The 100,952-nt window shown below is 62.9% G+C and carries 97 protein-coding genes, 20 tRNA genes and 1 pseudogene; 75 read left to right on the top strand and 43 right to left on the bottom strand.

Features of this window, described 5'->3' with window-relative positions:
* Nucleotides 1-217: 217 nt before the first annotated feature.
* Nucleotides 218-2,059, top strand: a complete 1,842-nt coding sequence (gene recJ / locus JQ558_RS32395) for a single-stranded-DNA-specific exonuclease RecJ (RefSeq protein WP_212296303.1) — start codon at nucleotides 218-220, stop codon at nucleotides 2,057-2,059.
* A gap of 47 nt (nucleotides 2,060-2,106) precedes the next feature.
* The gene (locus tag JQ558_RS32390; RefSeq protein ID WP_212209410.1) at nucleotides 2,107-2,919 is read left to right on the top strand and encodes a glucose 1-dehydrogenase; all 813 of its coding nucleotides are present in this window, start codon (nucleotides 2,107-2,109) and stop codon (nucleotides 2,917-2,919) included.
* Between the two features lie 137 nt (nucleotides 2,920-3,056).
* Here the strand turns inward: JQ558_RS32390 and JQ558_RS32385 are convergent, their stop codons facing one another.
* The gene (locus tag JQ558_RS32385) at nucleotides 3,057-4,292 is read right to left on the bottom strand and encodes a lytic murein transglycosylase (protein ID WP_212296302.1); all 1,236 of its coding nucleotides are present in this window, start codon (nucleotides 4,290-4,292) and stop codon (nucleotides 3,057-3,059) included.
* Nucleotides 4,293-4,391: 99 nt separating this feature from the next.
* Nucleotides 4,392-4,850, bottom strand: a complete 459-nt coding sequence (locus JQ558_RS32380; protein WP_212296306.1) for a MarR family transcriptional regulator — start codon at nucleotides 4,848-4,850, stop codon at nucleotides 4,392-4,394.
* Nucleotides 4,851-5,071: 221 nt separating this feature from the next.
* Between JQ558_RS32380 and JQ558_RS32375 the strand changes: the two genes are divergently transcribed.
* Nucleotides 5,072-5,551 carry a carboxymuconolactone decarboxylase family protein gene (locus JQ558_RS32375; protein WP_212296301.1) on the top strand — a complete coding sequence of 160 codons (480 nt, stop codon included), beginning with the start codon at nucleotides 5,072-5,074 and terminating at the stop codon, nucleotides 5,549-5,551.
* Here JQ558_RS32375 and JQ558_RS32370 read toward each other — a convergent pair.
* The 3 genes from JQ558_RS32370 to JQ558_RS32360 form a co-directional block, all read right to left on the bottom strand.
* Nucleotides 5,548-7,119 carry a M23 family peptidase gene (locus JQ558_RS32370; protein ID WP_249142736.1) on the bottom strand — a complete coding sequence of 524 codons (1,572 nt, stop codon included), beginning with the start codon at nucleotides 7,117-7,119 and terminating at the stop codon, nucleotides 5,548-5,550. The two genes, JQ558_RS32375 and JQ558_RS32370, sit on opposite strands and share 4 nt — an antisense overlap.
* A gap of 64 nt (nucleotides 7,120-7,183) precedes the next feature.
* Nucleotides 7,184-7,750: an elongation factor P gene (gene efp, locus JQ558_RS32365; protein WP_192735762.1), complete on the bottom strand. Its 567-nt coding sequence runs from the start codon at nucleotides 7,748-7,750 to the stop codon at nucleotides 7,184-7,186.
* Nucleotides 7,751-7,916: 166 nt separating this feature from the next.
* Nucleotides 7,917-8,753, bottom strand: a complete 837-nt coding sequence (locus JQ558_RS32360) for a hypothetical protein (RefSeq protein ID WP_212296299.1) — start codon at nucleotides 8,751-8,753, stop codon at nucleotides 7,917-7,919.
* Nucleotides 8,754-8,912: 159 nt separating this feature from the next.
* On the opposite strand from JQ558_RS32360, the gene epmA reads away from it, so the two are divergent.
* From epmA to JQ558_RS32340, 4 genes are read left to right on the top strand one after another with little or no spacing between them, the layout of a single operon-like run.
* On the top strand, nucleotides 8,913-9,965 hold the full coding sequence (epmA, locus tag JQ558_RS32355) for an EF-P lysine aminoacylase EpmA (RefSeq protein WP_212296298.1): 1,053 nt from the start codon (nucleotides 8,913-8,915) through the stop codon (nucleotides 9,963-9,965).
* Entirely contained in the window at nucleotides 9,962-11,053 is a 1,092-nt protein-coding gene (locus JQ558_RS32350; RefSeq protein WP_212296297.1) for a lysine-2,3-aminomutase-like protein, read from the top strand. The genes epmA and JQ558_RS32350 overlap by 4 nt, the downstream gene beginning before the upstream one ends.
* A complete protein-coding gene (locus JQ558_RS32345) occupies nucleotides 11,004-11,267 on the top strand; it encodes a hypothetical protein (RefSeq protein WP_212296307.1) in 264 nt (87 codons plus the stop codon). Before JQ558_RS32350 ends, JQ558_RS32345 begins: the two co-directional genes overlap by 50 nt.
* A gap of 27 nt (nucleotides 11,268-11,294) precedes the next feature.
* The gene (locus tag JQ558_RS32340; protein WP_212209417.1) at nucleotides 11,295-11,534 is read left to right on the top strand and encodes a hypothetical protein; all 240 of its coding nucleotides are present in this window, start codon (nucleotides 11,295-11,297) and stop codon (nucleotides 11,532-11,534) included.
* 103 nt (nucleotides 11,535-11,637) lie between these two features.
* Here JQ558_RS32340 and JQ558_RS32335 read toward each other — a convergent pair whose 3' ends face one another.
* The 3 genes from JQ558_RS32335 to JQ558_RS32325 form a co-directional block, all read right to left on the bottom strand.
* Nucleotides 11,638-12,723 (bottom strand): 3-deoxy-7-phosphoheptulonate synthase, encoded by a 1,086-nt coding sequence (locus JQ558_RS32335; RefSeq protein ID WP_212296296.1) that lies wholly within the window; start codon nucleotides 12,721-12,723, stop codon nucleotides 11,638-11,640.
* 248 nt (nucleotides 12,724-12,971) lie between these two features.
* The gene (locus JQ558_RS32330; protein WP_212209419.1) at nucleotides 12,972-13,559 is read right to left on the bottom strand and encodes an HdeD family acid-resistance protein; all 588 of its coding nucleotides are present in this window, start codon (nucleotides 13,557-13,559) and stop codon (nucleotides 12,972-12,974) included.
* Between the two features lie 111 nt (nucleotides 13,560-13,670).
* A complete protein-coding gene (locus tag JQ558_RS32325; protein ID WP_212296295.1) occupies nucleotides 13,671-14,708 on the bottom strand; it encodes a PrsW family glutamic-type intramembrane protease in 1,038 nt (345 codons plus the stop codon).
* Between the two features lie 278 nt (nucleotides 14,709-14,986).
* Between JQ558_RS32325 and JQ558_RS32320 the strand changes: the two genes are divergently transcribed.
* On the top strand, nucleotides 14,987-15,760 hold the full coding sequence (locus JQ558_RS32320) for an outer membrane protein (protein WP_212296294.1): 774 nt from the start codon (nucleotides 14,987-14,989) through the stop codon (nucleotides 15,758-15,760).
* Nucleotides 15,761-15,936: 176 nt separating this feature from the next.
* On the opposite strand, the gene JQ558_RS32315 is transcribed toward JQ558_RS32320, so the two are convergent.
* Together JQ558_RS32315 and JQ558_RS32310 are read right to left on the bottom strand one after the other, a co-directional pair.
* Nucleotides 15,937-17,169 (bottom strand): Zn-dependent hydrolase, encoded by a 1,233-nt coding sequence (locus JQ558_RS32315; protein ID WP_212296293.1) that lies wholly within the window; start codon nucleotides 17,167-17,169, stop codon nucleotides 15,937-15,939.
* A gap of 26 nt (nucleotides 17,170-17,195) precedes the next feature.
* Nucleotides 17,196-17,591, bottom strand: a complete 396-nt coding sequence (locus tag JQ558_RS32310; RefSeq protein WP_212209423.1) for a nuclear transport factor 2 family protein — start codon at nucleotides 17,589-17,591, stop codon at nucleotides 17,196-17,198.
* A 460-nt stretch (nucleotides 17,592-18,051) separates the two neighbouring features.
* Here JQ558_RS32310 and JQ558_RS32305 point away from each other — a divergent pair, with 460 nt between their 5' ends.
* The 16 genes from JQ558_RS32305 to JQ558_RS32230 all read left to right on the top strand — a co-directional run bounded on the left by JQ558_RS32305 (nucleotide 18,052) and on the right by JQ558_RS32230 (nucleotide 20,841).
* A complete protein-coding gene (locus JQ558_RS32305) occupies nucleotides 18,052-18,246 on the top strand; it encodes a hypothetical protein (protein ID WP_212209424.1) in 195 nt (64 codons plus the stop codon).
* Nucleotides 18,247-18,408: 162 nt separating this feature from the next.
* Nucleotides 18,409-18,483 (top strand) — tRNA-Thr (locus JQ558_RS32300).
* Between the two features lie 29 nt (nucleotides 18,484-18,512).
* Nucleotides 18,513-18,590, top strand: a tRNA-Leu gene (locus JQ558_RS32295).
* A 4-nt stretch (nucleotides 18,591-18,594) separates the two neighbouring features.
* Nucleotides 18,595-18,668 (top strand) — tRNA-Val (locus JQ558_RS32290).
* A gap of 5 nt (nucleotides 18,669-18,673) precedes the next feature.
* A tRNA-Val gene (locus tag JQ558_RS32285) sits at nucleotides 18,674-18,748 on the top strand.
* 6 nt (nucleotides 18,749-18,754) lie between these two features.
* Nucleotides 18,755-18,828 (top strand) — tRNA-Ile (locus JQ558_RS32280).
* Between the two features lie 16 nt (nucleotides 18,829-18,844).
* Nucleotides 18,845-18,985 carry a hypothetical protein gene (locus tag JQ558_RS32275; RefSeq protein ID WP_212296292.1) on the top strand — a complete coding sequence of 47 codons (141 nt, stop codon included), beginning with the start codon at nucleotides 18,845-18,847 and terminating at the stop codon, nucleotides 18,983-18,985.
* 43 nt (nucleotides 18,986-19,028) lie between these two features.
* Nucleotides 19,029-19,113: transfer RNA gene (locus JQ558_RS32270), tRNA-Lys, on the top strand.
* 36 nt (nucleotides 19,114-19,149) lie between these two features.
* Nucleotides 19,150-19,232 (top strand) — tRNA-Leu (locus JQ558_RS32265).
* 39 nt (nucleotides 19,233-19,271) lie between these two features.
* Nucleotides 19,272-19,347 (top strand) — tRNA-Asp (locus JQ558_RS32260).
* Nucleotides 19,348-19,402: 55 nt separating this feature from the next.
* A complete protein-coding gene (locus JQ558_RS32255; RefSeq protein WP_212296291.1) occupies nucleotides 19,403-19,939 on the top strand; it encodes an HNH endonuclease in 537 nt (178 codons plus the stop codon).
* A 54-nt stretch (nucleotides 19,940-19,993) separates the two neighbouring features.
* Nucleotides 19,994-20,078, top strand: a tRNA-Tyr gene (locus JQ558_RS32250).
* A gap of 297 nt (nucleotides 20,079-20,375) precedes the next feature.
* Nucleotides 20,376-20,451, top strand: a tRNA-Asn gene (locus JQ558_RS32245).
* Between the two features lie 28 nt (nucleotides 20,452-20,479).
* Nucleotides 20,480-20,558, top strand: a tRNA-Arg gene (locus tag JQ558_RS32240).
* A 7-nt stretch (nucleotides 20,559-20,565) separates the two neighbouring features.
* A tRNA-Pro gene (locus JQ558_RS32235) sits at nucleotides 20,566-20,644 on the top strand.
* 123 nt (nucleotides 20,645-20,767) lie between these two features.
* A tRNA-Gly gene (locus tag JQ558_RS32230) sits at nucleotides 20,768-20,841 on the top strand.
* Nucleotide 20,842: 1 nt separating this feature from the next.
* Here the strand turns inward: JQ558_RS32230 and JQ558_RS32225 are convergent.
* Nucleotides 20,843-21,154 carry a hypothetical protein gene (locus tag JQ558_RS32225; RefSeq protein ID WP_212296290.1) on the bottom strand — a complete coding sequence of 104 codons (312 nt, stop codon included), beginning with the start codon at nucleotides 21,152-21,154 and terminating at the stop codon, nucleotides 20,843-20,845.
* Between the two features lie 7 nt (nucleotides 21,155-21,161).
* On the opposite strand from JQ558_RS32225, the gene JQ558_RS32220 reads away from it, so the two are divergent.
* The 3 genes from JQ558_RS32220 (at nucleotide 21,162) to JQ558_RS32210 (ending at nucleotide 21,561) form a co-directional block, all read left to right on the top strand.
* A tRNA-Glu gene (locus tag JQ558_RS32220) sits at nucleotides 21,162-21,238 on the top strand.
* A gap of 4 nt (nucleotides 21,239-21,242) precedes the next feature.
* Nucleotides 21,243-21,320, top strand: a tRNA-Gln gene (locus JQ558_RS32215).
* 165 nt (nucleotides 21,321-21,485) lie between these two features.
* A tRNA-Trp gene (locus JQ558_RS32210) sits at nucleotides 21,486-21,561 on the top strand.
* A gap of 105 nt (nucleotides 21,562-21,666) precedes the next feature.
* On the opposite strand, the gene JQ558_RS32205 is transcribed toward JQ558_RS32210, so the two are convergent.
* Nucleotides 21,667-21,741: transfer RNA gene (locus JQ558_RS32205), tRNA-Glu, on the bottom strand.
* Between the two features lie 247 nt (nucleotides 21,742-21,988).
* Between JQ558_RS32205 and JQ558_RS32200 the strand changes: the two genes are divergently transcribed.
* Together JQ558_RS32200 and JQ558_RS32195 are read left to right on the top strand one after the other, a co-directional pair.
* Entirely contained in the window at nucleotides 21,989-22,246 is a 258-nt protein-coding gene (locus JQ558_RS32200; RefSeq protein WP_192735778.1) for a PilZ domain-containing protein, read from the top strand.
* A gap of 31 nt (nucleotides 22,247-22,277) precedes the next feature.
* A complete protein-coding gene (locus JQ558_RS32195; protein ID WP_212273759.1) occupies nucleotides 22,278-22,532 on the top strand; it encodes a porin in 255 nt (84 codons plus the stop codon).
* 3 nt (nucleotides 22,533-22,535) lie between these two features.
* Here the strand turns inward: JQ558_RS32195 and JQ558_RS32190 are convergent, their stop codons facing one another.
* The 3 genes from JQ558_RS32190 to JQ558_RS32180 all read right to left on the bottom strand — a co-directional run bounded on the left by JQ558_RS32190 (nucleotide 22,536) and on the right by JQ558_RS32180 (nucleotide 24,273).
* On the bottom strand, nucleotides 22,536-23,180 hold the full coding sequence (locus JQ558_RS32190) for a glutathione S-transferase family protein (RefSeq protein WP_212296289.1): 645 nt from the start codon (nucleotides 23,178-23,180) through the stop codon (nucleotides 22,536-22,538).
* Between the two features lie 336 nt (nucleotides 23,181-23,516).
* Nucleotides 23,517-23,744 carry a hypothetical protein gene (locus tag JQ558_RS32185; RefSeq protein WP_212273761.1) on the bottom strand — a complete coding sequence of 76 codons (228 nt, stop codon included), beginning with the start codon at nucleotides 23,742-23,744 and terminating at the stop codon, nucleotides 23,517-23,519.
* A gap of 76 nt (nucleotides 23,745-23,820) precedes the next feature.
* Nucleotides 23,821-24,273, bottom strand: a complete 453-nt coding sequence (locus tag JQ558_RS32180) for a VOC family protein (RefSeq protein WP_192735781.1) — start codon at nucleotides 24,271-24,273, stop codon at nucleotides 23,821-23,823.
* Nucleotides 24,274-24,418: 145 nt separating this feature from the next.
* On the opposite strand from JQ558_RS32180, the gene JQ558_RS32175 reads away from it, so the two are divergent.
* The 3 genes from JQ558_RS32175 to JQ558_RS32165 all read left to right on the top strand — a co-directional run bounded on the left by JQ558_RS32175 (nucleotide 24,419) and on the right by JQ558_RS32165 (nucleotide 25,826).
* Complete coding sequence (locus JQ558_RS32175) at nucleotides 24,419-24,769, top strand: hypothetical protein (protein WP_212273762.1); 351 nt, start codon at nucleotides 24,419-24,421, stop codon at nucleotides 24,767-24,769.
* Nucleotides 24,770-25,166: 397 nt separating this feature from the next.
* Nucleotides 25,167-25,325: an antibiotic biosynthesis monooxygenase gene (locus tag JQ558_RS32170; protein WP_212273763.1), complete on the top strand. Its 159-nt coding sequence runs from the start codon at nucleotides 25,167-25,169 to the stop codon at nucleotides 25,323-25,325.
* A 363-nt stretch (nucleotides 25,326-25,688) separates the two neighbouring features.
* Nucleotides 25,689-25,826 carry a hypothetical protein gene (locus JQ558_RS32165; RefSeq protein ID WP_212273764.1) on the top strand — a complete coding sequence of 46 codons (138 nt, stop codon included), beginning with the start codon at nucleotides 25,689-25,691 and terminating at the stop codon, nucleotides 25,824-25,826.
* 185 nt (nucleotides 25,827-26,011) lie between these two features.
* On the opposite strand, the gene JQ558_RS32160 is transcribed toward JQ558_RS32165, so the two are convergent.
* Entirely contained in the window at nucleotides 26,012-26,209 is a 198-nt protein-coding gene (locus tag JQ558_RS32160; protein ID WP_212273765.1) for a hypothetical protein, read from the bottom strand.
* A gap of 137 nt (nucleotides 26,210-26,346) precedes the next feature.
* On the opposite strand from JQ558_RS32160, the gene JQ558_RS32155 reads away from it, so the two are divergent.
* A complete protein-coding gene (locus JQ558_RS32155; RefSeq protein ID WP_212273766.1) occupies nucleotides 26,347-26,643 on the top strand; it encodes a putative quinol monooxygenase in 297 nt (98 codons plus the stop codon).
* Nucleotides 26,644-26,697: 54 nt separating this feature from the next.
* On the opposite strand, the gene JQ558_RS32150 is transcribed toward JQ558_RS32155, so the two are convergent.
* Entirely contained in the window at nucleotides 26,698-26,844 is a 147-nt protein-coding gene (locus JQ558_RS32150; RefSeq protein WP_212273767.1) for a hypothetical protein, read from the bottom strand.
* A 619-nt stretch (nucleotides 26,845-27,463) separates the two neighbouring features.
* Between JQ558_RS32150 and JQ558_RS32145 the strand changes: the two genes are divergently transcribed.
* Nucleotides 27,464-27,649 (top strand): hypothetical protein, encoded by a 186-nt coding sequence (locus tag JQ558_RS32145; protein ID WP_212209536.1) that lies wholly within the window; start codon nucleotides 27,464-27,466, stop codon nucleotides 27,647-27,649.
* A 427-nt stretch (nucleotides 27,650-28,076) separates the two neighbouring features.
* On the opposite strand, the gene JQ558_RS32140 is transcribed toward JQ558_RS32145, so the two are convergent.
* On the bottom strand, nucleotides 28,077-28,244 hold the full coding sequence (locus tag JQ558_RS32140; RefSeq protein ID WP_212209434.1) for a hypothetical protein: 168 nt from the start codon (nucleotides 28,242-28,244) through the stop codon (nucleotides 28,077-28,079).
* Nucleotides 28,245-28,437: 193 nt separating this feature from the next.
* Between JQ558_RS32140 and JQ558_RS32135 the strand changes: the two genes are divergently transcribed.
* The 5 genes from JQ558_RS32135 (at nucleotide 28,438) to JQ558_RS32115 (ending at nucleotide 31,382) form a co-directional block, all read left to right on the top strand.
* Nucleotides 28,438-28,674 carry a hypothetical protein gene (locus JQ558_RS32135; protein WP_212209435.1) on the top strand — a complete coding sequence of 79 codons (237 nt, stop codon included), beginning with the start codon at nucleotides 28,438-28,440 and terminating at the stop codon, nucleotides 28,672-28,674.
* A gap of 158 nt (nucleotides 28,675-28,832) precedes the next feature.
* Nucleotides 28,833-29,594, top strand: coding sequence for a Sir2 family NAD-dependent protein deacetylase (locus JQ558_RS32130; protein WP_212296288.1), 762 nt, complete (start codon nucleotides 28,833-28,835; stop codon nucleotides 29,592-29,594).
* 199 nt (nucleotides 29,595-29,793) lie between these two features.
* Nucleotides 29,794-30,459 (top strand): cold-shock protein, encoded by a 666-nt coding sequence (locus JQ558_RS32125; protein ID WP_212209437.1) that lies wholly within the window; start codon nucleotides 29,794-29,796, stop codon nucleotides 30,457-30,459.
* Nucleotides 30,460-30,612: 153 nt separating this feature from the next.
* Nucleotides 30,613-31,107 (top strand): DUF192 domain-containing protein, encoded by a 495-nt coding sequence (locus JQ558_RS32120; RefSeq protein ID WP_212209438.1) that lies wholly within the window; start codon nucleotides 30,613-30,615, stop codon nucleotides 31,105-31,107.
* Nucleotides 31,108-31,305: 198 nt separating this feature from the next.
* Nucleotides 31,306-31,382, top strand: a tRNA-Pro gene (locus JQ558_RS32115).
* A gap of 66 nt (nucleotides 31,383-31,448) precedes the next feature.
* Here JQ558_RS32115 and JQ558_RS32110 read toward each other — a convergent pair.
* Genes JQ558_RS32110 through JQ558_RS32090 form a run of 5 tightly spaced genes read right to left on the bottom strand, consistent with a single transcriptional unit; the run spans nucleotide 31,449 to nucleotide 35,423 of the window.
* Nucleotides 31,449-32,222 carry an ABC transporter permease gene (locus JQ558_RS32110; protein ID WP_212296287.1) on the bottom strand — a complete coding sequence of 258 codons (774 nt, stop codon included), beginning with the start codon at nucleotides 32,220-32,222 and terminating at the stop codon, nucleotides 31,449-31,451.
* Complete coding sequence (locus JQ558_RS32105) at nucleotides 32,219-32,947, bottom strand: ABC transporter permease (protein WP_212296305.1); 729 nt, start codon at nucleotides 32,945-32,947, stop codon at nucleotides 32,219-32,221. The genes JQ558_RS32110 and JQ558_RS32105 overlap by 4 nt, the downstream gene beginning before the upstream one ends.
* Before the next feature lie 44 nt (nucleotides 32,948-32,991).
* On the bottom strand, nucleotides 32,992-33,795 hold the full coding sequence (locus JQ558_RS32100; protein ID WP_212296286.1) for an ABC transporter ATP-binding protein: 804 nt from the start codon (nucleotides 33,793-33,795) through the stop codon (nucleotides 32,992-32,994).
* A gap of 4 nt (nucleotides 33,796-33,799) precedes the next feature.
* Nucleotides 33,800-34,498: a GntR family transcriptional regulator gene (locus JQ558_RS32095; protein WP_212209442.1), complete on the bottom strand. Its 699-nt coding sequence runs from the start codon at nucleotides 34,496-34,498 to the stop codon at nucleotides 33,800-33,802.
* Between the two features lie 10 nt (nucleotides 34,499-34,508).
* Complete coding sequence (locus JQ558_RS32090) at nucleotides 34,509-35,423, bottom strand: ABC transporter substrate-binding protein (RefSeq protein ID WP_312015055.1); 915 nt, start codon at nucleotides 35,421-35,423, stop codon at nucleotides 34,509-34,511.
* Between the two features lie 99 nt (nucleotides 35,424-35,522).
* Here JQ558_RS32090 and JQ558_RS32085 point away from each other — a divergent pair, with 99 nt between their 5' ends.
* Together JQ558_RS32085 and JQ558_RS32080 are read left to right on the top strand one after the other, a co-directional pair.
* The gene (locus JQ558_RS32085; protein WP_212296284.1) at nucleotides 35,523-36,506 is read left to right on the top strand and encodes a fumarylacetoacetate hydrolase family protein; all 984 of its coding nucleotides are present in this window, start codon (nucleotides 35,523-35,525) and stop codon (nucleotides 36,504-36,506) included.
* Nucleotides 36,507-36,563: 57 nt separating this feature from the next.
* Nucleotides 36,564-37,340 carry a cyclase family protein gene (locus JQ558_RS32080; protein ID WP_212273772.1) on the top strand — a complete coding sequence of 259 codons (777 nt, stop codon included), beginning with the start codon at nucleotides 36,564-36,566 and terminating at the stop codon, nucleotides 37,338-37,340.
* 307 nt (nucleotides 37,341-37,647) lie between these two features.
* On the opposite strand, the gene JQ558_RS32075 is transcribed toward JQ558_RS32080, so the two are convergent.
* Nucleotides 37,648-37,959, bottom strand: a complete 312-nt coding sequence (locus tag JQ558_RS32075) for a hypothetical protein (RefSeq protein WP_212209446.1) — start codon at nucleotides 37,957-37,959, stop codon at nucleotides 37,648-37,650.
* Between the two features lie 393 nt (nucleotides 37,960-38,352).
* Between JQ558_RS32075 and JQ558_RS32070 the strand changes: the two genes are divergently transcribed.
* Nucleotides 38,353-40,161 carry a carbamoyltransferase C-terminal domain-containing protein gene (locus tag JQ558_RS32070; protein WP_212296283.1) on the top strand — a complete coding sequence of 603 codons (1,809 nt, stop codon included), beginning with the start codon at nucleotides 38,353-38,355 and terminating at the stop codon, nucleotides 40,159-40,161.
* Between the two features lie 46 nt (nucleotides 40,162-40,207).
* Here the strand turns inward: JQ558_RS32070 and JQ558_RS32065 are convergent, their stop codons facing one another.
* On the bottom strand, nucleotides 40,208-41,356 hold the full coding sequence (locus tag JQ558_RS32065; protein WP_212209448.1) for an OpgC domain-containing protein: 1,149 nt from the start codon (nucleotides 41,354-41,356) through the stop codon (nucleotides 40,208-40,210).
* 253 nt (nucleotides 41,357-41,609) lie between these two features.
* Between JQ558_RS32065 and JQ558_RS32060 the strand changes: the two genes are divergently transcribed.
* Nucleotides 41,610-41,915, top strand: a complete 306-nt coding sequence (locus JQ558_RS32060) for an ETC complex I subunit (RefSeq protein ID WP_212209449.1) — start codon at nucleotides 41,610-41,612, stop codon at nucleotides 41,913-41,915.
* Between the two features lie 32 nt (nucleotides 41,916-41,947).
* Here JQ558_RS32060 and JQ558_RS32055 read toward each other — a convergent pair whose 3' ends face one another.
* Both JQ558_RS32055 and JQ558_RS32050 read right to left on the bottom strand, forming a co-directional pair.
* Entirely contained in the window at nucleotides 41,948-42,442 is a 495-nt protein-coding gene (locus tag JQ558_RS32055; protein ID WP_212296282.1) for an Lrp/AsnC family transcriptional regulator, read from the bottom strand.
* Nucleotides 42,443-42,475: 33 nt separating this feature from the next.
* Nucleotides 42,476-43,123 carry a TetR/AcrR family transcriptional regulator gene (locus tag JQ558_RS32050; protein WP_212296281.1) on the bottom strand — a complete coding sequence of 216 codons (648 nt, stop codon included), beginning with the start codon at nucleotides 43,121-43,123 and terminating at the stop codon, nucleotides 42,476-42,478.
* 330 nt (nucleotides 43,124-43,453) lie between these two features.
* Here JQ558_RS32050 and JQ558_RS32045 point away from each other — a divergent pair, with 330 nt between their 5' ends.
* The 3 genes from JQ558_RS32045 to JQ558_RS32035 are packed head-to-tail and all read left to right on the top strand — an operon-like array spanning nucleotide 43,454 to nucleotide 47,992.
* Complete coding sequence (locus JQ558_RS32045) at nucleotides 43,454-45,058, top strand: carboxyl transferase domain-containing protein (RefSeq protein ID WP_212273775.1); 1,605 nt, start codon at nucleotides 43,454-43,456, stop codon at nucleotides 45,056-45,058.
* A 5-nt stretch (nucleotides 45,059-45,063) separates the two neighbouring features.
* Complete coding sequence (locus tag JQ558_RS32040; protein WP_212209453.1) at nucleotides 45,064-47,070, top strand: acetyl/propionyl/methylcrotonyl-CoA carboxylase subunit alpha; 2,007 nt, start codon at nucleotides 45,064-45,066, stop codon at nucleotides 47,068-47,070.
* A 7-nt stretch (nucleotides 47,071-47,077) separates the two neighbouring features.
* On the top strand, nucleotides 47,078-47,992 hold the full coding sequence (locus JQ558_RS32035; protein WP_212209454.1) for a hydroxymethylglutaryl-CoA lyase: 915 nt from the start codon (nucleotides 47,078-47,080) through the stop codon (nucleotides 47,990-47,992).
* Nucleotides 47,993-48,044: 52 nt separating this feature from the next.
* Here JQ558_RS32035 and dctP read toward each other — a convergent pair.
* From dctP to JQ558_RS37575, 7 genes and pseudogenes are all read right to left on the bottom strand, one after another.
* Nucleotides 48,045-49,066: pseudogene (dctP, locus tag JQ558_RS32030) on the bottom strand (TRAP transporter substrate-binding protein DctP).
* Nucleotides 49,067-49,586: 520 nt separating this feature from the next.
* Nucleotides 49,587-49,943: a DUF6481 family protein gene (locus JQ558_RS32025; RefSeq protein ID WP_212209456.1), complete on the bottom strand. Its 357-nt coding sequence runs from the start codon at nucleotides 49,941-49,943 to the stop codon at nucleotides 49,587-49,589.
* Between the two features lie 370 nt (nucleotides 49,944-50,313).
* Complete coding sequence (locus tag JQ558_RS32020) at nucleotides 50,314-50,538, bottom strand: hypothetical protein (RefSeq protein WP_212296280.1); 225 nt, start codon at nucleotides 50,536-50,538, stop codon at nucleotides 50,314-50,316.
* Nucleotides 50,539-51,252: 714 nt separating this feature from the next.
* On the bottom strand, nucleotides 51,253-51,789 hold the full coding sequence (locus JQ558_RS37590; RefSeq protein ID WP_249142735.1) for a hypothetical protein: 537 nt from the start codon (nucleotides 51,787-51,789) through the stop codon (nucleotides 51,253-51,255).
* 9 nt (nucleotides 51,790-51,798) lie between these two features.
* Nucleotides 51,799-52,083, bottom strand: coding sequence for a hypothetical protein (locus JQ558_RS37585; protein WP_249142734.1), 285 nt, complete (start codon nucleotides 52,081-52,083; stop codon nucleotides 51,799-51,801).
* A 228-nt stretch (nucleotides 52,084-52,311) separates the two neighbouring features.
* Nucleotides 52,312-52,875, bottom strand: coding sequence for a hypothetical protein (locus JQ558_RS37580; RefSeq protein WP_249142733.1), 564 nt, complete (start codon nucleotides 52,873-52,875; stop codon nucleotides 52,312-52,314).
* Nucleotides 52,876-52,929: 54 nt separating this feature from the next.
* The gene (locus tag JQ558_RS37575; protein WP_249142732.1) at nucleotides 52,930-53,403 is read right to left on the bottom strand and encodes a hypothetical protein; all 474 of its coding nucleotides are present in this window, start codon (nucleotides 53,401-53,403) and stop codon (nucleotides 52,930-52,932) included.
* A gap of 594 nt (nucleotides 53,404-53,997) precedes the next feature.
* Between JQ558_RS37575 and JQ558_RS32010 the strand changes: the two genes are divergently transcribed.
* Together JQ558_RS32010 and JQ558_RS32005 are read left to right on the top strand one after the other, a co-directional pair.
* Nucleotides 53,998-54,186, top strand: a complete 189-nt coding sequence (locus JQ558_RS32010) for a Trm112 family protein (protein WP_212296304.1) — start codon at nucleotides 53,998-54,000, stop codon at nucleotides 54,184-54,186.
* A 230-nt stretch (nucleotides 54,187-54,416) separates the two neighbouring features.
* Nucleotides 54,417-54,656 (top strand): hypothetical protein, encoded by a 240-nt coding sequence (locus tag JQ558_RS32005; RefSeq protein ID WP_212296279.1) that lies wholly within the window; start codon nucleotides 54,417-54,419, stop codon nucleotides 54,654-54,656.
* A gap of 126 nt (nucleotides 54,657-54,782) precedes the next feature.
* Here JQ558_RS32005 and JQ558_RS32000 read toward each other — a convergent pair.
* Nucleotides 54,783-54,859: transfer RNA gene (locus JQ558_RS32000), tRNA-Arg, on the bottom strand.
* A gap of 287 nt (nucleotides 54,860-55,146) precedes the next feature.
* Here JQ558_RS32000 and JQ558_RS31995 point away from each other — a divergent pair.
* The 6 genes from JQ558_RS31995 (at nucleotide 55,147) to JQ558_RS31970 (ending at nucleotide 66,328) form a co-directional block, all read left to right on the top strand.
* Nucleotides 55,147-60,354 carry an alpha-2-macroglobulin gene (locus JQ558_RS31995; RefSeq protein WP_212296278.1) on the top strand — a complete coding sequence of 1,736 codons (5,208 nt, stop codon included), beginning with the start codon at nucleotides 55,147-55,149 and terminating at the stop codon, nucleotides 60,352-60,354.
* Nucleotides 60,355-60,446: 92 nt separating this feature from the next.
* Nucleotides 60,447-62,471: a penicillin-binding protein 1C gene (gene pbpC / locus JQ558_RS31990; protein ID WP_409410613.1), complete on the top strand. Its 2,025-nt coding sequence runs from the start codon at nucleotides 60,447-60,449 to the stop codon at nucleotides 62,469-62,471.
* Between the two features lie 96 nt (nucleotides 62,472-62,567).
* The gene (locus tag JQ558_RS31985; RefSeq protein ID WP_212273782.1) at nucleotides 62,568-64,310 is read left to right on the top strand and encodes a glycosyltransferase family 39 protein; all 1,743 of its coding nucleotides are present in this window, start codon (nucleotides 62,568-62,570) and stop codon (nucleotides 64,308-64,310) included.
* A gap of 1 nt (nucleotide 64,311) precedes the next feature.
* On the top strand, nucleotides 64,312-65,157 hold the full coding sequence (locus JQ558_RS31980) for a phosphatase PAP2 family protein (protein ID WP_212209498.1): 846 nt from the start codon (nucleotides 64,312-64,314) through the stop codon (nucleotides 65,155-65,157).
* 77 nt (nucleotides 65,158-65,234) lie between these two features.
* Nucleotides 65,235-65,990: a glycosyltransferase family 2 protein gene (locus tag JQ558_RS31975; RefSeq protein ID WP_212209499.1), complete on the top strand. Its 756-nt coding sequence runs from the start codon at nucleotides 65,235-65,237 to the stop codon at nucleotides 65,988-65,990.
* Nucleotides 65,990-66,328: a lipid-A-disaccharide synthase N-terminal domain-containing protein gene (locus JQ558_RS31970; protein ID WP_212209500.1), complete on the top strand. Its 339-nt coding sequence runs from the start codon at nucleotides 65,990-65,992 to the stop codon at nucleotides 66,326-66,328. Before JQ558_RS31975 ends, JQ558_RS31970 begins: the two co-directional genes overlap by 1 nt.
* Here the strand turns inward: JQ558_RS31970 and JQ558_RS31965 are convergent.
* The gene (locus JQ558_RS31965; protein ID WP_212273785.1) at nucleotides 66,325-68,016 is read right to left on the bottom strand and encodes a Na/Pi cotransporter family protein; all 1,692 of its coding nucleotides are present in this window, start codon (nucleotides 68,014-68,016) and stop codon (nucleotides 66,325-66,327) included. The two genes, JQ558_RS31970 and JQ558_RS31965, sit on opposite strands and share 4 nt — an antisense overlap.
* Before the next feature lie 290 nt (nucleotides 68,017-68,306).
* On the opposite strand from JQ558_RS31965, the gene JQ558_RS38210 reads away from it, so the two are divergent.
* Nucleotides 68,307-68,555 (top strand): PilZ domain-containing protein, encoded by a 249-nt coding sequence (locus tag JQ558_RS38210; RefSeq protein ID WP_192735824.1) that lies wholly within the window; start codon nucleotides 68,307-68,309, stop codon nucleotides 68,553-68,555.
* Nucleotides 68,556-68,717: 162 nt separating this feature from the next.
* A complete protein-coding gene (locus JQ558_RS31955; RefSeq protein WP_212296276.1) occupies nucleotides 68,718-69,548 on the top strand; it encodes a tetratricopeptide repeat protein in 831 nt (276 codons plus the stop codon).
* A 53-nt stretch (nucleotides 69,549-69,601) separates the two neighbouring features.
* Here the strand turns inward: JQ558_RS31955 and JQ558_RS31950 are convergent, their stop codons facing one another.
* The 4 genes from JQ558_RS31950 to JQ558_RS31935 are packed head-to-tail and all read right to left on the bottom strand — an operon-like array spanning nucleotide 69,602 to nucleotide 73,519.
* Nucleotides 69,602-70,885, bottom strand: a complete 1,284-nt coding sequence (locus JQ558_RS31950) for an AAA family ATPase (RefSeq protein ID WP_212273787.1) — start codon at nucleotides 70,883-70,885, stop codon at nucleotides 69,602-69,604.
* The gene (locus tag JQ558_RS31945) at nucleotides 70,882-71,619 is read right to left on the bottom strand and encodes a CpaD family pilus assembly protein (RefSeq protein WP_212209504.1); all 738 of its coding nucleotides are present in this window, start codon (nucleotides 71,617-71,619) and stop codon (nucleotides 70,882-70,884) included. The genes JQ558_RS31950 and JQ558_RS31945 overlap by 4 nt, the downstream gene beginning before the upstream one ends.
* Nucleotides 71,620-71,657: 38 nt before the next feature.
* Entirely contained in the window at nucleotides 71,658-73,154 is a 1,497-nt protein-coding gene (locus JQ558_RS31940) for a type II and III secretion system protein family protein (RefSeq protein ID WP_212209505.1), read from the bottom strand.
* Between the two features lie 17 nt (nucleotides 73,155-73,171).
* Nucleotides 73,172-73,519 carry a hypothetical protein gene (locus JQ558_RS31935; protein WP_212296275.1) on the bottom strand — a complete coding sequence of 116 codons (348 nt, stop codon included), beginning with the start codon at nucleotides 73,517-73,519 and terminating at the stop codon, nucleotides 73,172-73,174.
* Between the two features lie 253 nt (nucleotides 73,520-73,772).
* Between JQ558_RS31935 and JQ558_RS31930 the strand changes: the two genes are divergently transcribed.
* The 5 genes from JQ558_RS31930 (at nucleotide 73,773) to JQ558_RS31910 (ending at nucleotide 78,879) form a co-directional block, all read left to right on the top strand.
* Nucleotides 73,773-73,967: a hypothetical protein gene (locus JQ558_RS31930; protein ID WP_212296274.1), complete on the top strand. Its 195-nt coding sequence runs from the start codon at nucleotides 73,773-73,775 to the stop codon at nucleotides 73,965-73,967.
* A 396-nt stretch (nucleotides 73,968-74,363) separates the two neighbouring features.
* Nucleotides 74,364-75,380, top strand: a complete 1,017-nt coding sequence (locus JQ558_RS31925) for an amino acid ABC transporter substrate-binding protein (protein ID WP_212209508.1) — start codon at nucleotides 74,364-74,366, stop codon at nucleotides 75,378-75,380.
* 19 nt (nucleotides 75,381-75,399) lie between these two features.
* On the top strand, nucleotides 75,400-76,602 hold the full coding sequence (locus JQ558_RS31920; protein ID WP_212296273.1) for an amino acid ABC transporter permease: 1,203 nt from the start codon (nucleotides 75,400-75,402) through the stop codon (nucleotides 76,600-76,602).
* Entirely contained in the window at nucleotides 76,602-78,125 is a 1,524-nt protein-coding gene (locus tag JQ558_RS31915) for an amino acid ABC transporter permease (protein WP_212273791.1), read from the top strand. The genes JQ558_RS31920 and JQ558_RS31915 overlap by 1 nt, the downstream gene beginning before the upstream one ends.
* 10 nt (nucleotides 78,126-78,135) lie before the next feature.
* Nucleotides 78,136-78,879 (top strand): amino acid ABC transporter ATP-binding protein, encoded by a 744-nt coding sequence (locus JQ558_RS31910; RefSeq protein WP_249119262.1) that lies wholly within the window; start codon nucleotides 78,136-78,138, stop codon nucleotides 78,877-78,879.
* 122 nt (nucleotides 78,880-79,001) lie between these two features.
* Here JQ558_RS31910 and JQ558_RS31905 read toward each other — a convergent pair whose 3' ends face one another.
* On the bottom strand, nucleotides 79,002-80,042 hold the full coding sequence (locus JQ558_RS31905) for a cysteine synthase A (RefSeq protein ID WP_212209511.1): 1,041 nt from the start codon (nucleotides 80,040-80,042) through the stop codon (nucleotides 79,002-79,004).
* A 720-nt stretch (nucleotides 80,043-80,762) separates the two neighbouring features.
* On the opposite strand from JQ558_RS31905, the gene JQ558_RS31900 reads away from it, so the two are divergent.
* The 8 genes from JQ558_RS31900 (at nucleotide 80,763) to JQ558_RS31865 (ending at nucleotide 93,412) form a co-directional block, all read left to right on the top strand.
* A complete protein-coding gene (locus JQ558_RS31900; protein ID WP_212209533.1) occupies nucleotides 80,763-82,247 on the top strand; it encodes an efflux transporter outer membrane subunit in 1,485 nt (494 codons plus the stop codon).
* Nucleotides 82,237-83,667 (top strand): efflux RND transporter periplasmic adaptor subunit, encoded by a 1,431-nt coding sequence (locus JQ558_RS31895; RefSeq protein WP_212296272.1) that lies wholly within the window; start codon nucleotides 82,237-82,239, stop codon nucleotides 83,665-83,667. Before JQ558_RS31900 ends, JQ558_RS31895 begins: the two co-directional genes overlap by 11 nt.
* Nucleotides 83,668-83,677: 10 nt before the next feature.
* Entirely contained in the window at nucleotides 83,678-86,824 is a 3,147-nt protein-coding gene (locus JQ558_RS31890; protein ID WP_212296271.1) for an efflux RND transporter permease subunit, read from the top strand.
* On the top strand, nucleotides 86,824-89,937 hold the full coding sequence (locus tag JQ558_RS31885) for an efflux RND transporter permease subunit (RefSeq protein ID WP_212296270.1): 3,114 nt from the start codon (nucleotides 86,824-86,826) through the stop codon (nucleotides 89,935-89,937). The genes JQ558_RS31890 and JQ558_RS31885 overlap by 1 nt, the downstream gene beginning before the upstream one ends.
* 57 nt (nucleotides 89,938-89,994) lie before the next feature.
* A complete protein-coding gene (locus JQ558_RS31880; RefSeq protein ID WP_212209515.1) occupies nucleotides 89,995-90,741 on the top strand; it encodes a tRNA-uridine aminocarboxypropyltransferase in 747 nt (248 codons plus the stop codon).
* A gap of 80 nt (nucleotides 90,742-90,821) precedes the next feature.
* The gene (locus tag JQ558_RS31875) at nucleotides 90,822-91,241 is read left to right on the top strand and encodes an SxtJ family membrane protein (RefSeq protein ID WP_212209516.1); all 420 of its coding nucleotides are present in this window, start codon (nucleotides 90,822-90,824) and stop codon (nucleotides 91,239-91,241) included.
* A gap of 141 nt (nucleotides 91,242-91,382) precedes the next feature.
* Nucleotides 91,383-93,215 (top strand): carbamoyltransferase, encoded by a 1,833-nt coding sequence (locus tag JQ558_RS31870; RefSeq protein ID WP_212296269.1) that lies wholly within the window; start codon nucleotides 91,383-91,385, stop codon nucleotides 93,213-93,215.
* Nucleotides 93,216-93,338: 123 nt separating this feature from the next.
* A tRNA-Cys gene (locus tag JQ558_RS31865) sits at nucleotides 93,339-93,412 on the top strand.
* Nucleotides 93,413-93,486: 74 nt separating this feature from the next.
* Here JQ558_RS31865 and JQ558_RS31860 read toward each other — a convergent pair.
* Nucleotides 93,487-93,666: a hypothetical protein gene (locus JQ558_RS31860; protein WP_192735848.1), complete on the bottom strand. Its 180-nt coding sequence runs from the start codon at nucleotides 93,664-93,666 to the stop codon at nucleotides 93,487-93,489.
* Nucleotides 93,667-93,920: 254 nt separating this feature from the next.
* Here JQ558_RS31860 and JQ558_RS31855 point away from each other — a divergent pair, with 254 nt between their 5' ends.
* Both JQ558_RS31855 and JQ558_RS31850 read left to right on the top strand, forming a co-directional pair.
* Nucleotides 93,921-94,178, top strand: a complete 258-nt coding sequence (locus JQ558_RS31855; RefSeq protein WP_212037213.1) for a hypothetical protein — start codon at nucleotides 93,921-93,923, stop codon at nucleotides 94,176-94,178.
* A 102-nt stretch (nucleotides 94,179-94,280) separates the two neighbouring features.
* Nucleotides 94,281-95,207, top strand: a complete 927-nt coding sequence (locus JQ558_RS31850) for an SDR family oxidoreductase (RefSeq protein ID WP_212296268.1) — start codon at nucleotides 94,281-94,283, stop codon at nucleotides 95,205-95,207.
* Nucleotides 95,208-95,222: 15 nt separating this feature from the next.
* On the opposite strand, the gene JQ558_RS31845 is transcribed toward JQ558_RS31850, so the two are convergent.
* Nucleotides 95,223-95,879 carry a TetR/AcrR family transcriptional regulator gene (locus JQ558_RS31845; protein ID WP_212209520.1) on the bottom strand — a complete coding sequence of 219 codons (657 nt, stop codon included), beginning with the start codon at nucleotides 95,877-95,879 and terminating at the stop codon, nucleotides 95,223-95,225.
* Nucleotides 95,880-95,980: 101 nt separating this feature from the next.
* Between JQ558_RS31845 and JQ558_RS31840 the strand changes: the two genes are divergently transcribed.
* The 4 genes from JQ558_RS31840 to JQ558_RS31825 form a co-directional block, all read left to right on the top strand.
* The gene (locus JQ558_RS31840; RefSeq protein WP_212296267.1) at nucleotides 95,981-96,802 is read left to right on the top strand and encodes an NAD(P)H-binding protein; all 822 of its coding nucleotides are present in this window, start codon (nucleotides 95,981-95,983) and stop codon (nucleotides 96,800-96,802) included.
* Between the two features lie 2 nt (nucleotides 96,803-96,804).
* The gene (locus tag JQ558_RS37560) at nucleotides 96,805-97,392 is read left to right on the top strand and encodes an anthrone oxygenase family protein (RefSeq protein WP_312015054.1); all 588 of its coding nucleotides are present in this window, start codon (nucleotides 96,805-96,807) and stop codon (nucleotides 97,390-97,392) included.
* Between the two features lie 1,210 nt (nucleotides 97,393-98,602).
* Entirely contained in the window at nucleotides 98,603-98,854 is a 252-nt protein-coding gene (locus JQ558_RS31830) for a hypothetical protein (RefSeq protein ID WP_212296265.1), read from the top strand.
* 41 nt (nucleotides 98,855-98,895) lie between these two features.
* A partial coding sequence (locus JQ558_RS31825) for an S-layer family protein (protein ID WP_212296264.1) occupies nucleotides 98,896-100,952 on the top strand: 2,057 nt, incomplete at its 3' end.

Here is a 100,952-nt window from a genome sequence, read left to right as displayed (position 1 = left end):
ATGTGCAGCATTCTTATGCACAATCGCACATGAGACCGCGGGTGCAGCGCGCATCCGGCATTCCCTGCGCCCTCTGACTTCGAGGGCGGAAAGAGTTCCTGCAAACCTCGGGCGATCAGCGTCGCGAGCTGTTGACGCGCGTCGGCTTTGCTTTGACATTGATTTGGGAAGTGCGCAGAGATGGGGCTGACCCCAGGCCCGCCAGACCGAAAGCCCCATGACGCCTCCTGCTACCGCTTTGCCCGTTGAATTGCCGCCGGCGTTTCTCGGCGTGTCGCAATCGGCGACGGGAAAATTGTGGCGCGACCGGCTCGATGCGAGGGGGGCGGCGAGGGCGCTGGCGATCGTGCAGCGCTACCAGCTGCCGGAGATGCTGGCGAGGGTGATCGCCGGCCGCGATGTCGAAATCGACGCCGTCGCGGATTTCCTCGACCCCACCATCCGCAAATTGATGCCGGATCCCCACACCGTCACGCAGATGGAAACCGCGGCCAAGCGTATCGCGGACGCGGCCACGCGCGGCGAGAAGGTTGCGATCTTCGGCGATTACGACGTCGACGGCGCGACCTCCGCGGCACTGCTGACCTGGCATTTGCGCCATTGCGGGCTCGATCCCTTGATCCATATTCCCGACCGCATTTTTGAAGGCTACGGGCCCAATGTGGAGGCCGTGCGCGCGCTTTCGGGCAAGGGCGCGACATTGCTGGTGACGGTCGACTGCGGCACCACCAGCATCGAGCCACTGGCGGAAGCGCGAAAGCTCGGGATGTCCGTCGTCGTCATCGATCACCATCAGACCGGCGACGACTTGCCGGAGGTCGACGCGCTGGTGAACCCGAACCGTGCCGATGATCTCTCGGGCCTCGGTTATCTCGCCGCCGTCGGACTCGTGCTGGTGACGCTGGTTGCTGTTAACAGGGAACTGCGCGGCCGTGGCTTCTGGAACAGCGAACGGCCGGAACCAGATCTGCTGGGCATGCTGCATCACGTGGCGCTCGGCACCGTGGCCGATGTCGCGCCGCTGACCGGGCTCAACCGTGCGTTCGTCGCCAAGGGCCTGATCGCGATGCGCCGCCGCGACCATGTCGGGCATACCGCGCTGATGGACGTGTCGCGGCTCAACGGACCGCCCGAGGCCTGGCATCTCGGCTTCATGCTGGGGCCGCGCATCAATGCCGGCGGCCGCATCGGCCGGGCTGATTTAGGCGTGCGGCTGCTGCTGGAAGGCGATATCTCCGAGGCCGCGCGGATCGCCGCCGAACTGGATCGGCTGAACTCCGAGCGCCGCATCATCGAGCAAGCGGCGGAAGCGCAGGCCGAAGCCGAGGCGCTGGCTTCGCTCGGGCTCGAGGACAAGGGGTCGGTCATCGTCACGGCCTCCGAAGGCTGGCATCCCGGCGTCGTCGGCCTCGTCGCCTCGCGGCTGAAGGAGAAATTCGCGCGGCCGGCGTTTGCAATCGCGCTGGAGCCGGGCGGCATCGGCACCGGTTCGGGCCGCTCGATTTCGGGCGTCGACCTCGGCAAGGCGGTGCGGCAGGCGGTGAAGGAAAAACTGCTGATGAAAGGCGGTGGCCACGCCATGGCCGCGGGCGTGACGCTGCGCAAGGAAAAGCTCGCGGAGTTTCGCGCCTATATGGAAAGCGCGCTCGCCGAAGACGTCGCCAGCTCCCGTCACGAAAACGAGCTGTTCATCGACGGCGCGGTGAGCGCCCGCAGCGTGACACCGGAGTTCGCAGGCATCCTGAACCGCGCCGGGCCGTTCGGCGCCGGCAATCCGGAGCCTGTGATCGCGCTGCCGGCGCATCAGCTGGTCTATGCCGACGAAGTCGGGCAAGCGCATCTGCGCGTGCGCTTCAAGTCCGGCGACGGCGTCATCGTCAACGGCATCGCGTTCCGGTCCGTCGGGCAAAAGCTCGGCCACGCACTGACGCAAAACCGCGGCCAGCCCCTGCATGTCGCAGGATCGCTCGCGGTCGATCGCTATCAGGGCACCGAGCGCGTGCAATTGCGCGTGATCGACGTTGCCGTGCCGGATCAGGGACCGGCCGTGATCAGGTAAGTTCATCCACCAGACGACAAAACCAACAACCAAAAATGGGAGCAGACATGGCAGGACAGGTTCAGGGAAAAGTCGCGCTCGTGACCGGCGGCGCATCCGGTATTGGCGCGGCATGCGCCGAATTGCTGGCGCGTGAAGGCGCGTCGGTAGTGGTCACCGATGTCGATGAACTGAAGGGGCCGGAGGTTGTCGCGGGTATCAAGAAAGCCGGCAACGAGGCTGTCTTCCTGCATCAGGACGTCACCAGCGAAGCGCGCTGGATCGACGTCGTGGCCGAGGTGATGAAGCGCTATGGCCGGCTCGACGTGCTGGTTTCCAACGCCGGCATCGGCATCGCGGTGCCGTCTATTACCGAGATGTCGCTGGAAGACTGGCGGCGGCAGACCGCGATCAATCTCGACGGCGTGTTCCTGTCGGTGAAGCACTGCCTGCCGGCGATGCGCAAGACCGGCGGCGGCTCCGTGATCATGATGTCGTCGCTCGCAGGCATTCGCGGCGCGGCCAGCCTGTCCGGTTATTGCGCGACCAAGGGCGGCGTCCGGCTGTTTGCGAAAGCGATCGCGATGGAATGCGCGACGTTCGGCGACGGCATTCGCGTCAACTCGGTACATCCCGGGATCATCGACACGCCGATCTGGGGCAAGATCCCGACCGAGGCGGCGGGGCGCGGCCAGAACGCGCCGATCGATCCCGAGGAGCGTGCGAAATTCGCAACGCCGCTGGCCCGCGCCGGCCATGCCATGGACATCGCGAAAGGCGTTTTGTATCTCGCCTCCGATGCGTCGAGCTACGTGACCGGGACGGAGCTCGTGATCGACGGTGGCATGAACGCAGGCGGGGTCGCGCGGCCGGGGGCGTGACTATGTTTGTCCGTCATTCCGGGATGGTCCGAAGGACCAGACCTCAGGTGCGCAATTGCGCACCGGGGAAGCTCGAGATTCTCAGGTGCGCAATTGCGCACCGTAGTTCACGCTTCGCGTGCCCCGGAATGACCGGACTAACCGCCTTGCCGCAGCCGCGCCAGCACCTTGAGCCCGCCATAGCCGTCGGCGGGCAGCAGGCCCATCTTGGTCTGGTAATCCCGGACCGCCTTCATGGTGTCATTGCCGACGCGGCCGTCGGTGCCGCCGGTGTCGAAGCCGGCTTTTGTCAGCCGCGTCTGCATCTCCTGCACCTCGGCCAGCGTCAGCGCGCGCTCCGAGCCCGGGAAGGGATGAATGAACGGCGGCGCGCCGAGAATGCGGTCGCCGAGATGGCAGATCGCGAGCGCATAATTCATCGACGGATTGTAGCTGCGCACCGCGTAGAAATTCGGCCCCAGCAGGAACGCGGGTCCGCCGGCGACCGGCACCCACAATTGCGCGGACGCATTCGGTTGCGGGAAAGGCTTGCCGTCGGCGCGGGTGACGCCGGCGCTGGCCCACGCCGCATAGGTGCGGTTGCCGCTGCCGGACGCGCCGCCGGCGCGGACCTCGTAACCCCAATGTTCGCCGCGGTGATACTTGCCGCGATTGACCAGATAGCGCGCGCTGGAGCCGAGGGCGTCGTCCGGCTTGCCGAATGGCGAGACGCGGCCGTCCTTGTCGTAGTCCATGCCGACATTGAGCCAGACTTCCGGCATCCACTGGGTATGTCCCATCGCGCCGGCCCACGATCCCCGCATTTCCTCCGGCGTGCCCCAGCCGCGGTTGACGATCTTCAGCGCGTTGATCAGTTCGGTTTCCCAATAGGCGCGGCGGCGCGGCTCGTTCCAGGCCAGCGCTGCGAGCGAGGGAAAGATCGGGCGCATATGGTTCTGCTGCACCAAGGGATCGCCATAGGCAGACTCAACGCCCCACAGCGCCAGCAATGTGCCGCGCTCGACGCCAAAGTCCTGCTCGATCCGCGTGAACAGCGCCTCGTTCTTCCGCAGCGCTTCCTTGCCCGCCGTGATGCGCCAGTCCGAGGCGCGGCGATTGACGTATTGCCAGATCTGCTCGTGGAATTCCGGCTGTTTCTGCATCTGCCGGAACACGGACATGTCGGGCTCGATGCGGTCCATCACGCGGCTCCAGGTCGCGTCCGATATGCCTTTTGCCAGCGCGCGAGCGCGAAAATTATCGCGCCACGCGCCGAAGCCGGGCGGCGCCGCGGCCAACGCGGCAAGCGGATTGGCGAGCACGGCTGCGGTGCCGATACCGGCTTGCAGCAGGGCGCGGCGGGTCGGCGATCTCAGAGAATCGAACGGTTCCATGGCGGTATTGTACGGGGCAGGGCGCGCTCACCAAAGCGCATTTGCGCGGCGCCGTCGTCGCAGCCGGAACGTGGAACTCCGGAAGGTAGAACAGTCGCCCTAGGCCTGCTGAAACTCCGCAGCGATCCGTGCGAGCCAGCGCCGGACCGTCGCCCGCGCGGTGGCCGAAAGCCCGGCCGCCAGGCGACGTTCCACCGCCTGGACGTGACGGCGGCATTTGTCGAGCAGCACAGTGCCGCGCCGGGTCAGTGTCCATTGCAGCACCCGCCCGTGGATCGGGTGCGGGGTCTTCCGGATCGCGCCGTCGCGTTCCAGATTGCGGATGATGACGCCGACGGTTTGCGGGGTCAGCAGGGCGACCCGCGCCAGATCGGCGCCCGACAGGCCTGGATAGGCCCGCAGCATCGTCAGCACCACGAATTGCGGCGTGGTGACGCCGAGTTCGGCGAGCGCCCGCTCCAGCGTCAGCCGGGTCGCGGCCTGGGCCTGCCGCAGCAAATAAGCGAGGTGGCCTTGCTCGCCGCGCTTGCCTTCACCCGGAGGCGGCGGGCGGATCATCGCGAGCACGGGATCGGCAGCGGATTTTTTCGGGCGCTGGCGAGGGTTCTTGCGAGAGGATTTCCGGCGCAAAGAATTTTTTGCCGCGACGGATTTTCTGGATTTTTTCGACGCCGTTTCTTGTGGCCGGCGCAGTTTGGATTTTACCGAAGGTCTGATCTTGCGCGCCATATAAGGGCTCTTATAATAAATCAGTACACTGATAACAGAAGGCAATGAACATGTCATATGCCCGCAAGGAATATAAGGATTTCATGGCGCTGGCGCCCGAGGCCTACGAAGTCGTGCTGGCGCTCGGCAAGGTCGCGGCCGCGGCGGGCATCGACAAGCAACTGCTCGAACTGATCAAGCTGCGCGCCTCGCAGATCAACGGCTGTGCGTTTTGCGTGCAATATCACATCCTGCAAAGCGAGAGCCTCGGCATCTCCGCCGACAAGCTCAACCTGGTCGTGGTCTGGCGCGAGACGCCGCAATTCTCAGCCCGCGAACGCGCGGCCTTGGCGTGGACGGAAGCGTTGACGTTGCTCAGCGGCGGCGTCAGCGACGAGGTCTATGCGCAGGCGAGCGCCGAATTCTCGGAAAAGGAACTGGCCTATCTCACCTCGGCGATAGCCTCGATCAACGTCTGGAACAGGTTCGGCGCCGCCTTCCGCTGGACCCCGCCGGCGCGGCAAAAGCCGGTCGGGGCTGCCGCGTCCTAGTTGTCGCCCTCGCTACCTTCCTGCGAGTCGGGCCGGATCACGTCTTGCGGCTGGGCGTGGGCGACAGCGGCCGGCGCGACAGGGTCGGTGCCGAGCTCGCGCCCGCGGCCGCGCAGCAGGCGCTCATAGGCCGAGATCAGCGTGGTGTAGGGATTGACCCAGATCCAGCCGTCCCGCGTGAACACCTGCACGTCGAAATGCAGATGCAGCGAGGTGCCATTGGGAAAGTCGAGATAGTTCGAGGCGACGCCGATTTTTTCGCCCTCGGCGACCTGGCGGCCATTGAGGATGCCGTCCGCGTCCAGGCTGGACGGATTCATGTGCATGTAGCGAAAGCGGATATGTTCGTTGCGTGTGTTGACCTGCAGCGTCGCCGCCTGCTGCTTCAGCGAACGGATCAGGACGCCGTCGCGAACCGCGACGACCGCCTGCTGCTTCGGATCGCAACTGCCCGGGCTTTCGCTGTTCTGCGCCATGCACGCACCCGGACGGATGTCCTGCCCCTGATGGCCGAAACCGGCGGCGCATTGGCCAACCTCGAAACTGCGCGCCTCGCAGAAATTGTCCTGCCAGGGATATCCGCGTTCGTCGGGTTTGCGTTTGCCGAAGGCTTGCGAGCGGGCGAAGGCGGGCGCCTTTTCCAGCGGAAACCGGATCTGAGAATAGCTGGTGAGATCGGGACGGCCGCCGCGCTTGCGCGCGCCGCTGTTGGCGACGATGTCGCCGCTTGGGCGATAGGTGAAGTCGGGGGAGGGTACGATCGGCCGCTCGGCAATCTCGGACGAAATATCCCGGCGCGGCCGCGACGGCTGGCCGCCGGTGATGCGCAGCGCCTTGAGGAATCGTTCCGCGACCGGATAGGCCTCCCGGCAGGCCAGCCGCCGCGGGCGCGGCGTCGAGTCGAGGCACTGGATCGACACCACATAGGGCACGCCGAAGCGCGTGAAGGCGTAGCGCACATAGCCTTCGCGGATGAAGCGCCGCAGGTCCGGGAATTGCGGCGCCAGCGCCTTGACCGGCTCGCCCTTGCCGGCGAGCGGATCGGCGAGGTCGTAGGTCAGGATCGAGCCCGTGATCTGCACCTCGACGGGCTTGGCGTAAGTCCGCTGCGGCATGCCGTCGCCCGCGCCCGGCTCGAACGAAAACATCGCGTCGTAGCCGGCGGCGCCGGCGTGGAACAGATCGGCGGGGCGGAAGTCGGCTTGATAGCGCGATACCGACAGGGTGTCGGGGACGCCGTTCTGGCGGCCATCGAGATAGCTTGCGGTGTCGAACGGCAGCAGCACCGGAACAGGACTGCGTCCGATCCCCGGGAAGACCGGCGAGGTGATCGCGTTCAGTTGCACCAGCGCCGGCATCGAGCGGGGGTCCCAGCGGGGCGCCCGCCGCTGGCTGGCAAAGGTGAAGGCGGACGCAACCGCAGGCTCGGTATTGATCTCGGAACGGAACTGATCCAGCACCGCACGCCATTCGACGCGGACGGCCGAGATCGAAGGGGTCCGGAACTCGTCGGCGAAAGCGCCGACGGCGGGAAGCAAATAGAAGGCGGCCAGCCAACGGGACAGCAAGCGGACAGCCTTCGTACCCAATGCATCGCCCCCTGGCGCATGCCCCGTTGTCTAACTCTGGCGCCTAGTCCTTGGCGCGCTCGACGTAGGAGCCGTCCTCGGTCATGACCACGATCCGCGTTCCCGTTCCGACGTGCGGCGGCACGTTGGTGCGTACGCCGTTGGACAGGATAGCAGGTTTGTAGGACGACGACGCGGTCTGGCCCTTGGTGACCGGCTCGGTTTCGACAACTTCCAGCGTCGCGCGCTGCGGCATCTGGATCGCCACCGGAACCATGTCGTGCAGCGAGAGCTTCACCGACATGTTCTCCTGCAGATAGGGCGCCGCCGAGCCGATGATTTCCTTGGACACCTGGACCTGGTCGTAGGTCTCACCGTTCATGAAATGAAAACCGTCGGCGTCCTCATAGAGGTAGTTGAAGTTGTGATCTTCGATCGTCGCCTTCTCGACCTGGTCGGTGGTCTTGTAGCGTTCCGAAATCTTCACACCGTCGCCGATCCGGCGCATTTCGATCTGACTGACCGGAGTTCCCTTGCCGGGATGGATGTTTTCGGCGGTCAGAACCACATAAAGCTTGCCGTCTTGCTCGATGACGTTGCCCTTGCGAATTGAACTGGCGATGACTTTCAAAGCGGTTTTCCTGAATTTCTGGCCTCCGACCCGTCAGGACAATTGTGTCCCGCGGCCAATGAGGCGGTTTCGGGCTGCAACATACTGATTTGCCCTCCAGATACCAGCCTTTTGCGGCCCGTTCCGGCAGGTTGCCGTGGGTCCCGATCGCGGGCCTGCTTCCTGGTTATTTCCGCTTGGGGCGAGGGGACGTGAAGGCCTGGGCGTTGTGCGCGGCAAAGGCGGCGGGCACCGTAAATGTCCCCGTTTTCAGGTCATAGGCGCACCACCAGTCCTCGATATAAGGCAGCGGCTTGTCTTCGCCCTGGGCGTCGAACGAGAGGCTGATCACGACGTAGCGGCTATCGGGCCAATGCAGGCCCAACTCAGCGTAATTGTCGTCCAATCCTTTGACGAGGGCGGCAAAGACGTGACTGAGCGAATCGCGGTCCTTGGCGTCGCGACGCAGCTTTTTGGCTGCCGGCGAGCCCCAGAAATAATCCCAGGCCATCTCGCTCAGCGGCTTCGGCGTGGCGGAGGAAAATTGAAATCCGTTCCGCCGGTACAGGAACAGCGTCTGGAAACCGGCACCGGTTTTCTGCATGCGCACCAGCCACCGGCTGTTCGGAGTAAAGCGAAAGCCTGCGGGATAGCCTGCGAGATCGATGCCTTCGCCGGCATTCAGCAGCGAGGGGTGTCGACGCCCCACGTCGAAGGTCCAGAACTGGAACAGAAAATCTTCATCGCCCTTGTCAGCGGCATATTGCTCAACCCGAATTTGCCCGTCGGGTGCGGTGAACATGTCATCCGCCTCCGTCTTCAGTTTGAACTCAGGCCCGGGGCCGGTCGCGCTGGCGTGGCGAGGACGAACAACATCATACCTGCCTGTAGAAACCCCGTTCGTCGTAACCAGCCGCCAAACATCGTACGTTCCGTTCCATTTTGCTGCCCATTGGACTCGCCAATGGCCGCGAGGTTCAGGGCGCAACTTGAAGTTCGCGGCGCCGATCGCGCGAATGGACAAGACGTGCGTCTTTCGACATGACAGACGGACCGGAAGCGGGGTATCCGCGGTGTTCCCGGCACGGCTGCTTTGCCGCAGAGAAAGTTAAATAATGTCAACGGTATACGGCGATATCGTGAACGTTTTCATCGGTTCGTGCGCCGCTTCGGCTGGTTGCTGATGTCCGGGATCGACCAGCCATCGCCATGGTGGTCGCCGGCGCGGCACGCCGACCGGAAGCCGTTCCTGATGGCGCGGGCCGCGATCACGAAGGGCTTGCGAGCCTGGTTCGACGAGCAGGGATTCGCGGAGGCCGAGACGGGCATCCTGCAGGTCTCGCCGGGCAATGAGACACACCTGCATGCGCCCCGGACCGAACTGACCGGTGGAGACGGAACCCGCGCGCCGCGCTATTTGCGGACGTCACCGGAGTTCGCGGCCAAGAAACTGCTCGCGGCGGGCGAAGACAAGATATTCGAGTTTGCACGCGTGTTCCGTGACCGCGAGCGCGGCGATCTTCATTTGCCTGAATTCACCATGCTGGAATGGTACCGCGCCAACGCGGCTTATGACGCCATTATGGCCGACACGATTGTGGTCATCGCCCATGCAGCGCAGGCGACGGGCATCGGGCAATTCTCGTTTCGCGGCCGCATCTCCGATCCCTTCGCCGAGCCTGAATTGCTGACGGTCGCGACCGCGTTCGAGCGGTTCGCCGGGATCGACTTACTGGCGACGGTCGCGGATGGCGAAGGGGATCGCAGGGCGCTCGCCGAGGCGTCAAAATCGCGGGTGCGGGTTGCGGACGACGACACCTGGTCCGATATCTTCAGCAAGGTGCTGGTCGAGCATATCGAGCCGCATCTCGGGCAGGGGCGCTTGACGGTCTTGTTTGAGTATCCGGTGCCGGAGGCTGCGCTGGCGCGGGCGAAAGCGTCTGATCCGCGTGTGGCCGAGCGGTTTGAGATCTACGCTTGCGGCGTCGAGCTCGCCAACGGGTTTGGCGAATTGACCGATGCCGCCGAACAGCGTCGTCGTTTCACGCAGGCGATGGACGAGAAGGCGCGGCGTTACGGTGAGCGCTATCCGCTCGACGAGGATTTTCTGCAGGCGGTCGCCGTGATGCCGCAAGCCAGCGGTGTCGCGCTCGGTTTTGACCGGCTGGTGATGCTGGCAAGCGGTGCGCTCAGGGTGGATCAGGTGGTATGGACACCACCGGCGGGAGAAGCATGAACAGGATCGATCCGAAATTGGCGGCGACGTTGCGACAACCGGCGGAACTCGTCGATTGCGATCTTGCGCTTGCGGCGGAACTGGCCGATCTCGAACGGGTTGCGGCGCGCTACGCGATTGCGGTGACGCCCGATATCGCTGCGCTGATCGACACCGACGATCCAAACGACCCGATCGCACGGCAGTTCATCCCAAGCACGCTGGAACTGGTGCAGGAGCCCGGCGAGCGCGCCGATCCGATCGGCGATGACGCCCATTCACCGGTCGCCGGCATCGTTCATCGCTATCCGGATCGCGTGCTGTTCAAGCTGGTTCATGTCTGCGCAGTGTATTGCCGCTTCTGTTTTCGCCGCGAGATGGTGGGACCCGGCAAGGCAACGGCGCTGTCGGACAACGCCTATCGCGACGCGCTCGACTATATCCGGATGCATCCCGAGATCTGGGAAGTCATCCTGACCGGCGGCGATCCCCTGATGCTGTCGCCGCGACGGATGGCCGAGATCATGGCCGACATCGCCGCCATCGATCACGTCAAGATCGTCCGCCTCCACACCCGCGTGCCGGTCGTGGCTCCCGCGCGCATCAGTGACGAGATGGTTGCGGCATTGAGGGTTGGCGGTGCCACCACCTGGGTCGCGGTTCACGCCAACCATCCGCGTGAGTTGACGGCAGAGGCCCGCGCCGCTTGCGCCCGGCTCGTCGATGCCGGCATCCCCCTGGTGAGCCAGTCGGTGCTGCTGCGCGGCGTCAATGACGATGCGGCGACGCTGGAAGCCCTGATGCGGTCCTTCGTCGAATGCCGGATCAAGCCATATTACCTGCACCATGGCGATCTCGCGCCGGGAACCTCGCATCTGCGCACCACGATCGAGCGCGGACAGGAACTGATGCGCGGCTTGCGCGGACGCGTTTCCGGGCTGTGTCAGCCCGAATTCGTGCTCGATATTCCCGGCGGCCACGGCAAGGCGCCGATCGGCCCGCATTATTTGTCGCATCCAAATTCCCGGGAACGTGAACTATCCTCGGAAACGCGTTATCGTGTCGTCGATTATTGCGGTGACGTTCACCTCTATCCGCCGAAGCCGTGAACCGGCGATGACGGGCGGGGATGAGGGAGGGCAGAAGCCGCCGGAAGACGAGAGCAACCGCGCGATCGAAAACGCGATAATGCTGGCTTTCTTCGCGGTGCTGGTGGCAGCCGGTATATGGTTGCTCAGCACCATGGCCGATGTACGAAAGGCGCAGGATTGCGCGGCCCAGGGGCGTCGCAATTGTGGAACGATCGATGTTCCGGCGCGATAAATCAGAAATGAGAACGGGAGAACCGAAATGCGAAAAATAATCCTGTCAGTGGCGCTTCTGGTTCTGACCGGTAGTCCGGACGTATTCGCGCAGGGATCGACGGTGCCGAAAAATTCAGACAAAGTGATCCAAGCGCCGATCGGTCATCGCCAGCCACGCGCCGCCGACGTTCCCGAACCGAAGAACATGAACGATCCGAACGATCCCCTGAGCAAGGAAAATGCTTTGCTGGATCGCAAGATCAAGAGCATCTGCCGCGGCTGCTAAGGCAGGGCCCTCGCCCATCACGGTACATCGACTTGACGGGCCAGAATCTGCTTCAACTGTTTGAGCAGACTCTGGCCGTAACGTTTTGTTCGAGCGCAATTTCTTAGGCGGACCGTTCGTTGAATGGCCGGCGCGCCAAGCTTCGTCTTGCCTCGACGGCGTCGGCCAGCACGTTGAGCGCCTGCACGGTGGTTTCCCAGTCGATGCAGCCGTCCGTGATGCTCTGACCATAGGTGAGCGGCTTGCCCGGCACGACATCCTGGCGGCCCGCGACGAGATTGCTCTCCATCATCACGCCGGTGATGCGCGCTTCGCCAGCGGATATCTGCCTGGCGATATCGGCCGCGACCAGCGGCTGGTTCTCGGGCTTCTTGCTGCTGTTGGCGTGGCTGGTGTCGATCATGATCCGCGGTGTCACGCCGGAACGGGTGAGTTCGGCTGATGCGGCATCGACGCTGTCAGCGTCATAGTTCGGCTTGCTGCCGCCGCGCAGGATGATGTGGCAGTCATCGTTGCCAGTCGTAGCGGCGATCGCCGAGCGTCCGCCCTTGGTGACCGCCATGAAATGATGGGGATGCGACGCCGACTTCACGGCCTCGGCCGCGATCCGCACATTGCCGTCGGTTCCGTTCTTGAAGCCGACCACGCAGGAAAGTCCGGACGCGAGCTCGCGATGGATTTGGCTTTCCGTGGTTCGCGCGCCGATCGCCGCCCACGCCACCAGGTCGGCGATGTATTGCGGCGTCGTCATGTCGAGGAATTCGGTGCCGGCCGGCAGACCAAGGTTGTTCACTGCCGAAAGCACGTTGCGGGCAAGACGCAGGCCCCTGTTGATGTCGAAGCTGCCGTCGAGGCCGGGATCGTTGATCAATCCTTTCCAGCCGACCGTCGTGCGCGGCTTCTCGAAATAGACGCGCATCACGATCTCGAGGCGGTCGGCCAGCCGCTCGCGCAGGGCGACGAGGCGTTCGGCGTATTCCACGGCCGCAGCGGGATCGTGCACCGAGCAGGGGCCGACGACAACCAGAAGCCGGTCATCGGTTCCGTTCAGGATGGCGTGGATGGCGTTGCGCGCCGCCATCACGATGCGCGTGGCGGTCAAAGTGCGCGGTATCTCGCGCATGACCTCTTGCGGCGTCGTCAGCTCTTTCAGTTCGCTTATTCGAAGATCGTCGGTGGTGCTCAACACGGCTCTGGCTCCTGTTTTGAAGAACCTGCCGGCCAATAAAAAAGCCGCCAGGATTTGGCGGCTGTTCGGACTTTTTGCTGCAATTATTTAGATTGCGCGTGATCCTCCCACCGCCAGCGAGCTGTCGAAGCTAAAATACCAATAGTTGCTGGCGGCGATCATGATCATGGTCGGCTCTATAGCTCACGCATCGGGACTTGTCATCCCCTATTCGGCGGGGGAGTTGGCTCGCGCAGCGCCAGCCCGTGTCAGGCCTTGCGCGCGGCGAGCGCCATGCCGACCAGCGACGCGCCGCCAAGCACCAGGTTGATCCCGACCAGGAGACCGATCGCCCATTCCGCTGAACCCGGAAGGCCGGCAATGATCAGGAACGAGATCAGGAGGTCCATCACTCCGGAGACCAGCAGCCAGGACCAGCGCCCGGACAATTCGCGACGGTGCTCCAGCGCGTACATGATGGTGGTGACGCCTTCGATCAGAAAGTAGGCGCCGAGGACGATGGTCAGCGTCAGCACGCCCTGCATCGGCCGCGCCAACAGCACGAGGCCGGCGAGCACGGCAAGTGCCGCCGAAAACAGCGACCACCAGAAGCCCGGCATCTGCCGCGCCCAGTAGGTGACGACCAGCCCGGCGATGCCGCTGATCAGGAACATCCAGCCCAAGAAGATTGCAACCGCGAGGCTTGCCAGCGGCGGCACGATCATCGCGGCCAGGCCGAGCACCGCCAGCAGAATGCCTTCAAACAGGAAGGCTTTCCAATGCGTCTTCACGGCAGCGTTCATCTCGGACTGCAATTTGGCGATGTCTTTGGGCAGCCTATCTTGGGGAAGGGTCATCACAGCTCTCCCGCTACGCGCGGGCTGATACTAGAGCGTTTTGCAGCGAACAGGAATGGTTGGCGCAAGGAATTGGACGGGAGGAGAACGCGTCCAATTTTAGCTGACGCGCTAACCAGCCTCGTTCGCCGACGAAAAGCCCTCCGACGTCGTGCGCATCCGGTTGCGGCCAAAAACGTAGACAGCCGTGGTTGCGACCAGCAGGGCGAGGCCGAGCAGGATCGATGTGAAACCGATCGGGATCAGAACCAGCGAGGCGTTGCGTTCCGGGTTGACGAACCAGTGGTGCAGCGAGGTCAGCAGGAACGACACGCCCGCAAAGCCGGCACCGCCGCCCACGACCAGCAGCGCCCACATTCGCCGCAACTGGCTCAGCCGCTCGCGCGCGATCTCGGTGCGCGGCGCGTGATGGCGGCCGACGCGCCGCACCAGCCGCGCCGCAAATCCGATCGAGCTGAAGCCGATGATCAGGCTGGCCGTTCCCAGCATCATCCGCGTGGTGGAGCCGAGATCGGGATGCTTTTGCAGAATCAGCAGCGGAAAATCGAACGCCGCATGCAGCGCGACCGGCGCAAGCAGGGCCAGCGTCCAGCTCGAGATGCGGGCGAGATCGCGATTGTGCCGGTTGGCACCGAGTGCGGTGCCGGCACGTGCGATGGCGATATAGGCGCCGGCGATAATGCCGAGCGCACCGTGGAACGGCACGGTGAGGACGCTGCGCAATGCCGCCAGCGATCGCCACATGTCGGCGTGCTGCACCAGGTAAGCGAGATTTTCGTAGGCTGCGAATCCGAGGCCCGCGGCCGCGCCGTACACGACAGTGTCCATCGGATCGGCAAAGGTGCGGCGCTTCCACGACACTCCGATGATCACGAGCACCTTGACGATCTCCTCGGGCGCGGCAACGCCGAACACCGAGCGGAGCCCCTGGGTCATCCAGGGATTTCCGGGGACCGCGAGAATCGCTGCGAACGGCGCCCGAGCGATTCCCAGTAGCGAAATGCTGGCCGCGCCCAGCACGAACGCGATCCACACCTGCGCCGGCGGGCCGGGGCGCTCGTCAGCGGCGATGACCAGCCACAGCAAAAGCAACGCGGGCGCGATCGCGGCGACGCCGATGACAGTCGGGAGGGATTGCAGCAGGAGCATTTGGGGACTTTGTTCGGATGGATCGAAAATGGCCGTAAATTCAGCGCTTTGCAAGGAAAGCAAACGCGACTTGTTGTCGCCAAAAGGCGAGGGGTACGGGCCGGCTAACCCGAGCGTTTGGAGGTGGGTTTCCCAGCAATTCGGGAGCGGGCAAGGGCGTTGAGCAGGGGAGCTTCGAGCTTGACTCTTTCCTCCTGACTGTGACCGCCGCGCCACAGCATTAGCTGCCTAATTCGTCTACAACCATTGGCAGCAATTATCGCCCAAGGGGAATCACCATGAAGAAATTTGCACTGGGAATGCTTGCAGCTGTCGCAATGACCGGATCAGCTGTCGCGGCTGACATGGCTCCCCGTTACGCCAAGGCGCCGCCTCCGGCTCCGGTCGTGGTGTACAACTGGACCGGCTGCTACATCGGCGGCAACATCGGCGGCGGTTGGGCACGGACCTCGCAGGAACGCACCGAAATCATCGGCGTCGGACTGGTTGTTCCGCCGACCAATTACGGTTCAAGCGATGGTAGCGATTTCGTCGGCGGCGCGCAGATCGGCTGCGACTACCAGTTTGCCGGCAATTGGGTGCTCGGTATCCAGGGCATGTACAACTATGCGCGCATCGACAGCTCGCATTTCCTGACGGCCTTCCCGACCTTCCGGTCGGATATCGAAACCAAGGACATCTTCACGGTAACCGGCCGACTGGGTTACCTGTTCACGCCCCAGTTGCTTGGCTACATCAAGGGCGGTGGCGCCTGGACCCGGTCTGACTATGTGATCTTCCAGCCGGGTGGCGTGCTGGTCTCCGAACAAGCGTTTGGCGTCAACCGCAGCGGCTGGACCGTCGGCGGCGGCCTCGAATGGATGTTCGCTCCGGGCTGGTCGGTATTCGGCGAATACAACTACATGGACTTCGGTCACAGGGACGTTGCGTTTACGACGCCCGTCATCGGGGCATTTCCGGACCGTGTGCGCACGAAGCTGGAAGTTTCCACGGCACTGGTTGGCGTGAACTACAAGTTCAACTGGGGTGGCCCGGTCGTCGCCCGGTACTGAGCTTTCAAGGACTGAGCCTGGTACCAGGTACTGAGTTCTTCCCGAGACTAATTAAAAGCCCCGGCATCGTCCGGGGCTTTTTTTGTTCGGGCAAACGCGCGGAGATCACCGTTGGGCAGTCGGCTTGGCGCGTAGCCAGGCCGATTTCAGGCTGCAGGCGCAGGCAGCGTACCCGCTTAGCCCGCCAGGAGGCGCCGGCAGGCGTCGACAAACACCGCGGCGCCGGTGACGATGTCGGCATCATCAGTGTTCTCGGTCCAGTGATGGCTGATGCCGCCGATCGAGGGTACGAACAGCATGCCTGACGGCATGATGGTCGAGAGAATCTGTGCGTCGTGACCGGCGGCGCTGGGCATGCGGATCGACCTGCCGCCGGCAAGCGCCTTGCTCGCAGCTTCGATCGCTTGCTGGAACGAGGCGTCCATCATCGCGGGCGCGCCGGTGCGAATGCGCTCCACCGCAACCGTGCAGGGGCCGCGCGCGCTGACGTCGGCGGCCATGCCTCGCAGCAAATCCTCCAGGCGATCGATCACAGCGGGATCGTCGTCGCGAATCTGGAACAGCATTTCCGCAGATCCCGGGATGATGCTCGGGGCACCCGGATCGAGCCTGATCGAGCCGGTGGTCCAGACCGTGCGCGACCCGCAGGCTTTCGGAAACCGTTCGTCGATATCGACGCAGAATTTCGCCAGCGCGAGGCCAGCGTCCTTGCGCACGGCCATCCGCGTCGTGCCGGCGTGGTTTTGCTCGCCGGTGAAGGTGATCCGATATTGCCAGATACCGACGATGGAGGTGACGACACCGATGCTAAGCGCGTTGCCCTCGAGGGTCTGACCCTGTTCGATATGCGCCTCGAGATATCCGATGTGGCGCCCGCGTTCGGCCGTGGCGCGCGGACGGCCGGCGAGGCCGACTTCGCGCAGCGCTTCGCGCATGCTGCGATCGCTGTTGCGGTCGCGTGCGGCGTCGACGTCAGCCTCGGTGAGAGCACCGACATAGGAACGGCTGCCGAGGAAACTGCCGAAATGGCCTTCCTCATCGCACCAGGATGCGACCTCGACGGCGCCCTTGATATCAGGGTCGGAATTGATGACGCGGGCGGCTTCAAGCGCATAGACGACACCCAGCGGACCATCGAGCCAGCCCGCGTAATTCTGGCTTTCGAGATGCGAGCCCGCCAACAGCTTCGGCCCCGGTTTCGTGCTGGTGCCCAGCACATTGCCGATGCCGTCGATCTCGGCGGCAAGGCCCGCCTCGGGAAGCCGCTGCACCAGCCATTCCAGCGAGCGCATATGCGGCTCCGAGAAGGTCGGCTTGTGGACACCGGTCTTGTAGGTGCCGATGCCACGCAGCGCATGAAGGTCTGCGAGGACGCGGGCGCCGTCGAAGGGCAGGGTCTTGTCGGGCATGGCTGGTGCCTCTCCTTGATTGGCCGTCAGGGGCCGGTCGGCTTGCGATAGACATCCTTGGTCGCGAGCCGTCCATCGCGAAACGTATAACACTCGACGCCGCGTTGTTCGCGCTGCTCGCCGGTGGCGCGCACGGTTTCGCTGACACGGAACGTCATGAAGGTCATATCACCGGCGTGATGATAGGCCACGTCATGGAAGCGTTGCGCCGAGAACAGGGCCTTTTGCTCGGCGAGATGTTCGGCAATGGCGGCGGCGCCGGCGAGGGATTTGGTCACCGCCAGACCGTCGTGAAAGGTCCAGAGAAAGTCAGGCGTCACTACGGAATAGAGCGCAACCATGTCGCCCTTGAACAGGGCGCGCGCGAAGCCTTTGAACAGCTCATCGCGTTCGGTGGAGGAGGGCGCCATGATTTTATTCACGCTCCAACAATCCCTGGCTGAGAATGTGTACCGACTGACAAACTTTTTTCGATCGCGTGCGGCAGCAGAGCGAACCGGTGCGCACGAGTCAAATCTCTAATATGTTGAGGTGGTTGTAACGCACCTGACGCGGCGGATTGGTCCCACACGCGAGACATCGTTCAGAAGAATGTTTGCGTCGATCTCTTGACGGATTTTAAATCTTCTGCGCATACCAACGCCCCTTCGCCGGAATCCGCCGGCGCTCTAAAGGACCGAAGCCATGTTGAGCCTGCGCTCACATATCGTCGCGAAAGCCGCCGCCGCGCTGCCGTTTATTCGGCCGTGCGATTGGTCGCGCATGTGCGTGGCGAAGCAAGGTCCGAGCTATCTGGCGCCCGAAAATCTCGGGACCACCAGGACGCCAAGAGCGTAAACCGGCAGCGGGAATCTACCCTCTGCCTCAAGGCAGAGAGCGAAGATGACCCGCGACAGCACCACAGGACTCGAGGACCGTGACCGCCAGAGGATTTTGTCCTCGCCGGTGGCGCATGCCTTCGTGCGCATAGTGACGCAGCGCCGGGGCATTTCCGAGGCCGAGGCCGAGCAAGTCTATCTCGATTACATCAACCGAGCGCAGCCGGCGGACAACTGCCGGGGTCGTGAGGACGCTTGATCATTTGAAGCGATTTCGAATTCAGGATGGCCGTCCCTGCAAGGACATAAGATGGCCCGCTGATCCGGTACTGGTCCCCTTTGGTGGGGCGGCAAACGGTGGTTTCAGGCAGCGAAGCAGTTTCCATTGGCCGGGGTCGTCCGGCCGTTTGTAAGTTTTCAGGCTGGCGTAGCTCAGATGGAGAGCAGCGGTTTTGTAAACCGAAGCGCGGAGACTCGAGCCCTCCCGTCAGCACCAATGGTTGGGTGTGATTTTCAATACGTAACGCGAGCGTGGCGAAAGACGCACCGCACTCAGACTGCGACGGGCTTGCCGTGGGGGTTCAATTCCCTCCGCTCGCACCATCACGCTCCCGTAGCCAAGCGGTAAGGCATCGGTTTTACGCACCGACATACGCTCGTTCGATCCGAGCGGGGGCACCAATCATGCGCTTTTAGCTCAGTGGCAGAGCACCGCCGCGACATGGCGGTTGTCCGCGGTTCGATTCCGTGAAGGCGCACCAATTCACGCTCTTGTAGCACAATGGCAGTGCGACCGCTCGATAAGCGGTTGATGCAGGTTCGATTCCTGACTGGAGCACCACCGAAGGGAGGCCGACATGACCGTCGCTTTCACGACCTTGATGGAACGCAGCGATGCCATCAAGGCACTTGCGAAACCGGCGCGGCTCGCCACCGCAAGCCATCGAGGCGATGGATCCGGAGCGTTAAACCTGACTGGAGATGGAGCGGCCTTTTAAGCCGTGCGCAAGTGGTTCGAAACCACCCGGATCCTCCAATCAAGGACCAGTGCCCCAGCGGCCAAGGGAGCGGATTCTTAATCCGTCGACGCAAGTCACCGTCGGTTCGAGTCCGACCTGGTCCTCCATTTCGAAACAGACTCTGGCCGAGCTCAGATAACTTTGCGGCCGTGGTGGAACGGTAGACACCCGCGCTTGAGGGGCGCGCGCCATGTGCATCCGAGTTCGAGTCTCGGCGGCCGCACCATGTTGCAGACCTAGATTGCGCTCAATTTGCGCTCAAACTGCTCCTGGACCCAGCTGGTGACGGGGCTCGACTGTCGATCGAGTTGCGGCGAGTTCGATTCTCGTCAGGGGCGCCACTGCGAATTCACATTGAAAGAATTCCGCCATCAGCATCAACGCGAGGAGGTTTTCATGTTCCAGAATTGCTCCGCGCTCGTGCTCAACGCGGATTTCCAGCCGCTCAGCTATTTCCCACTCAGCCTGTTCGGCTGGGAAGACGCCATCAAGGCGGTCGTCAAGGGATCTCACGTCGTCGTCGCTGAATACGACGAGGTCGCCCGGAGCCCGTCGATCCAGATGAAGTTGCCATCGGTGATCGCGCTGCGCTGTTATGTGCGGCCGCCGAACCGGGTCGCCTTCAGCCGGTTCAACGTGTTCCTTCGGGATCACTTCGTGTGCCAGTATTGCAGCGTTCCGCACCGCCCGAACGATCTTACCTTCGACCATGTCCTGCCGCGCGCCGCCGGAGGCATGACGTCCTGGGAGAACATCGCAACGGCATGCAGCCCCTGCAATATGCGGAAAGACACACGGCTGGAGAAGCCCCGCCGGAAGCCGTTCGAGCCCACGGTGCATCAGCTGATGGCGGCGCAGCGCCATTTCCCGCCGAACTTCCTGCACGAGACCTGGCGCGACTTCCTGTACTGGGATGTCGAACTCGAGAAGTAAGCCGCCGGCCACGGCCGGCGGTTTCGGTTCTGCGGCAGGCTTTCAAAACATTTCGGGTAACGCCAAGTCTGGTGACTGAGCGGGCCTGTAAAGCCTGCGCCTTTGCGCACGCGCGGTTCAATTCCGCGGTTCCCCACCATCGTTCGGCAGATGCCCAACAGCCGTCCAAACCCGCGGACCTGGTATATTGGGAGTGCCATGCGCTGCCCGCGCATTGATAGCGGTTCGATCCCGCTGGTCCGCGCCATCTTGCGAAACTGCGCGCGTCGCGCAATTCGCCGTCCAGAAAGCTAATCCAGTGAAAGCATCGGCTTGAAACGCCGGGGAGGTCAGGGCGGCACTGACTCTGGACACCATCACGGGGGTGCACAAGGTGCATTTGATCCTTGCAAGATCGAAGCGGCCGGGGCGGTACCGGCACTCTCCACCATCTCATTCCCGTCGAGCCATCTCGGTGAGGGCACCCGGCTGTTAACCGGGGTAGCGCGGTTCGAAACCGTGGTCGGGAGCCAATTCCGCTTGTCAGCCGATTACCATCAACGACCTGTAGCTCAGTTGGATTCAGAGCGCCGTGCTACGAACGCGGAGGGCGGGGGTTCGAGTCCCTCCAGGTCGGCCAAAATTGACAGTCTGTAGGGGAGCCTGGTCGTCCCTACCTGCCTTGGAAGCAGGGGATCGCTGGTTCGAATCCAGCCAGACTGACCACAATCGATTCAAAGACAAAGCGGGACGCTCGCGCCTCGCCAGCCTTTGCCTCTTGGCTCGGTCGGTAGAGCGCCCGGTTCTGATCCGGGATATCAGCGGTTCAATCCGCGAGAGGCTGCCCATGCGGGCTTGGGTCATAGGCTGATCACCTGGTTTCCAGCCAGGCAAAGTCGGTTCGAGTCCGGCAGCCCGCGCCAATCACAAGTCAGCTACCTTCCTGGCTGCCGCGAGGCTGTCCTTGATACTATTCGAGTTGAGGATCCCATCTTCGAATGCGATTCGCGCTGCGGTGAGCCTTCGGTTCAGTTGCAGCTTGGGTCCGGCTCCAAATAGCCGGTCGATCTCCGAGGTTATCTCAAGCATTTGCGCGGCGGCTTCATGGGCGACACCAAGCTCATCAAGCCGTGCAGCGACCGACATTTCCCGTTGCGTTAGCGGCCGTTTCTTTGCCGATTTCGGTTTCCACTTTTTCGCGATCGCCCTTTTGGTCTTCTTCGCTTTCTTTATCACCGTAGCCGCTCCCTTCGTCTGGCGGTCCAGGATAACACTCTTTCACGGTGAAGATCACCGGTTCGAATCCGGTAGGGAGCGCCATTGCGGGCGCGTCGCCACGTTGGCCTAAGGCGCCGGATTTTGATTCCGGTGACCGCTGGTTCGAATCCAGCCCCGCTCACCAAATCCATCGCTCGGCCTCTCGGGAGGGTTTGCTGCTCATAACGGCGAACAGGACGGTTCGAAACCGTTACGAGCGACCATTGCCTTCCGACCTCGTCTATCAGCTAGGACGCTTGCTTGTGGAGCAGGAAAACACGGGGCAGCACCGTGGGTCGGGACCACTTCAGGGAGTGAAGCTCAAGTGGACGAGCGCTGGTCTCCAAAACCAGAGGTTCCAGGTTCGAGGCCTGGTTCTCCCGCCATTTTCTCCGCGGCAGTGAGGAATGATTGCCGTGCCCGGAAATGAATTGCTTTGCGCGCGGTGGGCGCCCACGGCTTCCTGTGATTTCACTGGCCGAAAACCGGGATGGCGCTCCCTAGCGGAATCGAACCGCTCTCTCCACCGTGAAAGGGTGGCGTCCTAACCGATAGACGAAGGGAGCAAAAACAACCGGAAATCAGTGCGTTACAGCATGATGCGCCGTGTTGGTCGCCGATAATCGGGTTGGATTAGGCCGGCGACCGGCGAACGTATAGTGGCGTTTTGCCGGGCGGGCAAGCGGCCTGAAACCGCCTTTTCCGGGCGCTTGCGGCCCGCGCCGGCAAGGGTGCACCGGCCAAAAAACCCGATGTTTTGCAACGGATTTTAAAGCCGCCTGGAGTAGGGCTGGTGGCAGGGGAACTTCTGACATGGCCTTGGGCACCAAAAAGCGCGAGTCGCGCAAATCGCTGCATCAATCCGGGTGGATCACGCTGGACGGCGGTTTTGCGGCACGGCCCTGCGTGGTGCAGGATATGTCCACGACGGGTGCCAAGGTTACGATCGACGATCCCAACACGCTGCCCGCCAAATTGAAGCTGGCGTTTTCGCGCGACGCCCGCACGGGCCGAAACTGCGAAGTGGTCTGGCGCCGCGGCAAGTCGGTCGGCATCAAGTTCGTCCGCTAGCGCCCCGCGGCGCAGGACGATAAAAGGCGGGATGCGAAACTTCCTTCTTGCGATCCCGGTTCTGGTACTGACTGGCGTGGCGGCGTTGGCCGCCGAGCCATCGGGACATCAGAAGTCCGACAGGACGGCCCCTTCGGGCAAGCTGCTTCCGCTGAAGGGAGCGACATCAGGCAATCCATGCGCGGCATACGGGGCGGGATTCGTCAGGGTCGAGGGCACCGAGACCTGCGCGAAGATCGGCGGTGCCGTCAGTATCGGCGTCGGCACATCGGCCCGGTCGCGCTGAGCGTCACGTCATCGGCGGCGCGATGAACTGGATAAATCCGGGGCGCTCCGAGATCTGCGCGAACCAGCGCTCGAGGTTCGGAAGTTTCGGCTTGGTGACGCCCTCGACGCCGAACCAGCGCCGCGCGAAAGCGCCGAGCGCGATATCGGCGATCGTGAACTGATCGCCTTCGATATAGCGGCGCGTTGCCACTTGTGCGTCGACGATCCGCCATTGCACGGCCTCGGCGTCGGCGTCCTTCTGGACCTGGACCATGTCGCGTTTTTCCGGCGCCGTGCGAACCAGCGCCCAGAACACCGGCCGGTCCACCGGTTGCAGGGTCGACAGCGTCCAGTCCAGCCAGCGGTCGACGGCCGCGCGTGCCTGCGGACTATGCGGATAGATCGGCGAATTCTGGCCGTAGGCGAGGCAGAGATAGCGCATCACCGAATTGGATTCCCACAAGACGAAGTCGCCGTCGATCAGCGTCGGCACCCGGCCATTGGGATTCATCGCAAGGTAGGGCGCTTCATTGTTCTTGCCGAACTGCATGCCGGCATCGATGCGTTCATAGCCGAGATCGAGCTCGCGCAGGCACCACAGCACTTTCTGAACGTTGACCGAATTGGCCCGGCCCCAGATGGTGAGTTGTTGTTTGTTGTCAGCCACGTGTTTTGCTCCCGGTGGTTTTCTTGCGGTGATCTTCTTGCAACCGGTTCATAGCGGAAGATCAGCAAAAAAGCGCGGGCCGCCTTGGATCAAACAAAACCTGGACCAAAAAAAACAGGCTCCGCCGCGTCGCGACGGAGCCTGATTTCACGTACGTTTGCCGTCAGCGGCCGAAGAACAACCACAACAGAAGGATTATCGGTATCGGTACGCCCAACAGCCACAACAAAATTCCTCGTCCCATCCTCGTATCCTCCAAATATCAATCGAGGAGAGAACGTGCGGGCGCGTGTCTTGTTCCTTCGCGCGGACCGAAACTGCGCATGCGGTGCCGCGTTATGATGGTGGAATGTCGGAGAGTGACTGTCCGATTCGAAACAGCGAATAGCCGTCTCGATCGATGGCTTCGCGCACCTCGGCGTTGACGTCGCCTGCTTCGCGGCTGCGCGTCAACGTCCAGTCGTCTTCCGAGGTTTCTGAGGGAAACGGCACGTCCGCTTTCGTCACCAGCCGGTAGCTGGGATGGCGGACGTGCACAAAGAAATTGTACCGTAACGTTTTCAAGCGAAGTGGATTCCGGTTCGCGTCAAGAGAGCCAGAGCCCGTTCTGATTCATTCAAGAACCGAACAGGCTCAACGCCTACCAGTGGCCGGTGTTCGGCATCGAGGTCCACGGCTCGGCCGGCGGCTTCGGGTCACCCTTCTGCAAGAGCTCGATCGAATGCAGATCCGGCGAGCGGACGAACGCCATGTTGCCGTCGCGCGGCGGGCGATTGATGGTGATGCCCATCTTCATCAGCCGATCGCAGGTGGCGTAGATGTCGTCGACCTCATAGGCGAGGTGACCGAAATAGCGGTCTTCGCCGTATTTCTCTTCGTCCCAATTGTAGGTCAGTTCGACCAGCGGCGCGCCGCGGGTGGCCGGCGAGGCCTTGAGCAGGCCTTCGTCTTCGGCGGCGCACAGGAACACCAGCGTGAAGCGGCCCTTGTCGTTGTCGATCCGGCGCACTTCCTTCAGCCCCAGCGCATCAGAATAGAATTTCATCGCGGCATCGAGATTGCGGACGCGCAGCATGGTGTGGAGAAAACGCATGTTTCTTGGCTCCCTTTGCGAGGCTTGGTTTTTGGTTCGGGGCTTGAATAGCAGCAAAATCCCCCACGGGGCAGGGGGCAAGATGCCATTCAGGCGCCACCCCGGGCCCTTTACATAGCGGTGTGGCTGGGAAAGTGATGGCAGTATGAAATACCTGCTTAGCGCTCTTCTCATCTCCGGCACGGCTCATGCAGCCGACCAACTTCCCAACAGCATGCTCGGGAAGTGGGCCTCTGACGCTGCTGCGTGCGGACAGCAGTCCAGCGAACTCGGGATGACGGTCGAACCCCGGACAGTGCTGTTTTACGAGCATGGCTTTCAGATCAAGCACATTACCCGGCTAAAGGATGGCTCACTAAAGGGAACAGGGTATGGTTTTGCAGACGATGGTCGGTCCAACGGTTCAATCACGCTTAAGCTGATTGATCCCAACAAGCTTCAGACCAAGGGAGATGTCTATCATCGGTGCGAAAAGCGAAATGGAGGCGCACGATGAGTGAAGCCGAAGTGAGCGGCCTTGCTGCGACCTTCCTCAACTATCACCGTTGCGGGAAGGATAAGCGCGCCGGGCGGGCCAAGCACGAGTGCCGGCGCGTCTGAACTGTGGGTAATTCGACCGTGGGCTGGACAGGCAAGCCCGTCCGCACATTATGCGTCGCGAGACGGAATCTCTGGAGGGCCTAGGGGGACAGTCTCGCTGAAGGCCACGCGGCGTAACGCCCGCGTGGCCTTTTGTTTTCCAATTATTTACGATTGCTCGTCCGCAAAATTGCGGACGCTGTTCGTTCTCCGAGAACAAAAGCGGAGCCGGCAGGCTAGCCATTGATCGCCTGGCGGGTGACGGCCGGAACGAACCTTTCTCCGCCGGGTTCTTTCCACAAAGGAGAGGAGCCATGACGGAGATCATCAAAGGCGTCAGCCCCATTACCCTTATCAACGTCTTCACCGTTGCCCCGGAAAAGGCCGACGAACTCGTCAAATTGCTCGACGAGGCTACTGACAAGGTCATGAAGCATCAGCCGGGATGCTGCCAACATTCACCGCGGCCTTAGCGGCAAACACGTCGCGAATTACGCTCAATGGCGATCGAAGGAGGATTTCGAAGCCATGCAGCGCAATCCCGAATGCAAAGAGCACATGATGGCGGCAGGTAAGCTCGCGGAAAAATTCGAGCCCGAACTCTATGCGGTGGCCAGCGTCCACGTAAGACGCGCGGGGTGACGGCTACACAAGCGAAAGCCCCGCTCGGGGGAAGCAGGGCTTTCTGATGGGGATGAGTGTCTGGGGGACTACTCATCCATAAGTCACCGCACCGCGCAATTGGTTCAAACCGATTTTCGCGCGCTGCTGATCCGGAGTACTTGCCAAATTGTTCTTGTTATGTTCTATTCAAGCCATTCCCTGGAGGTTGATTCATGGACATCGAGAAACAACGCGAAATCATCAGGCTCTGGAACCGCATGCGCCGGGTCGAAGGCCCGATCGCCGAGGAAATCCGCATTCAGATCCTCGAATATTTTGTACAGCAGGACCGTCCGAAACGCGCGGCCTGATGAGGTTTGCTCGCGCGCGTCGCCACGGCGTTAAGGCGCTGGTGTCGAGAGCGTGATCTCGCACAGATATTTGCGCGGGGCGGACGCAGTATCCCAGCACAGAGCGCCGGTCGACAATCGCCATCGCTCCCCCGGCGGCAGGCACGTCGCCGGCAGCGCGAGGGACCAGGTTCACTTCCGATGGGCTAGACCTTGACGTCGACCAATGGGGCTGGCTCGGCCTGGGCGTGTTGTTCGATCTGTGCTTGCTGGGCCTGCGCCTTGGCGTCGTAGACGGCCTTCAGGTCTTCGTTGATCGTATTCGGCGGCGCCTTGGCGGTTTGGTCGACAAGGAGCTGGATTCTGGCCTGCGTCACTTCAACAGGTACGGGATAAACAAGCATGAGATTATCCTCCTGACCAAAAGCTGTCAGGCGTTCGTTTACACTTTGTAAAGAGATTGGGTTAACGGCGAATTGGGTTAATTGCCGAGTAGATCGGTACCGGGCAGGGACCGGCGAGACGTGCAGGGGATGCCGAGATGATTTTGGTGACAGGGAGTATTCTGGCGCGTGAGGACCGTTTTGAGGAGGTGCTGGCCGCCTGCCTTGACCATGTCGAGCGCTCCCGCACGGAGCCCGGCTGCATCTCGCACGACGTGCATGTCGACTGCCAGAATCCAATGCGCCTGTTTTTCTTCGAGCAATGGGCGGACGAGGCAGCGCTGCGCACCCATTTCGCCGTTGAAGGCTCGAAAGCGTTCGTCAGATCGCTCAAGGGCCGGATCGTCGAAACCACCGGGACCAGGATCTATCGCGCGGAATCAATTCCGCGATAGCCGCGCTGCAAGCCGTGTCGCGCAACGCGCCACGCGTCTTGTCGCCTGCGAGTCTTAGAGGGTCTTGTCCAGCCGTTCGGCGTAGAGCCGGAATTTCTCGGCCATCTCGAAGAGCTTCTTCGAGGCCTCGGGATCCCTGACGGCGCGGGCCAATCGCTTGGCTCGGATGGACTGGTCTCGGTAATGATCTGCCTGGGTCATGTCAGCACCTTTTCGGATAGGTACAAATCGGACCAAGAAGGTTCGATCACGACGGATGCGAACAGCCGATAGCGTCCGAAGCGCTCCGATCAGGCCGGCCTGGCGGCAGGCGGCGCGTGGGCCACGATGCGGTTTGCCATCGGCGAGCGCTCGCGAAGTAACCCGATCTTAAGCGGCGGCCGGTCCGGAAAGCGCGCCCCCTGTTCGTTCTTCGAAGAACAAAAGGAGTCTTGCTTCGATGTTTCGGATTCCCTGGCGCAGCGCTTCGCGTGTCGCCCCAGCCTCTGGTCCGATCCATTTGATCGTGTTGCACTAGTCCGTGCTGTGCCGATGCGTATGTCGCTCGAAGGGAAAGCTCGATGCGTCCGGCCGCCGGGGGTGTGGACGGGTGCGCAGCAAGCATTGGGCGCAACGCCGGAAAACCCATTTTGCGCCCTGTGATTTACCTGTGGATTTGCTGCGGACAAGTGCGTGCGTACAGGATCGGGTGGGGTGCGCGCCAACCGGCGAGGTCAACGATCCCTTTCCGAACCGCCAATAACCCTATTCAGTTAGGTTAAGACCGGGATTGCGTTGTGCTTATCAGAGGTTGCGCTAGGGATGGCTGGAGGAAACAGCCATGGTCCCTTCGTTTCATAACGCCGACAAGCCGACGCACCGACGCGTGATGGTGGTCGGGCTGCTGTTTTGCCTGGCCTTCGTCGGCATCAGTTTTTCACTGCGGTCGCAACCGGAAACCGGACATGTGCTGGTCAAAGCTGACAGGCTGGTCCGGACGGCGGGCGAGCCGCACAAGGCGAACTAGGATTCCCTAGCGGTCCGGCAATTTTTCGCCGCGCGGCTTGTGATATTTAGCGATGCCGATAAAGCCGGCAAACGCGATCACGTTCAGCAGAACTTCCAGCCATGGGGGCATCGTTGCACCTCTTTCGGGAACAAATTCCCGGGGCGGCAATCGGTTCCTTCGTGCCTCGATGGGCGTGGATATTTTGCGGGCAGGGCCCTCCGCGAAATGAAAAACCCCGCCAGCCTCCGAAGACGCTGACGGGGTGTTTCATGCTTTCACCTCTGGCAAGGTTGCTGCACTTGGCCTGAGAACGCGCATCCGCAGGGTTCGTTCCCGGCGCTCCGAAAATTTTTTGGAAGAAATGGCGGGCCGGTTCCGCCTGGTGGCGGACTTACAAAAAAGCCCGGAGCATCACCCCAGGGCTTTTGCTGATCGGACTTTGGCGCTAGCGCCAGAACGATGGGCGGTTAAATCCGCTCCAGGCTTTGCCGAGCGTGGTTGCGTAATATTCCTCGCGCTCGCGTTCGAATTTTTCCTGGGTGGCCTTGAAGCTCGCGACCCGTGCTGCGATTTCTTCGCGCGCACGCGCGAGCCTGTCGTCCTGTTCGTTCATTGCCCATCCTTTTTGGAGTCGTGTTTTTGAGTCGTCCCGGTTGCCATTGACGGTTGCGATTGGGGCGTGAATTGGGAAGCCACGTTGCGAGATTGTGGTCGTCTGTTTGCGAAGCGAAGGCGGTGGATAAGGCCCGCGCGCCGCTTGTTGCGTGCGCACCTTCCCGGTAGCGACGAGCAAATCGGAGGTTCCCATGGCAAAGATCGATCTGGATTCACTGAGCATCGAAGAACTCGCAGCACTGCGCGAGCACGCCACCGACAAGCTGTTCGAGAAGGTCGCCGCACGCCGCGCCGAGCTCGATGCGGAACTGGAAAAACTCGCGCAATACGGCAAGCCTGCGAAGAAAACGGAGAGCGCGCCCGTCGCCAAGGTCAAGAAGACCGAAGAAGTGCGGGAACCCAAGGAACCCGTCGCCAAAGCCGCTTGATGATGCCTGCTTGATGGCGCGGCTGATGTTCGGTTGTGCGGGGGCTGACCGAACAGCCGATCCGATTGGCCGCGCTACCGTCGGCGCGGCCAATTTTGTTTGACGTGTTTTCCGTTGCGGGGCAGGCTTCCGCCTGGAATTGAAAATCGGATGTTGACGTGATCGCACCAGACCTTCGCAGCGGCGTCGAACAGCTCGGCAACATGATCGCCGAGGCATCGTCCATCGTTCCCTTTACCGGCGCCGGCATCTCGACCGAATGCGGCATTCCCGATTTCCGCTCGCCTGGCGGATTGTGGACTCGCAATCGTCCGATTCCGTTCGACGAGTTCGTCGCCAGTTCCGACGCCCGTGACGAGGCCTGGCGGCGGCGCTTTGCGATGGAGCCGACCTTTGCCGCGGCGAAGCCCGGCCGTGGACACCGGGCGCTGGCCTCGCTCTACAAGGCCGGCAAAATCCCCGCGATCATCACCCAGAACATCGACAATCTGCACCAGACGTCCGGTTTCAAGGCCGACGACGTGGTCGAACTGCACGGCAACACCACCTATGCCCGCTGCATCGGCTGCGGGCAGGCCTACGATCTGCCCTGGGTCAAGGCGCGCTTTGGCGAGACCGGCGGCGCGCCCGATTGCACGGTTTGCGACGAACCGGTCAAGACCGCGACCATTTCGTTTGGACAGGCAATGCCGGAAGACGCGATGCGCCGCGCCACGGAACTGGCCCAGCATTGCGACCTGTTCCTCGCCATCGGATCCTCGCTAGTCGTTTGGCCGGCCGCAGGTTTTCCGCTGATGGCCAAGAACTGCGGCGCCAAGCTCGTCATCATCAATAACGAGCCGACGGAACAGGACGATGTCGCCGATCTCGTGATCCGGCACGACATCGGAGAGACGCTTGGACCGTTTGTAGGCAATTGAACTGCAATTGATTCGAGGCTTGCAAGCCTGTTCATAGTTCCCGCCTGAATTGTTTTTTTAGCTATGCGCCGCATGCGGGAGTGTTATCTTTTGATTCGAGAGATTCGCGCGGCGTTATCATGAGTGGTCATGGATGGGCGCGTGTTCCGGTCCGCTACGGCGATAGCGGACCGCATTTGAATGTGTGAGGTCCGGGGTCATGGGGTCGGACGGATTTGAGTCCAAGAAGCTCGGGGGGCCGCCGTCAGGCGGGACAGGGCAGAACAGGCTTGGACCAGGTGAATATTCTGCCGGCGCCGAGCGCGATCCGGGGATGGATGCTCTTTCTGGTCTCGGCGAAACTGCTGCGAACCTGGTCGAAATATCCGGCGTCATCAAATGGTTCGACGCCTCGAAAGGCTACGGCTTCATCGTTCCCGACAATGGCTGGCCCGACGTGCTGCTGCACGTCACGGTGCTGCGCCGCGATGGCTATCAGACCGCGTATGAAGGTGCGCGGCTTGTGGTCGAATGCGTGCAACGCGCCAAGGGCTATCAGGCCTTCCGCATCGTCTCGATGGACGAGTCCACTGCGATCCATCCGGCGCAGATGCTGCCGCCGCGAACCCATGTCAGCGTTACGCCGACCTCAGGTCTGGAGCGCGCACAGGTCAAATGGTTCAACCGGCTGCGCGGTTTCGGCTTCCTGACCTGCGGCGAAGGGACACCCGACATCTTCGTGCATATGGAAACGCTGCGCCGCTTCGGCATGACCGAGCTGCGGCCTGGCCAGTACGTGCTGGTGCGGTTCGGGCCCGGCTCCAAGGGCATGATGGCCGCGGAGATCCACCCCGAGACCGGGCCGTCGGCGCTGTCGTCGCACTAACTGCCCCGCTGTCTCGCCTGCCTACCTGACGGAATCGTGAGCCGGTCGGTGCCCGCGCGTGCGCCGGCCTCTGGCCTTTGCCGCAATCATCGGGTTAGGATTTCCTGGCAATAGCCTAAATCCCCCTGGATCATGTCCGGCGTGAGTGTTGTGATGAATTTGGTTTCGATGGTTGCGCCCGTCTTGCGCGGGCGGCTGACGGCGTCGCTGCTCGCAGCGCTGGGCCTGCTCGTTAGCCTCGGCGCAAGCCCAGCCGCGCAGGCCGCCAGCATTCAGCCGCTCGAGATCGTCACCAAATCCGGCGTGCAGGTGTTCTCGGTCGAGATGGCGACGACCGAAGAGGAGAAGACCACGGGGCTGATGCACCGCAAGGAATTGCCCGACGGCAAAGGCATGCTGTTCGATTTCTCGCCCGAACAGCAGATATCGATGTGGATGAAGAACACCTACATCTCGCTCGACATGATCTTCATCCGCGCCGACGGCCGCATCCTGCGGATCGCGGAGAATACCGAGCCGATGTCGACCAAGATCATCTCGTCGGGCGGGCTCGCCAAGGGCGTGCTGGAGGTGATTGCCGGCACGGCGCAGAAATACGGCATCAGGCCCGGCGACCGGGTGGCCCACCCCCTGTTCAACGGCCGATAGGGCATAGGGCCGCCAGCGCGTTGCTGCGCCCGTTCGGCGCGCCATGGGCGGTCCGCTGCAGGGCCTGGACACAAAATATCAAAAACAACCCCATGCAAAGTTAGGACGGGCCCCCCGGCCAGAGCCGACGCCAGGCCGCCCAGCGCCTTGCTGGCGGGCCCCCAAGCGTGTATCGACGTGTCCATTCCCAGCACCAATCGGGGTATAGCGCAGCCTGGTAGCGCGGCAGTTTTGGGTACTGCAGGTCGTTGGTTCGAATCCAGCTGCCCCGACCAATAATCGTTTGAATTTACTGGTTATTTTTTGATTGGTGCAAGCGCCCGCGTTCCTTTAGACGGATATCAGCGCTGCGCGGCCTGCCACGCCAGCAGGCGGTGTTCGGCCATCGACATCGCCACCGACGTTACGTAGCCGGTCACGCCGAGCAGGATGACGCCGGCGAACAGATCGGCCGAGCGGAAGGCTCTGGCCGAGAGCAGCACCCAATGGCCGAGACCGTCGAGGCCGGCGAGGATTTCGCAGACCACGGAGAGGATCAGCGCCACGGTGAGGCTTAGGCGCATGCCGGCCAGAATGTCGGGACTGGCGGACGGCAGCGCGATCTTGAAGATGACCGCCAGCCGCGACATCTGCAGCGAGCGCGCCACCTCGTAGAGGCGAGGTTCGACCGCCGCAAAGCCATGAATGGTCGCCAGCATGATGGGCCAGATGGCACCAAAGGCGATCACGAACAGCGCCATGGCCTGGGTCAGCCCCAGCATCGCAATCGCGACCGGGATGATGGCCGATACCGGCAACGGCCGCAGAAATTCCAGCGACGGCGCCACATAGGTCCGCATTATCCGCGACGAGCCGATGATCGCGCCGATCGCGATGCCGGCGATCGATGCGGCGAGCCAGCCATAGGCCATGTGCTCGAGCGTACCTGCGAGCTTGCTCCCGAGATCGCCGTTGGAAAATCCACGCACCAGCGAGGCCCAGGCCCGGTCCGGACCCGGCAGGAACACCGGCGAGACCAGCTTCAGATTGGCGATCAATTGCCACAGCGCAATGAAGGAGGCGGCGACCGCAAAGCTTGCGGCGCGCCAGAGCCAGAGGCTCGCGTTGCGGTTCATGCGCTGTCTCCGCTCAACGCGGCGCGGCCGAACAGGCGGTGCTGCGCCACCACCAGCAGGATATTCAGCGCGTAACCGATGGCGCCGATCCAGACCAGATAGGCCAGCATCAGGTCGGGCCGCAGCGCCTGCTGCGCCAGCATGATCCCGGCGCCCAGCCCCAGCGGATTGATCGCGATTTCGACCGTGACGGCGACGATCAGTGCGATACCGGCCGACAGCCGGAACGCCACGAAGATCCGCGGCAGCGCGGCGGGGATGATGATCTTCCAGACCCGCTGCGGCGCGGGCAGCCGCAGCGCCCGCGATACTTCCATCAGCCGCGGTTCGATACTGCGTACCGCCGCCCGGCTCAGGATCAGGATCGGCCAGACGCAGGCGAACGCCACGATCACGATTTCCATGCGATAGCCGAACCCGAGCGCAATCAGCGCGATCGGCAGCAAGGCGATCGACGGGATCGGCCTGACAGCCTCGACCGTCACTTCCATCAGGCGGTTGAGCGTGTCTGAAATCCCGAAGGCAATGCCGAGCGCCAGCCCGATGACGGTGCCGATCGCGAGGCCCGCAAAGGCTGAGAACAGCGTGTCACGCGTTGCTGTGAGGATGGAGAAGTCTGCAAAGGCGCCGGCGAGCGCCATGATGATTTCGCTTGGTGGCGCCAGGCTGTCGCTTTGCAGATGCGTCGCGCGCGCCCAGGCCTCGAAGGCGAGCAGCACCGCCATCGGCAGTATCAGCGCCTTGACTTTATCCTTGGCCTTATCCGTCGTCACTGTTCGGTCGCCTTGATGAAGTCGAACAGCTGCCGCCGCAGCCGCAGAAATTCCGGGTGTTCGCGGGTCGAAAGCTGATCGCGCGGCCGCGGCAGATTGACCGCAAGCTCAATGCCGATCCTTCCGGGATGCGGCAACAGGCCGATGACGCGGTCGCCGAGATAGATGGCTTCGTCCAGATCATGCGTCACGAAGATCACGGTTGCGCCGCTTGCAGCCACCAGCGCCAGCACCTCGTCCTGCAAGCCCTGCCGTGTCATCGCATCAAGCGCGCCGAATGGTTCGTCCATCAGCAGCGTCTTCGGCTCCTGCGCGAGGCAGCGCGCGATCTGCAGCCGCTGCTGCATGCCGCCGGACATTTCGGCGGGATATTTTCCGGCATGGCCGGGCAGGCCCACCGTGCGCAGCAATTCCTCGATGCGGGCAGGGCGCTCGGCGGCGGGCATCCCGCCCGCTTCGAGCGCCAGCGACACATTGCCGGCCGCGGTGCGCCACGGCAGCAGCGCCTTGCCGTAATCCTGGAAGACGATGGCGATCTCGCGCCGCGGATGCAGCATCAGCTGGCCGTCGAAATCCACCCTGCCGCTGGTCGGCTGGTAGAGCCCCGCCGCCAGCCGCAGCGCGGTGGTCTTGCCGCAACCGGACGCACCGACGACGCAGAGGAATTCGCCGGGCCGGACGCCAAGGCTCAAATTCTCGATGATGGTCTTGCCGCCGAGCTGGAGCGTAACGTCCGTGAACGCGATCTGCGGTCTCGGTTGGCCGGGAATGACTTCGAAGCGTTTTGCGGCGTTTGCCATGGCGTCAGCTCTCGCTTCCATTGGGGTAGACGATGTCGATCGTCGAACGCAGATGCGCCTCCAGCATCGCCTGCGCGCCGGCGATATCGCGGGAAAGAACGCGGTCGGCGAGCAATTGGTGGACGCGTACGAACTTCTTGCCGCTGTCGAGGGAGCGCATCATCACGCGGCGGTAGCGGTAGGCCTGGTCGTAGAGATCGGAATGCGCGGCCAGCAGCCGCCTGGAGCCGCAGCCGGTCAGAAGCGCGGTGTGGAAACCCTTGTGCAGCCGGTCGAAGTCCTCGGCGCCTTCGCGGAATTCATCGCCGGTCCGCTCGATGTGCCGGCGCATTTGGTGCAGCGTGCTGACAATGCCGGCCTCCCAGGCATCGTCGCCATGGGTGATCGCCAGCTTGATCGCCTCGATCTCGACCGCGGTCCGCATCACGGTGATATCGTGCAGGTCTTCGCGGCTGACGTCGGCAACACGAAAGCCGCGCTGTCCGGTTCCGACGATCAGCCCGCGCGACATCAGCCGCGACAAACCTTCGCGCAGCGGCGTCGCGCCGATCTCATAGCGCTGAACCAGATCGACGATCCCAAGCCGCGATCCCGGCGCGAGATGCCCGGCCAGTATGTCGTGCTCGACCAGCGTGGCTGCGCGCTCGCTTAAAGTTGCGGCCTCAGTCGCGGGTTGGCTCGAATTGCGCTCGGTAGTCGACATTGCAACAGCCTCACTTCAGAACCAGTTTGGCGGTATCGAGCCTGGATTGCAGCATTTTCTGCGACGACATTACCTCGATCCACCAGCTCAACTGCTCGGGCTTGAGCACCGGCTCGGATTGGTTCGGGGGCGTCGCCTTGACCAATTCGATCGGCTGCTTGGTGAATTTGGCAATCGACGCGGAGGCCTTTTCGCGATCGCCATTGACGATCAGCGCGGATTCAGCGATCGCATCGCGAAATTTCTTGATCGCGACGGCGTTCTTGTCGGCCCATTCGCGGGATGCCGCGTAGAAAATGATCGGCTCGGTGCGCGCGAGTTCGACCGCATAACGCGCGCCGACCGAGCCCAATCCTGCGTTGAGCATACGCGTCACGAACGGCTCGGCGGTCAGCACGGCATCGACGCCGCCTGATTTGATGATGTCGGACATGGTCGGGAAGGTGACCTCGACGAAATTGACGCGTCTGGGATCGACACCTTTGTCCACCAGCCACTTTACGAACAGCACATGCAGGAAGGCGTTGAGGCCGGGCGCGCCGACTTTCTTGCCGACGAAATCCTTTGGCTCCTTGATGGTGATGCCGTTGCGGACGAAGGCGGCGATGCTGTCCTGGTTCACCGGGCTCATCACGCTCGCGCCGGCAATGGCGACGAGGTCGAGGCCGCCGTCAACGGCCTGCAGGAACACGGTCGAGGTTGGTCCACCGATCTGAATCGAGTTGGAAAGGATCGCGGCGGGGATGTTCGAATTGATGCCGATCGGCGTCATCTCGACATCGAGCCCGTGCTTTTTGAAGATGCTTTCGTCGATCGCCACCATGGCGGAGGCGCAATCCGACGTCGCCGTGCAACCGACCTGAATCTTGGCCTGCGCGACGGCAGCTCCCGTCAGCGCCAGGCTGACCGCAAAGGTTGCAAGGATCGTTTTCACGGTCATCTCCCTGGTTTACATTTTTGGTGCTTGATTATCGATATTTTTTTTGATCATATATTTCATCCAAAAGCAAGAGGGCGGCAAACAATGAAACTCGCAACATTCAAATCCGGCGGTCAGGAAAAGGTCGGGATCGTGCATTCCGGCGACGGCAAACTGTTCGATCTGGCCGCGGCCGCCGGCCGGAACGGCGCCGCCAATCCGGCCTTCGTTTCCATGCTTGCCCTGATTGATGCCGGCGAAGGCGCGCTCGAACAGGCGTCGGCCGTGTTCGACAAGCACGGCAAGGACGAAACCCTGTCGGTATCCGCAGCAACGGCCGATATCCTCGCCCCGATCCCGGAGCCGCGGCAGATGCGGGACGGCATGTCGTTTCCGCTGCACATTCTCCAGGCCCCGCGCGGCCAGCTCAAGCTCGCCGCACGCGCCAGGAACGACATGGCGGAACTGGCGCGGATCGAGGCCGAGCCGCTCGGCGAATTGCCGGAGGTCTATCGCAAGCAGCCGATCTATTACATTACCAACCGCTTCAGCGTCCGCGGCACCAACACCACCGTAAAGTGGCCGCGCTACAGTCAGGTGATGGATTATGAATGCGAATTCGGCATCATCACCAAGAACAAGGGTGCCAACATTTCCGCCGCGAAAGCCAAGGATCACATCTTCGGTTTTACGATCTTCAACGATTTTTCTGCGCGCGACGCCCAGCGTATCGAAATGGAGGGGCGGCTCGGCCCCGCAAAAGGCAAGAGTTTCGATGGCGGCAATGTAATGGGACCGTGGATCATCACGCCCGACGAGCTCGGTGATCCCTACAAATTGAAGATGGAAGTGCGCGTCAACGGCAAGATGCGCTCGCAAGGGGTTTCCGATGGAATGCTGTTTTCATTCGAGGAGATTATCGCCCATGTCACCAGGGACGAGACGCTGATGCCCGGCGAATTCATCGGCTCCGGAACGGTCGGCAATGGCTGCGGACTGGAACTCGGCTGGTATCTCGAACACGGCGACAGCATCGAGCTTGAAGTCGAAAAGATCGGTATCCTGAAGAACCGGGTCGAACGGCAATAGGCTGCCGCGACCACGCCACCACAACAAGAACCAAAAACATTCAGCGAGGAAACGCCAATGGCGCGCAAGTTGATCGATATCTCCGTTCCCCTGCAAAACGATGTACCCGCCGATCCGCCAGGCGGTCATCCGACCATCCAGTACATCGACCACCAGCAGGGCCTGCCGCGCATGCTGCAGTTCTTTGACGGGCTGAAGGCCGAAGATCTGCCGGACGGGCAGGGCTGGGCGGTCGAGCAGGTGCAGCTCTCGACCCACAACGGCACGCACCTGGATGCGCCCTGGCACTTCCATCCCACCATGAACCGGGGTGAGCGATCCTGGACCATCGACGAGGTGCCGCTGGAATGGTGCCTACAGCCGGGGGTGAAGCTCGACTTCCGGCATTTTGCCGACGGCTATGTGGCGACCGCCAAGGACGTGGAGAACGAGCTCAAGCGTATCGGTCATACCCTGTCGCCGCTGGAAATCGTGGTGGTCAACACCAGCGCCGGCGTCAAATACGGCCGGCAGGATTACGTCACCTCGGGCTGCGGCATGGGCTATGAGGCGACCATGTATCTTCTGGAGCGCGGCGTGCGGCTGACCGGCATCGACGGCTGGAGCTGGGATGCGCCGTTCGTCTACACCGCAAAGAAATATGCCGAGACCAAGGACGCCAGCCTGATCTGGGAAGGCCACAAGGCCGGCCGTCACATCGGCTATTGCCACATCGAGAAGTTGCACAACCTCGAGCAACTGCCATCAACCGGGTTCACGGTGTCCTGCTTCCCGGTGAAGATCGAACGCGCTTCGGCGGGCTGGACCCGGGCCGTCGCTATTCTCGACGGATAGATCCGTCGCTAGCGAGAAACGCCGAGAGGAATTTCAGGATGGAATTGCGCCGAGCTTGTTGGCAGATGCTTCTGCGGGAGTGAGTCCGTTTCGTCGATCAGCCCGATGCCGCCGCGGCTTCATCCTGACGGCGCGCTGACACTGACAACAGCGATCGCGCGCCGCAACGCGACAGCGCGCATGTCGATTGAGCGCAGCCCGCTCAGTGGAAGTGTCAAATTAGCGGCAAAGAAAAAGGCGCGCCGGTTGTCCGGCACACCTGATTATTGTTTAGACCGTGCGTAAATTTTCGCCGATCAATCCGATATCAGTAATACCTGCAGACGCGAACGCCGTACGCATTCCACCAGCAGCGGGGTCCGCCGCGAACCACGGGAACACCGTAGAAGCCATAGCCCCGGCCCCGGCCATAATAACCACGGCCGCGACCCCAGCCGCCGCCGCGATAGAAACCACGACCGCCACCGCGACCCCACCCGCCGCCACGGCCTCGTCCACCGCGGGCTTCCGCCGGCGACGTCGTTGCACCTACCAGAATGGCAGACGTGCTGGCGACGTAGACGAACAACAAGGCGAGCGCTGCAAGACAACGCGTCAGGATATTGTAGCGTTTAGCCATTCTAGAATCTCCCGGTCACTTTCTAAACCACCTGGACTTCCGCATTATCAAACTTAGACGCTCGAAAATGCCTTTGGTTCAGATGAGCTAAGATAATATCTTTACTAAGGTTCTTTCGGCAATTCGGGACTTTATTAAGACGGAAAGATAAGGTCAAGTTACACTCCGGCTTGCGACGAATTCTCGCGTTGCGCCGTTCATCTTCGTTCATCTTCGTTCATCTTTCTGTCCGACGATTGTGCACTGCAGAATTACCGAAACGAAAATTCGGCAAGACAAACCAGCCGAACACCAGGCAAAAAAACAGGCAAGAAAAATCAGGCAAGCCCAAGCCAGCAACTTGACGTCGACACGATCTCGCGCACGACGGTCCCCCCGCCTTAAAGAGTATCCATGCCCAAACAGCACACCTACGTTCTCGGCCTGAACACCTACGACCATGACGTGAGCGCCTGCCTGCTACGCGACGGCGCCATCGCATTCGCGATCGCCAAGGAGCGGATCACGCGGGTCAAGCACGCGTCCGGCTTCTACAAGGAGGTGATCGATTATTGCCTCGAGGCAGAAGGCATCACGCTGGATGACATCGATCTGATCGTTCGCAATTGCTACATCATGCCGGTAGGGGAAATGGAAGAACGGCTGGTCTATTTTGACGCGCCGGGCTTCCTTCCCGAATTTGAACGGGACGACGCGGCCAAGCACCCGTTGTATTTGTCGCACTCGGAGAAGGTGGTAACGATCTCCCACCATCTGGCGCACGCCTACAGCGCGTTCGCGGTATCGCCGTTCGAGGAAGGCGTGGTGATGATCGTCGATGGCGTCGGCAGCTATCAGTCCGACGTCATGGAGTCCTATCCCTCGGGCGACACCGCAACGCCGCTCGCGCGCGAATCCGAGAGCTATTACAAGTTCAAGGGATCGACGATCGAATGCCTGAAGAAGGTTTTCATGGAGCCGGACCGCGGCTTCCTGAGCGATGAATTCTACAACATGCCGGGGATGGGCGCGCTCTACAGCCGGGCGTCGACCTACATTTTCGGCGACTGGAATAAATGCGGCGAGCTGATGGGGCTCGCACCCTATGGCCGCCACAACGCGGTCGCGAGCCTGATGGGGCTGAAAGACGGCACGCTGCAGGTGCCGCACTGGACCACCGATCTCAAGCAGCCCTACATCCAGGACGGCAGCAACTGGGAAAAGAGCCCGGCGATGCGGCACTGGGAGGATCTGGCCTGGCGGGTGCAGGACGACACCGAGAACGTGCTGCTCGCCCGCGCGCGCTGGCTGCGCGAAACCACCGGGGCCAAGAACCTGACGATGGCCGGTGGTGTCGCCCTGAACTGTGTGGCCAATGGCCGGCTCGCCCGTGAAGCCGGTTTCGACAATATCTGGATCCAGCCGGCGACCGGCGATGACGGCATTGCGATCGGCTGCGCCTATTACGGCTGGCTCGAGATCCTGAAGCAGCGCCGCAACTTTGTCATGGAGCATTCCTATATCGGCAAGCCCTATAGCGATGCGGATGTCGCGGCTGCGCTGCAGCGGTTTCTGGTGCGTATCCAGATCGACGCGAGACGCAGCGACAATGTTTGCCGCGATACTGCGAAGCTGCTCGCCGATCAGCGCGTGATCGGCTGGTTTCAGGGCGGCTCGGAGTTCGGACCGCGGGCGCTCGGCAACCGCAGCCTGCTCGGCGATCCCCGCAAGCCCGAGATGAAGGACATCCTGAACAGCCGCGTCAAGCACCGGCAGGCGTTCCGCCCGTTCGCGCCGATCGTATTGGCCGAGCGGATGAAGGATATTTTCGAGGGCGACGCGGATTCGCCGTTCATGCTGCTTGCGAAGCCGGTGCGCCCTGAGTGGCGCGACAAGTTACCGGCGATCGTGCATGTCGACGGTACGGCGCGCGTCCAGACCGTGCGCGAAGCGACCAATCCGAAGCTGTACCAGTTGTTGAAGGAGTTCGATGCGTTGACCGGCGTTCCCGTGCTGATCAACACGTCATACAACATCAAGGGCGAGCCGATCGTCGAGACGCCGCGCGATGCCGTGGCCTGCTTCCTGACCACGGGGGTCGACCATCTGATCATGCACGACACGGTGGTATCGAAGACCGCCATGCACAAGATCGTCGGACCGCTGGTCGATACCTACGACGACGTGAGAAACCTGGTGTCAGCGACCGCCCGGTCGGCCTGAAGGTGGCCGTTCTGGAAGTTGAGGGACACCGATCAAGCCGCTTCGATCAAGCGGCCGCTTTCGGCGCCGGCTTGGGCAACGGCTTGTCCTGCCGTTTCGACCAGGAAATATAGTAGGCGACGATCGTCATGATCGCGATGCCGGTCACGCTGACGAAGATCTGCGCGAACAGCGAGCCGGAGCTCAGCGACAGCTGGAAGTGCCCGACGAACGACAGGAACACGCCGACGCAGAATACCGCGAGCGATTGCTGGCCGCAGACCACCAGCGGATCGAATATTCTCCATTCCAGCGCCGGCCAATCCTTCGGGATGAACCGGATCACCATGATCACGATCACCACGAAATGGATGAAGCGGTAGGGCGCCAAATTGGTCTTGTCGTTCGGATTGAACATCGAATAGAGCCAATGCGGGAACATGTTTCCGAAATCCGGAAACCTGCCGGCCATCGTCATGACCAGCGCCAACAGCAGATAGGCGATACAGAAATACAGCGTCAGCGGGTGATTGATCACCGCCGCCGACCGCCGGGCGCCGCCGAGCGCGCACCAGGAGCCGAACACGAACAGCACCTGCCAGGCGAACGGGTTGAAGTACCAGGTTCCGGTCGGGTAGGCCGCCAGGTTCCAGCCGGTTTGCCGCGACACCAGCCACAGCACGATTGCGGCGACCATGGTCCAGTTGGGCTGGCGCAGCATCATCCACAGCACCGGCGGGAACAGTCCCATCAGCACGATGTAGAGCGGCAGCACGTCGAGGTTCACCGGCTTGAACTTCAGGAACAGGCCCTGGCGCAACGTTTCGGTCGCGTTGTCGACCAGGCCGACGACGTTGAACTCGTTGACGAGCTCGGAATCGCCAAACCGCAGCGCGAGGTAGCTGATCGAGGCGATATAGATCACGAACAGGATGATGTGGGCGACGTAGAGCTGCCAGACGCGCTTGGTCAGCCGCGTGGCGCCGACGATGAAGCCGCGGTCGAGCATCATCCGGGCATAGACGAAGGAGGCGGTATATCCGGAAATGAAAACGAACAGGTCGGCCGCGTCGCTGAAGCCGTAGTTGCGGGTCGTGATCCAGTTCACCACGTTGTCCGGGATGTGATCCAGATAGATCGCCCAGTTCGCAACCCCGCGAAACAGGTCGAGCCGGAGGTCGCGTCCTTTTTCGGGCAGGGTGGCGTTGATTTTCATTGGAGCCGCTTCGATGTGATGCTGTCGGGACGATCGCGCCGCCGGACCAAGCCTTGAATCAGGCCTCGAACCATACGCGGGCCGCAGGGCGAACGAAGATTGTCACAGTGCAGCATAATGACTATACCGGTCCGGAATGGTACATCCGGGGTTAAATCCCTGAAAGGTGTCTCTATACTATCCCGGCCGTCTGCGCCAAACGTCTCCAAGTCTCGTGTCTTTAAGTCGCACATCTCTGAAGGTTCGACCATCCATGACCGCACGCATTTTTAAGCCCGCCAAAAACGCGATGCAATCGGGCAGGGCCAAGACCCGGGAATGGCAGCTCGACTACGAGCCCGAGCAGCCCCGGGCGATCGAACCGTTGATGGGCTGGACCTCATCCGGCGACATGAAGCAGCAGCTCACGCTCCACTTCGACACCAAGGAAGACGCGGTGGCCTATTGCGAACGCAAGGGCATTCCCTACCAGGTGATCGAGCCCAAGGACTCCGCGCACCGCCAAGTCGCCTATGCCGACAATTTCGCGTTCCGGCGCGGCGAGCCCTGGACCCACTAAGTCCTGAACTAAGCGCTGAACCCATTGAAGCGCTAGGGATCGGTTCGGGGCGTCGGGTCCCCCGGGATCGGCAAGGGCGCATCCTTCGCGACGCCAAGGACCGGCAAGCTTCTGATAGTCCGGACCTCGGGCATGGCGGCGAACTGCCGAAGCTGCTGATGCATCCCCTCGACATCGGGCGCGACGCATTTGAGTAAAAAGTCCGCTTCTCCCGAGATGCGCCAGCTTTGCAGAACCAGCGGCAGGACCGCGATCGAGGCTTCGAACGCTTCCAGCGTCGCCTTGGCCTGGCTCGCCAGCTGGATCGATACGAACGACACGACCTCGTAGCCGAGCACCTTCTCGTCGATCGTGGCGCGGATCGCCTTGATCACGCCGCGGCTGCGCAGGGACCGCACCCGCCGCAGGCAAGGCGGCAGGGAGAGGCCGACACGACTGGCCAGTTCGTTGATCCGGATGCGTCCATCCTTCTGAAGCTCGGACAATATCTTCCGGTCGATGTCGTCGAGCTTGTGATTGGCTGTCATGGCTGCTCGTCCGCGCTCAGGAGTCCGCCGCTGCTAGACAGCTGCAACCCGCCGTGGCTTGCGGATGCTGCGGGCAGGGGCGTTCGCGGCCTGCGGCGACACGCCCGACAGCACCAGTTTCTCATGGGCGGCGATGATCGCGTCCCTGGTCAGGCGTCCGCCCGGCCGGTACCAGGTGCAGAGGCCGGTCAGGAGCGCCAGGATCGCAAACGTCGCTACCTTGACATCGACGACTTCGAAGACGCCTTCGGAAACGCCCTCCGAGAGGATACGCGCCAGCCGCGCCTCATAGGCGCTGCGCAGCGCCACGATCGCCTCATAGTTCTTCGGCTCCAGGCTGCGCAGTTCGGAATTGGCGATGAAGACCTCGCGCTTGCGGCTCATGTGGTAGGTGACGTGGAATGCGACGAAGGCGCGGAGCTTTTCCTCCGGACCTTGCTTACCTTCCAGCGCGAGATCGAGCTGACGAATGAGCTCGTTGACGTGGTCCTGCACCAGTTCGAACAGCAGTTCCTGCTTGGTGCTGATATGATTGTACAGCGATCCCACCTGGATCCCGACCTCGGCGGCGAGGTCGCGCAGGCTCATCGCCGAATAGCCCTGTTCGAAGATCAGGCGTAGCCCGGCCTTGCGGATCGCTTCCAGCGTCTTCGGGCCATAGGAGCCGATCGTACGTGCCATCTGGTCCTCGGGGTGGTGGATTGAAATGCTTATAAAGATACAAACGACCGTATGTTTATTGCATGAGATGTGAGGAATTTCAACGGCATAACATGCCATTTTGGCAAAACTCAAAAATCATGACCATCCTCTTGCAGCTCTATTAAAAAAACGTATGATCGTTTTTAATTCGGAGGAGGCGTGATCGTGCAAGCGGGCCCGCAATCCCGGCTGCCGGGACACTTCGCCGCAAAGATGGTACAGCCTGTCGCGCCGTTTCGCGAGAGGTCTTGTCCCGTCAGTCCTAGAGGCCACGCACCAACCGCCCGTCACCCAAAGAAACGATAGGCCATGTCGCTTCATTCAACGATCGATCCCACATCCGCCGATTTTGCCCGCAACGCCGAAGTGATGCGCGGCCTCGTCGCCGACCTCAGAGAAAAACTCAAGGTGGTTGCCGGCGGCGGCGGTAAAACCTCACGCGCACGGCATACCTCGCGCGGCAAAATGCTGGCGCGCCAGCGCGTCGACCTGCTGATCGATCCCGGCACCGCATTCCTCGAATTGTCGCCGCTGGCTGCCCACGGTCTCTACGGCGGCGACGTCCATTCCGCCAGCGTCATTACCGGGGTAGGGCGCATCTCGGGCCGCGAATGCGTCATCGTCGCCAACGACGCCACCATCAAGGGCGGCACCTACTATCCGATGACCGTGAAGAAGCATCTGCGCGCGCAGGACATCGCGCGGCAGAACAATCTGCCTTGCGTCTACATGGTCGATTCCGGCGGCGCGTTCCTGCCGCTGCAGGACGAGATCTTTCCCGACGAGCGGCATTTCGGCCGCATCTTCTACAACCAGGCGCAGATGTCGGCAGCTGGCATTCCGCAGATCGCCATTGTGATGGGCTCCTGCACGGCGGGCGGCGCCTATGTGCCCGCGATGTCGGACGAGAGCATCATCGTGCGCAACCAGGGCACGATCTTTCTCGGCGGACCGCCGCTGGTGAAGGCCGCGACCGGCGAGGTGGTCACGGCCGAAGAACTCGGCGGCGCCGACGTGCACTCGCGGCAGTCCGGCGTCACCGACCATTACGCGCAGAACGACGCCCATGCGATCGGGATCGCGCGGCGCATCGTGGCTACGCTGAAGCCGCCGACGCGCGCCGCGCTCAACATGCGCGAGCCGCGCGAGCCGCTGTTCCCGGCGGAAGAAATATACGGCGTGGTTTCCGCCGACGGCCGCAAGCCGTTCGACGTTCATGACATCATCGCGCGGATCGTCGATGGTTCCGAATTCGACGAGTTCAAGAAGCTTTACGGTACGACCTTGATCTGCGGCTTTGCCCATATCTGGGGCTATCCGGTCGGCATCATCGCCAATAACGGCATCCTGTTCAGCGAGAGCTCGCTGAAGGGCGCGCACTTCATCGAATTGTGCTGCCAGCGCAATATCCCGCTGGTGTTCCTGCAGAACATCACCGGCTTCATGGTCGGCAAGAAATACGAGGCCGGCGGCATCGCGCGCGACGGCGCCAAGCTGGTGACGGCGGTGGCGACCGCCGGGGTGCCGAAATTCACCGTCGTGATCGGCGGCTCCTATGGCGCCGGCAATTACGGCATGTCGGGCCGCGCCTACAGCCCGCGCTTCCTCTGGATGTGGCCGAACGCCCGCATCTCGGTGATGGGCGGCGAACAGGCGTCGATGGTTCTGGCCCAGGTGCGGCGCGACGGTATCGAGGCCAAGGGCGACACCTGGTCGGCCGAAGAGGACGAGAAGTTTCGTGCGCCTATTCGTGCCCAGTATGAGAGCCAGGGCAGTCCCTATTATGCCACCGCGCGGCTATGGGATGATGGGGTGATTGATCCCGCCGATACGCGGCTGGTGCTCGGCCTTGGATTGTCCGCGGCTGCCAACGCGCCGATCGAACCGACGAAGTTCGGCCTGTTCAGGATGTGATGCAGATGGACCGCTCGAAACTATACCGGCGTTTCCGCACGCTCTTGATCGCCAACCGCGGCGAGATCGCCTGCCGCGTGATCCGCTCCGCCCGCGCCATGGGCCTGCGCACCGTGGCCGTTTATTCCGAGGCCGACCGCGACGCCATGCATGTCGCCATGGCCGACGAGGCCGTGCTGCTCGGGCCGGCGCGGGCCCGCGACAGCTACCTCAACGTCGAGCGCGTCATTGAAGCGGCGCGCCAGACGGGCGCCGAAGCGGTGCATCCCGGCTACGGGTTCCTGTCGGAGAATGCCGAGTTCGCGCAAGCCTGCCTCGACGCCGGCCTGGTGTTCGTCGGTCCGACCGCCGCGATGATGACGGCGATGGGCTCCAAATCCGGCTCCAAGGCGCTGATGGAAAAGGCCGGCGTGCCGCTGGTGCCAGGCTATCACGGCGAGGCCCAGGACGAGGCTGTTCTGGCGCAGGCCGCCGACAAGATCGGCTTCCCGGTACTGGTCAAGGCCTCCGCCGGTGGCGGCGGGCGCGGCATGCGCGTGGTCAATTCGGCCGGTGAACTGGCGGCTGCCATCGTCAGTGCCAAGCGCGAAGCAAAGGCCGCGTTCGGCGACGATCGCATGCTGATCGAGAAATTCGTCCAGAATCCGCGCCACATCGAGGTGCAGATCATCGGCGACAGCCACGGCAACCTGCTCTCGCTCTGGGAGCGCGAATGCACGCTGCAGCGGCGGCATCAGAAGGTGATCGAGGAAGCGCCGTCGCCGACGCTCGACGCCGCCCAGCGCGAGGCGGTCTGCGCCGCCGCGCGCAAAGCGGCCGCGGCGGTCAATTATGTCGGCGCCGGCACCATCGAATTCGTCTCCGACGGCAAGGAGGTGTTCTTCATCGAGATGAACACCCGCCTGCAGGTCGAGCATCCCGTGACCGAACTGATCACCGGCGTCGATCTCGTGGAATGGCAGTTGCGGGTGGCGTTCGGCGAGAAGCTGCCGCTGGCGCAAAATGAGATCAAACTGAACGGCCATGCCATCGAGGCGCGGGTCTACGCGGAAAATCCGCAGAAGAATTTTATGCCCTCGGTCGGCCGGATCAAGACATGGCGCACGCCTGACGCCGTTGACGGCCTGCGCATCGATGCCGGCTATCGCAGCGGCGATGCGGTGTCGCCCTATTACGACGCCATGCTCGCCAAGGTGATCGCGTGGGCGCCGACCCGACAGGCCGCGATTGAGAGACTGAACCGCGGGCTGGAAGAGACCGACGTCCGCGGCATCGTGACCAACATCCCGTTCCTGTCAGCGCTGGTGACGCATCCGCAAGTTCGGGCGAACACCATCGACACCGGTTTTATTGAACGCGAATTGAAAGGCCTGACCGACCCGAAATACGCTTGCGGCGATCTTGAACTCTGTGCGGCGGTCGCCGCTATCGTAGTCGAGGAGCGCAAGGTCGCAGCCAAGGAGGCCCATTCGCCGTGGCAGGCCTTTGGCTGGCAGCCGGTCGGCCAGCGGCAGCGCGTGTTCGCGCTTCGCCAGGGACAGGGCGCCGAGCAGAAGGTCACGCTGGACTATGGCAACGGGGCGTCGAGGCTGTCGATCGGCGAGCGTCAGTTCGTTTTCACGACGTCGCCTGCCGATGATGGTGGTTTTGATCTGACGCTCGACGGGATGAAATCCCATGTCGTCGCGGTGATCGAGGGTCACGAACTCTATCTGCGCACCCGCAACGGCCGTTTCGACCTGCATTGGGTCGATCCGTTCGGCGGCGAGACCGAGGAGCATGTCGGCGAGGACAAGATCGTGGCGCCGTTGCCGGGCACCGTGGTGGCGCTGCTGGCCGAGGAGGGGGCGACGCTGGAGAAGGGGGCTGCGATCCTGACGCTGGAAGTCATGAAGATGGAGCAGACCCTGCGCGCGCCGTTTGCCGGCGTGTTGAAGAAGATCAAATGCAAGGTCGGCGATATCGTTGGCGAAGGCGTAGAACTTGCCGAAGTCGAACCTGCAGCCTCGTGAGGCCGAAATGAGCGACGCTGTCCGTATCATTGAAGTAGGGCCGCGCGACGGGCTGCAGAACGAGAAGACCCCGATCAGTGTGGCTGATCGGATTGCCTTCATCGAGGCGTTGATCGGTGCAGGATTGCACACCGTCGAGGTCGGTGCCTTCGTGTCACCGAAAGCGATCCCGCAGATGGTTGGCTCGGACCAGGTGTTGCGTGGCGTCAGCCATATCGCAGGCAGCGAGTTCCACGTGCTGGTGCCGAACGAAAAGGGATACGAAGCCTCGCAAGCGGCCGGCGCCAAGGTCATTGCCGTGTTCGCCTCCGCCTCGGAAGGATTTTCCCGCGCCAACATCAATTGCTCGATCGCGGAGTCGATTGAGCGCTTCAAGCCGGTGGTCGCCCGCGCTAAGGCAGACGGCGTCAAGGTGCGTGGTTATATCTCCTGCGTGCTCGGCTGTCCCTTCGACGGCGAGATCAAGCCGCAGGCCGTGGTGGACGTCGCCAAAACGCTGTGGGACCTCGGCTGCTACGAGGTCTCGCTCGGCGACACCATCGGCGTCGGTACGCCGCTGAAGGCACGGCAACTGCTGCGAGCGGTAGCCGGCAGCGTGCCGATGGAAAAACTCGCAATGCATTTCCACGACACGTACGGGCAGGCATTGGCCAACCTCTATGCGGGGATGGAGGAAGGCGCGCGCGTGATCGACTCCGCCGCCGGCGGCCTCGGTGGCTGCCCCTACGCGCCGGGCGCCACCGGCAATGTCGCGACCGAAGATGTGGTCTATATGCTCGAGGGCTTGGGGATCAAAACCGGCGTGGACATGACAAAGCTGCTAGCTGCGACGAACGAGGTCAGCCGCTTGATTGGCAGGCCGCCGGTCAGCCGCGTCGCTTCGGCGTTGAACGCGAAGAGGCGCATGGCGAGTAGCGAATAGCAAATGGAAGTCCCGCTATTCGCCATTCGCTACTCGCCCGCTTCACCGGGCATCAGGCGGCGACGTCGGTTGCGAGCTTCAGCAGATTGGCCGACGTCGCCGTCGCGGCACTGTAGTCTTTCCACGCGGTATCGCGCGCGATGTCGCGCCACTTGGCGACGGTTGCCGCATCGAGGGCGCTGACTTTGGCGCCGGCCTTCTCATAGACCTTGGCGACTTCGATGTCGTCGTCCTGCGCACCCTTCTTGCCGAAGGCTTCGGGGTCAGCGCCGACCGCGCGAATGATGTCCTGCTGGTTCTTCGCCAGCTTGTCGAAGCTCGCCTTCGACATCAACAACGGCTCCAGCATGAACCAGTAGGAGGCGCCCGCGCCCGAGGTCAGCGATTTTGCGACCTCCTCCAGACGGAACGAGATCAGGCTGGTGGAGGAGGTAATTCCGGCATCGCAGGCGCCGCTCTGCATCGCCGCATAGAGTTCGTTTGATGGTACCGAGAGCACCGCTGCGCCCGCGGTCAGCAGCACCATGTCCATCTCGCGCGAACCGCCCCGAACCTTGAGGCCCTTGGCGTCTTCCGGATCGACGATCGGCCTGGACCGGCTGGCGACGCCGCCGGCCTGCCAGACCCAGCTCAGCAAGATGATACCCTTGTCGGCCAGGAAATCGGTCAGCGCCTTGCCGACGGGGTGCGTTTTCCAGCGCAAGCCCTGATCGTAGGTCGAAACCAGTCCGGGCATCAAGCCGATATTGGTTTCCGGCAACTCGCCGCCGGCATAGGGAAGGGGATAGAGGCTTAGATCGAGCTCGCCTTTGCGCATCGCCGAGAATTGCGCGTTGGTCTTGATCAGCGAGGAGTTCGGATAGACCTCGGCCGCAATCTCGCCGCCGCTGCGCTTGGCCACTTCCTGCGCGAACGTACGGCACAGGTGGTCGCGGAAATCACCCTTGTCGATGGTGCCGCCCGGAAACTGATGCGAAATCTTCAGCCTCGTTGCGGCGTGTGCGGTGCCCGTGCCGAAGCGAAGAATGGAGGCGCGGCGAGCGCGGATCCGAGAACATGGCGGCGTGTGAGCATGGTTCTCCCCTGAATTGCATTCTTGATCGGCGTGTCCAAGCCGGCGTTGAGCACCGTTTAGCCGGCGGCCGTGCGTAGAGTTTCTGTTCTGGTCGTTCGAGGCAGCCTGTCGCTCAAGGCCGCAGTGGCTGATTCCAGAGCCAGACTTCAAGGTCTGCCGCAGCGCACACGCAGGACGGGGAGGGGTTTTGTGGTCTCGTCGACCATGCGTTCGCCTCCGTTTCTCGGGACGCGTGCGCTGGCCTGCTTCAATTATCCGCTATGGCGGCAACGGCGCTCTCCTGCCGCCGTCCAGGACTATAAGCGCAAGGACGACCCACGAAGAACGACTCGCTATTCAACACGCCAGGAGTGTCACGAAGAAGGACAGGACATGATGAAGACGGATGCCATCAAAGGACGGCGGGTTGGTGAAAGACGGCATGAACAATAGCCAAGCCGTCGTTTGCTTTTGCAATCGGGCTCGCCTGCGCGGAGTCTTGCGATTTCCGGCGCGGTTACCCGCGCCCGAACGAGCGCGTTACTTCTTCTTGCCTTTGCCGCTCTTGCGGGCCGCGTAGCGCGCATCGCGCTTGGCCTTTGCTTCGGCCTCGAGGGCTGCCTGTCTGGCGGCCTCTTCTTCCTTTTCGCGGGCAAGCTGGGCGGCAGCCGCGGCCGCAGCCTCTTCCTCGCGCGCCTTGGCTTCGGCCTTGGCGGCTTCGCGGGCTTCCTTGGCCTTGGCGCGGGCGGCCGCCTGCGCTTCGCGCTCGGCCTGACGCTGCTTCACCTCCGGATCGTCAGGGCCGGGCTGGGCCTTGAACTTGTTCAGGATGTTCTGTCTCGCTTGCTGGGCGGCCTTCTGGCGGTCGGCGAAGCTGGGTTCCTTGAATCCACTCATAAAAAGGGGCCTTGTCGTTTTCTTGATTGGTTGTGAAACGCAGGGAATGGCGGTTTGCGCTTCAGTAGGTGAACCGGCGACAAAATGCCAGCACCGAAGGGGGCAAACAGGGAGATTTCCGTGAACGACCCGGTTGGTCGACCGCTGCCGGTGAGCGCGCTAAAGCGTTTTCCAGCGAAGTGGACACCGGTTCGCGTCAAGAAAACGCGTCAAGACAAGAATCTAGAGCCCCGTTCCGATTCCATCGGAACGGAAAGGCTCTAGCGGCGGCCCTGGCCGGATCGCCAATGGCGTTGGCCTCGACACAAGCGACGGCTGAAACCCGGTTCCGAGCCGAGCCAGGCAGTGGCTGTTCTAATCAGTCGCGGTTCTAATCAGTCCTGGATTGGTCGCGGCGGCCGCCCGGACCGAGAATTTTCGCAACCGTCACGGCCGTCATCGCCACGCGATCGGAAGTCCGCTGGGCTTCCAGCCTGTCGCGGGCTCCCTCCTTGATCATGAGATCGATGAGTTCGAGCCGTTTGGCATCGTCGGTCGCTTCAGCCAGTAGTTTTCGATAGCGATCGTAGTCGTAGCCCACTTCCTGCATGCTCATGACACGCTCCGCACACGCGCTTTCTCCAAACCAACACTGTTGATCAACCTCTGCACGCGCGCAACGGATTTGCGGGACTTATACCCCTGCCGCGCATTTTTGGCGTGCGAGTGTTGCAGAATTGATCCGGCAGATAGCGCACAGGTTGTGGCGCGGTCGGATGTCGGGAGAGGGAACCCGATACGATCGGTAGCGCCGCCCCGCTTGGGCCGGAACGTGCCGGCGCAATCGGTCGCACCTGAAAGCCGAAACACTGTGAATTCGCTCACATAAGGACGGCCGGCGCGAGCCTATGTTGCGGCAGGTCCTGAAATGAACGACCGCCATGATCCCGAATTGGTGCACCCCTAAAAATGTCGTTCTCGCCGCAGCGATCGTTTTGTTCGCCTGCGTCGCGGGCGGTGTGGCGACCGGACTGGCGTATCCGGAGCCGGTGTCCAGCGCCGCGCTCGGGCCAGATTGGCAGTGCAGCCGGATGGCGTTTGTCTGGACCACCTGCAGGAGACTGACGCACGCCAAATCTGCATCGAACCGTGTAGCGAGGGAACCGGTCTGCACGCGAATCCGGACCTAGGCGCGAGAAGGTCCGGCAACGTTGCGTTGGGTCGTCGCTGGAGCGTTTTCCAGCGAAGACGCTACCGGTTCGTGTCAAGAAAACGCGTCAGATCAAAAATCCAGAGCCCCGTTCCGGTTTCAATCGGAACGGACAGGGCTCTAGACGATGGTCGTGAGCACGTACGAATGCCACGCACTCCAGTCGATTCCATCAAACGCGCGGACATACATGGTCTCGCCGCCGGTCGCAGCGCCACCACGGAGCCAGACATTGGAAAGGTCGGCGGGGCTGACATCGATCACCGTGCTGGCAGCCCAGTGGGAATTCGTGGGCGTCCCGAAGTAGCCGCTGTTAGCGCCGGAGCCTCCGTCCCAGAACTGATATTGGGTTGCCGGATGTGCGTCGGCATCGGAATAGGACACCAGGTTGCCGATCTGGCTCCACTCGTTGACGTGCAAGGTCTGATTGTTGATCGAAGCCACCGGTGCATGATTAGCCAGCGTCGTCAACGCGAACGAGTCCCAATTGCCCCACGCGGTTCCATCGAAAGCCCGTATGTACATGGTGTCGGTACCGCCCGCCGTGCCGCCTCGCACCCAGACATTGGCGAGGTCGGATGCGGCGATATCGACGGCCGTACCGGCCGCCACGCGTGAATTGGTGGGTGTCCAGAAGTAGGCGCTGGTTGCGGACAAGCCGCCGTCTCAGATCTGGTATTTCGTAATCACGTCGCCGTCGGCGTCGAATGACGTCGTCCAGTTGACGAGTTTGGCCCATTCGGCAGCGTTCAGCGTATGATCGTTGGCCGTTGCGGTCGGCGCAATATTCGTCGACGTCAGGGTGAAACTGTCCCAGTTGCCCCACGCGGTGCCGTCGAACGCGCGCACATACATGGTTTCGGAGCCAGTGGTCGCACCGGTGCGCAGCCAGAAATTGCCGAGATCGGCGGCCGAAACGTCGATCGTGGTGCCCGAGGCCCAAATGCGCATTGGTGGAGGACCAGAAGTAACCGCTGTCTGTACCCCCGCCGCCGTCCCAGAACTGGTACTTGGTAATTGTATCGCCTTCGGCATCGGACGCGCTGAGCCAGTTCTGCGGCTTGGCCCATTGATTGACGTGCATCGACTGGTCGTTGATGGTCGCGACTGGCGCGGTATTTATTGTCGTCGTCAGCGTGAAAGTATCCCAGGCTCCCCATTCTGTGCCGTCGAATGGACTCACCCACAGCGTCTCGGACCCGGTCGCCGAGCCACCCTGGATCCAGACATTGGCGCGATCGGCCGCGGAAACGTCGATGATGGTGTTGGCGGCCAATGGGAGTTGGTGGGAGTCCAGAAGAAAGCGCTCGTCGCGGCCGTACCGCTGTCCCAGAACTGGTACTTCGTGATCGTGTCGTTATCCCCATCGACCACGCTGAGCCAATTGTCGATCTTGGCCCATTGACCTTGGTGTAAGGAATGATCGTTGATGGCGGCGACGGGCGTTGCGTTGGTCGACGCCATGGCGAAAGTGTCCCAAGCGCCCCAGTCGGAGCCGTCGAACGCGCGTACCCACAACGTTTCGGACCCGGTCGTCGAGCCGCTCCGGACCCAGACATTGGCAAGGTCGGCAGCGGAGACTTCGATCGTCGTGTTGGCGGCCCAATGCGTGTTGGTGGGAGTCCAGAAATAGGCGCTGGTCGCCGACGTGCCGCTGTCCCAGAACTGGTATTTGGTGGCGGCATCTCCGTTGGGGTCGGAGTAACTCAGCAGGGTGGACCGATTGGTCGCTGATCGCTGCAACGGGGGTTCCGTTGGGCGTCGTCGTGAGGGTAAACGACGCCCAACTGCTCCAGTCTATTCCGTCGAACGCGCGTACCCACATTGTCTCGCTGCCGCTGGCCGAACCGGAACGCAGCCAGACATCGGAGAGTTGCGACGCCGGAACGTCAATCGTGGTGCCGGCGGCCCAATGGCATTTGTGGGAGTCCAGAAATAACCGCTGGTCGCGGACGTACCGCTATCGAAGAACTGGTAGCTCACCGCTGGGTTGCCATCGGCATCGGAATAGCTGATCCAGGGCTGCAGCCGCTGCCAGTGGTTGGACAGCATGCTTCGATTGCCGATCGATGCGACGGGAGCAGTCATGATGTGCGTCCTCGTGATGTGCCGGTCGAAAATACCGGGCTGTTTCCAAGGTACAGCGCGATCGATGTCGCCTTCAAAACAAGGCAGCAGCTTCAGTCCTGCATAATCCAAACCAACCGAGCATCTTAGAAAATCATCAAATCCAAACGGCAGGCCGAAACGATCGTCTGATCTGATCAGCATTGCAATTCTTGCGCGATTTGTCTGTGATTCAGATCGCGGACGTTGAAAAATTCGACGAAGCAATTCGCTGGGATTGACGTGCGCGTTGCGCGCTCAGTCCGAACACGCGTTCGCTGGTGTCGCTCAAAAATGCGCCACGCTCAGCGGGACGGATGCGGTTTTTTGCAACGCTCGGTCAACGGCAAGCATGGTCTCGGTAACGGCTGCGCTACGCGTCTTGGCTTCGCCTGCTTTCGTGTGAGGTCGTCGAGTGTCACAGCCCGTCGGCACGAAGTTGGCTCATCGCCTTCGAAGATCAAGTAATTCTTGCCGCGATATTCCATCTGAAAAATTCAACATCACCGTAATGGATGCGCCAGCAGTCGGAGCGTTCCGGGTGTGAGCGGCGGGTGAGGGCGGACATATGCCATTAAGGCGCGGCCGGAGCGGATAGGCAAATCGCCCTACAGCCGGCGTTTCCCGTTCTGGGCGCTTCAGCAACCAGTGCTGCCCATCATCCGGCGTCCTTTACTGAAGCAGCATCGGTTGCTGAAGCGCCCGGACAGTCGGACCCGAACGATCTGAATTGGAATGATTGAAGTCCCGGTCTATGAGATGGCCATGGCCGAGCCTCGCAAGATCTCACCCAAATTACTTGCATTGTTGGTATGCCCCCTGACCAAGGGGCCGCTGGAGTTTGATGAGGTAAGACTGGAACTGATCTCGCGTTCGGCACACCTCGCATACTCGATCCGGGACGGCATCCCGATCATGCTGCCTGCAGAAGCGCGAAAGCTGGATTGAAGCCTTTCGAAGATCCGGTCTCGCACAGCGTCCGTTTGATTCATCAGCTCCATATTGCTAGGCGAGCGGCCATGGAAAAGTCGCGTCTCGGATTGTCCCGCTTTGACCTGGTACTCGCCATGCTGGCGGTTGTGGTCATCCTCTACGTCCTGAGCCTTGGCGCTGCGGTACGGCTCTAATCGGACCTCCTGTAATCAACGACCGATCTCATCCGCTACCGCTACAATACGATGGCCGCTGAATCGCCCAACGGCGAGTGGACCTGGCGGGTGATTTTAGAAGAGCCGGATGGGTTCAAAGAGGTTCTGGTAAAACGACTTGTGGTGAACGTGCCTTCGTTCAGCAAGGAAGATGAGATGCCAGTCGTAGGGCGAAAATTTCACATGGCTTGCCGAGGCACGTTTCGCCTGGACGACGAAGGCACCGGGATTATCGATCCGTCGCCGTCTCAGGCGGCCTCTTTATGGTGACTGCACCATGAGAAACGCCAGCGCCAGTTACCGGGTGAGCGACAACCATGAAAGCCAAGCGTTCTCTTCAATACAGAATGCGACACTGCCTTTTCGAGAACAAACCAGCTATCCGATTGAAATTATTGGCGATCCCAGCAGGATTCGAACCTGCAACCCACGGAGTAGAAATCCGTTACTCTATCCAGTTGAGCTATGGGACCGTTGGAGTCTTTCTAGCACTGCCAATATGAAAAATCCGCCTCATAGCCAAGTCCGTTCCGAACCGATTTCCTTCAGGCTGCGACAAAGCCAGACGGCGGACCATTGCCTTCGGTTCGCCCATCAATCAATGCTGCGCCGGTAACCCCGCCGGTGCGGTCCGGGACCGTGGACTGCCTGAGCCATGCATGCGACTTTTTCGCAAGCCTCTTCCATCGCCATCAGTCCGTCACCTTTTCGCGCACTTTTCGTCCGTTACGAGGCGGTCGTCCGCCCAAGGAGCTCCATCATGATCGGTTTGGTTCGCGCCGCAGTCGTTTGCGCCACGATGGCGCTTGGCCTAGTCGCAGCGCAGGCAGCAGATAAAGCCTTCAGACGCGACGATCTCGCCGATTCCGCGGTCAAGCTGGAGGCCCAGATCAAGAGCGAGGCGGGGCCGGTTTCCAAATCCAGCGCGACGCTGCGGACTGATGCGGATACCGCCTTCAAGCGTGCCGACTTCCGCACCGGCCTGCAAATCCTTGGACAGATCGCGGCCACCACGCCGGAGGACAGCGCCAACTGGCTCAAACTCGCCAAGACGATCTTCCAGATCCGCTCCGCAAGCTCGAGCGAACAGACCTTCCTGCTCGAGCGCGCCTCGACCGCCGCCTATATCGCCTATCAGCGCGCCGGCAACGCCGCCGAGGAGGCCGATGCGCTGGCGGTGCTGGGCCGGGCGATGTCGGACCGCAAGCTCTGGCGGCCGGCGCTGGATAGCTTACGGCTGTCGCTCGACATGCGCGAGGTCGCCGAGGTGCGCGGCCAATACGAGAAGATGCGCGACCAGCACGGTTTTCGTCTTTTGGATTATACCGTGGACTCGGACGGTGCGTCACCGCGGGCGTGCTTCCAGTTCTCTGAAGATCTGGCCAAGCGAGTCGATTTCGCGCCGTTCCTGGCGCTGGCCGGTACCGACAAGCCGGCGCTGTCGGCCGAAGGCAAGCAGCTTTGCGTCGATGGCCTGAAGCACGGCGAGCGCTACAACATCAATCTTCGTGCCGGCCTGCCGTCCACGGTCAAGGAAACCCTGCCGAAATCGGCCGAATTCAACGTCTATGTCCGCGACCGCAAGCCGTTCGTGCGCTTCACCGGCCGCGCCTATGTGCTGCCGCGTACCGGCCAGCGCGGCATCCCGCTGGTCAGCGTCAATACGCCCGCCGTGAACGTCAACGTGTTCCGGATCGGCGACCGAAACCTGATTAATACGGTGATCGACAGCGACTTCCAGAAGACGCTGTCGAGCTACCAGCTCGGCGATCTCGGCGACGAAAAGGGCGTCAAGGTCTGGACCGGCGAACTCGCCACCGCCACCACGCTCAACCAGGACGTCATTACCGCGTTCCCGGTCGACCAGGCGCTGGGCGACCTGCAGCCGGGCGTCTATGTGATGACGGCGTCAGCCAAAGGCCCCGGCAGCGATGATGACGGAAGGCTGGCGACGCAGTGGTTCATCGTCTCCGACATGGGCCTGTCGGCGTTTTCAGGTAATGACGGTGTCCACGTCTTCGTCAATTCGCTGGCGTCCACCGAGGCGGTCGGCAAGGCGGAGGTGCGGCTGATCGCCCGTAACAACGAGATCCTGGCGACCCGCAAGACCGACGATTCCGGCCACGTGCTGTTCGAGGCGGGATTGGCGCGCGGCGAGGGCGGGCTGTCGCCGGCCTTGCTCACGGTCATGAGCGAGAAGTCGGACTACGCATTCCTCAGCCTCAAGACCACCGCGTTCGACCTCACCGACCGTGGCGTGTCCGGCCGGGTGGTGCCATCAGGCGCCGACGCCTTCGTATACGCCGAGCGCGGGGTCTACCGCTCCACCGAGACCGTCTATCTCACCGCGCTGCTGCGCGACGGGCAGGGCAACGCCATGACGGGCGGACCGCTGACCCTCGTCATCGAACGCCCGGATGGCGTCGAATTCCGCCGCGCCGTATTGCCCGATCAGGGCGCGGGCGGCCGCAGCATGGTGGTCCCGCTCAATTCGGCGGTCCCGACGGGGACCTGGCGGGTACGCGCGTTCACCGACCCCAAGGGGTCGGCGGTCGGCGAAACCACCTTCATGGTCGAGGACTACATCCCCGAAAGGATCGAATTCAACATCTCCAGCAAGGAGAAAATGATCAAAGCTGAAGTTCCAGTTGAACTTAAGGTCGATGGTCGTTTCCTCTACGGCGCTCCGGCTTCCGGCCTGCAGCTCGAAGGCGACATGCTGGTCACCTCGGCAGCCTCCGGGCGGCCGGGCTATCCCGGCTACCAGTTCGGCGTTGCCGACGAGGAAACCGCCAGCAACGAGCGCACCCCGATTGAGAACCTGCCGGAGGCCGACGCCAATGGCGTGGCGACGTTCCCGGTGTCGCTGGCCAAGGCGCCAACTTCGACCCGCCCGCAGGAGGCGCAAATCTTCATCCGCATGGCGGAGGCCGGTGGCCGCGCCGTCGAGCGCAAGCTGGTGCTCCCCGTGGCGCCTGCCACGCCCTTGATCGGCATCAAGCCGCTGTTTGGGGACAAGAGCGTCGCGGAGGGTGATAAGGCCGAATTCGACGTGGTGTTCGTCGCCCCCGACGGCAAGCAATTGCCGCGTGACGGCCTGCGTTACGAGCTTCTGAAGATAGAATCTCGCTACCAGTGGTACCGGCAGAATTCGTCCTGGGAATACGAGCCGGTCAAATCGACCTCGCGCGTCGCCGATGGCGACCTGACGCTGTCAGCCGACAAGGCGGCGAGGGTGTCGCTGGCGCCGCAGCCCGGCCGCTATCGCCTGGACGTCAAATCGACCGAGGCGGACGGACCGGTCACCTCGGTCCAGTTCGATGTCGGTTGGTATTCGGACGGCAGCGCCGACACCCCCGATCTCCTCGAAACCTCGATCGACAAGCCGGAATACGCCTCCGGCGACACCATGGTGGTGTCGGTCAACGCCCGCACAGCGGGCAAGCTGACCATCAACGTTCTGGGCGACCGTCTGCTGACGACCCAGACCGTGGACGTCAAGGAAGGCACCCAGCAGGTCAAGCTATCAGTCGGCAAGGATTGGGGCACCGGCGCCTATGTGCTGGCGACGCTGCGCCGTCCGCTCGACGCCGCGGCGCTGCGGATGCCCGGACGGGCGATCGGCCTGAAATGGTTCGGCATCGACAAGAAGGCCCGCACCCTGCAGGTGGCGCTCTCGCCGCCGCCGCTGGTCCGCCCCGGAACCGCCCTGAAGATTCCGGTCAAGCTCGGCGGGCTCAACCCCGGCGAAGACGCCAAGATCGTGGTCGCCGCGGTCGATGTCGGCATTCTCAACCTGACCAATTACAAGCCGCCGGCGCCGGATGATTTCTATCTCGGCCAGCGCCGCCTCACGTCCGAGATCCGCGACCTCTACGGGCAATTGATCGACGGCATGCAGGGCACCCGCGGCCAGCTCAAGACCGGCGGCGACGGCGCCGGCGCCGAGCTGCAGGGCTCACCGCCCACCCAGAAACCGCTCGCGCTTTATTCCGGCATCGTCAGGGTCGGCCCTGACGGGTCTGCCGAGATCAGCTTCGACATTCCGGAGTTCGCCGGCACCGCGCGTGTCATGGCGGTGGCCTGGAGTGCGACAAGGCTTGGCCGCGCCACGACAGACGTCACCGTGCGCGATCCCGTGGTGCTGACCGCAACATTGCCGCGCTTCCTGCTCAATGGCGACCGCGGCACCATGAGCTTCGATCTCGACAACGTTGAAGGTGCACCCGGCGACTACACCATCAGCGTCAAGACGACGGGCCCGGTGAAGGTGAGCGGCAACCCCACCACCACGGTCAAGCTCGCCGCCAAGCAGCGGACCTCGATGTCGCTCGCGATCGACGGCGGCGGCGCCGGCACCGCCAATCTCGACGTCGACATCAAGGGTCCGAACGGCCTGGCGCTGGCGCGGCACTATGCGCTCGACGTCAAGGCGGCGACGCAGGTCCTGGCGCGCCGCTCGATCCGTACCCTGGCCAAGGGCGAGAGCCTGACGCTGACCTCGGACATGTTCACCGACCTGGTGTCGGGAACGGGTAGCGTGTCGCTCTCCGTCGGCCTGTCCACCGCACTCGATGCGGCGACCATCCTCAAGGCGCTGGATCGCTATCCGTATGGATGTTCCGAACAGATCACCAGCCGCGCGCTGCCGCTGCTCTACGTCAACGATCTCGCCGCGGGCGCCCATCTGGCGATGGACACCGCGGTCGATCAGCGCATCCGGGACGCGATCGAGCGGCTGCTGGCGCGTCAGGGCTCGAACGGGTCGTTCGGCCTGTGGTCGGCGGGCGGCGATGATGCCTGGCTCGACGCCTACGTGACTGACTTCCTGACCCGCGCCCGTGAGAAGGGCTTTGCAGTGCCGGATGTGCTGTTCAAGAGCGCGCTCGACCGCATCCGCAACTCCGTGGTCAACGCCAACGAGCCCGAAAAGGACGGCGGCCGCGATCTGGCCTACGGCCTTTACGTGCTCGCCCGCAACGGCGCCGCCCCGATCGGCGACCTGCGCTATCTCGCCGACACCACGCTGAACAATCTGGCGACGCCGATTGCGAAATCGCAACTGGCGGCGGCGCTGGCGTTGGTCGGCGACAAGTCGAGGGCGGAGCGCGTCTACGGCGCAGCGCTCGATGCACTGGTGCCGAAGCCCGTGATCGAGTTCGGCCGGGTCGACTATGGCAGCGCCTTGCGCGATGCCGCAGCTTTGGTCTCGCTCGCCAGCGAAGGCAACGCGCCGCGGGCGACGCTGACGCAGGCGGTGCAGCGGGTCGAAGTGGCGCGGGGCCTTTCGCCCTACACCTCGACGCAGGAAAACGCCTGGCTGGTGTTGGCCTCGCGCGCGCTCTCGAAGGAGACGATGGCGCTCGATATAGATGGTTCGCCGATCAAGACGGCGGCCTATCGCAGCTACAAGGCCGAGCAGATGGTCGGCAAGCCGGTCAAGATCACCAATACCGGCGACGCACCGGTACAGGCCGTGGTCTCGGTCTCGGGTTCGCCGGTCACGCCGGAGCCCGCGGCCTCGAACGGCTTCAAGATCGAGCGCAATTACTTCACGCTCGACGGCAAGCCCGCCGATATCAGCAAGGCCAAGCAGAACGACCGATTTGCGGTCGTGCTGAAGATCACCGAGGCCAAGCCGGAATACGGGCACATCATGGTGGCCGACTACCTCCCGGCCGGCCTCGAGATCGACAATCCGAGGCTGGTGTCGTCCGGCGACAAAGGCACGTTGGACTGGATCGAGGACGGCGAGGAGCCCGAGAATACCGAGTTCCGTGATGACCGCTTCACCGCGGCCATCGATCGCGCCAGCGACGATACGGCGGTGTTCACCGTCGCCTATGTCGTGCGCGCGGTTTCCCCCGGCAAATACGTGCTGCCGCAGGCCTATGTCGAGGACATGTACAATCCCTCGCGCTATGGCCGCACCGGCACCGGCACCGTGGAGGTCCGTCCGGCCAAATGAGCGAGACGGGGCCCATAGCACCGGCAAGCCCTCCGAAGGGCCGCTGGCGACGGATCAGGAAGGCGGCGGCGATATCGGCCGTCGTCAGCCTGATGACGGTCGGCGCGTTCGCCGGCTGGGTCGCCTCGCTCGGCCCGCTGCCGCTGGAGCAGGCGCGCAAGGTCTCGACCTCGATCATCGACCGCAACGGCAAATTGCTGCGCGCCTATGCGATGGCCGACGGCCGCTGGCGGTTGCCAGTCGATGCCAAAACCGGCGTCGATCCCGGCTATCTCAAGCTGCTGCTGGCGTATGAAGACCGCCGCTTCCACTCGCATCGCGGCGTCGATCCGCTGGCGCTCGGCCGCGCGGCGCTTCAGCTGATCACGCGCGGCCACATCGTGTCCGGCGGTTCGACGATCACGATGCAATTGGCGCGGCTGATGGAGCCGCGGCGCGAGCGTTCGGTGTACGCCAAGCTGCGCCAGATGGTGCGTGCGATCCAGATCGAGCGGCAACTGAACAAGGACCAGATACTCGATCTCTATCTGGCGCTGGCGCCGTTCGGCGGCAATCTGGAGGGCGTCCGCGCCGCGTCGATCGCCTATTTCGGCAAGGAACCGAAGCGGCTGTCGCTGGCGGAGGCGGCGCTTCTGGTGGCGCTGCCGCAATCGCCGGAGACGCGCCGCCTCGACCGCCATCCCGAGGTCGCCCGCGCCGCGCGCGATCGCGTGCTTGAACGCATGGTGAATGAGCAGCGCGTAACCGAAGACGACGCGGTTCAGGCCAAGGCCGTCACCGTGCCCCGGCTGCGCAAGCCGATGCCGATCCTGGCGCCGCATTCCGCCGACCAGTCGATGGCGACCGTGAGGGATTCGCCGGTCATCAAGCTGACGCTGGATTCGAGCCTGCAGAAGACGCTTGAAGCGCTGGCGCGCGACCGCGCGATTGCGCAGGGGCCGAACATTTCGGTCGCCATGATCGCGGTCGACAATGAAAGCGGCGACGTATTGGCGCGGGTCGGCTCATCGGATTATTTCGACGAGCGGCGGGCCGGGCAGGTCGACATGACCCGCGCGGTGCGCTCGCCGGGATCGACGCTGAAGCCCTTCATCTACGGTCTCGCCTTCGAAGATGGCTTTGTGCATCCGGAGAGCCTGATCGACGATCGTCCGATTCGGTTCGGCTCCTACGCGCCCGAAAATTTCGACATGACGTTTCAGGGCACGGTCCCCGTACGCAAGGCGCTGCAATTGTCCCTCAACGTGCCGGCGATCGCGCTGCTCGACCGAGTCGGCTCCAGCCGGCTGTCGTCGCGGCTGAAGCAGGCCGGCGGCAATCTGGTGCTGCCGAAGGATGAAGCGCCGGGCCTTGCCATGGGCCTCGGCGGCGTCGGCGTGACCCTGCAGGATCTGGCGCAGCTCTATGCGGGGCTGGCGCGCCTCGGCACCACCAAGCCCCTGCGCGAAATCATGATCGCCAAAGACGAGCGCGATCCGATGCGGCTGATGGATCAGGCCGCGGCCTGGCAGGTCGGCAACGTCCTGATCGGCACGCCGCCACCGGAAAACGGCGTGCATAACCGGATCGCCTTCAAGACCGGCACCAGCTACGGCTATCGCGATGCCTGGTCGGTCGGCTTCGACGGCCGCATCACCATCGGCGTATGGGTTGGGCGTCCCGACGGCGCGCCGGTGGCCGGGCTGGCCGGCCGTACCGCTGCCGCACCGATCCTGTTCGACGCCTTCGCCCGCACCGGAAAGATCGTTGCGGCATTGCCGAAGCCGCCGAAGGGCGCGCTGATCGCTGGCAATGCCAAGCTTCCGGTGCCGCTGCGGCGTTTCCGCCCCGTCGGCGAGTTGGTCCGCACCGGCAGCGATCAGGCGCCGCGCATCCAGTTTCCGCTGAATGGTTCGCGGATCGACGTCGACCGTTCCAACGACGGGCAGTTCTCGGCGATGCCGGTCAAGGTCGCCGGCGGCGTGCTGCCGCTGACCATGCTGGTGAACGGTATCGCGGTCGGCGAGATCGGCAGCCGGCGTCAGCGCCTGGTCGAGCCGCCCGGGCCCGGCTTTGCACGCCTCACGGTGATCGACGCGACCGGCGCCGCCGACACCGTGGTGATCCGGGTACAATGAACAGGTACAATTTGACCGATCAGGGGGCCGGGGACACCGCCGGATAGCGGGAACTGCGGTGTTGTTTGCAGTGCGGTTTCATCGTATGCGAACAAGATGGTTGAAACCGTGCAACCCCGGCGATTTGGAGCAGGCCAACAGTCTGTGAAACCTGCGAATTCCAGCCGCAGGCTGCTCGCCGCGTTTGACTTCGCCACGGCCAGCCATTTCCGCGCGATCATCTTCCTCACGCTGTGCGCCATCGTGCTTTTCGTGCCCGGTTTCTTCACGATTCCGGCCATCGACCGCGATGAGGCGCGGTTCGCGCAGGCGACCAAGCAAATGGTCGAAAGCGACGAATATGTTGACATCCGCTTTCAGGATGACGTCCGCTACAAGAAGCCGGTCGGCATTTACTGGATGCAGGCCGCGGTGGTCGAAACTGCCTCAAAGCTCGGCCTGCCGCGGGCGGAATTGCGCATCTGGCTCTATCGCGTTCCCTCCTTGATTGGCGCGATCGGCGCGGTCCTGCTGACCTACTGGACGGCGCTCGCCTTTGTGACCCGGAGCGGCGCCGCGCTGGCGGCGTTGATGATGTGCAGCTGTGTCTTGCTCGGCGCCGAAGCGCGGCTCGCCAAGACCGATGCGATGCTGCTGCTGTCAGTCACCGCCGCGATGGGCGCGATGGCGCGGGTCTATCTGTCCTGGCAGCGCGGCGAGGATCCGGCACGTCCGCCGTGGAGTTCGCCCGCGATTTTCTGGACCGCACTGGCCGGCGGCATCCTGCTCAAGGGCCCGTTGATCCTGATGTTCGTGGGATTGACCATCGCGGCGCTGGCGATCCTCGACCGCTCGGCGGTCTGGCTCTGGCGCATGCGCCCGGTCTGGGGCCTGATGTGGACGCTGGTGCTGGTGCTGCCGTGGTTTGTCGCGATTTTCTGGCGCGCGGGCGATGCATTCTTCACCAATTCGCTCGGCGGCGACATGCTGAGCAAGCTCGCCGCGCAGGAGTCTCATGGCGCGCCACCCGGCCTGTATCTGCTGCTGTTCTGGGTCACGTTCTGGCCCGGTGCGCCGCTGGCGGGGATGGCGGCTCCGGCGGTATGGCGGGCCCGGCGCGAACCCGGCGCGCAGTATCTGCTGGCCTGGCTGGTGCCGTCATGGATCGTGTTCGAACTGGTGATGACCAAGCTTCCGCACTACGTGCTGCCGCTGTATCCCGCCATCGCCATCCTGACCGTCGGCGCCCTGGAGCGCCGCGTGTTGTCGCGCTCCTGGCTGAGGCGCGGCGCGGCCTGGTGGTTTGCGATCCCCGCGATTACGGCCGTGATCGCGATTGTTGCGGCGATCAAGCTGACGCATCAGCCGGTTTTTCCGGCCTGGCCGGTGCTGGCGGCGGCCATGATCTTCGGCCTGATCGCGTGGTGGCTGTTTGAGGAAAGCCGCGCCGAGCGCTCGCTGTTGCATGCCGTGATCGCAGCGATGTGCCTGGCGATCGCCGTCTATGGCATCGTGATGCCGTCGCTGACGACGCTGTTTCCGAGCGCAGGCATTGCGCGCGCGCTGCGCAACGTCGTCTGCGTCGGGCCGAAGGCCGCGGCTGCCGGTTTCCACGAGCCCAGTCTCGTCTTCATGACCGGAACCAGTACGCTGTTGACCGACGGATCGGGCGCGGCGGATTTCCTGGGGCAGGGCACTTGCCGCTTTGCGTTGGTGGAATCGCGCTCGGAGCGCGGTTTTGTCCAGCGCGCCGAAGCGATCGGGCTGCGCTATAACGTGGCGACGCGTGTCGAGGGTTATAACATCTCGCAGGGCAAGGCGGTTTCAATCGCAATCTTCCGCTCCGAAGGCACCGAATAAGATGCCAGCGCCGACCGTCATCGCCGAATCCCAAAACTATCTTTCGCGCTTTGTGGTGCTGGGGTGGCGCTCGCTGGCCCAGCTCGTGCGCACGCCGTCGCACTCGCGGCGGGCCGAGGCGGGCCGCCGGGCGGCGCGTCACGCATTGCTGCTGTCGGCCGGCCTTGGCGCCGCCATCATCGCGTTGATGTTCGTGCTCGATGCCTGGGAGATCGGCCAGATGCCGAAGCGGGGCACGCCCTCGCTGTGGTGGATGCGCATCGTCACCGATTTCGGCAAGGACGAATATGTGCTGGCGGCGCTGGGCGCGCTGTTGATCCTGGTTGCGATAGCAGCACCCGCGTTCAGGGGCATTCAGCGCTCCCTGTTGCTCGGTCTCGGCACGCGTTTACAGTTCTTGTTCTGCGCGGTGATGGTGTCCGCGCTGGTTACCGAACTGATCAAATGGGGCGTCGGACGCGGCCGGCCGTTCGTCGGCGGCGAAGGCAACGTGTTCCATTTCTCGCACTTCAACGGAACAGGGGCGTATTCAAGCTTCCCCTCGGGCCATGCGACCTGCGCTTTCGCGCTGGCCTTTGCCGTGTCGGCGTTGTGGCCGCAGGCGCGGATCACGATGTTCGTCTACGCCCTCGTCATCTGCGCAACCCGTCTGGTGCTGTTGGCCCATCATCCCAGCGACGTGGTTGCGGGCGCGCTGGTCGGCATCATCGGCGCGATGTTCGTGCGCTACTGGTTCGCGGCGCGGCGGCTCGGCTTTGCAATCCACCGCGACGGCACAATTCTGCCATTGGTTGGGCCCTCCTCGGGACGCCTCAAAAGGGTTGCCCGGGGCGCATTCGCCCCATAAAAGCGGACGCCGCGAAGGCCTGACGGAACCGGTTCCGGTTTCAGGTCCAGCAAGCCGTTCGAACCCCAGCCCAACCGATGAGTACAGATTTGCCCTCTTCCGACCAAGCCGCGGTCGCCGTTTCCATCGTTGTGCCCGTGCGCAACGAGGCCGACAACGTCGCGCCGCTGATTGCGGAAATCACGGCCGCGCTGGATGGCCGTTGGGCCTATGAGATCATCTATGTCAATGACGGCTCGACCGATTCCACCGCCGAGTGCCTCAAAGCGCTGATGAAGGTGCACGGCAATCTCCGGCAGCTCCGGCATGAAAAATCCTCCGGACAATCGGCGGCGGTGCGCAGCGGCGTTCGTGCGGCGCGCGGCGCCATTGTGGCGACACTCGACGGCGACGGACAGAACAATCCGGCGTTTCTGCCGGATCTGATTTCGGCGGTCGAGAGCGGCGGCGGCCGCATCGGCCTTGCCGCGGGCCAGCGGGTCGGACGCAAGGACACCGGTTTCAAGAAAATGCAGTCGCGGATCGCCAATGCCGTGCGCAACGGGATCTTGCGCGACGGCACCCGCGACACCGGGTGCGGGCTGAAGGCATTTCCGCGCGAGGTATTCCTGTCGATGCCTTATTTCGACGGCCTGCATCGTTTCCTCCCCGCGCTGGTGCGCCGTGAAGGTTTTGGCATTGCTTACGTCGATGTGATCGACCGCCCGCGCCATTCCGGCGTATCAAATTACGGCTTCTTTGACCGGCTATGGATCGGGATTATGGATCTGGCCGGCGTCTGGTGGTTGATCCGCCGCAAGAAGTCGACGCCCGTTGCGACCGAGGTGACCTGATGCTGATTCAATACGGGCAGGCGCTCGGCGACTATCTTTACGACGTCTTCGTCGCGAAGTTCGATTTCTGGCTGGCGTTCGGCCTGGTCGCGCAATTGTTCTTCACCGCGCGCTTCCTGGTGCAGTGGATCTCGAGCGAGCGCGTCGGGCAAAGCGTGGTGCCGATGGCGTTCTGGTTCTTCTCGATGGGCGGCGGGATGATGACGCTGGTCTACGGCATCGCCAAACGCGAACCCGTCATCATCATCGGCCAGTCACTGGCCACCATCATCTACATCCGAAACATCATGCTGATCGTGAAGAACCGCGCCAGCGCGTCGAAGACGCTGGATCGCTAACCGCTGCGTCCCGCGGCCGGTGCGGGCAGCGCCGCCATGTCGCTTTCGGTAGCACGATAGGCCGCCAGTTCACCGGCGGCATCGAGCACGGGGTAGGCGACCGAGCAGATATGGGAGTGAATCCGCCGGAGATCGCGCAGCACATCGAGATGCAGCGAGGTGGTCTCGATGGTCTCGGGCCGGCCCTCGCGCAGCCGGTCGAGATGCCGCTCGGTGGCGGCAAGCTCGGTGTTGCGTAGCGCGGCCTTCTCGGCCAGCAGCTTGCGGGCCTCATTGACGTCGCCGGACATGAAGACGCCGAACGCGATCCGCAGCGAATCCATCGTGCGCTTGTGGAAGGCCGAAAGCTCTTCGGCGCCCTCGGCCGAGAACTGGAACCGGCGCTTGATCTTCTTGGTCGCAAGCTCGCTCAAATTCTTGTCGATGATGTCGCCGATATGTTCGAGGTTGATGGCGAAGGACACGATCTCCATCGCGCGCTGTCCCTCGCGCTCGTCGAGGCTGCCGCGGGTGAGCTTGGTGACATAGAGCTTGATCGCCTCGTCGAGGCTGTCGACGCTGTTGTCCATCTGCGAGACCTGGTCGACCAGCGCCCGGTCGTTGGTCATCATCGCCGCCATCACCTTGCGCAGCATGACCTCGACATGGTCGCCCATATGCAGGGTTTCGCGCGCGGCATCCGCGAGCGCCAAAGAAGGGGTCTCCAGCGCGCTCTCGTCGAGATAGCGCGGCCGGAGCGGGTCGGTCTCCCGGACGCGCGTCGGCAGCAGCTTTTTCAACAGCCGCGCCATGCCGTCGAGCAGGCCGATGAAGACGATCGCAGTCACGACGTTGAACGCGATGTGGAATTGGGCCGTGGCCTTGGCGGGGTCCGGCTGCCACGACTGCAACAGCTCCGCGATCGGGTTCAGAAACGGCGCCACCAGGGCGATGCCGATCATCCGGTTGGCAAGATTACCCAGCGGCAGGCGGTAGCTGGCGGGGTTGTCGCGGCGGGCGCCTTCGACAATCGGATTGATCGCGCTGCCAAGGTTGGCACCGAGCACCAGCGCCAACGCCGCTACGGGTGTAATGAAGTGCGCAAATGCCAGCGACATCACCAGCAGCACGCTGGCGACGCTGGAATGCACCACCCAGGTAACGACGGCACCGACGACGATGCAGAGCACGGGATCGCCGGTGATGGCGTTCATGAACACACGCATGCCCGGTGCGTTTTCGGCCGGCGCCAGCGTGTCGAGCAGGATGTGCAGCGCCAGCAGCATCAGCCCAAGTCCGATCGAGACGCGGCCGATATCCTTGATGCGCGAGCGCGGCCCGGTGCGGAAGGCGACCAGACCGATGATGAACAGGACGGGGGCGACGGCGGCGATTTTGAACGACAGGATCTGCACGATCAGCGTAGTGCCGACATTGGCGCCGAGCATGATGGCAAGCGCCGGCACCAAGCTGACCAGGCCTTCCGACGTGAACGAGCTTGTGATCAGCGCCGTCGCGGTGCTGCTCTGGAGCAGCGCCGTCAGACCGAGGCCCGCCGCAAAGGCGGTGAAGCGGTTGTTGAGCCCCTTCGCCAGCAATTGACGCAGGTCAGGGCCGAACGCGCGCAGGATTCCGCTGTGGACCATGTGCAGGCCCCACAGCAGCAGCGCAACGCCACCCATCAGGTCGAGAAGTACGACGGTTCCCATGCGAATAGCTTCCGGCAGCGCGAGTCGAAAGTTCAGGCTATCGCCAAAAGGCCGCGGATCAACCCTTTAATTTGCCGAAAATTGCTTGCGTGGCCGCAGGCAGAGCACGTGCCGGCAAGAGCCAAAGGCAGCGATCGATCGCGAGCGTGTCAGCATAAGCGCAGGGTAAGCGGAGCTGGAAAACAACCGCTACATTTCGATTACATTGCGATCGGTTCCGCTAGGCCAATTCCAACAATTCTTCTGTAAACGAGAGACACCAACTTTCTCGATCAGGGCCAGGGGCAAAGATGTTAGCGAATCGCCGCAGAAGCGAACGTCGTGTGTGCAGAAACTTTGCGAAGATACAGTTTGGGACCGGCGGGTTGCCGCGCGACTGCATGATCACGGACGTGTCGGACGGCGGAGTGAAGATAATCGCCGAATACCCGGAGATTCCCCCCGAGTTCACCGTGATTTTCTCGACCGGTCAGCGGCCACGCCAGTGCAAGCTCGCATGGCGGATCGGCTGCGAACTCGGCGCTCAATTCGTCGACTAGTACGAGAATGCGGCGAGGCCGGGATCAGAGCCCGCCCACAGCCGCGTGGCCGATGCTAAACAGGCCATTGCGGCCGCCCATTACCGTAAAGGCGGCCTGCTTAACCCGAATTTAGGGTTAAGCTGTGAGCATTCTGGACAGTCGCCGACGCGGGTCCAGTAAATGTTCCAGAAATTCTTCCAACCATCTGAATTCGCGCGACTTCTTGCGTGTACATCATCCGCGGCGATTCTCGCGCTGGGGCTTAGCGGCTGCCAGACCGCGGTAACGTCGTCGGATATCACTGGCTCGCTCGGTGAGAAAGCCGAAACCAGCCGCACCGCCGACCCGCGCCGCGACCTGGAGGTTTTCGAGGCGCGCTATCGCGCCAACACGAAGGATGCCGACGCGGCCCTGCAATACGGCAAGGCGTTGCGCGCCACCGGACAGAAGTCGCAGGCGGTCGCGGTGCTGGAGCAGGCGACCATCGCCCATTCCAGCAACAAGGCGCTGCTCGCCGGCTACGGCCGGGCGCTCGCTGACAATGGCAATTTTCAGCAGGCCTTCGACGTGCTCGGCCGCGCCCACACCCCCGACAACCCGGATTGGCGGATACTCTCCGCGCAAGGTGCGGTGCTCGATCAGCTCGGCCGGTTCGAGGAAGCGCGGCAGTATTATTCGAGCGCGCTGAGGATCACGCCCGACCAACCGTCGGTGCTGTCCAATCTCGGCCTGTCTTACGTGCTTTCAAAAGACCTGCCGAAGGCGGAGGAGACGTTGCGCCGCGCCCATAGCCGTGCGGGCAATGATGCGCGCGTGCGGGCCAATCTGGCGCTGGTGGTCGGTCTGCGCGGCAACCCGGCCGAGGCTGAAAAGATCGCGAAGGCCGACCTTCCGCCCGAAGAAGCGGCCGCCAACGTCGCGCAGTTGAAGCTCATGCTGTCGCGCAAGGAGAATGCGCGCGCCGAGATGGGCGGCAGGATGCCGGGCGCTGCGTCCGGGCGCTCGAATTGACCTCGGCCGAACGGGCGAAAGGCGTGCGCCCGTCCCGTTGCCCCGCCGCGCCTTCAGCGGCGGCCGCCGGCGCGCAATTTGTTGATGATCGGCATGATCGGCCCGAGCAGCGAACCGCGTGATCGCTTGGTCACGGCGTGGCCTGTCAGGCGTTGCGCCATCTGCAAGAACATCGTGGTGGTGCGATGACCGGCGGAGATTTGCTGGATCATCTGGCCGTTATTGGCCGCCATGCCGAACATCCTTGAATCGAACGGGATAGTCGCAATCGGCTGGCTCTCGATCGCCTTGGCGAATTCGCGCGGGGTGATCTCCGGGCGCTTGTGCATGCCGACCTGGTTGAGACAATAGAGCGGTGGCCGGTCGTTGGGCCGGGCTGCCTTGAGCACGTTCAGCATGTTCTTGGCATTGCGCATGTTGGCGAGATCAGGCTCGGCAACGATCAGAATATCGTCCGCGCCGACCAGCGCGCGCTTGGTCCACGCCGACCATTGATGCGGGACATCGAGCACGATGCAGGGAGTGGTCATGCGCAGCGTATCGAAGATCGCATCGAAGGCGTCCGCACCGAAATCGTAGACCTGTTCGAGCGTCGCGGGGGCCGCCAGCAGGCTGAGACGCTCGGAGCATTTCGCGAGCAGGCGCTCCATCAGCGCGCTGTCGGGCCGATCCTGCTGGAATAGCGCGTTGGCGATGCCCTGTATCGGGTCCTGGTTGTAGTCGAGGCCGGCGGTGCCGAACGCCAGATCGAGGTCGATCACGACGGAATCCAGCGCCAGGTCGCGTGCGATCGCCCAGGCCACATTGTGCGCCACCGTGGATGAACCGACGCCGCCCTTGGCGCCGACCACGGCAACGATCCGGCCGACTGCGACGGCTTCGGACGAGGAAAACAGGCTGCAGATCGCGCGCACCACATCGAGGGTTTCGACCGGCCCGACCACGTAGTCGCTGACGCCGCGCCGCACCAGTTCGCGATAGGGCGTGACATCGGTGGCGCTGCCGATCACGACGACCCTTGTGCCGGCGTCGCAGACGGTGGCGAGTTCGTCGAGACCGTCGAGCATGTCGCTGGAGCCTTCGGTTTCCAGCATGATCACGTTCGGCGTCGGGGCCTTGTGATAGGCATCGATGGCGGCCGCGATGCCGCCCATATGAACGGACAGATGAACCTTGCCGAGGCGACGGTCTTCGCTGGCTGATCGCACCGTTGCGGCAGTCGCAACCGTTGCGCAAAAGGCCTGCACCGACACGCGCGGCGCCGGCGAAATATATTCATCGGCGGGCGGCGTAAGGCCGTGCTCTTCTTCAGAGTCTTTTCGGGACCGGCTGATCATTTACCTGTATCGCTCAGTTTGGCTTTTTCGGATTCGGGATAGGTGGTCGTGGTCGATACACCCTTGCGGTATTTGTCGAAGGCCGCGTTGCGCCGCATCGTGTAGGCGGGGGTTTCGGGCCGCGGCTGCTCGAGGTCCGCCGGGTTGTCGATCATGGCGGCGAGGTTGCGTTGGGTGGCGCAACCAAAATTGTGGTACGGCCGGTTTTCATTGTAACCGGTGTCGTAGATGTTGGGACCGAGGTCCTCCGGCCACAGGCCGCAGGGGCCGGCCACCGCGGAGATCTTCGGATAGATTAGCCTGATGGTCGGAAGCGTTTGCGGGCTATCCGGTTGATAATGACGCAGCCTGATCGCGCTTGACGGCACGCCGCCTGCGGTCAGCATCGCGCGGATTTCCTGGTACGTTGCCTCGGCCGCGCGGGCATTGGCGGTGTTGACCGGCACGTCGGCGATGATCGCGCCGGTGCCTTCGCGGGCCCAGGTCTGGGCCAGTCCCATGACGTCGTTGCGCTGCGGGGCCGAGAGGCCGCCGCGGGCGTGCCCGACGAAAATGACGATCGAGCGGTTAACTTCCTGAACGGCGATCGGATGCCGCTGACGGTAATCGGTGGGAACGGTCGCGGTCACGATCTCGCCGGTCTGCTGGCAGGCCCCCAGCGCAGCGGACAGGCCGACCAGTGCGCCGAGCAGTCGCCAGCTGTGACGGCGATCGACCTTCGTTTGGGTTGTCATCGTTCTGTCCTCATCCCCCTCCGTGGAGCCGCGCCGTCTCAGTCAATGATGAAGCCGAAATTGCCCTCATAGGCGCCGACCGGCCCGACGCGGGCGGCAAGGCCGTAGATCCGGTTGATGCGGGCCAGCAGCGTCGATTGGGAATCGGACGCCGGTGCAAACCCGTCATCGGGGCGGGACAATTCCTTCTGGGCAACCGCGCGGACCACATAGGGCGTGACGAGAACCATCAATTCGGTCTCGTTGTTGACGAAGTCCTGGCTGCGGAAGAGGGCGCCCAGGATCGGGAGCTGGTTGACGCCTGGCAATCCGTTGACCGCCTGCTTGGTCTGCTGCTGGATCAGGCCGGCCATCGCCATCGAACCACCGGAGGGGATTTCCAGCGTGGTCTCGGCGCGGCGGGTCCTGATCGAGGGAATCGTCAGTGCAGCGCCGTTCTGGTTCAGGGTGATGGCATTGTCGGTCGACAGTTCGGAGACTTCGGTCATCACCCGCAGGCTGATCCGTCCTTCGCTCAGCACGACGGGCGTGAAGTTCAGCGAGATGCCGAATTTCTTGTACAGGATCTGCGTCGTACAGATATGCGTGACGGGATCGCAGGAATAACCTGCGGGAATCGGAAATTCGCCGCCGGCGATGAAGGTCGCGGACTCGCCTGATATCGCCGTCAGGTTCGGTTCTGCCAGCGTGCGGACCACGCCGGCGGATTCCATCGCGCGCATGGTCGCGGTGACCGTCGGCAGCCCCTTGAGGATGCTCGAGGCGGCGAGGCCATTGTCAGACACCAGCGGACGGCCGTAGGCGGTGAAGGGATTGTTGTTGTTGAAGTTCACGACGGCGGTGCCGTAATTCATGCTGGCACTGAGATCGACGCCCATCTGCTTGATGATGTCGCGTCGCACTTCGGAAACGTTGACCTTCAGCATCACCTGGTCGCGGCCGCGGACGGCGATGGAATTGACGACCTTGTCGGCACTGCCGACCAGCCGCGCGGCGAGGTCGCCGGCCTGCTGGGCCTCGATCGGGCTCGATACCGAGCCGGTCAGGATGACGCCTTCACCGACGCCTTCGATATTGATCCCCGGCAGCGTTTGCCGGAGCGCCGCCCGCACACCGTTGAGGTCGCGCTTGACCGCGATGTCGTAGGAGCCGACCTGCTGGCCGTCGGCATCGAAGAACACCACGTTGGTCTGGCCGACCGCTGCGCCGATGATATAGGCGCGCTGCGCCGAACGAATGACGGCGTTGGCGATCTTTGGATCGGCGACAAGTACATCCTTCACGTCGCGCGGCAGGTCGACCACCACGGACTTGCCGACGCCAAGGGAGAGGAAGCGTTGCTTGACCGGGCCGATGGCAGAAGTCGTCACGGGATCGTTGCCCGAATCCCTGGACAGCTCCCTGGCCAGCTCCCTGTCGAGCTCGGCCGCCACGACAGATGCCAACGGGCTGAGCGCCAGCGTGGCGATGGCCGAAAACAACAAGGCCCCGACCGCAGCCGTCCGCATCGCTGACTGATTACCCCCGAACTTCATTCCCCGCGTCCTTTCGGTCACTTCTGTGCCGTCGATTGGCTCGCAATGCTGTAGCGAACCACGTTGATGCTTGAGCCCCGCTTCGGGGCCTTGCCGACCAGCGCGTTCCTGCCCTCTTTTTTCTTGGGGGCCTGGTCGATCGCCAGCACGCGGATGTTGGTCAGGATGATTTCCGATCGGATCGGTTCACCCGCGATGAAGGGGGCACACGCGATCGAGCCGGATTTGGCGACGAGAAGCTCCGTGGTCGGCAGCTGCGCGACCGGCTCGGCAGCGGCGGGCTTCTCGTCCGATCCGCGCGCGGGATAAGCCGAAACGCAGCCCCTGAGAGCGATGGCTGGAACTACGATACGGGCAGCATTCATACGCTTTACTGTCTACTCTTACGCTGGGCGCCATCATCCGCATGGCGTCGACGGCCGTCCCACCCGGCATGACTAACGGGGCAATGGTATAAGGGAACTTGAGGGGTGAATGATTTGGTGGCGAGACCGGCGGGATTCGCCGTCATGGTGAACGCGCGGTTAGTGTCCGCGCCTGCAAAAATCCGGATTTCTACGGATAAGACCATTGCGGCCCGCGCTGCATCCGCCGCTGTGCAGCAGCGGATCGCGGAGATTGTCTGCAGAAATCGCGGCGCTGGCTGGCGCCTTTCAACGCCGTGAAGCGCCGGTCGAGATCGGGCTTGAGGTCATCGACATTCTCGAGCTCGATGTGAAGCCGCAACGTCAGGCCGCCCGGCGCCGGGCGATAGCTGTCGCAGGGAATGACGAGGCTCGCACAGCCCGCCCGGGCTTTGGCGTCGCGGCCTGATGTGACCGGTCCGGTTTAGGATTTTTGCGGGTTGGACGGGCGAGCGTTCGAACAACCAAGGCGTTTGCGCCATCAAAGACGTTTTGCCGCAGCCATGACAGATAGCCAAAACACCGCCGGCCTGCCGGGTCGGGGCCGGTTTAGTTACTCACAGAATACAGAAGTCGGCCGTCAACCCCTTGACCCGGCTCGCCAGTCGGATTGTGATACGGCACAACTACCAGTCGCCGCACGTTGAGGGGCCTGCCGCGACCTTCGATCCCTGTCCGACCGTATTGCGTGTCAAACTGCCGGGTCAGATTGGCGCTTTTTTCGGTGGGGGATCATCGGGTTGGCCCAACAGCGTTCGAGGACGACAAGCCAACGTTCCCGCACGACCCCTGAAAGGCCTTGCCCATGAAACGCGTATCCCTGGTTCTCACCCTTGCCGTTGCCTCCGGTCTTTCGGTCCAGGCTGCCTCGGCGCAAACCCTCAAAACGGTCAAGGACCGTGGCATGCTTTCCTGCGGCGTCAGCCAGGGATTGCCGGGGTTCTCGTCTCCGGACGACAAGGGCAACTGGACCGGCCTCGACGTTGACATCTGCCGCGCGATCTCAGCTGCGGTCTTCAACGATCCGAGCAAGATCAAGTTCGTGCCGCTGTCGGCCAAGGATCGCTTCACCGCGCTGCAGTCCGGCGAAATCGACGTGCTGTCGCGCAACACCACCTGGACGCTGTCGCGCGATACTTCGCTCGGCGCCAATTTCACCGGCGTGACCTATTATGACGGCCAGGGCTTCATGGTGAAGAAGGCGCTGAAGGTGAATTCCGCGCTGGAATTGAACAGCGCGTCGGTCTGCGTGCAGCAAGGCACCACCACCGAGCAGAATCTCGCCGACTACTTCAAGGGCAACAACATGAAGTACGAGGTGATCGCATTCGGTACCAACGACGAGGCCGTCAAGGCCTATGAGTCCGGACGCTGCGACGTCTTCACGACAGACGTGTCCGGCCTTTATGCCGATCGTTTGAAACTCGCGAGCCCGGCCGATCATGTCGTGCTGCCGGAAGTGATCTCGAAAGAGCCGCTCGGCCCGATGGTGCGCCATGGCGACGACCAGTGGGCAGACATCGTGAAATGGACGCTCTACGCGATGATCACCGCGGAAGAGCTGGGCATCACCCAGAAGAACGCCGATGAGATGGCGAAATCGGACAAGCCGGAGATGAAGCGGGTATTCGGCACCGACGGCAACCTTGGCGAACAGCTCGGCCTGACCAAGGATTGGGTCTCGCGGATCGTGAAGGCCGTCGGCAATTACGGCGAGTCATTTGAGCGCAACGTCGGCGCTGGCTCCAAGCTTGGCATTGCCCGCGGCATCAACGCGCTCTGGAGCAAGGGGGGTATCCAGTACGCGCCGCCGATCCGCTGATCGGCGGAGGGCTGCGGCGATGGCCATCGAACCCCGAAAACCACCGTCGCAGTTGGTTCCCAAACTGCAGAGGGCGCTCGGTGGCAGCGCGGGCTGGAGCGGTTTCGTCATCCAGCTCGTGTTCGTCGCCGTACTGGCCTGGATCGCCTACGAGATCGTCGCCAATGCCCGCGCCAATCTGCAGGCGCAGCGGATCACCGCGGGCTTCGGCTTCATGGTCAACACGGCAGGTTTTGACGTCAGCCAGAACCTGATTGCGTATTCAGGCTCCGACAACTACATCCGCGTTTTCCTGGTCGGCCTGCTCAACACCCTGCTGGTCTCGGTGATCGGCATTTTCTTCGCCACCGTGATTGGTTTTTTGGTGGCGCTCGGCCGCCTGTCGCCGAACTGGCTGCTGTCGCGCATGGCCGGCGGCTATGTCGAACTGATCCGCAACCTGCCGCTGCTGTTCCAGATCCTGTTCTGGTATCTGGCGGTGCTCGCTGCGCTGCCCAATCCAAGGCAGAGCATTTCGGTGCTCGACACCTTCTTTCTCAGCAATCGCGGCTTGGTAATCCCCAAGCCGATCGGCGAGCCGGGTTTCGAACCGTTCGTCCTCGCGCTGCTGATCGCGATCGTCGCGGCGATCGCGTTGTGGCGCTATTCCCGGCGTCAGTTGTTCCAGAGCGGCAAGGTGATCAAGGTCTGGCCCTATGCGCTGGGCCTGGTGGTCGGTCTGCCGCTGCTTGTGACCCTTATCTTCGGCGCGCCCGTAAAGTTTGAAATACCGGCCCTGAAGGGCTTCAACTTCGCCGGTGGCTCACGGGTCATTCCGGAATTCGTCGCCCTGACATTGGCGCTGTCGACCTACACCGCCGCCTTCATCGCCGAAATCGTGCGCGCCGGCATCTTGTCGGTTCACAAGGGGCAGATGGAAGCCGGCTCGTCGCTTGGGCTGCAGCGCGGCTCGGTGCTGCGGCTGATCGTGATCCCGCAGGCCTTGCGCGTGATCCTGCCGCCGCTGACCAACCAGTATTTGAACTTGACCAAGAACTCCACTCTGGCGGTGGCGATCGGCTATCCGGACCTGGTCTCGGTGTTCGCCGGCACCACGCTGAGCCAGACCGGACAGGCGATCGAAATCATCGGCATCACCATGGGCGTCTACCTCGTGATCTCGCTGGTCACGAGCGCTATCATGAGCTTCTACGGGTGGCGTATCGGCCGGAGTATGGGGTGATGAGCGAGACCACACCATCCGTTTTCGTCCGCCAGGAACTCGTCGGCGAGCGTCCGGCACCGATCAAGACCACCGGCTTTGTCGGCTTCCTGCGCACGCGGCTGTTCAATTCGCCGACCAACGTCCTGATCACGATCGTCAGCGCGCTGCTGCTCTGGTTCATCGCCGTTCCCGCGCTGAGATTCGTGCTGATCGATGCGGTCTGGACCGGCAACGACCGCACCGCGTGTCTCGCCAAAAACGCCGGAGACGTGGTCGGCGCCTGCTGGCCGTTCATTCAGGCGAAAATCGGTCAGTTCATTTACGGCTTCTATCCGGAGCCGGAGCGCTGGCGGGTCAATCTGGTCTTCCTCATGGCCGTGATCCTGCTGCTGCCGCTGCTGATTCCCAAGGCGCCCGCCAAAGGCCTCAACGCCGGACTTTTCTTCATCGCATTGCCCGTCATCGCCTTCTTCCTGCTGCATGGCGGCGGATTGGGCGGCCTCGGGGTCAGCTGGACGGCCGGGCTTTTGTCGGGATTCAACGACAGCATCGGTGACAGCGGGCGCAAGCTGGCGGCCGCGGGCGGGGCGACGGCCCTGATCGGACCGCTGCTGTGGCTGCTCGGTCAACTGATCGTGCTGCTCTCGACAATGGTTTCCTGGCTGCTGCTGCCGCTGACCTGGCTGCGCGACCAGATTCAGGCTTCCGGCAGTCCGCTGTGGGCGGACTTCGCATTGACCACCCTGATCGTCTCCGCCCTGGTGTTCTGGTTGAGCGGAGGCGTGCGCGCCGGCTCACGTCCGCTCGTCACCTGCCTTGCGATCTTCGCCGGCATTGGCATCGTGATCGCGGTCATGGGGCTCGACCGGGGTGGCTTGCCCGTGGTCGATACGCGGCTTTGGGGCGGGTTGCTGGTCACATTGGTGGTGGCGGTCACCGGTATCGTCGCATCGATGCCGATCGGCGTCGCGCTAGCGCTCGGCCGGCGTTCGTCGATACCGCTGATCCGGATTTTCTCGATCGCCTTCATCGAGTTCTGGCGCGGTGTTCCGCTGATCACGGTGCTGTTCTTCGCGACCTATATGTTGCCGCTGTTCGTCCCGACCGGGTTCACCATCGACGGTTTGGTGCGCGCCCTGATCGGGATCGCGCTGTTCACCGGCGCCTATCAGGCGGAAAACATCCGCGGCGGCTTGGCGGCGATCCCGCGCGGGCAGGGCGAGGCGGCGAGCGCGCTCGGCCTGTCCTGGGCCAAGACCACCGGGCTGATCGTGATGCCGCAGGCGTTGCGCCACGTCATCCCGAGCCTCGTCAACAGTTTCATCGGCCTGTTCAAGGACACCTCGCTGGTTTCGATCGTCGCGCTGTTCGATCTCCTCGGATCGTTGCGCGCGTCGTTTTCCGATCCGAACTGGGCGACGCCGAGCACGTTGTTCACCGGCTTTGCGTTCACCGGGATCATCTACTTCGCCTTCTGCTTTGGCATGTCGCGCTATTCGCTGTTCGTCGAGAACAGGCTGAACGCGCATCGCCGCAATTGAGTAAATGACCATGAGCACAGATCAGATCGTCGGCATCAAGGCTCTCAATAAATGGTACGGGGACTTTCACGTCCTGCGTGACATCAACCTCGGTGTCGCCAAGGGCGAGCGCATCGTCATTTGCGGTCCCTCGGGCTCGGGCAAGTCGACGCTGATCCGCTGCATCAATGCGCTGGAGGAATTCCAGGAAGGCGAGATCGTGGTCGAGGGGATCGAACTCGGACCCAATTTGCGGCGTGTCGACGAAGTCCGGCGTGAAGTCGGCATGGTGTTCCAGAGCTTCAACCTGTTTCCGCACTTGACCGTGCTGGAGAACTGCACGCTGGCGCCGATCTGGGTGCGCAATATCCCCAAGAAGGACGCCGAGGCGACCGCGATGAAATACCTGGAGCGGGTCAAGATCCCGCACCAGGCCAACAAATATCCGGGGCAGATGTCAGGCGGTCAGCAGCAGCGCGTGGCGATCGCCCGCGCGCTGACCATGAACCCCAAGGTCATGCTGTTCGACGAGCCGACCTCGGCGCTTGATCCGGAAATGGTCAAGGAAGTGCTCGACACCATGGTCGACCTCGCCAATGAAGGCATGACCATGCTGGTCGTCACCCACGAAATGGGATTTGCGCGCGAAGTCGCCAATCGTGTCGTGTTCATGGACGCCGGCCAGGTGATCGAATCCAACACGCCGGAAAACTTCTTCGCAAATCCGCAGCACGCGCGGACGAAGTTGTTCCTCAGCCAGATCTTGCGGCATTGACAGTTCTATCTGTCGTCATGGCCGGGCTTGACCCGGCCATCCACGTCCTTCTGCTTAATTGAAACAAAAACGTGGATGCCCGGCACAAGGCCGGGCATGACGACGTTGGAGATTTGCTGCTCTCACACCTTCTCAAACGGCAGATCGACCTTCGGGCGCTTTTCCAGCCATTCCGGCACCGGCAAATTCTTGGCGCGCATGAACGCCGGATTGAACAGCTTTGACTGATAGCGGCCGCCGGAATCGGCAAGGATGGTGACGATGGTCTTGCCGGGCCCGAGCTGCTTGGCGAGCCGGATCGCGCCCGCGATGTTGACGCCGGTGGAGCCGCCGAGGCAGAGGCCCTCGTGCTCGGTCAGGTCGTAGATCACCTTTACCGCTTCCTCGTCCGAGATCAGGAAGGCGTCGTCGACCTTCGCGGTCTCGATGACAGGCGTGACGCGGCCGAGCCCGATGCCTTCGGTGATCGAGTCTCCCGGTGTCGATTTGGCCGTGCCGTTCTTGAACAACTCGTACATCGCAAAGCCATGCGGATCGGCGCAGGCGTTGATGATGCCGGGGTGCTTTTCCTTCAGATAGCGGCTGGTGCCGGCCAGCGTGCCGCCGGTGCCGACCGAGCAGATGAAGCCGTCGATCTTGCCGCCGGTCTGCTGCCAGATCTCGGGGCCGGTCGATTCGTAATGCGCCTTGGCGTTATCGAGGTTGTTCCACTGATCGGCGAACAGCACGCCGTTCGGCTCGCTCTTACGCAGCTGCGCGGCGAGCCGTCGTCCGACATGCTGGTAGTTGTTCGGATTGGAGTACGGCAGCTGCGGCACTTCGATCAGTTCCGCGCCGCATAGCCGCAGCATGTCCTTCTTTTCCTGGCTCTGGGTCTCCGGGATCAGGATCATCGTCCGGTACCCACGCGCGCTCGCTACGACGGCAAGACCGATACCGGTGTTGCCCGCGGTCGACTCGACCACGAGGCCGCCGGGCTTGAGGTCGCCGCGCTTCTCGGCTTCGAGGATCATCCATTTGCCGGCGCGGTCCTTCACCGACTGACCGGGATTCATGAATTCGGCCTTGCCGAGAATGGTGCAGCCGGTCGCTTCGGAAGCGCGCTTGAGCTTGATGAGCGGCGTGTTGCCGATGGCTTCGATGACGTCTTTGTTGAAGGTCATTTGGAATTGCCGGTTTGCTTTGCCTATTCGTTGAGCGAACCCTAAAGGACCGCCGCCGGGCATACAAGCCAGCGCTTAAGTCGCAGCCGGTCATCTGGATTTGCGAACACCACCTGACGCGCCCCGATATTTCCCTGACGGCATCTGGTTCGGCCAGGGCTTGCGGAAATTGCTTCGCCAGATCGCGAGCGCCTTGGCATAATCTTGCCCGAAAATGCACTCGCGGATGGCGGGAACGCCGAACTACTTGCCGATGGTTGCTGAAGCAGGCGACAAGTTCTCATCGTCGATGATGACGTGTTCGCCGGCGCAAGATTCGCGATCATGGACGGCGAAGGGACGGCTACGCCGGGGTTCCCGGTAGTTCGAATCGGCTGCAGGCGCGTTTTCACCCGAGCAGACGGATTTGGGCCGTGAGAATGGGGAAAAAACCCGTGAAATCTTCGTAAGGTTTCGCGGGTCCGGCATTAACCTGACCGCGTCCCAAGGCCGATAAAATAAGGCTAACTTGCACTTTTGATCGCCGATTGGCTCGCTTGCGCCAGCGATCGTCGGGATGGTTCCGGGACTGTCCGCGCCCTGATCGCAAGGGTAGTATGACGGCTCGGTTCCAACGGAAGCATCACCCCCCGTGAACGTGTCGCAGACTACCCAAACAAACGTTCATCGCGGGTCACGCTGGAATTTGTCCCGTGGAGAACGGGTGTGACCCAGCGAATAATGGAGGCTGTGGCTGAAGGCTGGCGGGCGCGCTTTCCAGGTGCAAGTCGCCGGGTGAGCCGCTTTGCGCGCTCAGTCGCGGTGCTCGGGCTGGTCGCCAGTTCGGCGGGCTGTATCCTGACCAAGGATCTGCCCGATCCCGCACTCGACATCCCCGAAGGCTACAAGGCCGCCCGCCTGACCAAGCCGCAGGACGCGCCGCCGACGCTCGACTGGTGGCGCGGTTTCCGCTCGCGGGAACTGACGACGCTGATGGAAGAAGCCCAGACCGTCAATCTGGATATCGCCGCCGCCACCGCACGCTTCCTGCAGGCCGATGCGCAGGCGCGGATCGCCGGCGCGGCGTTGTTGCCGACCCTGAGCGGCAGCGGTTCGGAAAGCTATTCACGAACCTCCGGCTCGAGTTCGAGTGGCCTGACCAATGGCGGCCGCGAGGTCGTCAACTATCAGGCCTCGCTGAGCGCCAGCTACGAGCTCGATTTCTGGGGCAAGAATCGTGACGCCGCCCAGGCGGCGGAAGAGACCGCGGTCGCCAACCGCTTCGACCGCGACGTCATCGCATTGACCACGCTGACCACGGTTGCCAACGCCTATTTCCAGGTGCTCGCGGCGCAGGACCGGATTCGCACCGCAGAGCGCAACATCGCCAGCGCGGTCCGCATCCTCAACGCCATCAAGGAGCGGCTGCAGGCCGGCACCGGCAACGACCTCGACGTCGCCCAGCAGGAAACCGTTGTTGCCAACCAGCGCGCGCTGGTGCCGCCGCTGCGGCAAACGCTCGACCAGAACATCAATGCGCTGGCCACGCTGGTGTCGCGGCCGCCGGAATCGGTGCGCGTCATCGGCGGCACGCTGAACCAGATTGTCTCGCCCCGCGTCACGCCCGGCCTGCCGTCGGAACTCCTGACGCAGCGCCCCGACATCAGGCGCCAGGAAGCGCAGCTGGCGTCCGCCACCGCCAATGTCGGCAACGCGCGCGCGCAGTTTTTCCCGAGCATTCAACTGACCGGGCAGGGTGGCTATCAGAGCTCCGCATTGGCGTCGCTGTTTCAGCCGCAGGCCGCGTTCTTTAGCATGGTCGGCAGCCTGACCCAGCCGATTTTCGACGGCGGCAGGATCCTCGGCAATTTCGAATTTACCAAGGCCCGGCAGGATGAGTTGCTGCAGACCTATCGCAAGACGGTGGTGCAGGCCTTTGCCGATGTCGACAATGCGTTGATGTCGATCCGCCAGACCACGGAGCGGCTGCGGCTGCAGCGCGAGGTGGTGGCGTCCTCGCGGCGGGCGTTTCAACTGTCCGAGCAGCAACTGCGGGCCGGAACTGCCGACATCGTAACTGTGCTAAATACGCAATTGACGTTATTCCAGGCGGAAGATTCGCTATCGCAGGCCCAATTGGCCCGGCTGCTCGCGATCGTCAGCCTGTATCAGGCGCTGGGGGGCGGCTGGGAGCCTAGGATGGAAAGGCCGGTCGATGCTCTTTAAGCCGGAGTCAGAGGAAGGCGCCAAAACTGTAGAGGTGCGCAAGGCGGGTTTCTGGTCGCGCGTGCTCAAGCGCATGGTTTCACTTGCCGTGACGCTCGTGATCCTCGGCGGTCTGGCTTACATCGGCTGGTACGCGTTTCAGCCCAAACCGAACGGCGGCGGCGGTGGTCGCGGCGGCGCGCGCCTTGACCTTCCGGTGCCGGTGCTGGCGGCGACGCCGCGCACCCAGGACGTGCCGGTCTATCTCGACGGCGTCGGCTCCGTCCGCGCACTGAATAATGTTCTCGTGCGCGCCCAGGTCGACGGCAAGTTGATCTCGGTGAACTTCACCGAGGGCCAGGACGTCAAGAAGGGCGACGTGCTGGGCGAAATCGATCCGGTGATCTACCAGGCGCAATATGATCAGGCGGTTGCCAAGAAGGCGCAGGACGAAGCCCAGCTCGCCAACCAGAAGCTCGATCTCGCCCGCTACCAGCAGCTCGCGGCGTCCAACGCCGGATCGAAGCAGCAGGCCGATACGCAGCGCGCCTTGGTGGCCCAGCAGGAAGCGCTTGTGAAGGCCGACCAGGCCGCGATCGACAATGCGCAAGCCACTCTCGGTTACACCAAGATCATCGCCCCCCTGTCGGGACGCGCCGGCCTGCGCCAGGTCGACCAGGGCAACATCATCAAGGCGTCGGACGCGACCGGTCTTGTCATCATCACCCAGCTGCAGCCGATCGCGGTGCAGTTCAGCCTGCCGCAGCAACAGATCGTGCGGGTCAATGCCGCCGCGGCCAAGGGCGCACTCGCTGTCGACGTCTTCGGCAATGACGGCGTCACCGTGGTCGACACCGGCACGCTGAAAGGCATCGACAACCAGGTCGACCCGACCACGGGAACGCTGAAACTCAAGGCGGAATTTCCCAACGCCAAATTCCAGCTCTGGCCGGGCCAATTCGTCAATGTGCGGCTGAAGGTCGAAACGCTCGACAAGGCGATCGTGGTGCCGACCTCGGCGGTTCAGCGCGGCCCTGCCGGGACATTCAGCTACGTGATCGGCCCCGGCGATATCGCGACCGCCAAGCCGGTGGTGGTGACGCAGCAGAACGAGCACGATGCGGTGATCGCGAGCGGGCTTTCGACCTCCGACCGCGTGGTGACCACGGGCTTTGCCAATCTGTCCGACGGCGCCAAGGTTCTGATCGGCACCGATGACCGGGCGCCGACCGCCGACCTCGCGCCACGCAAGCGCAGCCGCAGCCCCGACGGCAAGGGCGGTCAGGGCGGCCAAGCCAAAGAAGGCCAGGCCAAGGAAGGTCAAGCCAAAGACGGCGAACACCGCGGCGGACGCGAACGCGGCGAGGGCGATCAAAAAGGACAGACCGGGCCGGCACCGGCCGGCCAACAGTCGGGCGGGCCTGCGAAATCGCAGCCATGAGGACGCAACCATGAGCGTCTCCGAACCATTCATCCGCCGGCCGATCGCGACCTCGTTGCTCGGGATCGCGCTGCTGATCGGCGGCGCGCTCGGCTATTGGGCGCTGCCGGTGTCGGCGCTGCCGCAGGTCGATTTCCCGACCGTGCAGGTCACGACGCAACTGCCTGGCGCCAGCCCCGACGTGGTGGCCTCGCTGATCACGGCGCCGCTGGAGCGTCAGCTCGGCCAGATCCCGTCGCTGTCGTCGATGCAATCGACGAGTTCGTTCGGCGTCAGCCAGATATCGCTGCAGTTCGATCTCAACCGCGACATCGACGGCGCCACCCAGGACGTGCAGGCCGCGATCAATGCGGCGGCCGGCATCCTGCCCAAAAACCTGCCGTACCCACCGACCTACGCCAAGGTCAACCCGGCCGATGCACCCGTCATGACGCTGGCGCTGACGTCGGAGACGATTTCGCTGCGCGCGATGAGCGACATCGCCGACACGATTTTGGGGCAGCGACTCAGCCAGATTTCCGGCGTTGGTCGCGTCGCGGTGCTCGGCGGATTGAAGCCTGCAATACGGGTGCAGGCCGACCTTGCGCGGCTCGCCGCCTACGGCATTTCGATGGAGGACCTGCGCGCAGCCATTGCCGGGGCCAACGTCTCGGGCCCGAAGGGATCGCTCGATGGCGCGCAGCAAGCCTACACCATCGCCGCCAACGACCAGATCGCGGCGGCGGAAGCCTACAAGCCGATCATCATCGCCTATCGCAACGGCGCGCCGGTCACGATCGGCGACGTCGCCATCATCATCGACGGGTTGGAGAACGATCGTACCGGCGGCTGGTATCAGGGCACGCCGGCCGTCATCATCGACATCCAGCGGCAGCCCGGCGCCAATGTGATCGAGGTGGTGCGCCAGATCCGCGAGGAAATTCCAAAGGTGCAGCGCGCGATCCCGGCGGGCGTCAAGCTGACCATCGTCAGCGACCGCACCGTCACCATCCGCGCCTCCGTCCATGACGTGCAGTTCACGCTGATCCTTTCAGTGGTGCTCGTCACTCTGGTCGTGCTGCTGTTCCTGCGTTCGCTACGCGCCACGCTGATCGCAGGCGTGGCGCTGCCGCTGTCGCTGATCACGAGCTTCGGGATCATGTATTTCGCGGGCTTCAGCCTCGACAATCTGTCGCTGATGGCGCTCACGATCGGCACCGGCTTCGTGGTCGACGACGCCATCGTGATGATCGAGAACATCGTCCGCCACATGGAAGACGGCGAGTCGGTCATGGAGGCCTCGCTGAAGGGCGCCAGCGAGATCGGCTTCACCGTGATTTCGCTGACGGTGTCGCTGATCGCGGTGTTCATCCCGCTATTGTTCATGTCCGGGCTGGTCGGCCGCATGTTCCGCGAATTCGCGCTGACGCTGACGATCGCGGTGGTGACCTCGGCGGTCGTCTCGCTGACGCTGACGCCGATGATGTGCTCGCGGCTGCTCAAGAACGTCCATGAGGAATTCGCCGTTCCGGGGCTGGCCGCCGTCAGCCGCTTCATCGATCGCACGGTCGAACTGTATCACCGCACGCTGCTGTGGGTGCTGCAGCGCCAGCGCGCCACGCTCGCCGTGACGTTCCTCACCATCGTCGCGACCCTGGTCATGTATGTGGTCGCGCCGAAGGGGTTTCTGCCGCTGCAGGATACGGCTTCGATCACGGCGGTGACCGAGGCCGGGCCCGACGTTTCCTTTGCCGAGATGCAAAGCCGGCAGATGGCGGCGGCGGCCGCGATCCAGGCCGATCCGGATGTGGTCGGCGTGGTCTCCGTGATCGGCGCAGGCTCGGTCAATCCGACTACCAATGTCGGGCGTCTGGTGATGACGCTGCGCCCGCGCGGCGAACGGCGCGACGACATTCTGGACGTGGTGAACCGGCTGAAGCAGCGCACGGCCTCAATTCCTGGCATGACCATCTATTTCCAGCCGGTGCAGGATGTGCAGATCTCGACCCAGTCGAGCCGCTCGCAATACCAGTACACGCTGACCGGCACCGATTCCGCAGAAGTGACCAAATGGGCCAACAGGCTCGTTGCCGAAATGCGGCGGGATCCGTTGTTCCGCGACGTCTCGTCGGAAGCGCAGGAGGGTGGCTTGCGCGCAGCGCTCGACATCGACCGCCAGCGCGCCGGCCAGCTCGGCGTCAGCCTGCAGGTCGTGACCGATACGCTGAACGACGCCTTTGCGCAGCGGCAGATTTCGACCATCTACGGTCAGGCCAACCAGTACCGCGTGGTGCTGGAAGCCATGCCGATGTATCAGCGCGATCCATCGATCCTCTCGAAACTCTACGTGCCGGGCGCGTCGGCAACGCCGGGAAGCCCGGCCGGTCAGGTGCCGATCTCGGCGATCGCGACGCTGACGCGCACCACCGCGCCGCTGGCGATTTCGCATCACGCGCAGTTCCCCGCCATCTCGCTCAGCTTCAACCTGGCGCCGGGCGAAGCGCTCGGCGACGCCGTCGAGGCGGTCAAGTCGATCGAAACCCGCATCGGCATGCCCGGCAGCATCGTCGGCGTCTATGCCGGCGACGCGGCCGAGTTCGCCAAATCGCTGGCCGGGCAGCCATGGCTGATCCTGGCCGCGCTGGTCACCATCTACATCGTGCTCGGCGTGCTCTATGAGAGCTACATCCACCCGATCACCATTCTCTCGACGCTGCCCTCGGCCGGCATCGGCGCCATCCTGGCCTTGATGCTGTGCGGCCAGGACCTGTCGGTGATCGGCCTGATCGGCATCATCCTGTTGATGGGCATCGTCAAGAAAAACGCGATCATGATGATCGACTTTGCCCTCGAGGCGGAGCGGCATAGGGGCATGTCCGCGCACGAAGCCATCGTGCAGGCCTGCCTGTTGCGCTTCCGCCCGATCATGATGACGACGCTGGCCGCGCTGTTCGGCGCGCTGCCGCTGGCGCTCGAAAGCGGCACCGGCGCGGAATTGCGTTTCCCGCTCGGCGTCTCGATCATCGGTGGATTGCTGCTGAGCCAGTTGCTGACGCTCTACACCACGCCCGTGATCTATCTGGCGCTCGACCGGCTCAACCGCAAAATCGACAAAGCGGTGCCGAAGCCGGGGCCTGCGGGGCCGCCCGTTGCCGGCGCCACCGAGGGGATGCAGTAATGGCATCGATCTCGATCTCGGAGCCCTTCATCCGCAGGCCGGTAGGCACCACGCTGCTGGCGATCGGGCTCTTTCTGGTCGGGGTCGTCGCCTACGTGTTTCTGCCGGTGTCGGCGGTTCCCAACGTCGATTTTCCGTCGATCCGGGTTTCCGCCACGCGCCCGGGCGCCGACCCCTCGATCATGGCGTCGACGGTTGCGGCCCCGTTGGAGCGGCGACTCGGGCAAATCTCGGGCATCGACCAGATCACCTCGACCAGTTCGCTCGGCACCACCAGCATCCAGCTGCAGTTCGCGATCGGCCGCAACATCGACCGCGCCGCGCGCGACGTGCAGGCGGCGATCAACGCCTCGCTGGCGGATTTGCCGACCGACCTGCCGTCATTGCCGCGGTTCCGCAAAGCCAACCCGTCGGCGGCGCCCGTGTTCGTGCTGGCGCTGACCTCGAAGACGCTGACGACAAGCGCGATGTATGACGTCGCCGATACCGTGATCGCGCAGCGCATCTCGCAGGTGCCGGGGGTCGGCGAAGTCACCGTCAGTGGCGCGGATCAGCCCGCGGTACGGATCGCGCTCAACCCGGTCGCGCTTTCCAATGCCGGGATCGCGACCGACGACGTCCGGCTGGCGATCGTCAATTCCAACCCGCTCGGCCCGGTCGGGATCTTCAACGGCGCCCGCCAGAGCGAGACGATTTCGACCAACAAGCAGATGCGGACGGCGGCCGAATTCCGCGACATCATCATCAAGAGTTCGGGGGGCAATTTCGTTCGCCTCTCCGACGTGGCCGAGGTGGAAGACTCCGTTCGCAACAGCCGCTCGATCGCCTGGTTCAACAAGCAGCCGGCGGTGCTGATCCAGATCACCAAGCAGGGCGACGCCAACGTCATCGATACCGTCGACCGGGTGAGGGCGCTGCTGCCGGAATTGCAGCAATGGCTGCCGGGCGGCGTCGAGATTTCGACGCTGGTCGACCGCACCGGCACCATCCGCGCCAGCGTGCTCGACATGCAGTTTACGCTGCTGGCGACCGCGTTCCTGGTCATGGTTGTCGTGTTCGCCTTCCTGCGGCGGTTGACGCCGACGATTGCCGCCGGCGTCTCGGTGCCGCTGGCGTTGGCCGGCACCTGCGCCGGGATGTGGCTGGCCGGTTTCTCGATCGACAATCTGTCGCTGATGGCGCTGGCGATTTCGGTCGGCTTCGTGGTCGACGACGCCATCGTGATGATCGAGAACATGTACCGCAATCTCGAGCAGGGCATGGCGCCGCTCGCCGCAGCGATGGAAGGCGCCAAGCAGATCGGCTTTACGGTGCTGTCGATCAGCCTGTCGCTGATCGCGGCCTTTACGCCGCTGATTTTCATGGACGGGATCGTCGGGCGGCTGCTGCGAGAATTCTCGCTGACGCTGACCTTTGCCATCGTGGTGTCGACCGTGGTCTCGCTGACGGTCACCCCGATGATCTGCGCGCATTTCATCAAGGAGGCGACTTCCGATCGCGCCACATGGTTCGACCGGCTGGTCGAGGGCACGCTGTCGCGCACCGTGTCGTTCTACACCTGGACGCTGCGCCGGGTTCTGGAATTTCCGTATCTTACCCTGCTCGTGTTCTTTGCCACCATCGCGCTGACGGTGACGCTCTATATCAAGACGCCGAAGGGCTATTTCCCGACCGATGACAGCGGCTTCATCATCGGATCGACCCGCGCCTCCCCCGACATCTCGTTTCAGGCCATGCTCGGCCTGCAACAGCAATTGGCCGATATCGTCATGGCCGACCCTGCGGTCGCCGGGATCGGCTCCTCGCTTGGCAGCGGCGGCGGTCCCGGTGGCGGCGGCTCTAACCGCGGCACCATGTTCATCAGCCTGAAGCCGCCGGAGGAGCGGGCGGGGCAATCGACTGCCGACGTGATCGATCGCCTGCGCCGGGCGCTCTATCGCGTCGCGGGCATCCGCCTGTTCATGTTCGCCGCCCAGGATATAAGGACCGGCGGACGGCAGAGCGATTCCGACTATCAGTACACGTTGTCGAGCACCGACCTCGGTCTGCTGCAGAAATGGGCCCCCATTGTCGGCAAGCGCATGGAGACCGTCGAGGGCATCACCGACGTGTCCTCTGACCGCGATCCCGGCGGGTTGCAATTGTCATTGGTGATCGACCGGAAGACGGCGTCCAGCTTGGGTGTTCGCGTCCAGGACATCGACAACGCCTTGAACAACGCGTTCGCGCAGAGGCAGATTTCGATCATCTACACCCAGCGCAACCAGTACATGGTGGTGCTGGAGATCGACCCGAAGTTCCAGGCGGATCCGTCGAACCTCGAACGTATCTTCGTCGCCGGCGCCAACGACGCGCAGGTGCCGCTATCGGCGGTCGTGCGCTATCAGCGCGGCCTGTCGCCGCTGGCGGTCTATCACTCGCAGTCGTTCCCCTCGACGACGGTGTCGTTCAATCTGCTGCCCAACGTGCCGCTCGAGGTCGCGACCACCAACATCCAGCGCGCGGTCGACGAGCTGCACATGCCGGAGGGCATCCGCGGCAGTTTCGACGGCAATGCCGGCGACTTCAACAAGACCAGCGGCCGGCAGCCGCTGCTGATCCTCGGCGCGCTGGTGGCGATGTATATCGTGCTCGGCGTGCTCTATGAGAGCCTTGCCCATCCCCTGACCATCATCTCGACGCTGCCTTCGGCGGGGCTCGGCGCGCTGCTCGCGCTGCAGGTGACCAACACGCCGCTGACCGTGATCGCCTTTGTCGGCATCATTCTCTTGATAGGGATCGTCAAGAAGAACGGCATCATGATGGTGGATTTTGCACTCGACGCCGAGCGCCACCGTGGTCTGTCGTCGGCGGATGCGATCTTCGAGGCCTGCACCGCCCGGTTCCGTCCGATCCTGATGACGACGCTGGCGGCCCTGTTCGCGGGCATCCCCCTCGTCATAGCGACCGGCCCAGGCACCGAGCTGCGCCGGCCGCTCGGAATCACCATCATCGGGGGATTGTTCGTGTCCCAGATCCTCACTTTGTACACGACACCCGTGATCTACCTTCTGATCGACCGGTTGCGGCGGCGGTGGTCCGAACCGGCCGCAATCCAGGCGCCGGCGGAATAATCACCGGAACGGCGCTGAATTGTTGATGGGGTGGGCGGCGCAGCGTATAGCGGGCGGATGTCAAAACAATCTGAAGCCAAGATTGCGCCTGAAGCTGACGAGGTGCCGGAGTGCGCCGACTGCGGCAAACCGGTGCCTCTGTGTATCTGTGACAGCATCACGCCGATCGAGAACAAGGTTTCGCTCCTGATCCTGCAGCATCCGCAGGAACAGGACCGGACGCTGGGTACGGCGCGCCTGACGGCACTCCATTTTGGCGACGCCGTGCTCAAGATAGGATTGTCTTGGCCGAGCCTCTCCAAGGCGCTGGGGCGGCCGGTGGACGATCCCTCACGCTGGGCGGTGCTGTATCTTGGTTCCGCCAAGGTCAGCGAGCTCGAGACCGAGAACGAAATCGTCGCGATCAACCGCAAGGGCGAGATCGAACCGCATCAGCGCGCGATTCTCAGCGATATCGAGGGCATTGTGCTGCTCGACGGCACCTGGAGCCAGGCTAAGGCGCTTTGGTGGCGCAATGCGTGGATGCTGAAATGCCAGCGGGTGATTCTTGGGCCCAAGCGCGCCTCGCGTTATGGAAAGCTCCGCAAGGAGCCGCGTGCCGACGGGCTCTCCACGATCGAGGCCGCGGCGATGCTGCTGGCCGGACTGGAGAAGCGACCCGATATCGCCGAGACGCTCAACGGCAGTTTCGAGCGGCTGCTGACGCGGTATCGCGAGGTTCAGACCACCATGCCGGAACTCGCACCCAAGCCGAAGAAGAAGGATTATCGTCGCCGCAAAGGGGTTAAAGCCCGCGCCAAATAATGCTAGCGAAGGTTGCGAGCGATCAGTAGAACCGCCGCGTTGTCTGTCACCAAAGCCGAAAACATCAGCAGAAAGTACCGATGCAATCGCTTGAGTCACAACATGACGAGGTTGTCGTCGGGCCAAGCGACCGCAATTTCGGGTTCACGATGGCCACGGTCTTTGCGCTGATCGGCGGTTACGGTCTCTACCAGGCTTCGTCTCATGCGCCGTTCTGGCTGGGCGGCGCCGCGGTGTTTGCCTGCCTGACCCTGTGGCGTCCGCGAACGCTCAACCCCGCCAACCGGGCATGGCTGAAGCTCGGGCTTCTGATGTACCGCGTGGTCAACCCCGTCATCATGGCGCTGCTCTTCTTTGGCACGATCCTGCCGATTGGGCTGGCGATGCGCCTGTTCGGCAAGGATTTCCTCAAGCTCGCCAGGGATCGTTCATCGCCGACCTATTGGCTGCCGCGCTCCGATCCGAGACCACCATCGCAATCCATGCGGCAGCAGTTCTAGGGTCCGCCTGATGTCGTGCCTGCGCGATCCATTTGTCTTTCCGGGATCGCTTTCTCGCGATACCCGTATGGGAGCATTGCCGGCGGTAACCAAGGGCTCAGCGCTGACGCCGTTCGTCTGTACCCTGTTTTGAGTGGCGGCGTGCGCATTCTCGGCATCTCGGCATTCTACCACGATAGCGCCGCGGCTCTGCTGATGGACGGCAAGATCGTCGCTGCCGCACAGGAAGAGCGTTTCACGCGCAGGAAGCACGATCCGAACTTTCCGGCCGCCGCGATCCGTTATTGCCTGTCGGCGGCGGGCATCAGCGCAAGCGAACTCGACCACGTCGTGTTCTACGAAAAACCGTTCCTCAAATTCGAGCGCCTGCTCGAGACCTACCTTGCATTTGCACCACGGGGCTTTCAGTCGTTCCGGAAGGCGATCCCGGTCTGGCTAAAGGAGAAGCTGTTTCAAAAGCGCCTGCTCCGCGACCATCTCCTGGAGATCGACGGCAGTGTCGATTGGGAAGCCAAACTGCTGTTCGCCGATCATCACCAGAGCCACGCGGCGTCGGCGTTCTTTGCCTCGCCGTTTGCCGAGTCCGCGATCCTGACGCTGGACGGCGTCGGCGAATGGACGACGACGTCGGCCGGCTACGGCAAGGACAATACGCTCGACCTGACGCGCGAGATCAACTTCCCGCACTCGGTGGGGCTGCTTTATTCGGCCTTCACCTATTACACCGGCTTCAGGGTCAATTCCGGCGAGTACAAGGTGATGGGCCTCGCGCCCTACGGCGAGCCGAAATATACCAAACTGATCCTCGACCATCTCGTCGACCTCAAGGACGACGGCAGCTTCCGGCTTGATCTGCAATATTTCGATTATTGCACCGGCCTGACGATGACCAACGGCCGGTTCGACAAGCTGTTCGGCGGCAAACCGCGCGAGCCGTCCGAGCGCCTCGACCAGCGCTACATGGATCTGGCCGCTTCCGTGCAGCAGGTAACGGAAGAGATCGTGCTGCGGCTGACCCGCAGTCTGGCCCGCGAGGGGCAATCGGAGAACCTGTGTCTGGCCGGCGGCGTGGCGCTGAACTGCGTCGCCAACGGAAAAATTCTGCGGGAGCGCACCTTCAAGAACATATGGGTGCAGCCTGCCGCGGGCGACGCCGGCGGCGCGGTCGGCGCGGCGTTGGCGGCGTATTATCAATTTGCCGGCAAGCCGCGTGTGGCGCCCGCCGGCGATGCCATGGCCGGCGGCTATCTCGGGCCGTCATTCGCGCAAGCCGAGATCGAGCAGCGCCTGGTGCAGGCGGGGGCGGTGTTCACGGCGCTCACCGATGACGCACTGATCGAAAGCACCGTCAAAGCGCTGGTTGCGGAGAAAGCAGTCGGCTGGTTCCAGGGACGAATGGAATTCGGCCCGCGCGCGCTTGGGGCGCGGTCGATCCTCGGCGATCCCCGGTCACCGAGGATGCAGAGCTCGCTCAACCTGCGGGTCAAGTTCCGCGAAAGTTTTCGTCCCTTCGCACCGGCCGTGCTGCGCGAGGATGTCGCCGAATGGTTCGAACTCGACGGCGACAGTCCGTACATGCAGATCGTCGCCGATGTGCTGAAAAAGCACCGCCGGCCCGCCAATCCCGGCGATGAAAAGCTGTTCGGCATCGAGCGGCTCAATATCCCGCGCTCGGACATCCCGGCCGTGACGCACGTGGATTATTCGGCGCGGATACAGACCGTGCATGCCGACACCAATGCGCGCTTTCATGCGCTGCTGACGGCCTTCAAGGCCGAAACCGGGTGCCCGGTGCTGGTCAACACCAGCTTCAATGTCCGGGGCGAGCCGATCGTGTGCACGCCGGAAGACGCCTTCCGCTGCTTCATGGGCAGCGATATCGAAGTGCTGGTGATCGGCAATTGCTTCCTGCTCAAGGAAGACCAGCCGGCGTCGCTGAAGCTCGACTACAAGAATGCGTTCGAGCTCGACTGATCGAACAGCGAGGCGGATCGCGAGTTTCAGACATCCACGGATTTGGAGGTTCAGAACTTTGTCGATGGGAAACGAGGAAGGTTGCCTAACCCATTTGCGGGCTGTATTGATCCGCCCCGATGGGGCCACGTGGCGGAGTGGTTACGCAACGGTCTGCAAAACCGTGTACACCAGTTCAATTCTGGTCGTGGCCTCCATCCATATAATCAATAACTTAGGTCGATTATATGAGAGGCCGGACGAGCTTCAGGCCATCGTCAGGTCCAGGCGCTCAGCAGGAGGCGTACCAGCCTTCAGGAAACGGAACCAGCGGCCAAGGGGCGCGGTTGTCGTTGGCGGGGCGCGGCGTCCGGCGAAAGGGCAGGGTCTGGGCCACGAAATCATCCTCCGGTATGGGCGCAATGGCCGTTTTCACGGCGTCCAGCAATAGGTCGAACTCAACTTCGCTCATCGCGCTCTCCGGGGTTCCAGAGCGCACGTTCTCAAAACCGGTTTGTTTCCAGATTGAACGGATCGATCCAATTTTATCGATCGGCCAACCACGGCAAACGTAGTTACTAAATGGTTGATTCCCCGAGGGGCACGGTAGACCCGAACGCCCGGCATAAAGTGTGAGAAAAATCACATTCCACGAAAATTATTCCGCGTATTCGGTCGGATGACGTCCGTGCTGTCAAGCCGGACCCGACCAAGGGAGATGCGGACATGAAGACGCACGTGGCGCGAGTTGGAGCGGTACGCAGCCGGGTCCGTCGCGCTTCGATGGTCGGAATGCTCCTCGCGCTGTTCGCAGCAGGGTCGGCTAACGCCCAACAGGGTACGCCCGAGCAACGCCGGGCCTGCACGCCCGACGTCTACCGCCTGTGCGCCGGCGAAATCCCGAACGCGCGCGCCATCACCGCCTGCCTGCGCCGGCAGAAGGGAAGCCTGAGCCCGGCATGTGCGGCGGTGTTCGAGCAGTAGCCCGCTGCTGCACCCCCAGGGCGCGACGCCTGTTCTCTTTACGAAGCGGGATCATTTCCTTAGATGCGATGAAAACTTCGCATTCAGGGAGCGATGCCGTCCATGAAAGCCACTGGATTGAAGGGCCCGCTTGCGGGCAAGGTCGCGCTGGTCGCAGGCGCCACCCGCGGCGCCGGCCGCGGCATTGCCGTCCAATTGGGGGCGGCCGGGGCGACGGTCTACGTGACCGGGCGCACGACGCGACAGGCGCCGTCAGAGATGAACCGGCCGGAGACGATCGAGGAAACCGCTGATCTGGTGAATGCGGCCGGTGGCCATGGCATCGCGGTTCAGGTCGATCATCTCGAACCCACACAGGTGCAGGGCCTGGTCGATCGCATCGCATTCGAGCAGGGCGCCTTGCATATCCTCGTGAACGACATCTGGGGCGCCACCCGGATGGAGTGGAACAAGCCGGTCTGGGAATCCTCTCTCGACTATGGCCTGCGTACGCTCCGCCTCGCCATCGATACCCACGCCATCACCAGCCATTTCGCCGCGCCCTTGCTGATCAAGACACGCGGCGGATTGGTGGTCGAGATGACCGACGGTACCGACGCCTACAACGCCACGAATTACCGGGTTTCGTTCTTCTACGATCTGGCCAAGGCCGCGGTGAACCGCATGGCCTTCGCTTTGGCCCATGAACTGGTGCCGCACGGCGGAGCGGCTGTTGCGCTGACGCCGGGGTGGCTTCGGTCGGAAGCGATGCTCGATGCCTACCGTGTGACTGAAGCGAACTGGCACGACGCCACCAAGGTCCAGCCGCATTTTGCGATATCGGAGAGCCCGGCCTTCGTCGGCCGCGCCGTCGCCGCACTTGCCGGTGATCCCGACGTTGCGCGCTGGAATGGAAAATCGCTGTCGAGCGGCGAATTGGCAAAAATCTACGGATTTACCGACCTCGATGGCAGCAGGCCCGATGCGTGGCGCTACGTCGTCGAAGTCCAGGACGCCGGCCGGCCCGCCGACGTCACCGGCTATCGCTGACACGACGCGTTCTGGTCACATCTCCAGCGCCGCCAGGTTCTTCGGCAGCATCCGCTTGAACAGCGTCAGCATGCGCGCGGCTTGCTTCGGCTCCAGCGCGATGGCGTGGCGCACGGTGGCTGCGATCAGCGTCATGACCAGCTGCGAAAACGACGCCAGCGCAGGAGAGGGCGCATTCGGCGCGATCCGCCGCAGCGCCTCGTCGAGTAGACCGGCGAGATAGGCGCCGTCTTCCTCGTCGAGTTTTTGTAGCGCCCGGTCGGCCTGGGTGGCTTGCCAGATGTCGCGCATCACAGGTTCGTCGTTGAACATCTGGTAGTAGCTGTCGACAATACGACAGAGCGCCGGATGCAGGTCCCGGGCGCTCTTTACCGACGCCAGATCGCGGCGGACGCAATCTCGGCCGACGGCGTTGTAGCGTTCCGCCAGCGTGCCGATGATCGCGGTCTTGTCGGGGAAGTACTGATAGAGCGAGCCGAAGGCCACGCCGGTCCGCTCGACAATGTCGCTCATCCGGAACGCTTCGCTGCCTTTCTCGGCCATGATTTCCGCCGCACTTTCAAGGATGCGCTCGAACCGCTCCCGGCTGCGCTGCTGCGTCGGAACCAGCCGCGCCAGGCCTTGCGCGCCGGCTTCGGCCGGGTCCGTTCCGGTTTTCTTCCTCGCCGCCATCCGCCACCCCCGTTCAAAAAAACCCTTGACCAATTCAATACGAGAGTTTATCGCATTTGACAAATGCGAGATATCCTCGTGTTTAATGAAAGGGAATTCCGATGTCGCAACTCCCGATCCTGATCATTGGCGGTACCGGCAAAACCGGCGCGCGCGTTGGCGCGCTGCTGCAGGCGCAAGGCGTCGCCGCCCGCCCGGTTTCACGTTCCACTTCCGTGCCGTTCGACTGGAATGATCCGCAGACCTGGCCTGCCGCGCTGGACGGCGTATCGAGCGCCTATGTCACCTACCAGTCGGATCTGGCGGTGGAGGGATCGACCGAGGCGATCACCGAACTCAGCCGGCTGGCGCGCGAAAACGGGCTGCAGCGCCTCGTGCTGCTGTCGGGCCGCGGCGAGCCCGGCGCGCAACGCGCCGAAGCGGCGTTGCAGGCCTCCGGCGTGCCATGGACCATCGTCCGCGCCAGCTGGTTCAACCAGAATTTCTCGGAAGGCTATCTGCTCGACGGCGTCAAGGCGGGCGAGGTCGCCCTGCCGGCGGGCGCGGTGCTCGAACCCTTCATCGACGCCGACGATATTGCCGACGTGGTGGTAGCGGCGCTCAACGACGAGCGTCACGCCGGCAAGCTCTATGAAGTGACGGGCCCGCGCGCGCTCTCTTTTGCACAAGCCGTGGCCGAGATATCGACCGCCGCCGGCCGGCCGATCGGCTACCGGCAGATCTCGCCGGAAGCGTTTGCCGCCGGCATGCGGCCGTTCGTCCCCGAAGAGATCATCGCTCTCATGAACGAACTCTTCACCGTCGTGCTCGACGGGCGCAACAGCCGCATTGCCGATGGCGTCGAGCAGGCGCTCGGCCGTCCGGCCCGCGATTTTGCCGATTATGCCGGCAGGGTGGCTGCGACCGGCGTCTGGAGGGGATGACCATGCTTCAATCTGCTATCACTGGATTGCTGTGGTTTTCCGCCATCGGCTGCGGATTGCTCGCGGGACTCTATTTCGCCTTCTCCACCTTCATCATGACGGCGCTCGGCCGCATCGGTCAGGTGGCAGGCATCACGGCGATGAACGCCGTCAACGCCGTGATCGTGCAGTCGCTGTTCATGCCGCTCTTCCTGGGGACAACGCTTGCGAGCCTGCTGCTGGCGGTTGCAGGCCTGCTTCGTTGGGGCGAGCCAGGCGCGATCGCGATGCTGGCCGGCGGCGTGCTCTATGTGATCGGCATGTTCGTATGCACGGCCGTCTTCAACGTGCCCTTGAACAACGCGCTGGCCGCCGTCGATCCCGCAAGTACCGAGGCCGCACCGCTATGGGCGCGCTATCTGACCGACTGGACGCTGTGGAACCATGTCCGGACGATTGCACGGCCTGTGCGCTGTTCATCTGGGCGATCGCGGTGCGATAGGGCGACACACGCCATCGGTGCGCCGCGGCGTTCATTCGACCTTTGGACAGTCGTCAACTCTCTGGAGCTTCGACAGGGTTGGAGGCATATTGTTGCCAACCGCCATTAACGGCGGAAATGACAGGGGGCGTCGCATGAGGATTTTCCCGATACTCGCGATCGGTTTGGCTCTGGCACTTGGCGCATGCGGCAGGGATCCTGGGCCCAAGGGTGATGCAGGTCCGCAGGGGCCGGCCGGGCCTCAAGGGGCGCAAGGCGTGCAGGGTATCGCGGGAGCGCAGGGCCAGGCTGGCGCACAAGGGCCTCAAGGCCCTCAGGGCGCGCCGGGTCCCAAGGGCGAGGCGGGTCCAAAGGGCGAGCTCGGCCCCAAGGGTGAACCGGGTCCCAAGGGTGACAAGGGTGACGCGGGTCCAAAGGGCGACGCAGGCGCCGTCAGCGTTCGAGCCGTTCAGGCCGACGGATCGGTAAGCTGCGAATCGACGGAAATTTTGGTGTCGGTGTTCTGCCCGGGTGGCGGCGCCGCTGACGGAGCCAAATGCGGGACGGCCCCGACCGTTGGTTTGTGCCTGCGAAAACCATAAGCCAAACGGACTCTTGGTTTCCGAACCCGCCGGTTCACGCCGGCGGGTTCGACTTGGCTGACCTCGGTAAGGCCATCTCAGCGAGAATAAACCGTCGCCCGGCAAATATGAGATTGGATGCTGGCGCCCCGGGTTGGATTCGCCAGCGAAGCGGGCAAGCTTTCTGTCGGTGACCTCAGCTTCACAATTTCATTTGCGAGCACCAGGCAGTTCACTGCTGCGCCCCGTGACGAAGCGCTTATCCTCGCGTGTTGCAAGAAAAGCGAAATCCCTCGTTGGGCCGCCAGGCAGTTCCCGGAAGGAACCCGCGGAGAAGCTTGCAACAAACCAGCAACATGCTTGTCGGTCGTTATTTCGAGGTACCTCCTTCGCTGCGTGGACGTTCGCCGGAATGTTCGTCAGATTGCGCGCAAGTCAGGTAGCGGATCGATTGCTGCGTTGAACCAGTCATCACCGGGGACGGCGCGGTCAAGATTCTCAAAGAGATTTGCGAAGAACCTCAAATAAATAATCGTCAGCGAGAGCGGTAGCTGCGGGACGGAACGGCAGGAAAACGGGCAGGGTTAGGGTTACAGTGGTCGGAATCTTTTCACGCCAGGCCGAAGAATACATTAGCGACAGGTGTCGTTCTTGGCCGAACGCCCGCGCGATTGTTTTAGACGGACGTTAAATTTCACGTGAACCGATTTTCGGGTGCAGTCACGCCTGCTCTGCGTCAGCAGAGTTGGGGAGTGAGCATTGGGACGCTTTTTATTTACGAAGAGTGCGGAGCGGGTCGACTGGCTCAGAATTGAGGCGCAGGTCAAGGACATTTCAGCTGCGTCCTCTTCAGTCATCCCTGTAGCTCCGTTTGCGAGTCTTGCGAATGATCCGCCAGTGATCGCGCCAGGCAAGGGCGTCGTTTCGCTCTCGTCTCACCTAGACATCATTGCAAAATTCCAGGCCGCGATCGCGGTATCCGATTCACCGAACAGGCAGGCGGCGCGATAGTTGCGCGCGAATAGTACCAACAGAGTATTGGAGTATTTTTGATGGCAAGCGCCAGCGGCACCACCACACTTACGGGCACCAGCGGCAACGACAATTACGTCGGCGGGTCAGGCAACGACACGTTATCCGGTGGCGCTGGCAGCGATCGGCTCAACGGCGGTTCCGGGAGCGATACGCTCGATGGGGGTAGTGGTTTTGACACCGTCCTTGGTGGGTCGGGCGCGGATACGCTCATCTATCGAGCTTGGGAAAACCAGTACAAGGTCGGCAGTCAAATCCTCGGCGTAGGGACAACGGTCGGACAAACGGCCTTTTCCGGCTACGACATCTACGACGGCGGCAACGGCAATGCTGCCAGGGGCACTGCCGAAATCGATAAGCTCGTCATCTATTTGAGCAACGCGCAACTAGCCAGCTCCACCTTTATGACTGCGTTCAATAATGACATGGCCAACTTTCAGGCCTTCATTATCGCCAACTCAAATCAAAACACCGGCCAGGCCGGCCAGGCAGAATTCACATTCACGAGCATCAATCTCAAAGTCTCCGCGATCGAGCAGGTTACTTTCGCGGTCGACCCCACGTCCCCGGTTGGCGTCAATGACACGAATGGGGCCGACGTCGTGCGAGAGGCTGGCGTTGGCCCAGGGAATACATCGGTTCCGGGCGACTCCTCGGCTGCGGGGAACGTGCTGCTTAATGACACGGATTCCGACGACGGCCAGGCGTCGCTGGTGGTGTCGGCGGTCCGGACCGGTCCGGAATCCGGAGCGGGAGCTGCCGGTACGGTCGGAACTGCATTGGTGGGCACCTATGGCTCACTGACCTTGAATGCCAATGGCAGCTACTCCTACAACCTCGACAACAGCGATCCGGACACCAACGCGCTGGCGGCCGGGGTCACAGTCACGGAAGTGTTTACGTACACAGTTCGTGACCCGGACGGGCTCACTGATACCGCCCAGTTGACCATCACGATCACCGGCACCAATGACGCGCCCATCGCGGTCGCCGACACCAATGCGGGTGATGCGGTCACCGAGTCCGGCGTCAATCCCGGCAACACGCCGTTCGGCGGCGATCCGTCCGCCACCGGCAACGTGCTCGGCAATGACACCGACGTCGACACCGGGGCGACCAAGACGGTTGCGGTGGTGAACGGCTCGGCCGGCAACGTCGGCAACGCGGTGGCCGGCACCTATGGGTCGGTGACGATCAACAGCAACGGCAGTTACACCTACACGCTCAACAATTCAGATCCGGACACCCAGGCGCTGGCGCAGGGCGCGGTGGTGACCGAGGTGTTCACTTACACGGTGACCGACCAGTTCGGGGCGACCTCGTCGACGACGCTGACCATCACCATCACCGGGACCGACGATCTGCCGGTGGCGGTGGCGGACACCGGCAGCATTGCCGAGGACACCGTCTCGGTCGCCGGCAATGTGCGCGGCAACGATACCCTGGGTGACGGCACCGCGGCGCAGAACGTAACCACGCTCAACGGCAGCGGTACCGGCAGCTACGGCGCGATCGTGCTGGCGGCCGACGGCGGCTATACCTATACGCTCGACAACACCAATCCGCTGGTGCAGCAGCTGGCGCCCGGCGAGACGCTGACCGAGACCTACAGCTACACGCTGACCGACGAGGACGGCGACACCAGCGTCGCCGACCTCACCATCACCATCACCGGGACCGACGATCTGCCGGTGGCGGTGGCCGATACCGCCAGCATCGCCGAGGACACGGTCTCGGTCGCCGGCAATGTGCGCAGCAACGACACCCTGGGTGACGGCACCGCGGCGCAGAACGTAACCACGCTGAGCGGCAGCGGCACCGGAAGCTACGGCGCGATCGTGCTGGCGGCCGACGGCGGCTATACCTATACGCTCGACAACACCAATCCGCTGGTGCAGCAGCTGGCGCCGGGCGAGACGCTGACCGAGACCTTCAGCTACACGCTGACCGACGAGGACGGCGACACCAGCGTCGCCGACCTGACCATCACCATCACCGGCACCGACGATCTGCCGGTGGCGGTGGCGGACACCGGCAGCATCGCCGAGGACACCGTCTCGGTCGCCGGCAATGTGCG

This window comes from Bradyrhizobium sp. AUGA SZCCT0160 (assembly GCF_018130105.1).
In the GTDB taxonomy this organism is placed as follows: domain Bacteria; phylum Pseudomonadota; class Alphaproteobacteria; order Rhizobiales; family Xanthobacteraceae; genus Bradyrhizobium.
This window is presented reverse-complemented; position numbering and strand designations above follow the sequence as displayed.

What these genes read in the sequence shown, in the direction of transcription:
- JQ558_RS31860 (WP_192735848.1), bottom strand. Translation starts at nt 93,666, where the DNA reads ATGAGCGAAGTTGAGTTCGACCTATTGCTGGACGCCGTGAAAACGGCC.
- JQ558_RS32390 (WP_212209410.1), top strand. Translation starts at nt 2,107, where the DNA reads ATGGCAGGACAGGTTCAGGGAAAAGTCGCGCTCGTGACCGGCGGCGCA.
- JQ558_RS32055 (WP_212296282.1), bottom strand. Translation starts at nt 42,442, where the DNA reads ATGACAGCCAATCACAAGCTCGACGACATCGACCGGAAGATATTGTCC.
- JQ558_RS31840 (WP_212296267.1), top strand. Translation starts at nt 95,981, where the DNA reads ATGTCGCAACTCCCGATCCTGATCATTGGCGGTACCGGCAAAACCGGC.
- JQ558_RS31900 (WP_212209533.1), top strand. Translation starts at nt 80,763, where the DNA reads ATGGAGGCTGTGGCTGAAGGCTGGCGGGCGCGCTTTCCAGGTGCAAGT.
- JQ558_RS32045 (WP_212273775.1), top strand. Translation starts at nt 43,454, where the DNA reads ATGTCGCTTCATTCAACGATCGATCCCACATCCGCCGATTTTGCCCGC.
- JQ558_RS32050 (WP_212296281.1), bottom strand. Translation starts at nt 43,123, where the DNA reads ATGGCACGTACGATCGGCTCCTATGGCCCGAAGACGCTGGAAGCGATC.
- JQ558_RS31850 (WP_212296268.1), top strand. Translation starts at nt 94,281, where the DNA reads ATGAAAGCCACTGGATTGAAGGGCCCGCTTGCGGGCAAGGTCGCGCTG.
- JQ558_RS32040 (WP_212209453.1), top strand. Translation starts at nt 45,064, where the DNA reads ATGGACCGCTCGAAACTATACCGGCGTTTCCGCACGCTCTTGATCGCC.
- JQ558_RS32080 (WP_212273772.1), top strand. Translation starts at nt 36,564, where the DNA reads ATGGCGCGCAAGTTGATCGATATCTCCGTTCCCCTGCAAAACGATGTA.
- JQ558_RS31945 (WP_212209504.1), bottom strand. Translation starts at nt 71,619, where the DNA reads ATGACAACCCAAACGAAGGTCGATCGCCGTCACAGCTGGCGACTGCTC.
- JQ558_RS31975 (WP_212209499.1), top strand. Translation starts at nt 65,235, where the DNA reads ATGAGTACAGATTTGCCCTCTTCCGACCAAGCCGCGGTCGCCGTTTCC.
- JQ558_RS32020 (WP_212296280.1), bottom strand. Translation starts at nt 50,538, where the DNA reads ATGAGCATGCAGGAAGTGGGCTACGACTACGATCGCTATCGAAAACTA.
- JQ558_RS32155 (WP_212273766.1), top strand. Translation starts at nt 26,347, where the DNA reads ATGATTTTGGTGACAGGGAGTATTCTGGCGCGTGAGGACCGTTTTGAG.
- JQ558_RS32135 (WP_212209435.1), top strand. Translation starts at nt 28,438, where the DNA reads ATGGCAAAGATCGATCTGGATTCACTGAGCATCGAAGAACTCGCAGCA.
- JQ558_RS31980 (WP_212209498.1), top strand. Translation starts at nt 64,312, where the DNA reads ATGCCAGCGCCGACCGTCATCGCCGAATCCCAAAACTATCTTTCGCGC.
- JQ558_RS31950 (WP_212273787.1), bottom strand. Translation starts at nt 70,885, where the DNA reads ATGATCAGCCGGTCCCGAAAAGACTCTGAAGAAGAGCACGGCCTTACG.
- JQ558_RS32305 (WP_212209424.1), top strand. Translation starts at nt 18,052, where the DNA reads ATGACCCGCGACAGCACCACAGGACTCGAGGACCGTGACCGCCAGAGG.
- recJ (WP_212296303.1), top strand. Translation starts at nt 218, where the DNA reads ATGACGCCTCCTGCTACCGCTTTGCCCGTTGAATTGCCGCCGGCGTTT.
- JQ558_RS31895 (WP_212296272.1), top strand. Translation starts at nt 82,237, where the DNA reads ATGCTCTTTAAGCCGGAGTCAGAGGAAGGCGCCAAAACTGTAGAGGTG.
- JQ558_RS31905 (WP_212209511.1), bottom strand. Translation starts at nt 80,042, where the DNA reads ATGACCTTCAACAAAGACGTCATCGAAGCCATCGGCAACACGCCGCTC.
- JQ558_RS32170 (WP_212273763.1), top strand. Translation starts at nt 25,167, where the DNA reads ATGACGGAGATCATCAAAGGCGTCAGCCCCATTACCCTTATCAACGTC.
- JQ558_RS32165 (WP_212273764.1), top strand. Translation starts at nt 25,689, where the DNA reads ATGGACATCGAGAAACAACGCGAAATCATCAGGCTCTGGAACCGCATG.
- JQ558_RS31935 (WP_212296275.1), bottom strand. Translation starts at nt 73,519, where the DNA reads ATGAATGCTGCCCGTATCGTAGTTCCAGCCATCGCTCTCAGGGGCTGC.
- JQ558_RS31910 (WP_249119262.1), top strand. Translation starts at nt 78,136, where the DNA reads ATGAGCACAGATCAGATCGTCGGCATCAAGGCTCTCAATAAATGGTAC.
- JQ558_RS32175 (WP_212273762.1), top strand. Translation starts at nt 24,419, where the DNA reads ATGAAATACCTGCTTAGCGCTCTTCTCATCTCCGGCACGGCTCATGCA.
- JQ558_RS32200 (WP_192735778.1), top strand. Translation starts at nt 21,989, where the DNA reads ATGGCCTTGGGCACCAAAAAGCGCGAGTCGCGCAAATCGCTGCATCAA.
- JQ558_RS31965 (WP_212273785.1), bottom strand. Translation starts at nt 68,016, where the DNA reads ATGGGAACCGTCGTACTTCTCGACCTGATGGGTGGCGTTGCGCTGCTG.
- pbpC (WP_409410613.1), top strand. Translation starts at nt 60,447, where the DNA reads ATGACGGTCGGCGCGTTCGCCGGCTGGGTCGCCTCGCTCGGCCCGCTG.
- JQ558_RS32025 (WP_212209456.1), bottom strand. Translation starts at nt 49,943, where the DNA reads ATGAGTGGATTCAAGGAACCCAGCTTCGCCGACCGCCAGAAGGCCGCC.
- JQ558_RS31855 (WP_212037213.1), top strand. Translation starts at nt 93,921, where the DNA reads ATGAAGACGCACGTGGCGCGAGTTGGAGCGGTACGCAGCCGGGTCCGT.
- JQ558_RS32150 (WP_212273767.1), bottom strand. Translation starts at nt 26,844, where the DNA reads ATGACCCAGGCAGATCATTACCGAGACCAGTCCATCCGAGCCAAGCGA.
- JQ558_RS32320 (WP_212296294.1), top strand. Translation starts at nt 14,987, where the DNA reads ATGAAGAAATTTGCACTGGGAATGCTTGCAGCTGTCGCAATGACCGGA.
- JQ558_RS32180 (WP_192735781.1), bottom strand. Translation starts at nt 24,273, where the DNA reads ATGCGTTTTCTCCACACCATGCTGCGCGTCCGCAATCTCGATGCCGCG.
- JQ558_RS32140 (WP_212209434.1), bottom strand. Translation starts at nt 28,244, where the DNA reads ATGAACGAACAGGACGACAGGCTCGCGCGTGCGCGCGAAGAAATCGCA.
- JQ558_RS32145 (WP_212209536.1), top strand. Translation starts at nt 27,464, where the DNA reads ATGGTCCCTTCGTTTCATAACGCCGACAAGCCGACGCACCGACGCGTG.
- JQ558_RS32075 (WP_212209446.1), bottom strand. Translation starts at nt 37,959, where the DNA reads ATGGCTAAACGCTACAATATCCTGACGCGTTGTCTTGCAGCGCTCGCC.
- JQ558_RS32195 (WP_212273759.1), top strand. Translation starts at nt 22,278, where the DNA reads ATGCGAAACTTCCTTCTTGCGATCCCGGTTCTGGTACTGACTGGCGTG.
- JQ558_RS32120 (WP_212209438.1), top strand. Translation starts at nt 30,613, where the DNA reads ATGAATTTGGTTTCGATGGTTGCGCCCGTCTTGCGCGGGCGGCTGACG.
- JQ558_RS32350 (WP_212296297.1), top strand. Translation starts at nt 9,962, where the DNA reads ATGAACAGGATCGATCCGAAATTGGCGGCGACGTTGCGACAACCGGCG.
- JQ558_RS32095 (WP_212209442.1), bottom strand. Translation starts at nt 34,498, where the DNA reads ATGTCGACTACCGAGCGCAATTCGAGCCAACCCGCGACTGAGGCCGCA.
- JQ558_RS31920 (WP_212296273.1), top strand. Translation starts at nt 75,400, where the DNA reads ATGGCCATCGAACCCCGAAAACCACCGTCGCAGTTGGTTCCCAAACTG.
- JQ558_RS32060 (WP_212209449.1), top strand. Translation starts at nt 41,610, where the DNA reads ATGACCGCACGCATTTTTAAGCCCGCCAAAAACGCGATGCAATCGGGC.
- JQ558_RS32315 (WP_212296293.1), bottom strand. Translation starts at nt 17,169, where the DNA reads ATGCCCGACAAGACCCTGCCCTTCGACGGCGCCCGCGTCCTCGCAGAC.
- JQ558_RS31915 (WP_212273791.1), top strand. Translation starts at nt 76,602, where the DNA reads ATGAGCGAGACCACACCATCCGTTTTCGTCCGCCAGGAACTCGTCGGC.
- JQ558_RS32160 (WP_212273765.1), bottom strand. Translation starts at nt 26,209, where the DNA reads ATGCTTGTTTATCCCGTACCTGTTGAAGTGACGCAGGCCAGAATCCAG.
- JQ558_RS31955 (WP_212296276.1), top strand. Translation starts at nt 68,718, where the DNA reads ATGTTCCAGAAATTCTTCCAACCATCTGAATTCGCGCGACTTCTTGCG.
- JQ558_RS31845 (WP_212209520.1), bottom strand. Translation starts at nt 95,879, where the DNA reads ATGGCGGCGAGGAAGAAAACCGGAACGGACCCGGCCGAAGCCGGCGCG.
- JQ558_RS37585 (WP_249142734.1), bottom strand. Translation starts at nt 52,083, where the DNA reads ATGCGCATTTGGGCCTCGGGCACCACGATCGACGTTTCGGCCGCCGAT.
- JQ558_RS32035 (WP_212209454.1), top strand. Translation starts at nt 47,078, where the DNA reads ATGAGCGACGCTGTCCGTATCATTGAAGTAGGGCCGCGCGACGGGCTG.
- JQ558_RS32125 (WP_212209437.1), top strand. Translation starts at nt 29,794, where the DNA reads ATGGGGTCGGACGGATTTGAGTCCAAGAAGCTCGGGGGGCCGCCGTCA.
- JQ558_RS32010 (WP_212296304.1), top strand. Translation starts at nt 53,998, where the DNA reads ATGGCCATGGCCGAGCCTCGCAAGATCTCACCCAAATTACTTGCATTG.
- JQ558_RS37575 (WP_249142732.1), bottom strand. Translation starts at nt 53,403, where the DNA reads ATGCTGATCAGATCAGACGATCGTTTCGGCCTGCCGTTTGGATTTGAT.
- JQ558_RS32380 (WP_212296306.1), bottom strand. Translation starts at nt 4,850, where the DNA reads ATGATCCGCCCGCCGCCTCCGGGTGAAGGCAAGCGCGGCGAGCAAGGC.
- JQ558_RS32325 (WP_212296295.1), bottom strand. Translation starts at nt 14,708, where the DNA reads ATGCTCCTGCTGCAATCCCTCCCGACTGTCATCGGCGTCGCCGCGATC.
- JQ558_RS32255 (WP_212296291.1), top strand. Translation starts at nt 19,403, where the DNA reads ATGTTCCAGAATTGCTCCGCGCTCGTGCTCAACGCGGATTTCCAGCCG.
- JQ558_RS32385 (WP_212296302.1), bottom strand. Translation starts at nt 4,292, where the DNA reads ATGGAACCGTTCGATTCTCTGAGATCGCCGACCCGCCGCGCCCTGCTG.
- JQ558_RS32065 (WP_212209448.1), bottom strand. Translation starts at nt 41,356, where the DNA reads ATGAAAATCAACGCCACCCTGCCCGAAAAAGGACGCGACCTCCGGCTC.
- JQ558_RS32375 (WP_212296301.1), top strand. Translation starts at nt 5,072, where the DNA reads ATGTCATATGCCCGCAAGGAATATAAGGATTTCATGGCGCTGGCGCCC.
- JQ558_RS37560 (WP_312015054.1), top strand. Translation starts at nt 96,805, where the DNA reads ATGCTTCAATCTGCTATCACTGGATTGCTGTGGTTTTCCGCCATCGGC.
- JQ558_RS32110 (WP_212296287.1), bottom strand. Translation starts at nt 32,222, where the DNA reads ATGAACCGCAACGCGAGCCTCTGGCTCTGGCGCGCCGCAAGCTTTGCG.
- JQ558_RS31995 (WP_212296278.1), top strand. Translation starts at nt 55,147, where the DNA reads ATGATCGGTTTGGTTCGCGCCGCAGTCGTTTGCGCCACGATGGCGCTT.
- JQ558_RS31925 (WP_212209508.1), top strand. Translation starts at nt 74,364, where the DNA reads ATGAAACGCGTATCCCTGGTTCTCACCCTTGCCGTTGCCTCCGGTCTT.
- JQ558_RS31890 (WP_212296271.1), top strand. Translation starts at nt 83,678, where the DNA reads ATGAGCGTCTCCGAACCATTCATCCGCCGGCCGATCGCGACCTCGTTG.
- JQ558_RS32275 (WP_212296292.1), top strand. Translation starts at nt 18,845, where the DNA reads ATGACCGTCGCTTTCACGACCTTGATGGAACGCAGCGATGCCATCAAG.
- JQ558_RS31885 (WP_212296270.1), top strand. Translation starts at nt 86,824, where the DNA reads ATGGCATCGATCTCGATCTCGGAGCCCTTCATCCGCAGGCCGGTAGGC.
- JQ558_RS32340 (WP_212209417.1), top strand. Translation starts at nt 11,295, where the DNA reads ATGCGAAAAATAATCCTGTCAGTGGCGCTTCTGGTTCTGACCGGTAGT.
- JQ558_RS32085 (WP_212296284.1), top strand. Translation starts at nt 35,523, where the DNA reads ATGAAACTCGCAACATTCAAATCCGGCGGTCAGGAAAAGGTCGGGATC.
- JQ558_RS31985 (WP_212273782.1), top strand. Translation starts at nt 62,568, where the DNA reads ATGGTTGAAACCGTGCAACCCCGGCGATTTGGAGCAGGCCAACAGTCT.
- epmA (WP_212296298.1), top strand. Translation starts at nt 8,913, where the DNA reads ATGTCCGGGATCGACCAGCCATCGCCATGGTGGTCGCCGGCGCGGCAC.
- JQ558_RS32105 (WP_212296305.1), bottom strand. Translation starts at nt 32,947, where the DNA reads ATGGCGGTGCTGCTCGCCTTCGAGGCCTGGGCGCGCGCGACGCATCTG.
- JQ558_RS31875 (WP_212209516.1), top strand. Translation starts at nt 90,822, where the DNA reads ATGCAATCGCTTGAGTCACAACATGACGAGGTTGTCGTCGGGCCAAGC.
- JQ558_RS32100 (WP_212296286.1), bottom strand. Translation starts at nt 33,795, where the DNA reads ATGGCAAACGCCGCAAAACGCTTCGAAGTCATTCCCGGCCAACCGAGA.
- JQ558_RS31970 (WP_212209500.1), top strand. Translation starts at nt 65,990, where the DNA reads ATGCTGATTCAATACGGGCAGGCGCTCGGCGACTATCTTTACGACGTC.
- JQ558_RS32070 (WP_212296283.1), top strand. Translation starts at nt 38,353, where the DNA reads ATGCCCAAACAGCACACCTACGTTCTCGGCCTGAACACCTACGACCAT.
- JQ558_RS31940 (WP_212209505.1), bottom strand. Translation starts at nt 73,154, where the DNA reads ATGAAGTTCGGGGGTAATCAGTCAGCGATGCGGACGGCTGCGGTCGGG.
- JQ558_RS32005 (WP_212296279.1), top strand. Translation starts at nt 54,417, where the DNA reads ATGGCCGCTGAATCGCCCAACGGCGAGTGGACCTGGCGGGTGATTTTA.
- JQ558_RS38210 (WP_192735824.1), top strand. Translation starts at nt 68,307, where the DNA reads ATGTTAGCGAATCGCCGCAGAAGCGAACGTCGTGTGTGCAGAAACTTT.
- JQ558_RS31880 (WP_212209515.1), top strand. Translation starts at nt 89,995, where the DNA reads ATGTCAAAACAATCTGAAGCCAAGATTGCGCCTGAAGCTGACGAGGTG.
- JQ558_RS32330 (WP_212209419.1), bottom strand. Translation starts at nt 13,559, where the DNA reads ATGACCCTTCCCCAAGATAGGCTGCCCAAAGACATCGCCAAATTGCAG.